Annotated in this window: 78 protein-coding genes and 1 tRNA gene (1 of these 79 running past the window's edge); 34 read left to right on the forward strand and 45 right to left on the reverse strand. The window is 60.0% G+C overall.

Annotated elements, in window-relative coordinates; genetic code table 11:
- The 6 genes from ACYU7Z_RS07550 to ACYU7Z_RS07575 all read left to right on the forward strand — a co-directional run.
- Positions 1 to 261, forward strand: the end of a protein-coding gene (locus ACYU7Z_RS07550; RefSeq protein ID WP_460568981.1) for a DUF1003 domain-containing protein. The gene continues 297 nt to the left of window position 1, outside the view; the window shows 261 of its 558 coding nt (coding positions 298–558); the start codon falls outside the window, past its left edge; it ends in the stop codon at positions 259 to 261.
- Between the two features lie 29 nt (positions 262 to 290).
- Positions 291 to 1,778, forward strand: a complete 1,488-nt coding sequence (locus ACYU7Z_RS07555) for a L,D-transpeptidase scaffold domain-containing protein (RefSeq protein WP_460568983.1) — start codon at positions 291 to 293, stop codon at positions 1,776 to 1,778.
- A 113-nt stretch (positions 1,779 to 1,891) separates the two neighbouring features.
- Positions 1,892 to 2,569, forward strand: coding sequence for a BON domain-containing protein (locus ACYU7Z_RS07560; RefSeq protein ID WP_460568985.1), 678 nt, complete (start codon positions 1,892 to 1,894; stop codon positions 2,567 to 2,569).
- A gap of 19 nt (positions 2,570 to 2,588) precedes the next feature.
- Complete coding sequence (locus ACYU7Z_RS07565) at positions 2,589 to 3,359, forward strand: MlaE family ABC transporter permease (protein ID WP_460568987.1); 771 nt, start codon at positions 2,589 to 2,591, stop codon at positions 3,357 to 3,359.
- Entirely contained in the window at positions 3,360 to 4,136 is a 777-nt protein-coding gene (locus tag ACYU7Z_RS07570) for an ABC transporter ATP-binding protein (RefSeq protein ID WP_460568989.1), read from the forward strand. It begins immediately after the preceding gene.
- Position 4,137: 1 nt separating this feature from the next.
- A complete protein-coding gene (locus ACYU7Z_RS07575; RefSeq protein ID WP_460568991.1) occupies positions 4,138 to 5,163 on the forward strand; it encodes an MlaD family protein in 1,026 nt (341 codons plus the stop codon).
- Between the two features lie 19 nt (positions 5,164 to 5,182).
- Here the strand turns inward: ACYU7Z_RS07575 and ACYU7Z_RS07580 are convergent, their stop codons facing one another.
- Entirely contained in the window at positions 5,183 to 6,118 is a 936-nt protein-coding gene (locus tag ACYU7Z_RS07580; RefSeq protein ID WP_460568993.1) for a 1-phosphofructokinase family hexose kinase, read from the reverse strand.
- Positions 6,119 to 6,291: 173 nt separating this feature from the next.
- On the opposite strand from ACYU7Z_RS07580, the gene ACYU7Z_RS07585 reads away from it, so the two are divergent.
- A tRNA-Met gene (locus ACYU7Z_RS07585) sits at positions 6,292 to 6,365 on the forward strand.
- Between the two features lie 65 nt (positions 6,366 to 6,430).
- Here the strand turns inward: ACYU7Z_RS07585 and ACYU7Z_RS07590 are convergent.
- From ACYU7Z_RS07590 to ACYU7Z_RS07605, 4 genes are all read right to left on the reverse strand, one after another.
- Complete coding sequence (locus tag ACYU7Z_RS07590) at positions 6,431 to 7,048, reverse strand: hypothetical protein (protein WP_460568995.1); 618 nt, start codon at positions 7,046 to 7,048, stop codon at positions 6,431 to 6,433.
- 268 nt (positions 7,049 to 7,316) lie between these two features.
- Positions 7,317 to 7,718 (reverse strand): response regulator, encoded by a 402-nt coding sequence (locus ACYU7Z_RS07595; protein ID WP_460568997.1) that lies wholly within the window; start codon positions 7,716 to 7,718, stop codon positions 7,317 to 7,319.
- A gap of 291 nt (positions 7,719 to 8,009) precedes the next feature.
- Positions 8,010 to 8,207 (reverse strand): hypothetical protein, encoded by a 198-nt coding sequence (locus ACYU7Z_RS07600; RefSeq protein ID WP_460568999.1) that lies wholly within the window; start codon positions 8,205 to 8,207, stop codon positions 8,010 to 8,012.
- Between the two features lie 138 nt (positions 8,208 to 8,345).
- Positions 8,346 to 8,531, reverse strand: a complete 186-nt coding sequence (locus ACYU7Z_RS07605) for a hypothetical protein (protein WP_460569001.1) — start codon at positions 8,529 to 8,531, stop codon at positions 8,346 to 8,348.
- A 208-nt stretch (positions 8,532 to 8,739) separates the two neighbouring features.
- Here ACYU7Z_RS07605 and ACYU7Z_RS07610 point away from each other — a divergent pair, with 208 nt between their 5' ends.
- The gene (locus tag ACYU7Z_RS07610) at positions 8,740 to 9,870 is read left to right on the forward strand and encodes a DUF3078 domain-containing protein (protein WP_460569003.1); all 1,131 of its coding nucleotides are present in this window, start codon (positions 8,740 to 8,742) and stop codon (positions 9,868 to 9,870) included.
- A 119-nt stretch (positions 9,871 to 9,989) separates the two neighbouring features.
- Here ACYU7Z_RS07610 and ACYU7Z_RS07615 read toward each other — a convergent pair whose 3' ends face one another.
- The 4 genes from ACYU7Z_RS07615 to ACYU7Z_RS07630 form a co-directional block, all read right to left on the reverse strand.
- Positions 9,990 to 11,045 carry a response regulator gene (locus ACYU7Z_RS07615; protein ID WP_460569005.1) on the reverse strand — a complete coding sequence of 352 codons (1,056 nt, stop codon included), beginning with the start codon at positions 11,043 to 11,045 and terminating at the stop codon, positions 9,990 to 9,992.
- Between the two features lie 229 nt (positions 11,046 to 11,274).
- The gene (locus tag ACYU7Z_RS07620) at positions 11,275 to 11,646 is read right to left on the reverse strand and encodes a response regulator (RefSeq protein ID WP_460569007.1); all 372 of its coding nucleotides are present in this window, start codon (positions 11,644 to 11,646) and stop codon (positions 11,275 to 11,277) included.
- Positions 11,647 to 11,713: 67 nt separating this feature from the next.
- A complete protein-coding gene (locus ACYU7Z_RS07625; protein WP_460569009.1) occupies positions 11,714 to 13,282 on the reverse strand; it encodes a sensor histidine kinase in 1,569 nt (522 codons plus the stop codon).
- 35 nt (positions 13,283 to 13,317) lie between these two features.
- Positions 13,318 to 14,145, reverse strand: coding sequence for an adenine nucleotide alpha hydrolase family protein (locus ACYU7Z_RS07630; protein WP_460569011.1), 828 nt, complete (start codon positions 14,143 to 14,145; stop codon positions 13,318 to 13,320).
- Positions 14,146 to 14,357: 212 nt separating this feature from the next.
- Between ACYU7Z_RS07630 and ACYU7Z_RS07635 the strand changes: the two genes are divergently transcribed.
- Positions 14,358 to 14,741, forward strand: coding sequence for a hypothetical protein (locus tag ACYU7Z_RS07635; RefSeq protein WP_460569013.1), 384 nt, complete (start codon positions 14,358 to 14,360; stop codon positions 14,739 to 14,741).
- A gap of 15 nt (positions 14,742 to 14,756) precedes the next feature.
- Here the strand turns inward: ACYU7Z_RS07635 and ACYU7Z_RS07640 are convergent, their stop codons facing one another.
- The 10 genes from ACYU7Z_RS07640 to ACYU7Z_RS07685 form a co-directional block, all read right to left on the reverse strand.
- Positions 14,757 to 15,182 (reverse strand): hypothetical protein, encoded by a 426-nt coding sequence (locus tag ACYU7Z_RS07640; RefSeq protein WP_460569015.1) that lies wholly within the window; start codon positions 15,180 to 15,182, stop codon positions 14,757 to 14,759.
- 19 nt (positions 15,183 to 15,201) lie between these two features.
- Positions 15,202 to 15,663 carry a pyridoxamine 5'-phosphate oxidase family protein gene (locus ACYU7Z_RS07645; RefSeq protein ID WP_460569017.1) on the reverse strand — a complete coding sequence of 154 codons (462 nt, stop codon included), beginning with the start codon at positions 15,661 to 15,663 and terminating at the stop codon, positions 15,202 to 15,204.
- Between the two features lie 116 nt (positions 15,664 to 15,779).
- The gene (glgP, locus tag ACYU7Z_RS07650; RefSeq protein WP_460569019.1) at positions 15,780 to 18,260 is read right to left on the reverse strand and encodes a glycosyltransferase family protein; all 2,481 of its coding nucleotides are present in this window, start codon (positions 18,258 to 18,260) and stop codon (positions 15,780 to 15,782) included.
- A 74-nt stretch (positions 18,261 to 18,334) separates the two neighbouring features.
- Positions 18,335 to 20,278 carry an ATP-dependent zinc metalloprotease FtsH gene (gene ftsH / locus ACYU7Z_RS07655; RefSeq protein WP_460569021.1) on the reverse strand — a complete coding sequence of 648 codons (1,944 nt, stop codon included), beginning with the start codon at positions 20,276 to 20,278 and terminating at the stop codon, positions 18,335 to 18,337.
- A gap of 42 nt (positions 20,279 to 20,320) precedes the next feature.
- On the reverse strand, positions 20,321 to 20,950 hold the full coding sequence (locus ACYU7Z_RS07660) for a phosphoribosyltransferase (RefSeq protein WP_460569023.1): 630 nt from the start codon (positions 20,948 to 20,950) through the stop codon (positions 20,321 to 20,323).
- Positions 20,951 to 20,967: 17 nt separating this feature from the next.
- On the reverse strand, positions 20,968 to 21,615 hold the full coding sequence (locus ACYU7Z_RS07665; protein WP_460569025.1) for a dienelactone hydrolase family protein: 648 nt from the start codon (positions 21,613 to 21,615) through the stop codon (positions 20,968 to 20,970).
- Positions 21,616 to 21,676: 61 nt separating this feature from the next.
- Positions 21,677 to 22,492, reverse strand: a complete 816-nt coding sequence (locus ACYU7Z_RS07670) for a universal stress protein (protein ID WP_460569027.1) — start codon at positions 22,490 to 22,492, stop codon at positions 21,677 to 21,679.
- Positions 22,493 to 22,625: 133 nt separating this feature from the next.
- On the reverse strand, positions 22,626 to 23,693 hold the full coding sequence (locus ACYU7Z_RS07675; RefSeq protein ID WP_460569029.1) for a PAS domain-containing sensor histidine kinase: 1,068 nt from the start codon (positions 23,691 to 23,693) through the stop codon (positions 22,626 to 22,628).
- Positions 23,694 to 23,720: 27 nt separating this feature from the next.
- A complete protein-coding gene (locus ACYU7Z_RS07680; RefSeq protein ID WP_460569031.1) occupies positions 23,721 to 23,933 on the reverse strand; it encodes a VF530 family protein in 213 nt (70 codons plus the stop codon).
- A gap of 21 nt (positions 23,934 to 23,954) precedes the next feature.
- On the reverse strand, positions 23,955 to 25,283 hold the full coding sequence (locus tag ACYU7Z_RS07685; protein ID WP_460569033.1) for a DEAD/DEAH box helicase: 1,329 nt from the start codon (positions 25,281 to 25,283) through the stop codon (positions 23,955 to 23,957).
- Positions 25,284 to 25,414: 131 nt separating this feature from the next.
- Here ACYU7Z_RS07685 and ACYU7Z_RS07690 point away from each other — a divergent pair, with 131 nt between their 5' ends.
- Both ACYU7Z_RS07690 and ACYU7Z_RS07695 read left to right on the forward strand, forming a co-directional pair.
- The gene (locus ACYU7Z_RS07690) at positions 25,415 to 26,113 is read left to right on the forward strand and encodes an SDR family oxidoreductase (RefSeq protein ID WP_460569035.1); all 699 of its coding nucleotides are present in this window, start codon (positions 25,415 to 25,417) and stop codon (positions 26,111 to 26,113) included.
- A 13-nt stretch (positions 26,114 to 26,126) separates the two neighbouring features.
- Positions 26,127 to 26,579: a methylglyoxal synthase gene (locus ACYU7Z_RS07695; protein WP_460569037.1), complete on the forward strand. Its 453-nt coding sequence runs from the start codon at positions 26,127 to 26,129 to the stop codon at positions 26,577 to 26,579.
- A 35-nt stretch (positions 26,580 to 26,614) separates the two neighbouring features.
- Here ACYU7Z_RS07695 and ACYU7Z_RS07700 read toward each other — a convergent pair whose 3' ends face one another.
- From ACYU7Z_RS07700 to ACYU7Z_RS07760, 13 genes are all read right to left on the reverse strand, one after another.
- Positions 26,615 to 26,893 (reverse strand): hypothetical protein, encoded by a 279-nt coding sequence (locus ACYU7Z_RS07700; RefSeq protein WP_460569039.1) that lies wholly within the window; start codon positions 26,891 to 26,893, stop codon positions 26,615 to 26,617.
- 5 nt (positions 26,894 to 26,898) lie between these two features.
- A complete protein-coding gene (locus ACYU7Z_RS07705) occupies positions 26,899 to 27,426 on the reverse strand; it encodes a hypothetical protein (RefSeq protein ID WP_460569152.1) in 528 nt (175 codons plus the stop codon).
- Positions 27,312 to 28,082 carry a TIGR03915 family putative DNA repair protein gene (locus ACYU7Z_RS07710; protein WP_460569041.1) on the reverse strand — a complete coding sequence of 257 codons (771 nt, stop codon included), beginning with the start codon at positions 28,080 to 28,082 and terminating at the stop codon, positions 27,312 to 27,314. Before ACYU7Z_RS07710 ends, ACYU7Z_RS07705 begins: the two co-directional genes overlap by 115 nt.
- The gene (locus ACYU7Z_RS07715) at positions 28,082 to 29,338 is read right to left on the reverse strand and encodes a putative DNA modification/repair radical SAM protein (RefSeq protein WP_460569043.1); all 1,257 of its coding nucleotides are present in this window, start codon (positions 29,336 to 29,338) and stop codon (positions 28,082 to 28,084) included. Before ACYU7Z_RS07715 ends, ACYU7Z_RS07710 begins: the two co-directional genes overlap by 1 nt.
- A gap of 123 nt (positions 29,339 to 29,461) precedes the next feature.
- Positions 29,462 to 30,139, reverse strand: a complete 678-nt coding sequence (locus ACYU7Z_RS07720) for a DUF6766 family protein (protein WP_460569045.1) — start codon at positions 30,137 to 30,139, stop codon at positions 29,462 to 29,464.
- A 141-nt stretch (positions 30,140 to 30,280) separates the two neighbouring features.
- Positions 30,281 to 31,081 (reverse strand): SDR family oxidoreductase, encoded by an 801-nt coding sequence (locus tag ACYU7Z_RS07725; RefSeq protein ID WP_460569047.1) that lies wholly within the window; start codon positions 31,079 to 31,081, stop codon positions 30,281 to 30,283.
- 101 nt (positions 31,082 to 31,182) lie between these two features.
- On the reverse strand, positions 31,183 to 32,370 hold the full coding sequence (locus ACYU7Z_RS07730; protein WP_460569049.1) for a family 16 glycosylhydrolase: 1,188 nt from the start codon (positions 32,368 to 32,370) through the stop codon (positions 31,183 to 31,185).
- A 29-nt stretch (positions 32,371 to 32,399) separates the two neighbouring features.
- Positions 32,400 to 33,722: a glycoside hydrolase family 30 protein gene (locus ACYU7Z_RS07735; RefSeq protein ID WP_460569051.1), complete on the reverse strand. Its 1,323-nt coding sequence runs from the start codon at positions 33,720 to 33,722 to the stop codon at positions 32,400 to 32,402.
- A 143-nt stretch (positions 33,723 to 33,865) separates the two neighbouring features.
- Positions 33,866 to 36,064 carry a glycoside hydrolase family 3 C-terminal domain-containing protein gene (locus ACYU7Z_RS07740; protein ID WP_460569053.1) on the reverse strand — a complete coding sequence of 733 codons (2,199 nt, stop codon included), beginning with the start codon at positions 36,062 to 36,064 and terminating at the stop codon, positions 33,866 to 33,868.
- 24 nt (positions 36,065 to 36,088) lie between these two features.
- The gene (locus ACYU7Z_RS07745) at positions 36,089 to 37,852 is read right to left on the reverse strand and encodes a cellulase family glycosylhydrolase (protein WP_460569055.1); all 1,764 of its coding nucleotides are present in this window, start codon (positions 37,850 to 37,852) and stop codon (positions 36,089 to 36,091) included.
- 112 nt (positions 37,853 to 37,964) lie between these two features.
- Positions 37,965 to 38,861 carry a hypothetical protein gene (locus tag ACYU7Z_RS07750; RefSeq protein ID WP_460569057.1) on the reverse strand — a complete coding sequence of 299 codons (897 nt, stop codon included), beginning with the start codon at positions 38,859 to 38,861 and terminating at the stop codon, positions 37,965 to 37,967.
- Positions 38,862 to 38,891: 30 nt separating this feature from the next.
- Positions 38,892 to 40,403: a RagB/SusD family nutrient uptake outer membrane protein gene (locus ACYU7Z_RS07755; protein WP_460569059.1), complete on the reverse strand. Its 1,512-nt coding sequence runs from the start codon at positions 40,401 to 40,403 to the stop codon at positions 38,892 to 38,894.
- 20 nt (positions 40,404 to 40,423) lie between these two features.
- Entirely contained in the window at positions 40,424 to 43,555 is a 3,132-nt protein-coding gene (locus ACYU7Z_RS07760) for a SusC/RagA family TonB-linked outer membrane protein (RefSeq protein WP_460569061.1), read from the reverse strand.
- A gap of 212 nt (positions 43,556 to 43,767) precedes the next feature.
- On the opposite strand from ACYU7Z_RS07760, the gene ACYU7Z_RS07765 reads away from it, so the two are divergent.
- From ACYU7Z_RS07765 to ACYU7Z_RS07820, 12 genes are all read left to right on the forward strand, one after another.
- Positions 43,768 to 46,659, forward strand: a complete 2,892-nt coding sequence (locus ACYU7Z_RS07765) for a ligand-binding sensor domain-containing protein (protein WP_460569063.1) — start codon at positions 43,768 to 43,770, stop codon at positions 46,657 to 46,659.
- Positions 46,660 to 46,949: 290 nt separating this feature from the next.
- Positions 46,950 to 47,645 (forward strand): GNAT family N-acetyltransferase, encoded by a 696-nt coding sequence (locus ACYU7Z_RS07770; RefSeq protein ID WP_460569065.1) that lies wholly within the window; start codon positions 46,950 to 46,952, stop codon positions 47,643 to 47,645.
- A gap of 168 nt (positions 47,646 to 47,813) precedes the next feature.
- The gene (gene argG, locus ACYU7Z_RS07775) at positions 47,814 to 49,013 is read left to right on the forward strand and encodes an argininosuccinate synthase (RefSeq protein ID WP_460569067.1); all 1,200 of its coding nucleotides are present in this window, start codon (positions 47,814 to 47,816) and stop codon (positions 49,011 to 49,013) included.
- Positions 49,003 to 49,977, forward strand: coding sequence for an N-acetyl-gamma-glutamyl-phosphate reductase (argC, locus tag ACYU7Z_RS07780; protein WP_460569069.1), 975 nt, complete (start codon positions 49,003 to 49,005; stop codon positions 49,975 to 49,977). Before argG ends, argC begins: the two co-directional genes overlap by 11 nt.
- Before the next feature lies 1 nt (position 49,978).
- Complete coding sequence (gene proC / locus ACYU7Z_RS07785; protein WP_460569071.1) at positions 49,979 to 50,779, forward strand: pyrroline-5-carboxylate reductase family protein; 801 nt, start codon at positions 49,979 to 49,981, stop codon at positions 50,777 to 50,779.
- The gene (locus tag ACYU7Z_RS07790) at positions 50,776 to 51,936 is read left to right on the forward strand and encodes an aspartate aminotransferase family protein (RefSeq protein ID WP_460569073.1); all 1,161 of its coding nucleotides are present in this window, start codon (positions 50,776 to 50,778) and stop codon (positions 51,934 to 51,936) included. Before proC ends, ACYU7Z_RS07790 begins: the two co-directional genes overlap by 4 nt.
- 22 nt (positions 51,937 to 51,958) lie before the next feature.
- Positions 51,959 to 52,915 carry a Rossmann-fold NAD(P)-binding domain-containing protein gene (locus ACYU7Z_RS07795; protein ID WP_460569075.1) on the forward strand — a complete coding sequence of 319 codons (957 nt, stop codon included), beginning with the start codon at positions 51,959 to 51,961 and terminating at the stop codon, positions 52,913 to 52,915.
- A complete protein-coding gene (argB, locus tag ACYU7Z_RS07800; RefSeq protein ID WP_460569077.1) occupies positions 52,912 to 53,697 on the forward strand; it encodes an acetylglutamate kinase in 786 nt (261 codons plus the stop codon). The genes ACYU7Z_RS07795 and argB overlap by 4 nt, the downstream gene beginning before the upstream one ends.
- Positions 53,690 to 54,763: a zinc-binding metallopeptidase family protein gene (locus ACYU7Z_RS07805; RefSeq protein WP_460569079.1), complete on the forward strand. Its 1,074-nt coding sequence runs from the start codon at positions 53,690 to 53,692 to the stop codon at positions 54,761 to 54,763. Before argB ends, ACYU7Z_RS07805 begins: the two co-directional genes overlap by 8 nt.
- On the forward strand, positions 54,760 to 56,061 hold the full coding sequence (argH, locus tag ACYU7Z_RS07810; RefSeq protein WP_460569081.1) for an argininosuccinate lyase: 1,302 nt from the start codon (positions 54,760 to 54,762) through the stop codon (positions 56,059 to 56,061). The genes ACYU7Z_RS07805 and argH overlap by 4 nt, the downstream gene beginning before the upstream one ends.
- Before the next feature lie 151 nt (positions 56,062 to 56,212).
- Positions 56,213 to 57,496 carry a sensor histidine kinase gene (locus tag ACYU7Z_RS07815; protein WP_460569083.1) on the forward strand — a complete coding sequence of 428 codons (1,284 nt, stop codon included), beginning with the start codon at positions 56,213 to 56,215 and terminating at the stop codon, positions 57,494 to 57,496.
- Positions 57,489 to 58,181, forward strand: a complete 693-nt coding sequence (locus ACYU7Z_RS07820; RefSeq protein ID WP_460569085.1) for a response regulator transcription factor — start codon at positions 57,489 to 57,491, stop codon at positions 58,179 to 58,181. The genes ACYU7Z_RS07815 and ACYU7Z_RS07820 overlap by 8 nt, the downstream gene beginning before the upstream one ends.
- 2 nt (positions 58,182 to 58,183) lie before the next feature.
- On the opposite strand, the gene ACYU7Z_RS07825 is transcribed toward ACYU7Z_RS07820, so the two are convergent.
- Both ACYU7Z_RS07825 and ACYU7Z_RS07830 read right to left on the reverse strand, forming a co-directional pair.
- Positions 58,184 to 62,158 (reverse strand): caspase family protein, encoded by a 3,975-nt coding sequence (locus ACYU7Z_RS07825; protein WP_460569087.1) that lies wholly within the window; start codon positions 62,156 to 62,158, stop codon positions 58,184 to 58,186.
- A 376-nt stretch (positions 62,159 to 62,534) separates the two neighbouring features.
- Positions 62,535 to 62,771 (reverse strand): hypothetical protein, encoded by a 237-nt coding sequence (locus ACYU7Z_RS07830; protein WP_460569089.1) that lies wholly within the window; start codon positions 62,769 to 62,771, stop codon positions 62,535 to 62,537.
- A 219-nt stretch (positions 62,772 to 62,990) separates the two neighbouring features.
- Here ACYU7Z_RS07830 and ACYU7Z_RS07835 point away from each other — a divergent pair, with 219 nt between their 5' ends.
- The 3 genes from ACYU7Z_RS07835 to ACYU7Z_RS07845 are packed head-to-tail and all read left to right on the forward strand — an operon-like array spanning position 62,991 to position 65,937.
- Positions 62,991 to 64,070 (forward strand): sensor histidine kinase, encoded by a 1,080-nt coding sequence (locus ACYU7Z_RS07835; protein WP_460569091.1) that lies wholly within the window; start codon positions 62,991 to 62,993, stop codon positions 64,068 to 64,070.
- 47 nt (positions 64,071 to 64,117) lie between these two features.
- Positions 64,118 to 65,161, forward strand: a complete 1,044-nt coding sequence (locus tag ACYU7Z_RS07840; protein WP_460569093.1) for a sensor histidine kinase — start codon at positions 64,118 to 64,120, stop codon at positions 65,159 to 65,161.
- Positions 65,158 to 65,937 carry a LytR/AlgR family response regulator transcription factor gene (locus ACYU7Z_RS07845; protein ID WP_460569095.1) on the forward strand — a complete coding sequence of 260 codons (780 nt, stop codon included), beginning with the start codon at positions 65,158 to 65,160 and terminating at the stop codon, positions 65,935 to 65,937. Before ACYU7Z_RS07840 ends, ACYU7Z_RS07845 begins: the two co-directional genes overlap by 4 nt.
- Before the next feature lie 136 nt (positions 65,938 to 66,073).
- On the opposite strand, the gene ACYU7Z_RS07850 is transcribed toward ACYU7Z_RS07845, so the two are convergent.
- Positions 66,074 to 69,112 (reverse strand): ligand-binding sensor domain-containing protein, encoded by a 3,039-nt coding sequence (locus ACYU7Z_RS07850; protein WP_460569097.1) that lies wholly within the window; start codon positions 69,110 to 69,112, stop codon positions 66,074 to 66,076.
- A 301-nt stretch (positions 69,113 to 69,413) separates the two neighbouring features.
- Here ACYU7Z_RS07850 and ACYU7Z_RS07855 point away from each other — a divergent pair, with 301 nt between their 5' ends.
- The 3 genes from ACYU7Z_RS07855 to ACYU7Z_RS07865 are packed head-to-tail and all read left to right on the forward strand — an operon-like array spanning position 69,414 to position 72,117.
- The gene (locus tag ACYU7Z_RS07855; RefSeq protein ID WP_460569100.1) at positions 69,414 to 70,091 is read left to right on the forward strand and encodes a hemerythrin domain-containing protein; all 678 of its coding nucleotides are present in this window, start codon (positions 69,414 to 69,416) and stop codon (positions 70,089 to 70,091) included.
- Positions 70,092 to 70,123: 32 nt separating this feature from the next.
- Positions 70,124 to 70,738: a diheme cytochrome c-553 gene (locus tag ACYU7Z_RS07860; RefSeq protein WP_460569102.1), complete on the forward strand. Its 615-nt coding sequence runs from the start codon at positions 70,124 to 70,126 to the stop codon at positions 70,736 to 70,738.
- A gap of 20 nt (positions 70,739 to 70,758) precedes the next feature.
- Positions 70,759 to 72,117, forward strand: a complete 1,359-nt coding sequence (locus ACYU7Z_RS07865) for a glycosyltransferase (protein WP_460569104.1) — start codon at positions 70,759 to 70,761, stop codon at positions 72,115 to 72,117.
- Positions 72,118 to 72,253: 136 nt separating this feature from the next.
- Here ACYU7Z_RS07865 and ACYU7Z_RS07870 read toward each other — a convergent pair whose 3' ends face one another.
- Positions 72,254 to 72,598 (reverse strand): RNA recognition motif domain-containing protein, encoded by a 345-nt coding sequence (locus ACYU7Z_RS07870; protein WP_460569106.1) that lies wholly within the window; start codon positions 72,596 to 72,598, stop codon positions 72,254 to 72,256.
- Between the two features lie 296 nt (positions 72,599 to 72,894).
- Here ACYU7Z_RS07870 and ACYU7Z_RS07875 point away from each other — a divergent pair, with 296 nt between their 5' ends.
- The 3 genes from ACYU7Z_RS07875 to ACYU7Z_RS07885 all read left to right on the forward strand — a co-directional run bounded on the left by ACYU7Z_RS07875 (position 72,895) and on the right by ACYU7Z_RS07885 (position 80,681).
- Positions 72,895 to 78,033, forward strand: a complete 5,139-nt coding sequence (locus tag ACYU7Z_RS07875) for a translocation/assembly module TamB domain-containing protein (RefSeq protein WP_460569108.1) — start codon at positions 72,895 to 72,897, stop codon at positions 78,031 to 78,033.
- On the forward strand, positions 78,030 to 80,312 hold the full coding sequence (gene tamL, locus ACYU7Z_RS07880) for a BamA/TamA family outer membrane protein (RefSeq protein WP_460569110.1): 2,283 nt from the start codon (positions 78,030 to 78,032) through the stop codon (positions 80,310 to 80,312). Before ACYU7Z_RS07875 ends, tamL begins: the two co-directional genes overlap by 4 nt.
- A gap of 117 nt (positions 80,313 to 80,429) precedes the next feature.
- Positions 80,430 to 80,681 (forward strand): hypothetical protein, encoded by a 252-nt coding sequence (locus ACYU7Z_RS07885; protein ID WP_460569112.1) that lies wholly within the window; start codon positions 80,430 to 80,432, stop codon positions 80,679 to 80,681.
- Between the two features lie 2 nt (positions 80,682 to 80,683).
- Here ACYU7Z_RS07885 and ACYU7Z_RS07890 read toward each other — a convergent pair whose 3' ends face one another.
- The 8 genes from ACYU7Z_RS07890 to ACYU7Z_RS07925 form a co-directional block, all read right to left on the reverse strand.
- On the reverse strand, positions 80,684 to 81,340 hold the full coding sequence (locus ACYU7Z_RS07890; protein ID WP_460569114.1) for a sugar phosphate isomerase family: 657 nt from the start codon (positions 81,338 to 81,340) through the stop codon (positions 80,684 to 80,686).
- A 77-nt stretch (positions 81,341 to 81,417) separates the two neighbouring features.
- Positions 81,418 to 82,116 (reverse strand): CoA transferase subunit A, encoded by a 699-nt coding sequence (locus tag ACYU7Z_RS07895; RefSeq protein WP_460569116.1) that lies wholly within the window; start codon positions 82,114 to 82,116, stop codon positions 81,418 to 81,420.
- Positions 82,117 to 82,180: 64 nt separating this feature from the next.
- Positions 82,181 to 82,576 carry a DUF4296 domain-containing protein gene (locus ACYU7Z_RS07900; protein ID WP_460569118.1) on the reverse strand — a complete coding sequence of 132 codons (396 nt, stop codon included), beginning with the start codon at positions 82,574 to 82,576 and terminating at the stop codon, positions 82,181 to 82,183.
- Positions 82,573 to 83,484: a DUF4835 family protein gene (porD, locus tag ACYU7Z_RS07905; protein ID WP_460569120.1), complete on the reverse strand. Its 912-nt coding sequence runs from the start codon at positions 83,482 to 83,484 to the stop codon at positions 82,573 to 82,575. Before porD ends, ACYU7Z_RS07900 begins: the two co-directional genes overlap by 4 nt.
- Positions 83,485 to 84,672, reverse strand: a complete 1,188-nt coding sequence (gene coaBC, locus ACYU7Z_RS07910) for a bifunctional phosphopantothenoylcysteine decarboxylase/phosphopantothenate synthase (protein ID WP_460569122.1) — start codon at positions 84,670 to 84,672, stop codon at positions 83,485 to 83,487.
- Between the two features lie 178 nt (positions 84,673 to 84,850).
- Positions 84,851 to 85,192 (reverse strand): DNA-directed RNA polymerase subunit omega, encoded by a 342-nt coding sequence (locus ACYU7Z_RS07915; protein WP_460569124.1) that lies wholly within the window; start codon positions 85,190 to 85,192, stop codon positions 84,851 to 84,853.
- Complete coding sequence (locus ACYU7Z_RS07920; protein ID WP_460569126.1) at positions 85,167 to 85,979, reverse strand: outer membrane protein assembly factor BamD; 813 nt, start codon at positions 85,977 to 85,979, stop codon at positions 85,167 to 85,169. Before ACYU7Z_RS07920 ends, ACYU7Z_RS07915 begins: the two co-directional genes overlap by 26 nt.
- Before the next feature lie 205 nt (positions 85,980 to 86,184).
- A complete protein-coding gene (locus tag ACYU7Z_RS07925) occupies positions 86,185 to 87,738 on the reverse strand; it encodes an OmpA family protein (protein ID WP_460569128.1) in 1,554 nt (517 codons plus the stop codon).
- Between the two features lie 319 nt (positions 87,739 to 88,057).
- On the opposite strand from ACYU7Z_RS07925, the gene ACYU7Z_RS07930 reads away from it, so the two are divergent.
- Both ACYU7Z_RS07930 and recJ read left to right on the forward strand, forming a co-directional pair.
- On the forward strand, positions 88,058 to 89,002 hold the full coding sequence (locus tag ACYU7Z_RS07930; protein ID WP_460569130.1) for a polyprenyl synthetase family protein: 945 nt from the start codon (positions 88,058 to 88,060) through the stop codon (positions 89,000 to 89,002).
- Between the two features lies 1 nt (position 89,003).
- Positions 89,004 to 90,758: a single-stranded-DNA-specific exonuclease RecJ gene (gene recJ, locus ACYU7Z_RS07935; protein WP_460569132.1), complete on the forward strand. Its 1,755-nt coding sequence runs from the start codon at positions 89,004 to 89,006 to the stop codon at positions 90,756 to 90,758.
- Between the two features lie 181 nt (positions 90,759 to 90,939).
- Here the strand turns inward: recJ and ACYU7Z_RS07940 are convergent.
- Positions 90,940 to 92,387, reverse strand: a 1,448-nt coding sequence (locus ACYU7Z_RS07940) for a T9SS type A sorting domain-containing protein (protein WP_460569134.1), incomplete at its 5' end; no start/stop codon positions are given.

The raw sequence follows: 92,387 nt of genomic DNA on the forward strand, positions 1-92,387 counted from the left end.
TCGACCGTAGCAGCCTTGCAGGCGCCGATCATCATGATGAGCCAGAACCGCAAGGAGGACAGGGACCGGAAGCGCGCCGCCAACGACTACATGGTGAACCTCAAATCGGAAATCGAAGTGCGCAACCTGCACCAGAAGCTCGACCTGCTCATTACGGAGCAGATGAAGAACCTGTTTGCCATCCAGAAGGCGCAGGTGGAGCTGATGGAGGATATCCGCATGTGCCTTCCCAACCAATTCCCGGAGCAACCGAACCTATGAAACGGGGCATCCCTGGATACCTGTTTTGGGTGACGCTCTTGCTCTGCACGTCCGCCGCGCGCGCCCAGCTGCTGCTGCCGGAAGAACTGGCCGCGTACCGGAAAAGCGAGCGCTACGCGGGCATCGGGCAATTCTACCGCGTCAACGGGGGCCAAGCGGTGTGGCTCCAAACCGGACGGCAGGAAGCGCTGCGTCGTATGCTGGCCCGCGCCGCGTACTGGGGTCTCTCGCCTTCGGATTATGAAACCGATGCCCTGCGCAACGCGCCCCTTGCCACGCGTGCCGATTCGGTGCGCCTCGAGCTCGCGCTTACCGATGCGGCCCTGCATTTCTTCGGCGACCTCAAGGCCGGCAACAAGCGTCCGCCGCTCGATTATGCCGGCCTCGATTACAAACCCGACCGCTCGCTGGACACGCAACAGCTGGCGCAGCTGCAGCGTGCTGCTTTCTTGGAGCTGGCGGAGAGCCTCGCACCCCGGCTGCCTGCCTACGACACGCTGCTCGCGGCCCTCCGCCGGTTGCTGCAACTGCGGCAAGACAGCGGCTTTCACGAGGAACGCATAACGAGCCTGGCCGCTTCCGCCGGCAACAAACCCCTGCTGCTCCGCCTGCAGCAACTTGGGCTCCTTGCGAAGGGGGCCACGCCCGATCCGAAAACACTGGAGAAAAAAATTGCCGAGGCACAACGGATGTTCGGTCTCTTCAACAGCGGCAAGCCGTCCACGCTCTTTCTCGAGGTGCTCAACGTGCCGTTGGCGCGCCGCGAAACCGAGCTCTCCGCCTCGCTCAACACACTGCGCTGGCTCGAGGGCCTGAAGCGCCGGGGCCGCGTGCTGGCACTCAATATCGCCGCAGCCAGCTTCGTGCTGTACGAAGGATCCGACAGCCTGCTGTATTCGAAGGTTATCGCCGGCAAGCCCGCCACACCCACGCCGACGCTCTCGGGCACGATCACCGAAGTGATCCTCTTTCCCTACTGGAATGTGCCCAACAAGATCGCCACGCGCGAGCTTCTCCCCGAGATCAAAAAGCAACGCTCCTTCCTCGAAGCCGGCAACTACCAGGTGCTCGACCGGAAGGGAAGTGTGCTCGACCCGCGGTCGATCGACTGGAAGGTGCTCGGGCCCGGCAACTTCCCGTATGTCCTCCGCCAGGTAAGCGGTTGCGATAATGCGCTCGGCGTGATCAAATTCAATTTCTACAACCCCTTCACCGTATACCTCCACGACACGCCGGGCAAAAGCCTCTTCCTGCTGGGGCAGCGCTTCTTCAGCCATGGCTGCATGCGCGTGGAGAAGCCGACCGAGCTCGCCGCGTTTGTGCTGGGCAGCAAGCGACGGGCGGTCGACACGCTCACCGCGATCGGCTGCCTGCGCGCAACGGCGCCGAAGACGATCACCGCGGAAGTGCCCCTGCCGATCGTGGTTTTTTACAACACGGCCTGGCTGCGCCCCGACGGAAGGCTCTGCTTCTACCAGGATGTGTACCACAAAAACAGGTTCCTCCAAAACCGCTAGCCGCTTGCTGACAGCTGTTCCCGGAGAACCCTGACCGTCCTCATTGCGGGAGGGCGCCTTTTCGGGTTGCTTTGTCCGTACAAACCAGATTGTCGAACCAAAAATCAGCAGATATGAAAGCGGATGCGCAAATTCAGAAAGACGTGATGGATCAGCTGAAGGCTGATCCGTTCCTGTCGCGCTTCTCCATTGGGGTAGCGGTGAAGAACGGGATCGTGACCCTTTCAGGCGAGGTGGATTCCTACGCCGGAAAGATCGCCGCCGAGCGGGCTGCGCGGGCGGTGTTTGGTGTGAAGGCCATCGCGGAAGACCTGCAGATCGGTGTGTCGCCGGTCAACAACCGCACTGATGCCGACATCGCCGCAAGCGTGGTACAGGCGCTGCGCTGGGATGTTTCGGTACCCGACGAGAAGATCCGTGTCAAGGTGGAGGAGGGTAATGTATTCCTCGAGGGCGAGGTGGACTGGAACTACCAGCGGGTGGCGGCGCGCAGGGCCATTGAGTCGATTGAGGGCGTGCGCTGGGTATACAACGAGCTTGTGCTGCGGCCCAAGGCCACGCCGCAGGATGTGAAGCAACGGATCGACGCGGCCTTTCACCGCTCGGCCAGCATCGACGCCGACCAGATCAGTATTTCGGTCGACGGCAACGTGGTAACGCTCCGCGGCCGCGTGCGCTCCTTTGCCGAAAAGGAAGACGCTGCCAACGCCGCCTGGAAGGTTCCGGGCGTCACCCGCGTCGACGACCAGCTGGAGATCTCCTTCGAGCGCGAGGGTATACTGGACTTCTAGGTAACGGCAAATTGAAGCCATGAAAAATGAAACGGGAACGGCGGGCCTCCTGGCGACGATGGGCGAGCTATCGGCCTTCACGGGTCGCTTTTTCTCGGAGTCGGTGAAGCGGGGTCACGAGTTCCGCGAGCTGGTAAGGCAATGCTACGTGATCGGTTTCCAGTCGCTGCCGCTCATCGGTCTCACCGGCTTTATCATGGGACTGGTGCTGACGATACAGCTGCGGCCTTCGCTGGTCGAATACGGCGTGGAATCGCAGCTGCCTTCGATGATCTCGGTTGCCGTTATCCGTGAGCTGGGCCCGGTGATCACGGCACTCATCTTCGCCGGAAAGATCGGGAGCCGCATCGGCGCGGAGCTTGGCTCCATGCGGGTTACCGAGCAGGTGGATGCGATGGAAGTATCGGGCACCAACCCGTTCAAATACCTGGTATTTACACGGGTGCTCGCCGCAACGCTCATGCTCCCGGTGCTGGCGCTGCTGGCCGATGTGGTAGCCATGTACGGATCCTATATCGGCGTCAACCTTCGCGGCAACACCAGCTTCGCGCTTTATTACCGGCAGGCGATGAACGTATTGAGTTTTGGCGATGTGATCCCGGCGTTCGTGAAAAGCTTCCTGTTCGGATTTGCCGTGGGCATCATCGGCTGCTACCAGGGTTATTATTCGAAGAAGGGAACGGAGGGCGTCGGCCGGTCGGCCAATACGGCGGTGGTGATGGGATCTGTTGCGGTGTTTGTGATCGACCTTGTCTCCGTGCTCGTGACCGACCTGTTAAACCTCAATTGAATGGAACAACGCGTGGCGATACCTGCAGGCAGCGAAACGGCCAACCGGCCGCCAACCGTTGTGCGCGTGCGTGGTTTGTACAAATCGTTCGGCAGCAACGCGGTGCTCAACGGGTTCGACATCGACCTGCACGCCGGCGAGAACGTGGCGGTGATCGGGCGCTCGGGCTCGGGCAAATCGGTGCTGATCAAATGCATCATCGGCCTTATCGAAACCGACAGCGGCCGCATCGAAGTGCTCGACGAGGATATCGCCGGGCTCAGTGCCGACGACATGAACGATCTCCGCGCGCATATCGGCTTCCTCTTTCAAAGCAACGCGCTGTATGATTCGATGACCGTTCGCGAGAACCTGGAGTTCCCGCTGCGCCGGCACCGCGTGCGGCTGAGCGAGCACGAAACGCGGGAGCGCGTGCTGGAGGCACTAAACAACGTGGGCCTCGCGCACACCATCGACATGATGCCCTCGGAGCTTTCCGGCGGCATGTCGAAGCGGGTCGCCCTCGCAAGAACGCTCATCCTGCGGCCGTCGATCATCCTGTACGATGAGCCGACCACCGGCCTCGACCCCGTAACAGCACGCGAGATCAGCGACCTTATCGTTGCGATCCGCAACAAGTACGGCACCGCCGCCCTCATCATCTCGCACGACCTTCGCTGCATCCGCCTCACCTCCGACCGCACCGCGGTGCTCGCGGACGGGAGGTGCCATGCGCAGGGAAGCTACGCAGAGCTCGAGCGATCTGCCGACAAACTCGTCAAACAATTCTTTGAATAGCATGACAGCCCGCAAATACGATACAGTAAAACTCGGTGCCTTCGTTCTTGCGGGACTCGCCTTCCTCATCCTCATGCTGTATATGATCGGGAAGAAGAAAAATCTCTTTGGCCACACGTTCCTGCTGAAGGCGCATTTCCCGGATGCCAGCGGGCTCACCGCGGGCAACAACGTGCGCTACCTTGGTATCGATGCCGGCACGGTGAAGCAGGTGATCGTGCTTAACGACAGCACGGTGGAAGTAACGATGCTGGTCAAAACGTCGCTGCAACGGTATATCCGCGAAAACTGCGTCGCCTCCATCGGCACCGATGGGTTGATGGGCAACAAGCTGCTGAACCTGCAGCCGGCCCAGCCGGCGGGCGCGCCGGTGCACCCGGGCTACATTCTGCACGGCCGGGGCAGCGCCGACGCCGATGCCATCCTCTCTGTGCTGTCGGCAACCGTTGCCGACGTTTCCGCTTCCGCCAAAGCGATCCGGCTTACCACGGCGCGGATCAATGAAAGCAACGGGCTCTGGAAGCTGCTGGGCGACGAATCGCTGCCGGCGGGCCTGCGGCACTCGGTGGAAAGGGTCGATGCGGCCGCCGGGCACCTGCAAGGCCTCATGGCCGATCTGCACGCCGTGAGTGGCGGCCTCAGAGCCGGCCGCGGCTCGCTGGGGGCGCTGCTTACCGATACGAGCTTTGCCGCCGGTCTCCAGGCCGCCGAGGAAAAGCTGCAGCTGCTGATGATCCGCGCCGATACGCTTCTTGGCGAAACGCAGGCCCTCGCGGCAACGGTACACCAGCAGGTGCGGAGCGGCAAGGGCACGGTGCCGGTGCTCCTCAACGACAAGGCGCTCGCCGACAACCTCGCGAAAACGCTGGTCAACCTCGAGAAAGGAACGTCGGCCTTCGAGCAATCCATGATCGCGCTGCAGCACAATTTCCTGCTGCGCGGATATTTCCGGAAGCAGGAAGCGCGGAGACAGAAAGAAAAAGCAGCCGCCGCGCGCGATTCGTCGACGGCGGCCACAAACTTTTAAGTCCGGGTGACGGCGTCGGCTAGGCGGGCAGGGGCCGGTTGCGGAGCACCCACTGGTAGCAGGATTCCACGTCGGGGCGCGTGAACAGTTGTGTGCCTTCATGCTGCGTGGCGGCCGACCCGCAGGCAACGCCGAACGCAACGGCATCCGAAAGGTTGGCGCTGGTACCGAGCTTCCAGGCGAGGCCTGCAAGCAGGCTGTCGCCCGCGCCGGCGCTGCTTTTTACCTGAAGCGGGGGCGCGGCAAAGTGCTGCGTTTCGTTGCGGCTGACGAGTAATGCGCCCGCCGCGCCCAGCGAAACGACAAAAGCCGAGACGTTGTAGCGGGCGATAAGGTCTTTTGCCACCTGCTCCACATCGGCGGCCGTGAGCGAGGGATTGTCGCTCAGCGCGGCGAGTTCCCGCAGGCTTGGTTTGAGCAGGTAGATGCCGGCCCCGAGCAATTCCTCCAACGCCTCGCCGGAAGAATCGCCCAGCACCCGGATGCCGGCCTTGCGGGCCTTCAGCACCCAGCGCCGCAGGTAGCCTCCGGGCAGCCGGGGCGGCATGCTCCCGCTGATGATCAGGGCCGTCGTCTCGGGCGGAAGGTCGGTAGCCAGCAGCTGTTCCAGCACCTCGGGCTCGAGCGGCTCGCCGGGCAGTACGAAGCGGTACTGCTGGCCGTCGTCCTCCGAAAGCACCGAAACGCTTTCCCTTGTTTCGGCGCTGCTCTCCACGCTGCGGACGGGGATTCCGGCTTTTTGCAGCTCCTCGCGGAGGCGCTGCCCGCTGCAGCCACCGGAGGGAAACAGCGCCAGGGTGCTGCCGCCGAGGATGTGTACGGCGCGGCTCACATTGATCCCGCCGCCACCCGCATCAACGCGGAGGCCGCTGCCGCGCAGCTTTTTTTCCGGCAGCAGCTGCGGCACGCGGAACGAGAGGTCCAGCGCCGGGTTCAGCGTGAGGGTCACGATCATGGCAACGTTTTGTGCAAAACTCGGGAGCCGCCTCCGCCTCCCCGCTGACCACCATCAGTGGCGGCGCCCCGGCCCGTCAGGGAGCGGGCTGAAAAAGAAAGTTCTTGCATTTTTACACGAGGCGCCTTATTTTTGCAACCCTTTCCGCGCCTGCCCTGGCATCGCGCGGGAATGCCGAGGTAGCTCAGCTGGTTAGAGCATCGGATTCATAACCCGAAGGTCGGCAGTTCAAGTCTGCTCCTCGGTACAAAGCCCTGACAAGAATGTCAGGGCTTTTACTTTAAACACAATAACGCCAAAAGAGCCAGCCGCCTATTGGTAATCCTGAAAACGCACCTGGCCGAAATCTCTCACGGTACGTACCTCGGATGTCGACTTCCCGTCTTCCCGGCAATTGTAGTCGTTCCGTCCCACCTTGTGCAGGACCCAGTCCTGCTTGCGTGGGTCATACCGGAAGGTGACGATAACCTGGGTCTTATCGCAGTCGCCGAAGAGCTGTTCGAAGGAGCAAAAATTTCCGTTGATGACGATGCCCCGGTAAGGGTCACCTACACCACCGCCTCCGCAGGTCGTGCAGTCGAGCAGGTTCGTATTGGATGCCGCTACCCGGTAGGCGCCGTTTTTCATACCCGTGAGGATGACCGCCATCCGGCAATGCGTATCATGGAGGCCAGTGATTGAATCGCAACTGAAATTACTTTGCAGCACGGCGAGGGCATCTGCGGTTCCGTCCGCATTCAGGTCGGCGATTGCCGAGTCTTCCAGGGAATAATCCGGGAAAGAACTGCCAAGCACCGTCGCGAGATTCGTTGGCTCAACTTCCGCGCTTTGCCCCGAGGCGGGCGGCGGCGGAAGTGTCGTGTCTGCAACGATGGCTGCACTGCGCGTGGCGGTGTTCTGGCCGTTCTCACACGAAGACAGCAGGAACAAAGAAACCAGCAAGATTACAGCAGTTATTCGCATGAGGTTTGCCGAGGGGCGCAGGTCGGTTAATCCTGCTAAAGGTATCGATACCATTGCAAATACTAAGTTGGCAGTTCAAGTCTGCTCCTCGGTACAAAGCCCTCGAAAGAGGGCTTTTACTTTTGGCATCTGCATCGGATTCCTATCCGCCAGCCGGCGGACGGCAGTTCAAGCGGGCTCCTCGCAAGGTGATCTTCAGCAACCATCAATGCGAACGACGTGCTGGCTCACCGCACTATTTGGGTCCGCATATCCCGAGAAACTTCCCCGCCAATGTGCGTATGTTCTCAACGGAAAGGGGCTTTGTGACCATCTCCACGCCGTACTTGTCGCAGAACGCTTTATCCAGCGGGCTGCTGGATGTGGTGAACACGATCACGGGAATATTTTGGTAGTCGGGTTGCTTCTTCATTTCCACCAGCGTATCGCGCCCGTTCATCTTCGGCATGTTCATGTCGAGCACAACCAGGCAGGGTATTGCCTGCTGCCGCTTCGCAACGTTCAGGTAGTCCAGCGCCTCCTGGCCATTGGATGCGGTGTCGACGTCAGTTTCAGGGGCTATCTCCCGCACAATTCGTACAAACAAATCAAGGTCATCAATATCATCGTCTACCCACAGGATCTTATGTTTTTCCATAACGTATGACCATTAATGCATTACTACCAGCAACCGATCCGACAACGATTCCAACGCAGGCAGGCCTCGAATGTACCGGCAAGGCTGCGCAGCGAAAAAGCCCCTTTGCGGGGCTTCCTTCTCATCAGACGCTCGCCTGATGGCGCAATACCGGCAGATGAGAGTCTGTTGGAATTCGTCTTTTCCCTTTACCCGTTGCAAAGGAACAAAAAAGGTGTTTTTCGATAAGTTAGCAATGCTGAAGAATCGATAAACGTGCCAATTCAAAGTGCTGTTGAAAATTTTGACAGGCTACTCCGGAACGATGAAATCCGGTGCCGCGTCGATTGTCGCCCCATACTGCTCGCGGGCGAAGGAAAGGCAGTCGCCGCTGAAAGTGCCGGTAAGCTTGCAATTCTCCACATCAGTAGTGACATGGACGATTTTGCAGGCAATGATAAATTCAGCCATGTCCGCCCGTGACGGAAAGGCTAGTACAACTTTATGCATGGTCCAGTCTAATGGTAAGGGTTCGTCTACCACACAAAGTAGACCTAAAAAACTGCTTCACTGAATAAACATTGGCGGGTAAGGGATTGTCGCAAGCGCTGGCCCTCTACTCAACAGCTTCAAGAGCAACAAGGCGACCTAGTTGAATTCGGGTTCCGCCGACGCACGGTTCTGATTCCCGGCGGGATGGCTGTCCGGCAACCGTACTTTTTTATACAGGGCAATTTCGAGCTCCGTGACAGCATGCCGGTATTCCTGCACGGATTCCCAGGGAGTGCCGTCGAGCAGGGCGTCTTTCAGCTTTACGGCGGCATTGGCGTACATATCTTTCAATGTATCCAGATCAAGGTTAAGGAGCTTATTGTGGTCCACTTTTGCTGGTGTTATGGGTGATTGGCGGCTAACAGAAAACACTTCAACTAGTGTACCGAAGGGCTAAGGGCGGTTGCAAAATAGAAGGTTTTGTGAATTTGCTAACGGTTGAGTTGAACGGCATACGGGAGTTTAAGAAGAAGTACCTAAATCGCGGTAAATGAAACCGAAGCCCCGGCTCTCCCTGGCTACCAACTTGGGCTTTGAACGCCAGCTCCGCGGCTTAGCAAAGGTCCGGCTTCAAAAAGATACTATTGCCCGGCCGGAAGCCACAGACTGGCACCTGTCTACCTTCACTCCTGACCCTTACCGCGTAACGCTCAAATCAAAACCAATGAAAAAGCTACTCCTGCTTGTGCCCGTATTCATTGCGGCCAGCAGACTCTTCGCACAGGATCAAACCGTACAGGATCTGAAGAACGCAAGTGCAAAGGCCATCGCTAAAGATGCCAATGACACGATCCCGAAAACATGGAAAACGGGCGGCCTGTTCAATTTCAACTTCGGGCAAACGTCGCTTTCGAATTGGGCCGCCAGCGGAGACGACTTTCAATTGAATCTAAACGCATTTTTGAACCTGCATGCCTTTTATGCCAGGGACCGGAAAGCCTGGGACAACAGCCTTGACCTTGCTTTCGGATTGATCAGAACCACGTCGCTGGGAAGCCGGAAAAGCGACGACAAGATCGACCTTACTTCAAAATATGGCTACCAGCTAACGCCAACCAGCAAGTGGTACGCCAGTGCCCTGTTCAATTTCCGGACACAGTTTGCACCGGGCTTTACGTACCCCACTCCTACAACCTCCACGAAAATTTCCGACTTCCTCTCGCCCGGCTACGTGTTGCTGTCGCTCGGACTCGATTACAAGCCCAGTAAGAATTTCTCCCTGTTCCTATCGCCCATCACGAGCCGCTGGGTGATCGTTACAGCTACCGGCTTGAATCCGCTTACGCCAACCCAGCAAGGGAACGTATACGGTGTACCGCTCGGCAAAACCGTCAACAACGAGATCGGTGCTTACCTGAATGCCAACTATATGAAAGATCTGGTCAGGAACCTGACTTACAAGGGAAAGCTTGAATTGTTTTCCAATTACAAGCACAATCCCCAAAACATTGATGTCTATATGACCAACCTGCTCAGCGCAGACGTTTTCAAAGGGCTTTCCTTCAATCTTGGCCTCGACCTGATTTATGATGATGATGTAAGAATATTCGGCGAAAACGCGAACGGGGCAAGGACGCAGCTGAGGGAATATATTGGCATCGGCTACCTGAAAAAATTCTGATCGTTGTCCTGGTACAGAAGCTTTGCTTTTCCTTTTTCCATGTCACAACGGTGCGTCGTAGTGCGCGCCGCTCCCATCGCCATGCGAAGGCACCGGAAACAAATGCGCGCTTCAGTCTCCTAGTTCACCAGCCGTGACAGCCCTTCCGGGTCCAGGATCGTGATGCGGCCCTCGTCGATGTCGATCAGCTTTTCCGCCCGGAAATCGGTGAGGGTGCGGATAAGCGACTCGGTGGCGGTGCCGGCCATGCAGGCGAGGTTTTCGCGCGTGAGGCTGATGGGGCCGGCCTCGTTGCCCAGCCGGAAGCGCTCCTGGGCGGCAAGCAAGGCGTCGGCCACCTTGCGGCGAAGCGAGTTGTACGCGATCCGCAGCAGCTGCTCCTCCTTGTTGTGTACATCACGGGCCAGCAGCCGGATAAAGCGGCGGCTAACCTGCGGGTTGACGTGTATCAGCTCCTCGAACTCGCTGCGCGGGATGGCAGCGACCTCGGCGTCTTCAAGGGCGTCGGCATTTTCGCGGTAGAGCGTGTTTTCCAGCAAGGCGATGTAGCCAAAGAACTCACCCTCGTTGACGATCTTCAGAATGAGCTCCTTTCCCTCCTCGTTGGTCTTGTACACCTTCACCTTTCCTTTCTTTAGGTAATACAGGCGCAACGGGTGATTGCCCTCGGAGAAGATGCGTTGCTTCTTCTTGTAGCGATCGATGTGGCGTCCTGCGACGAAGCTGCGAAGCGCTTCCTCGCCACCCGAGGCGCTGATCAGCTCATTCACGCCATCGATGCCCGTACCGCTGGCCCTGCGCAGCAGGTCGGCCTTCCGGAGCCTGCTTTCAACGGTGCGCAGCAGGTCGCCGGTATCAAAGGGCTTGCTGATGTAATCGTCGGCGCCCAGCGACATGCCCTGGCGCAACTCGCTCAGCTCTGATTTGGCCGTAAGGAAGATGAACGGCGTTTGCTGCAGCTGTGCATCGCGCTGGAGCATATGCAGCACACCGTAGCCATCGAGCTCCGGCATCATGATGTCGCAGATGATCAGGTCGGGCCTGCTGTGGAACGCTTCGATGACACCCTCCTTGCCGTTGCGCGCCGTGGTCACTTTGTAATGCGATAATTCGAGTAGTTCGGCCGTATTCTCGAGGATATCAGGATTGTCTTCGATCACGAGGATCTTTTTCATAGCTGGTTCTTTAGTTGGTTGCCCCCGGGGCGCGACACAATTCTTCCGGCACACGAAATTTCCTCTTGTATCCTGCTGCTGCTAATTCTTCTGTTGATTGTTGCTGTTGGAAAAAGCCCATCGGGAAAAGGCCGCGCGTCCGCCAGGTGGGACAGGTAAACTGGCACAAACGGGGTGCCATGGTTACCGGGAACAGCTTTGAAGAAAGTTGAAGCGCATACAACCGCGCTTAGCTGCGCGAACTCAGCGTACGTCCTACGATGGTCAGCAGCTCGGCCGACGAGAAAGGCTTTTTCAGAAAGCCCTGTGCTTTGCTGCTGAGACTTTGCTGGAGCTCCACTCCGGCCGTGCCGGCGGAGAAGAACACGACGGGGATGAACAGCGTGCGGCTGTCTGCCCGCGACATCTCCAGGAAATGCTGGCCGCCCGTTCCGGGCATCATGATGTCGCAGAGCACCAGGTCGGGTTGTGCCTCGCGGGCCATCCGGTAGCCCTCGTGCCCGTTGGCTGCCATCAGCACATCATACTGGTGCATGCTGAGTAGTTCGGCCGTGTTCTCCCGGATCTCAGGGTTGTCTTCGATGATCAGGATCTTTTTCATTGGTATAAACTTCGTGGATGAATGCGGCCACAACTATGAGTGCGGTCAGTCGCGCCGCTGGTTTTGGTTATGTCTCCTTCGAAAGCGGCAGTCGCACACGAAACTCGGTGCCCTCCCGCTCGCTGCTTACAAAATCGATGTGGCCCCGCAGCAGCCGCACATAGCGGCGCACAATGTTGAGCCCAAGCCCCGTACCCTGTATATGCGCCGCGTTTTCGGCCCGGTAGAACATCCCGAACAGGAGCGGCTTCGCAGCCTCGGGAATCCCGATGCCCTCGTCTTTCACCGACAAGGTCATCGAATCGTTGCGCACGGTGGCACGCAGCCACACGCTCGTCTCGGGCGGCGAATATTTGAGCGCATTCGACAGCAGGTTAAGCAGGATGTTGCGGAGGATCTTGCGGTCCTGCCACACCCACTCGTCGCCCTCGTAAATGAGGTGCATATATTGATTTTTCTTTTGCGCGAGAAAGCTCATTTCCTCGAGAAGGTCACGGAGGAATTCGCTCAGGTCGAACCGCGACGCATGGATCGACACGCGGCTGTTCTCCAAGCGGTCGAGCGAAAGGAAGTCATCGAGGATGCCGGTGAGGTCGAACACCGCCGACTTGATCTTTTCGAGATGCTTGGCGCGCTTCGCCTCCTGGTCGGGCCCCTGGTACAGTTCGAGCAGGCCGATGCTCGACAGGATGGTGCTCAGGGGCGTGCGGAACTCGTGCGAGGCCATCGACACGAACTGCGACTTCATGTTGTTCAGCGCCTTTTCGCGCTCCAGCGAAGCCGTCAGCTCAAGTGTGCGCTCGCGCACCAGCTGCTCCAGCTGCTCATTCACCTCCTGGAATTCCTTCTCGGTGTTCTTGCGCTGCGTGATGTCGTAGCGGATCGAAACGTACTGGTACGGCTTACGCTTTTCATCCAGGAAAGGCACAATGGTCGTATCGACCCAGTAGTAGCTTCCATCCTTCGCTCGGTTCTTCAGCTCACCGCGCCACACCTTTCCCTGTGCGATGCTCCGCCAGAGTCCGCGGATAAAATCGCGTGAATGAAAGCCCGAGTTGATAAGGCGATGATCCTGCCCGATGAGCTCCTCGCGGCTGTAACCGGATATCGCGCAGAAATTTTCATTGACAAACCTGATGATCCCGCGCTGGTCGGTGATCGCAACGATCGACGAAGCGTCGAGGGCCTGCTTGTAGTCCTCGATTTCCGACCGCGAGCGCTGCAGCTGCTGCTCCAGCTCGCGGGAGAGCCGCTCACTCGCGGCACCGGGTTCGTCGCTGTTGTTTTCCTCGCGGATGGAAAGGCTGTAACCGCCGGCGGCGCCGCCCGTTTGCTGCAGCGCAGTGAGGGTAACCCACGCGCGGAAGCTGCTCCCGGCAGGGCGGCGGCAACGGCCGCTGCCGCTGTACTTTCCTGCAGTAGCGGCGGCGTCAAGCCATGCCGACGGACGACCGGCGCGGGTTTCAAAAAGGTCGGTGTATGGGCGCCCGGCCAGTTCCTCCGCGCCGAGCTGCGCGGCGCTTCCGCTCCATGCCGTGATGACACCCTGCGGGTCGAGCAGCAGCAAGGCTTCGTCGCTGCTGCCCGCAGCCGGGTGCCGGCCGGTATTGTGTGTTTGCGCGTTGGATGATTTCATGCGGCCACGTTTGTGAAGGCTGCCCGCGTTCGCGGCTAGCGGTGCGCGATGAATACAGGCAGGCGGTGGCTTTGGATAAGGTCGCCGCAGAAGCTGTTGCGGAAAAGCTCCGACAGCCAGTTGCGCGAAAAGGAGCCCGCAACCAGCAGTGTGTCGTGCCGGTTTTCCATCCAGGTGCGCAGCTCTTCGCGGTTGGTGCCGGCAAGCTGCTGGTAGGTCGCGTTTTTAAAATGCACGCCGGCGAGCTCTTCGATCAGTGCGGCTTCCGGTATTGCTTTGTCCGATCCCTTCGCGGCATGAACGATCGTCGTGGGCATACGCGCCAGCTCCGGGAACAGGTAGGCAAACTGCTTCAGCGCGTACACCGACTCGCGGCTTCCGTCGTAGGCCACGAGCACGCTCGCGGGGAGTTCTGCCTTGTTGGGAAGTACCAGCACCGGGCACTCCGTATCGTGCAGCGCCTGCCGCAGGTAATGCGAGGGCCGTGCGAAGAGGATGCCGTTGTAAAAAGCTTCACCGCTCATAACGAGCAGGTCGGCAAAGCGGCTTTCGTGGCGCAGCGCGGGCAGGGCCAGGTCGTTGACGGCCTCGTGCACGCGGTACGGGATGCGGCTCGCCTGGCAAAGCTCTTCGAAGCGCTTTTTGTGCTGCTGCATCTGCTGCTCCTCTTCTTCCTCGAGCAGTGGCGGGATGGCGGCGCTTGTTTCACCGGCAGCCGCGTAGCTCCATACGTTGGCCAGCGATACCACGGGCGCAAAGAAGCCCGTGGCAAGCACCGGCGAGAGCAGGTGCAGGTGCCGCACAAACGCGATGGTTTCTTCGCTGAAATTGAGCCCGTCGAAAAGCAAGAGAACCTTTTTCATGGGAAAGACTTTTTGTAAAGTGCGATCATTCGGGTCACCCGATTACTGACCGCTTCGGCCATTTTTGCTGATGCTTGTCAGGGCGCGGGCGCCCGCCGGGCCTGTAAAGTATCAGCCCCCGGCACTGACGGGTGTCATGGCTGCCGCTACCTGCCCCGGGTACCTTCGCCACGGATTTTTTGGACCAGCTCACCCTCTTAAACTATTGCTGTATGAAACTCTCCATCGACTCCCGCATGCGGCTCTCCGAGCTGCGGCGCATCTTCCGCAAGTACTATCCCTACCTGCAGCCGCAGGTTTCGCTGCAGGAAGTACCGTCCCCGCCCGGCAAGCCTGCAGCGCCTTCGCCCGACCTGCCGCTGGGGCAACTGGGAGGACGCGAATTTGCCGCCGAGCTCGACATCGACCGTAAAACTACGGTCGCCTCCCTCGAAGACAACCTGCGCCAGCTTTGCGGCGTCAGCATCCGCATCTTCCGCCGCGGCCCCTTTTATTGGGAAGACATCCCGCATAAAGACACGCAGTGCCTCGAACGCCAGAATCAGATTGGACGCGTCGTAACGCGGGGCATGTACGACGCGGAGATCCTGCTGTAAGCAGCAGGCATCGCATCAGGCATCCGGCTTCTTGTTGCCACCGATCCGGTTTTGAATCACAATGGTGTCGGCGAGAAAGTCATCGCACAAATATTTCTTCTCCAGGTATTCGCGCTCACTGCTGAACAGCTCCTTGCGAAGGGCCTTCATCCGGTCGACTAGTGCGGGCTGGAGATGATCGTTGTCGACGGGAATATCCTTTTCATAAAGCGAAGGCTCCAGCTGGTCGATCTGCCGCTTCCGCAGCAGCAGGCTTTCGCGCGCCGCCGTGAGGGTACGCAAATGGATTTCGGTAGTTTCTGCCAGGTTCGGCACAGTATTGAGCTCGAGTACTTCCTCGAGCAGCACCTCCGCCTCTTCGATCTCCTCGAGGTAAAACCCGATGAGGGCGCGCCAGTCGGCGATTTCGTGGATATAATATTCGGAGACGGTGGCAGCCATAAGATGTTGTGTTGAAGGGTCATCCAACCATGCAGGGCGACTGGCTGTCGCTCTCGAAGCAGCCGCTTTTCTCCGTCAGCGAAATGCGGAAGAGGATGCCTTCGATCGCTTCGTCGGATGCCGGCTCGAAGGGCCATAGACGGCCCAGGTGCATCGTTTCGCTCGACACGATGGGAAGGTAGCGGTTCACGAGCGCATGTACTGCGGCGTGCACTTCCGTATCGCTGGTAATCTCCTCGAACACACCCTGCGCGATCACGCTTTTCCAGTTCGCGAGCTCGGTGAACTCATCGGTCTGGAAGCAGATATTCGGGTTCTTCCGCATCATGTCGATCTTTCGCCCGGGCGCGCTGTGGCAGTAAATGTAGGAGCCATCGTAGGTGTAGCTGATCGGCACCACGTAGGTGATCCCATCGGCATGACAGCCGATCCTGCCGACGAGCTGCGTTCGCAGGAAGGATTCGATTTCTTCAGGATTCATTCGGCCTAACAAGGTTGTTGGTTTTAGACTGCTGTAAACCTAACACGACGCCTTTCCAATAATGATGACGGTTCGCGTCGCGGAATACTGACAGGCGTCAGTGTTTGGCGCCAGCGCTACCGCTGCCAGAGGATGAGCGGGCACTCGAGCGGCAGCGACAGTGCGGAATGTACCGGGATGATCCGCGCCGTATAATCCGATGCCGGCCGCGTGGCAGGAACAGTGCCGGCATACAGCGCAGGGCCGGCGCCCGAAGCGGGGCCCCGCAGTTCCATCGCCCGGCGGAAGGGTCCCGATCCTTCCAGGGGCTCCGCATATAATTCCACGCGGATATCGGCTGTAGAAATACTGTTCAGGTACACCTCGATGGAGACGCTGTAATCATCAGCCGTTGCCTCGAATGTCGTTGCACCGAAGCGGAGACCGGGCCAGCGCGCACGCATTGCCGTCAGCCATTCGTTGCAGGCCGTCGCAGCGGCGGCGGTACGCGCCCGGACAGCGCTGTCGGCAGGCAGGTAATAATCCGAAACATATTCCTGCAGCGCACGCACCGATGAGAAGCACGGCGTAAGCCGGGCCATGCTTGCCTTCATCTTCCGCACCCAGCCCTCCGGCACGTTGCTGCCGTTGCGTGTATAAAAAAGCGGAACGACCTCGCGCTCGAGCACCTCGTAAATACGGTTCGCATCGTTCTGGTCGTGCTCGGCATCGCTGCGCCAGGGCAAGCGGTCGCCGAAGGTCCAGCCGCAGTCGTCGCGGTAGGCTTCGTCCCACCAGCCATCGAGCTCCGACAGGTTAAGACCGCCATTAACCAGCACCTTCATCCCGCTCGTGCCACAGGCTTCCCAGGGTCGCCGCGGCGTGTTGATCCAAAGGTCCACACCCTGCACCAGCAGCTCGGTGAGCCGCATATCGTAATCGGCCAGGAACACAACACGCTGCTGCAAACCGTTATCGCGGATAAACGTCACCCAGTCCTGGATCACCGCCAGCGCCTGCAAATCGCTGGGATGCGCCTTCCCTGCGATAACGAGCTGTACCGGGCGCTCCGCGTCCAGCAGCAACCGCTTGAGGCGCTCCGGGTCCGACAACAGCAACCCCGGGCGCTTGTAGGCAACAAAGCGGCGCGCGAAGCCGATGGTCAGGCAGGATGGATCGAACAGGGAGGAGCCCGGCTCAGCGCCGCCCGAGATGGCCAGCTGCCGCGTGAAGCGTTCACGCAGCTCATTGATGAAGCGGCCTGCCTTTTCGGTTCGCAGGGCCCAGATGCGTTCACCGGGCAGGTGCAATATCTCTGCGCCCAGTGCGCCGAGCTTGCCGAGCCAGCGGTCTTTGCCGCAGGCCTCGGTCCAGAGGTCGTCGGCCTCCGGAGAATCCCAGGTGGGCACATGAACACCGTTGGTGACATGACCGAGCGGCACCTCATCGAGCGGCCAGCGCGGAAACAAGGGGGCAAAGAGCGCGCGGCTTACTTCGGCATGAAGACGGCTCACGGCGTTGACGCGCCCGCTGCCGCGAAAGGCCAGCGTGGCCGTGTTGAAGCTGTCAGGGCTGCCTGTGGGATCCTCGCAGCCCAACTCCATCAGTTCATCAAAGGAAATTCCCAGCGCGCCGGCGCAATAGGGCGCCAGGTATTTCCCGAGCAGTGCGCGCGGGTAGCGGTCGAAGCCCGCGCCCACGGCGGTATGCGTGGTAAAGACGGTGCCGCTGCGCGTTGCGAGCAGCGCCGTTGTGAAGGGTACCTGCTGCTCCTTCATGAAATCGGCTGCGCGCTCCAGCACCACAAAAGCCGTATGGCTTTCATTGAGGTGGCATACCTGCGGGCGCCGGCCGAGCGCCTTCAGGAGACGCCAGCCACCGATGCCAAGAATAAGCTGCTGCGCCAGCCGCCGCTCAGGGTCGTCGCCATAAAGATCACTGGTAAGTCCGCGGTGCGCCGGCAGGTTGGCGGCATCGTTGCTGTCGAGCAGCAGCAACTCCGTGCGGCCCACGCGAACGCGCCAGCTCCGCAGCCACAGCGTCGTGCCGGGGAGCGCGAGCTCGATGCGCAGCCAGCGGCCGTCGGCACTGCGCAGGGGCGTTACCGGCAGCTGCCCGGGATCGTTGAAGGGCGCCACGTAGCGCTGCGTGCCATCGGGAGCAATTACCTGGCGCGAATAACCTTGCTGGTACAGGAGCCCCACGGCAACCATCGGCACAGCAAGATCACTGGCGGTCTTCAACAGGTCGCCCGAAACATTGCCGAGTCCACCCGAGTAGATCGGGAGCGCCTCGCTGAGCATGTATTCCATGCTGAAGTAGGCAACCGAAAGATCATGTCCGGGGTGCTGGTGCTGAAACCAGGCGGGCGCGTGTGATCGCTGCCGCTGCTGTTCCGACAGCTCGCGGATCGTTGTGCGCACGATCGGGTCTTTCAGCACAGCGCTGATGTGATCTTCGGCGGCGGTTTGCAGCACCACCAGCGGGTTGTGCGTGAGGTTCCAGAGCACCGGGTCAAGCTCCTGCCAGATCTTGTCGGTGGCATGATTCCAGGACCAGTGAAGATCTGTCGCCAGCTCGTACAGCTGGCGGATGGATTCGAAGTTGTCGCGGGGCATGTGCAAATGAAGCAACGGGAAAGGCCGCCCGCAATGAGCGTCATCAAACAAGCCCGCTAATGCCGGTCAGTCGTTCAGCCAGCCGGGCCACCCGCCGGCAGCGGTCGTTTGCCGAGCACCGCCTCCAGCTCTTCGCGGTAGACGGTTTCCTTCTGCAGCAGGAGCCCGGCAAGCCGGTCGAGTGCTTCCCGGTGCTGCCGCGCGAGCTCGCTTGCGTTGCGGTAGGCTTCGCCCAGCAGGAGCCGCACTTCGTCGTCGATCATCTTCGCGGTGTCTTCACTGTAAGGACGGGTGAAGCTGTTTTCGTGCTGCCCCGTTGAATCGTAAAAGCTGAGGGTGCCAACGCGCTTGCTGAAGCCAAGGAAAGCGATCATCGTGTAGGCTTCGCGGGTTACTTTTTCAAGGTCATCGAGCGCACCGGAGGTTGGCTCACCGAACACCAGTTCTTCGGCGGCGCGTCCGCCAAGGGCGGCACACAGATGCTCGCGAAACTCGGTGGCCGTATGCAGCTGCCGCTCTTCGGGAAGGTAGAAAGCCGCGCCCAGTGAGCGCCCGCGCGGAATGATCGACACCTTGATGAGCGGGTCGATATGCGGGAGGAACCAGCCCACTACGGCGTGGCCCGCTTCGTGGTAGGCGATCACGCGCTTTTCATTTCCCGAGATGACCTTGCTTTTTTTCTCGAGTCCGGCAACGATGCGGTCGATCGCCTCGGCGAACTCGGTTCCCGAAATGATGTCGCGTTTCTTGCGTGCTGCGATGAGTGCGGCTTCGTTACAGACGTTGGCGATATCGGCGCCAGAGAAGCCAGGTGTTTGCGCGGCAAGGGTAGCGACATCGATCGCGCTATCGTACTTCAGCGGACGAAGGTGCACGTGAAAGATCGCTTCGCGCTCGCTGCGGTTGGGCAGCTCCAGGTAGATATGCCGGTCGAAGCGCCCCGGCCGCAGCAGCGCGGGATCGAGCATGTCGGCACGGTTGGTGGCCGCGAGCACGATGACGCCGCTGTTCGACTCAAAGCCATCCATCTCCTTGAGCAGCTGGTTAAGGGTGCTTTCGCGCTCGTCGTTGGAACCCGTGTACAGGGCGCTCTTGCCGCGCGAGCGACCGATGGCATCGATCTCATCGATGAAAACAATGCTCGGGGTGCTTTGCTTGGCGAGGCGGAAAAGGTCGCGCACCCGCGAGGCGCCCACGCCCACGAACATCTCCACGAATTCCGATCCCGACATCGAGAAGAACGGAACCCCGGCCTCACCCGCGACGGCCCGCGCCAGCAGCGTCTTGCCCGTGCCCGGCGGTCCTACGAGGATCACGCCCTTGGGGATCTTAGCGCCGAGCTGCGTAAAGCGCCCGGGACTTTTCAGGAAATCGACGATCTCCCGCACCTCCGTTTCCGCCTCCTCGAGCCCGGCCACATCATCGAAGGTGACCTTGACACCGGTGGTTCCATCCACACGTGCCGCACCCGATTTGTTGAAACCAAACCAGGACTTTTCCTGCCCGGCCGCAGCGCCGCGGATGAGAAAGCGCCATGCCAATAGCATCAGTCCGAGGGGAAGGATCCAGTTGAAGATCGACCAGAAGGTATCATCCCGGTGCAGGTAAATGAGCTCCACGCGCTCGGCGGCCGGGCGGCTTTTCTGGATCTCGTCGATCCGGCGCTCGAGCGATTCCACCGAGCCGATCGTCAGCTCGTACTGTGGTCCCGACGATGCAGCGTTTCGATCGCTCTTCTTTGCGCTGCTTTTCGCGGCAACACTGTCGGCATAGCCGGCGCGCAGGTACACAAGCGCCCGCTCCTTGTTGACTACTTCTATCCTGGCTACGGCCCCGCGCTGGAGCAGGTCCGACAGCTCGTTCAGGCTGCTTTGCTTCGGCGCCTCCGAGCCCGACCCGAATAAATACAATACGAGTAAGGTTGCCGCGATGATGCCGTAGTACAGCAGGAGCCGCCCGCGATGCTTTGGCTTTCGGGTATTGTTCTGGCCGGGTTGCTGGGACGACTCGTTGTTCATGGTCATAGGTTGACGGCGGCCGGGGCGCAAAGCTGCGCACCGCTACGCGAGGGCATGCGCCTTCAGGTCGTCGAGGTAGTGCTGCACGGTTTCATCGGAAACCTGCGTGAACTCCTGGTAGAAAGCACCGACACCCCGGAAATACTCGGGTACATCCAGCACGAAGAGCTCGTCGGCTTCGCGCTGGAGCTTTTCAAAAGCCTCCTGCGAGGCCACGGGCGCGGCGATCAGCAGCTTGGCGGGCTCGGCCTTCCGGAGCGTGCGCAGCAGCGCCAGCAGCGTGTTGCCCGTGGCGACGCCGTCGTCGATCACAAGCACCGTGCGCCCCTTCAGGTCCCGGGGCTCGCGGTCGCCCATGAATTTGCGCTTCATCTCTTGCAGACGGTTACGCACCGCAAGGATCTCGCGGTCGATATACGCGTCGCTGACCGACTCGTGCGGAATGACCATGCTGTCGGTAAGACTTACGGCGCCGATCGCATATTCCTTGTTGTTGGGATGCCCGATCTTCTTCACCAGCATCAGCTCCATCGGCCACTGCAGCGCCGTAGCTACCTCGTAAGCTACGGGCACGCCGCCGCGCGGAACGGCGAGGATCACGCCCTGCTGTTTCCGCAGGAAGCCCAGCTCACGGGCCAGCAGCCGGCCTGCCTCTGTTCGGTTCTCAAACATAGTTTTCGTTTTATTGGTTACAACCGGCGCAGGTGATCCGAGAACCAGCCCGCAGCAAGTGCGGCCACCTGCCCGAGCGTGTCGCCTTCCTCGAAGAGATGGCTGGCTCCCGGCACGATCTCGAGTTTCTTTTCACAAGTGAGTTGCTGCAACGCGGCCTCGTTGAGCGTCAGCACATCCTCGTCGAGGCTACCGACAATCAAAAGCGTAGGTGCCGTTACCCGCGGTAATGACGCGCCCGCCAGGTCGGGTCTTCCGCCGCGCGATACGATGGCGCCAACGCTCGGCCATTCGGCAGCAGCCATGAGCGCCGCGGCAGCCCCCGTACTGGCGCCGAAGAATCCGATCGGGATATTCGCCCAGGCGGCCTGACCGGTCATCCAGTCGCTGGCTTCGCGGAGCCTGCGGGCGAGCATCCCGATGTCGAAACGGTTGCGGTATTGGAGGTCTTCTTCCACTGTCATGAGGTCGAACAGCAGCGTGGCCATGCCCTGCGTATTGAGCTGTGCTGCCACCGCCTGGTTGCGCGCGCTGTGCCGGCTGCTCCCGCTGCCGTGCGCAAAGAGCACGAGGGCAAACGGGTCGGGTGGCGTCCAGAGATCACCGGGAAGCAGCCCGGGACCAGCCTTGAGCTGCAGGCTTTTCTTTTCGATAACCGGAGACATATTGCGCGTTTAAACAATTTCGATTTACGTAGCTGACCGGCACCCGGGCGGGCAATTTTTGTCAGCCACCGCGGAGCACGAGCAGCGGCACTGCGATCTCCTCGCTGATGGTCTTTGTATGCCGCGCGCGAAACATCTCGTGCAACAGGCCGTGCGGGTGATGGATCATTACCAGCAGCTCGCAGGGATGGCTGGCGGCAAAGTCAAGGATCCCGCGCTCGACGTCGTCGCTTTCAATGCGGTCGTAGAAATAATCCAGCGAGGCCAGGGCTTCTCCGAGCTGCAGCTTCGCAGCGGTTTCGCCGCTGTTGAGGTCACCACCCTTCTTGTCTATATGAATGACCTGCAGGGACGCATCGAAGACGCTGACGATGTTGCGCAGCGCCGCGATGGTTTGCGGCGATACCAGCTCCAAAAAATCAACGGCCAGCACGATGTGCTTCGGCGGTTGGTACACTAGTCCTTCGGGCACGAGGAGCACGGGTGTTTCGGTTTTCCGGAGCAGGTGCGTGGCCGTGCTTCCGAAGAGGTTGCTTTTCTCCTTCTTCCGCCCGATGACGATGAGGTCGGCCCCGACTTTCTTTGCTTCATCGATGATGCTGCTTTCGGTACCGCCGCCGGCAATGCGGCCATCCACTTCGATCGCGGCATCGGTCCGCAACCGCTTCAGCTCCTGCCGCATCACTACCTCCTGCTCGCGCTCACGGGTACCCACGAGCACCACCCAGGCGCCCGATTCGGTGCCGGGCGGCAGCGGGTCGTTGTATACATTGACGAGGTGGACCCGGGCGCCGAGTGCTTTCGCGAGCTGGGTGGCATGGTAGGTTGCCGCATGGGAAGCCGGGCTGAGGTCGGTCGCCGCGAGGATCGTTTTCATGGAACTTCTATTGACCATGAATGTCGCCGAAACGCCCGCGGCAAAAGAATGATACGTGTCCGGGCAGCGGCTGACGGTAATCACCCGGGCCATTCACGACGATACCGCTGGAAGACTGGAGCTGCTCGCGCGATCAGCTCAGGCGCGGCCGGCAGCGGCCATCTTTCATCTCGATCGGAAACGTGGCGGTCAGCTGCGTGCCGTGCTCGAAGTCACTGGCCAGCTCGAAGCTGCCGTTTAGCAGGTTCACGCGGCTTTTCATGTTGGTGATGCCGATGCCCGATTTCACGGACGACACATCGAAGCCGATACCGTCGTCACTGAGCTGGAACCGCAGCACGTCAGCATCGATGGATACCAGTATCCGCGCCTCGTGCGCATGCGCGTGCTTGAGAATATTGGTGAGCTGCTCCTGCGCAATCCGGTATAGCGTCAGATGCAGGTCTTCGTCCATGGAATCGCAATCGCCGATCGAAAAATCGACACGCACCTGGAGCCGCTTCGTCTGGTTGAACGACTCGGCGAGCTCCTTGAGTGAATCGGAAAAGCTGATGTCGCCGAGCGAGGGGGCCGCCAGCTGCTTCGACAGTGTGCGGATCTCTGAAATGCTTTCCTGCAGAAGCGCGGAGCATTTCTCGAGCGTATGACGCGCATCGCCGACGCCGGAGGCGCACAACTCAACATAGAGCTTGACGGTGGTGAGTATCTGGTTCACGTTGTCGTGGAGCTCGCGGCCAATGCGGCTCCGCTCGGCTTCCTGGCTCTTGAGAACGGCCCGCGTGATCTGCCGGTTCTTCTGCTCGCGCTCTTCTTCAAGGCGCATCCCGAGGATCGTCTTTTCCGTGATGTCATTGGCCATCCCGATGATCCCCGAGATCTTCCCGCCGCTGTCGCGTACCGGTATCACGCGGATCTCGCCGTACTTGGTACCCGCGGGGTGCCGGGCTTCCTCGACATAATCCACGATCCGGCCACTGCGGATCGCCAGGTTGTATTTCTCCCGCACCAGGTAATGCGATGTTTGCGGGAGTACCTCCTCTATCGTGCGGCCCAGCACCTGCTCGGAGCGAAGACCGGTCACCTGTGTAAACGCTTCATTGATCGAGCGAAACACGTACTGCTCCCCTTCCTCCAGGCTCACGAGCCACATCGGGTCGATGGCGTTGCGGTATACCGAGGATATGTCGAAGGGACTTTCCATCATAGCAGATTTAAAAATACAATACCATCAGGAAGAAAAGGACCGCAGGTAGAGCTCTTCCACTTTCTTGCGGGCCCAGGGCGTTTTACGCAGGAAGGTCAGGCTCGACTTGATGCTCGGGTCGCTGCGGAAGCAGTTGATGGAGATGCGCGCAGCGAGCCCGTCCCAGCCGTAGCGTGCCTGCAGCTCGGTGACGATCGCCTCGAGGGTCTTGCCGTGTAGCGGGTCGTTGGATGACATGCGTGCAAGGTAACGCCGATCTTATTTCTTGCGGCCGCCGCGCTTGATCGGCTTGCCGTACTTGGCCATCATCCGCTCCTTGCGCGGGATGACGGTATTGACCTTGCGGTTCTTGGCCTTTTTCTCGTGGAAGGCCGGGCCCCGCTCCTCTTTCGGCGGAAGCTTCATCGACAGCTCTTTCATGTGCACCTTCGGCTGCTCTTCATCAATTAGGATGTCGGAAAGCGGAACGCCTTCGGGAAGTTCCGTGATGTCGAGCGGGCGGCCCAGGAACTCCTCGAGCTCCTTGCGACGGTCGGCCTGGAAGGGTGTCAGCAGGCTGACAGCGATACCCCGCTCACCGGCGCGGCCCGTGCGCCCGATGCGGTGGATATAGTGCTCCGGAGCCTCGGGCAGGTCGAAGTTGACGACGTGCGACACGCCGCTGATATCGATACCGCGCGCTACGATGTCGGTGGCCACGAGCACCCGCAGCTCGCCGGCCTGGAAGCGGCGCACCGTCAGAAAGCGCGCATTCTGGTCTTTGTTGGAATGGATAACGCCCACCTCGCCCGGCAACCCCGGCTCGAGCAGGGCCGCGAGCTCGTCGGCCTGCTTCTTCGAGGCAGTGAACACTACGATCCGCTGCAGCGAGGGGTCCTCGCGGAGCAGCCACTGCAGGAAGCTCACTTTCGAATGGAAGTTGGGCAGCTCGTAGGCAATCTGGGTCACCTGCTCCACGGGCGTGCCCGCGGGCGCCGCTTCCACGCGCTCGAGGCGGTCGAAGTATTCGGAAAACAGCGACTCCACCTCGGGGATCAGCGTGGCCGAGAACAGCAGGTTCTGGCGCCGCTCGGGCAGGAGGTCGAAGATGTTGCGGAGCTGGGCGCGGAAGCCGAGGTTGAGCATCTCGTCCACCTCGTCGATCACGAGCTTCCGGATCGAACGCACCTTGAAGGCGCCGGTCACCGCGAGGTCGTAAAAGCGCCCGGGCGTGGCCACGAGCACATCGGCACCGTCGGCGAACTGCAGGCGCTGTGTGTTGATGTTGACGCCGCCGTACAAGCCGGCTACGGTGGCACCGAGGTATACGGAGAGGCTTGTCACGACGTCCACCACCTGCTGCACGAGCTCGCGGGTTGGAACAAGCACGAGTATCTGCGGCTCGCGGGCCTTGTTGTATTTCCACTGGTTGAGCAGCGGCAGCAGGTAGGCCAGCGTCTTTCCCGTGCCGGTCTGCGCGATGCCGCATACGTCGGCGCCGCTCATGGCAACGGAGAATACCTTCTCCTGGATGGGGGTCGGCGTGGTATAACCCAGGTCGTCGAGCGCCCGGAGCAGGCGTTTATCAAGGTTGAGATCGCGGAACATCGGAACAGGATTGAGCGGCGAAGGTACCATAGAGGCCCCACTTCTCCTTTTTTCACGCGTATCGTTACGGCATGGTGCTTCCGGCACGTCTGGCCGGCGCTTAGTTTTGAGGTCCTCAAACGAAACAACGCATGAAAGATAAAGTTGCCTATATCACCGGTGGCTCGAAAGGAATCGGCTTCGGTATCGCCAAGGCCCTCCTCGACCAGGGCATGAAGGTCGCGATCAGCAGCCGCAGCCAGGAAGCCGCCGAAGCCGCTGCCCGTGAGCTCGGTGGCGGCGACCGCGTGCTGGGCGTCGCCTCGGATGCCGGCTCGCTCCAATCGGAGAAAAAGGCGGTGCAGGCAGTGCTCGACCGCTTCGGCTCGCTCGACGTAGTGATCGCCAATGCCGGCGTAGGCCACTTTGCGTCGATCGAGGACCTGACGGAAGAACAGTGGCACGAAACGATCAACACCAACCTCACCGGTGTGTTCAATACCGTAAAGGCCGGCATCGAGCCGCTCAAGGCCTCGAAGGGCTACCTCATAACCATCGCCTCGCTGGCCGGCGCCAACTTCTTCGAGAAGGCATCCGCCTACAACGCCAGCAAGTTTGGCCTCGTCGGGTTCACGCAGGCGGTGATGCTCGATCTCCGCAGGCACGGCATCAAGGTGACGACCATTATGCCGGGATCTGTTGCCACGCACTTCAACAACCATACACCCAATGAAGCCGATGCCTGGAAGATCCAGCCCGAAGACATTGGCCAGATCGTGGTCGACCTGTTGAAGATGCACCCGCGCACGCTGCCGAGCAAGATCGAGGTTCGGCCGTCGATGCCGAAGTAAGTAACTTGGCTTCATGGAAACCCGCCCCCTCGCCGCCCGCAAGCGCATCGCCCTCGTCGCGCACGACCATAAAAAAACCGACCTGATCGACTGGGCCTGGTACAACCGCGATGCCCTCGCGGAGCACGAGCTTTTTGCCACCGGCACCACCGGAACGCTGCTCGAGAAAAAGCTGGGCGGCACCGTGCACAAGCTGCTCAGCGGGCCGCTCGGCGGCGACCAGCAGATCGGCGCCCTCATCGCCGAGGGACGCATCGACATGATCATCTTCTTCTGGGATCCCATGGAGACGCAGCCCCACGACTCCGACGTCAAGGCGCTGATCCGCCTCGCGGTGGCCTGGAATATTCTCATCGCCTGCAACCGCAGCACCGCCGACTTTATCCTCACTTCGGCGCTGATGCACCGCCCCTACAACGCGCAGCTTACCGACTACTCGGGTTACCTGAAGCGCGACATACCGTAGATATACGGGCGACATACGGCCCTTGCCGGCCGTGCCTACTTCTTCCGGCGAAACAGGCGGTCGGGTATCTCGACAAACCGGCCAAGCGGCGCCTTGTTGTCCCAGCGCAGCCGGTTGATGTATTTCTTCGGGGTCATCCCGGTTGCCTCGTGGCGCGCGTCGAACGTGCGCTCGCTGCGCGGGTTGTCGCGCCCCACCGGCGTGCCCGGCTGCCCGCCGCGGAGGGTGAGTGAGCGGCCCGTTTCGGGGTTGGTGCCCGTTGCCTTCCACGTATGCTTGCCGCTGTCGTCGCGGCTTAGTTTGAATCGTGCCATGACCATTACTTTTTGTGTCCCCAATTATGCTCCATCGCCTCGTAGCTCTCCTTCGAAACCGTCGACTTTCTCCGGGATTTCGAGGTGCCGCTCTTCTTCTTCGCGTTGATGTTGTTGACGAGTGAATTTTTTACCCCGAGCTTGTTCTTTTTCGTTGCGGCCTTCTTCGGCGCTGCCTTCTTCGCTGCTTTTTTGGGAGCCGCCTTTTTCACGCCACGCTTCGGCGCAGCCTTCTTCGCGCTCTTGCGCGGGGCGGCTTTTTTTGCCGCCTTTTTGGGGGCGGCCTTCTTTGCTGTTGCCATGCTTTTTTTGTCGAACCCCCCAAGCACTGTGCCGGTCCACGCTTGTTGAAGGAAAGAAGGAAGGGCCGCGGTATATCTCCGACAAAGGAAGCCGACCCGGGGGCTTGGCGTCAAGCTCAGCGCGGCCGCTGCTCCGGCAGGTACTTCCAGTAGCGCCGCGGCATATGTTGCAGCTGCAGCTTCGTGTTCTTGCGCGAGGGGATGTTGACGCTCCGGAAATATTGCTGCCATAGCTGCTGGTAAAAAGCTTCCTCCGGATCGTATACGGCGGCCAGGTCCTTGCCAGCGCTCACGCTTTCGGAAAACTGTATTTCTACGGTACGCGTTTCCACCCCGTCGTAATGCAGTCCATAACGGCGGCGGCTGTCGTAGATCACCCAGCGCTGGTCGGCATAGCGTCGCTCAAAATGCGGTGCGATAAGCGGGAGCACGTCGTGGTCGGGGTCGATAACAGCGTAGTACAGTCCGTCTGCGGTCTTCTGGAACCGCACAAAGGCTTCCATCCGGTGCTGCTCGCGCCATACGGTGCGCGCCACCTGCGACACCGCAAGCACGTCGGGATGACTGAAATCCTCCTCCACGGATGCGGCACTGGCAAAAACGTAGCGAATGAACCGGAGGAGCGTCGCCTCGATGCCGTCGATCCCGGAAAGAAAGCAGCGGTAAACCTGCTGCAACCCTTCGGGGCTCAGCTTCTTCTGCAGGCCCTTCCACACGCGGCTGCTGTGCCGCGGGTCCATCCGCGCATCGTGCACGTCCGAAAAAATCGAGCCCTGGAAGCGGCGCTCCGCAACGATCTCCGCATCGGCAAGCTTGTAGTCGAACACATCGAATATAGCGCACAGGAAGCCTTCAAACGTACCATCATATCGTACCGGCCGCAGCATCAGAAGATCGACAGTTGGGGCGAGTGATTGGCCGCGAACTTGCTCTGTGCCGTGCCGAGGATGAAGCCGCGGATCTGCTCGGGGCTCCAGTCTTTGCGGAACTCCCCGTCGACCCGGAGGTTGATGAAATAACGCGCCCGGTTGGCTGCGATGTTGAACTTCTTGAGGTGCTCCCAGTCAAGCCGCCGGAAGCGCCGGGCGGCGACGATCTTCTCGGCCGACTTGATCCCGATCCCCGGGATCCGGCGGATCAGCTCCGGTGCCGCCTCGTTGATGTCGACAGGAAATTGCTGCAGGTTGCGCAGCGCCCAGTGCAGCTTCGGGTCGATCTGCTGGTCGAGGAAGGGCATATCGGTGCTGAGCAGCTCGTCGGCCGTAAACCCGTAAAAGCGCAGCAGCCAGTCGGCCTGGTACAGGCGGTTCTCGCGTAACACCGGCACCGGCGTTCCGATGGCCGGCAGGCGGTTGTCTTCGCTGATCGGCACATAGCCCGAATAATACACCCGCTTCAATCCCATGCCGCGGTAAAGACCTTCCGATAGCTGCAGGATCTGCCGGTCGTTTTCGACCGAGGCCCCGACCACGAGCTGCGTGCTTTGTCCGGCAGGGGCAAAGAGCGGTGCTTTCACGAGCGCCTTGCGCTCGTCGCGGTTAGCCGTGATCGATTCCTTGAGAAAATTCATCGGGCGCAACACATCGGCCTGCGTCTTTTCCGGGGCAAGCAGCTGCAGGCTTTCCTCGGTGGGCAGCTCCATATTCACGCTGAGCCGGTCGGCATAGAGGCCTGCTTCGTGCAACAGCTCGGGACTCGCACCGGGAATGGCTTTCAGGTGAATATAGCCGTGAAAGTGCTCCTCCGTCCGCAGCTTCTTCGCGATGCGTACGAGGCGTTCCATCGTATCGTCGGGCGAGCTGAAAATGCCGGAGCTGAGAAAAAGACCCTCGATGTAATTGCGCCGGTAAAAATTGATCGTCAGATCGACCACTTCCTGCACAGTGAAGGCAGCGCGCTTCACCGGGTTGCTTTTGCGGCTCACGCAATAGGCGCAGTCGAAGAGACAATGATTGGTGAGGAGGATCTTGAGCAGCGACACGCAACGGCCGTCCTCGGTATAGGCATGACAGATACCCATCCCCTCCGCGTTGCCGAGACCTTTGTCGGTATTCTTTCGCTTGCTGCCGCTCGAGCTGCAGGAAACATCGTACTTGGCAGCATCCGCCAGGATGGAAAGCTTTTCTAAAACGCGCTCGTTCATAGGGTAGATTACCCCGGCAATTTACTAAATTATTTAGCGCGTCTGGCCTGTATGGAGCGGCTTTAAGACGATGCTAGGCTTTGTTAGAGGAACTGTTGGAAAAGGGCGCGCAGGCTTCCACAATCAGTCGCCGGTTTCATGGTCGGGGGCGTCGACGGGCTTCGATTGCGCGGAGCCTTTCTGCCGTAGAAAAATAGTCAGTACCACCATAGCGAGCACCGAGAGAAACTCGCTTTGCCAGTTCTGAAACGATTCGAACCACAGCTTGCTGTTGCCCAGGTAGACGAAGAAGGTTTCGCCGGGCTTGTGCTCGAGCCACTGGTTCTTGTTGTAATTCGACCAGCTTCCGAGCCAGTGAAGGACAAAGGAGAAGACGAAGAGCGCGAAGAGCGCGATGCTGAGCGAGTTCTCGTATACGCGCAGTACGAAGCCGCCGCGTTTCACAGGCCAGGGCGTATCGTGTGCCGGCGGCCGGTTCTCTACGTCCACGTCCTCTTCATCCTTATCGGGGTCTTTCGATTCGGAAGATCCTTTCTGGTAAAGGAACGCCGTGAGCGCAACGAACAGACCCATCTGGAGAAACTCGCTTTCCCAGTTCTCAAAGGTGGCCTCCACGAAGTGTCCGGTACCGAAGTAATGAAGCAGCGAAATTTTCGCAGCGCCCTTGTTGGCCAGCTCCTTATTGTATTGGAGAAAACCGGTAAAGGCCTGCCCCGTCATGGTGATAACGAACAGCAGCAGCGCCACGATCGACAAGCCGTTATTCCGCCAAAATTTGCTCCGACCTGTTTTCTGTTTCATGAATACGGCTTAAATCCGCTCGTATTTATACAAACGGGGTGCCACGGCCGGGATGGGGGATAAATAGGTACCGTCGTGAGCTTCAGCAGCAAGAAGCGCTCGCTCTCCTGGCAGCTTCCTATTGCCGATTCCCGATTTCGCCTACAGTCCGTAATGCTTGCGGATCATCTTGTCGAAGCGGCCGGCCGGAAGGAGTCGCTTCAGCAGCACCGACAGTTTTTCGATGGGCTTTCCCAATCGGTAGACACGCTTGAGCCGCGGGCTCCGGATGATTTCTTCCAGCAGCCGCGCGAAGACTTCGGGCGGAAGTCCCTGCTCCACGCTTTCGTCGATAAGGCGGTAGGTATACTCGAACGATGCCTGGTAGGGACTTCCTTCCGGCAGCGCCACGCGGATGCGGTTTTTGTTGATGTCGGTGCGCACGCCACCGGGTTGCAGCACGCAGGCCTGGATCCCGAAGGGCGCGAGCTCGGTGCGCAGCGCTTCGGTGAGGCGGTCCACGGCGGCCTTGCTGGCGCTGTAGAGGCCCCGGTACGGCAGGCCGATCTCCGAGCCGATCGAGGAGATGTTGACGATCTTGCCACTCCCCTGCCGGCGCATCTGCGGGAGTATGGCCTGGCAGGTGCGCAGCACGCCTACCACGTTGGTGTCGAGCACGCGCTGCACGTCGTCGATCGCCAGCTGCTCCACCGGGCCCGCGATCCCGAGCCCCGCGTTGTTGACCAGCACATCGATCCGGCCCTCACGCTCCACGATCCGGGCAACGGCCGTAGAAATACTGTCTGCGTCGGTGACGTCCATATTCACCGTATGAAAGGGCTTTTGCTGGCCTTCAATGCGACGCGCGCTGCCGTATACGGTATGGCCGGCAATTGCGAGGTGACGGGCCATTTCTTCGCCGAGGCCGCTGGAGGCGCCGGTTATCAGGATTACTTGTTTCACGATGGGGCTTTTAGTGCCGGCTGCAAAGCTGTGGCAAAATGCCGAAAGCAAATAAAAAACCCCTTGCCAGCGGCAAGGGGCCTTTAAAACACACACAGTGCTTATTGGTACACGCGGACGTAGTCCACAATAAGCCATTGGGGGAAGCGCGTAGTGGCATCGGGATCGCCGGGCCAGTTGCCGCCCACAGCGAAGTTGAAGATGAAGTAAAACTGCTCGTTGAAGGGCCAGTTGTTCGTCCCGATGTCGCTGCGGTTGACCGTCGAATATACGTTGCCGTCAACGAGCCACTTGATCTGGTCCTGCTTCCATTCGAGCGAGAACACGTGAAACTCGTCGTTGAAGGCGGCCCCGTTGGGAAGCGTATAGCTGCGGCTCGTTTGCGTACTGCCGGGGCCGGGTCCGTAATGGATCGTGCCGTAGGCGGTGCCGGCCTGGTGGCCGATCAGCTCCAGCAGGTCGATCTCCCCGCTGCGGGGCCAGCCGCCGTATACATTGTCCTGCGGCAGCAGCCACAGCGCGGGCCAGATGCCTTTGCCGCGGGGCAGCTTCGCACGGATGTCGATGCGGCCGTACTTGAAGGATTTCTTCCCGGCGGTCAGGATCTTCGACGAGGTATAGTTGAAGCCCGAATACGACTCGGGGCGCGCTTCGATAAGGAGCTTGCCGTCCTGGAAGAACAGGTTCTCCGGCCGGTCGGTATAATACTCACGCTCGTTGTTGCCCCAGCCGCACAGGTTCGGGCAGCCGTTGCCGTTCTGGTTGCTCCAGTCGCTGCTGTTCAGCGTGCCGCTGTTGAACTCGTCGGCCCAAGCCAGCGTGTAGCCGGGATAGGCCGTGGGCGCATCGTACCCGGCATTGCTGAAGGCCACGCGCGTGTCGTCGTTAGCAATCGTGACGGTAGCCGTCGCGCGGAAAAGCGATGCCCCCGTGGCGTTGCTCAGCACAACCTGGAAGGTTTCGTCGCCTTCGCGCACGTCGTCGCCCACAATGGTAAGCGTCAGCTGCTTCTCGGTTTCACCCGCGGCAAACGTGAGGCTGCCGCCGCTCACCGCTACGTAGTCTTCCGAGGCCAGCGCCGACCCGTCCTGCGTGCGGTATTGGAGGGTCACGGGGCCGCTGGCAGCACGATCGAGCGAAACACGCACGTTCAGGCTGCTGTTGGCGGCGCCTTCGGCCCGGCTCACGTCGTCGATCGACACCTGCGGCGTGGGTGTCGTGGCCTGGCCACTGTTGCTGCTTTTCTTACAAGCCAGCGCTGCCAGCACTAAGAGGGGGAACAAATTCATTTTCATATCGTCGTTTCCAGTAAATAAAATTACCAAACATATGTAGCTGCCGCTCCGGCTTCGAGGGCGGTGCTCACCCAGCGGCCGTTGTAGCGGATGTTAAATGCCTGCGCTGTGTTGCTTCCGTCGTTGAGAACGAGCAGCACCTTTTTGCCGTCTGGTCGGCGGAACGCTACCGAATACAGGTTGCCGTTGTTGTTGGAGGCGATGCGTACCGAGCCCGTTGGCACGAAGCGCGAAGCCTGGGCAATGATGTAGTACGACACATTGCGGCTCACGCTTCCGCCGCTGATGGTCAGCGCGCCCCTGCACACATCGCAGCCTCCCGGCGTATGCGGACCGTAGGCCGCGTCGTTGGCCAGGTTCCACTCGAGGGCATTGCGGCTCCAGTTGCGCATCGACCCGATCACTACGTTGCGCAGGTGCCAGCGCAGGTCGCCGCCGAAGGACCCGTTGGAGGCCGTGTATTGCTCCGTAAAATAAACGTTGCGGTCGGGGTGCGCGTTGTGCACCTGCGAGAGGGCGCTGATGTCGCCCGCATATAGATGAAAGGCCGATCCATCAATGAAGGCCTTCGCCGCAGGGTCGTTCAAAACCGCCAGCGGGTACTCTGGGTGATCGCAGTTGTGGTCCCATACCAGGATCCTGGTGCTGAGACCGGCAGCCGCAAATGCAGGCCCCATATGGCTTTTCACGAAGTCGGCTTCCTGCGCCGCCGTGAACAGCATGCTCGGGTTGTTGCCGCCATGCTGCGGCTCATTCTGCACAGTAATGGCCTGCACCGGGAGGCCGTGCTGCTGCATCGCCTGCAGGTATTTTACAAAATACTGCGCGTAGGTTGCGTAATACTGCGGCATCAGGCTTCCGCCGATACTGCTGCCGTTGTCTTTCATCCAGGCCGGCGCCGACCAGGGCGACGCGAGCAGCTGCAGCGACGGGTTGATGCTCCGGATCTGCTGCAGCAGCGGGATGAGGCTCGTCTCCTCGGGCGCAATGCTGAAATTTTGCAGGGAAGGATCGGTTTGTCCGGCAGGGTGGTCATCGTACGAATATACCTGCGCGCTGAGGTCGGAGGCACCGATACTGATGCGGAGGTAGCTGATGTTGAGCGCGCCTGCATCCTGCGAGAAGAGCTCGCGCAGCAGGGTCTGCCGCGTGCCGGCGGGAAGACCCATGATCAGGTCGGCGCTGCCGCCGGTGAGCGTATAGCCGAAGCCGTCGACGGTCTGGAAGCTGCTCGCCGAGTCGACATCGATGACCGGGTAGCTGTTGGCAACGGTTCCGAAATTAAGCGGCGTCGTGAGCGGCTCGAGCAGCTGGCTGCCGCTGCTGCTGGTGACCCAGGCCGACACGTCGGACCCGGTTGGGCCGGGGGGCTGGGATGTGCTCCCGCCCCCGTTAGCCGTCCCAGAGCTTTTCTTGGCGCAACCACCCGCCAGGGCCACTGCGCTGCAAAAAGCTATACCGTAATTATACAATCGATTCATAGGAGTGTTTAAGGGAGTGTGACCTTGCCGTTGAGCGGGAGGCTGCGCGAGGAGCCGCCGACCAGGATGTCGTAGGCGCCGGGCTCGCTGACCCACTTGTTCAGCACGTCGTTGTAATACTGGAAAGCGTCTTCGCCCAGTGTGATGGTCACCTGCTTGCTTTCGCCGGGCTGGAGCCATACCTTCTGGAAACCCTTGAGCTCGCGCTCCGGGCGTGGCAGCGAGGAATGCTGCTGGTGCACGTAGAGCTGGGCGGTTTCTGCGCCGGCGACCTTGCCGGTATTCGTGAGGGTAAAGGTCACGGTGGCGCGCTTGCCCTTCACCTCGGTCCTGAGATTGCTGTAGCGGAATGTCGTATACGACAGGCCATGACCGAAGGCGAACTGCGGCTCCACCTTCCACGTATCAAAGTAGCGGTACCCTACATAGATATCGTCGTTGTAATTAACGATACCGTCGTTGCCGGGATATTCGCCAAGCTTGTGGGCCGGGGCTTCGGCCAGCGTTTTCGGAAACGACATCGGCAGCTTGCCCGAGGGGTTCACTTCGCCGAAGAGGATGCGGGCAAGGGCCGTACCGCCTTCCATACCCGGGTACCAGGCCTGCAGAATGGCGGGCGCGCTGTCGACCCAGCGGGTCATGTCCAGGGCACCGCCGCCCATCAGCACAACTACGGTGCGCGGGTTGGCTTTCAGAACCGCGCTGATCAGCGCATCCTGGTTGAAGGGCAGGTTCATATCCGGTTTGTCCACGTCCTCGGCATCGTAGGCGTTATCAGCCCACACGCTGTAGTCGTAGCCATGAAACGAGCCACCCACATAGACCACCACATCGGCAGCGGCGGCCGCGTCGGTTGCTTCCTTGATGGACGCGGCGTCGGCCTGCGCGCCGTGCGCCACGGTATAGCCGGGCACATAGGTGATCTTCGTGCCGGGGCCCACGAGGTTGCGCAGTCCCTGCAGCGGGGTGATCTCGTAAAAAGCTTTCACCTGCGAGGAGCCGCCACCCATTGTTTGCCGGCGGTCGCCGTTGGCGCCAATGACGACGATAGACCGTACCTGGCCCTTCTGCAGGGGGAGCAGCGCATTGCTGTTCTTCAGCAGCACGATGCCTTCTTCGGCAACGCGGCGCGCGGTTTCCTGGTGCGCTTTTGTATTATACTCGCCTTTCTTGCGCTTGCCGTCGATGACGTTGGTCTTCAGCATCACGTAAAGAATGCGGCGCACCTTGTCGTCGATCAGGTATTCGGGCAGCAAGCCGCGGCGCACGAGGCTTACCACGGTATCGGCCATGAAGAATTTGCCATAGTCGGGATGCGGCAGCATCGACAGGTCGGTGCCCATCTCGAGGTCGGTACCGTTCCAGATCGCCTGCTGCGTATGGTGTACAGCGCCCCAGTCGCTCATGAGCACGCCCCTGAAGCCCCACTCTTTTTTCAGGATATCGTTAACGAGGTAGCGGTTCTCCGTGGCCCACTGTCCGCGCACCTTGTTGTACGAGCCCATGATCGTGTTGGCCTTTCCTTCCACGATGGCGGCGCGGAAGCCGGGGAGGTAGATCTCGCGGAGCGCGCGCTCGCTCAGGTGCACGTCGATGGACGTCCGCTTTACTTCCTGGTTGTTGAGCGCGTAATGCTTTACGCAGGCCGAGATGCCCTGGTCCTGCACACCTTTCACATATCCTACCACCATGCGCGATACAAGGAAGGGATCCTCGCTCTGGTATTCGAAGTTGCGACCGTTGAGGGGAGTACGGATGATGTTGATGCCGGGGCCGAGGATGACGTCCTTGCCACGCGCGGCCGCCTCGGAGCCGAGCACCGAGCCAAAGGCATAACCCAGCTGCGGGTTCCAGGTGGCGGCGAGGCAAACGCCCGTAGGCAGCGCGGTGCCCGAGTCGGCAACATCGCGGTCGGGAGTCCAGTCGCGGCCATGCTCCACGCGTACGCCATGGGGACCGTCCGACATCTTCCACTCGGGGATGTTGAGGCGCGGAACGCCACCGGAGGTGAACGAGGAGGAAGCGTGGATCATATGCACTTTCTCCTCGAGGGTCATCTGGCGCAGCAGCGATTCGGCCCGCGCCTCGAGCGAAGTTTCGGTTGGCGGATTGAACTTCGGCGGCGTCTTTTGCTGCGCCGGCGCGGGTACCGATAAGGCGAGGCTGCCGGCCAGCAGCAGGCTTGTGAAGGAAAGTATTGTTTTCATGTAGGTTCTTTTATTAGTGAGAGATCAATGGCTGCCGTTTTCAGGCAGCGCCACAAAACGCACATAGTTCAGCGCGAGCACGTCGCCGGCCGACCCGATGCGGATCCGGTTGCGCCCCGCGGGCAGTTGCACGGGCTCCGAACGGCTGTCCTGCCAGCCGCTTCCCGATGGCCCGCTGAGGGGCACCGCCTGCCCGTTGACCCAGAGCAGCGGGGCGCCGCCTTCGGGAAGAACCCGGAGCTGCAGGGTATAGGTGCCGGCTGTTTGTACCTCCACCGTGTATTGCAGCCACTCCGACGATCCGAGTCCGGCTACGGCATAGCCCATGCTGTTACTGTCGGTGCAGGGCAATATATCTACGGGATCGTTGCGGAAGGCCCAGCCGCGGTTCCACTCGGTCCGCTTTCCGGTCGACACCCAGTAGTTGCCGGAGTCGCGGGCAAAGTAGGCTTCGCCGTTGCGGCCCATGTCGAAGTGAACGGCCCATACCAGCGGCTCGCTGTCGACCACCTGCGGGCGGAAGGGGCGCGTTTCGCGCGAGTCCACCTGGCGGAAGAGCGCGTCCAGCACGTCGGGATGGAGCTGCACACGGTCGCTGCGGCTGTCGCGCGCAAGCTGCATAAGCCCCCGGAAAGCCGCGTCGGCGCTTGGTTTGGGACCCTGGCCCTTGAGCCAGGACTGCAGGGCGCGGAAGTCGTCGTTGTTGCGGATCTCGAAGGGATTGTTCATGCCCATCTTCTTCAGTGGCCACCAGGCCCAGCCAATGCGGTGGCGCTCGAGCAGGGCAACGGCATCGCGAAACCAGGCGTTCGAATTCTCGCCCGACTCACCCATCCAAAGCGGGATGTTGTAGCGCTTCCGCAGCTCGCTGATACCGGCGAGGGCGCCGTCATTGTTGTCGTTCCAGTATTTGTGAAAGCTGAGGGCCATGTTGGCGTCCCAGGGTGGCAGCACCCCGAGGTAGTTATTGCCCCAGCAATTGCCTTCGATGATGATCAGGTGATTCCTGTCGACGCTGCGTACGGCTTTCGTGAGGCGCATGTAGAAGGGACGCAGCCCCGCGTTGGTCGTGTCGTTGCAGCCATGGCTGTCGGCGGGATTCGTAAAGTTCCAGTTCGGCTCGTTCACGAGATCGTAGGCACCGATCCAGGGCTCACGGGCATAGCGGGCGGCGAGCTTCTTCCAGAGCGCAACGGTCTTGTCCTGCGCCGCGCGGCTTTGCCAGAGCGAAGGCTGGCTGCTGTCGCGGTCGGCGATGGGCAGGTCGGCGCCTTGCCCGCCGGGAGCGGCGTGCAGGTCGAGAATGAGGTACATCTTGTTGGCGCTGCACCAGCGCAGGAGCGAATCGGTGAGGGTGAAGCCCTTCTGGATCCAGGTGTTGCGGCCGCGAACGGGCTCCTGCTCCACCGGGAGCGTAAAGAGGTTGTAGTGCATCGGCAGGCGCACCGAGTTGAAGCCCCAGGCCGCCAGCGAATCGATGTCGGCGCGCGTGATGAACTGCTGCAGCCAGGCTTCGTAAAAAGCGTCGGTACGCTCCTTGCCTACGAGGCCTTCGAGGCGCGCGCGGAATTCCTGCTGGTTTACCGGTCCGCCCGAGATCCCGAGCATATAGGGCTCCTGCAGCATCCAGCCGCCAAGTCCCATCCCCCGTAGAAGTACGGGACGGTTGCTGCCGTCGACGATCGTGTCGCCGGAAGCGTGCAGGTAACCCTGTGCTGTTGCGGGCCCCGCTGCGAGCAGCGACAGGCCGAAAGCCAGGAGGAATGGTATCGTTTTTTTCAGGGGCAAGGGCGTAGGATTGGCGCAGCAGGGAAAGAAAGGGGGCTTGGAGCCTGGAAAAGCCCCAAAGACCCGCCTTTGCTTGTGACTGCTTGCTTATGTCAGAGAAAAACTGCCTTGGTTAGGGTTTCGGCTTGAAGGTGAACTTCCACTGGCCCCAGCTGTACATCTTCCGCACTACGAGGCGCGTCGGAGTCAGCTCGAGGATCTCGTAGGTGTTCGATGTCTCGGGCGCGGCGATGGTACCATTTTGCCCGGCCTTGTACAGGCCAAGGTGCGCGCCGGTGCCGATCACCTTCAGCTGGTTGTTGCCGATGACCTGGTAGGTAAAATTGCCCGTGCCCCAGGCGCGGTATTGCGGCTGGATCTGGGTAGCAGGATAGCAGGCAATGGCCGTTCCCGAGCCGGCCATGTCGGCGGGCCAGGGCTGACCGCCTTCATCGTCAACGCGCAGGTCGCCCTTGTCGTCGAAGTTGAAGGAGCCGTCCATCTTGAAGGTATACTCGTCGTTGAAGAGACAGGTACGGTCGGGCGCGCTGACGTCGGAAGCCGAGTTGGCCCACCACTGCGCACCGCCCGGGTCGCCCACGAACAGGGCGCCGCCGCCCGGCTGGTCGAGGATCCAGGTCTTCGAGCTGAAACCCGAGAGGATCTTCTGCGGTGTAATGGCTGCCGGGTCGTCGGTAGCCACGTTGAGGGTCTGTGTGGCGCTGTCCACACCCGCCTGGCCATACACCAGCAGGCGCAGCCTGTAGTTGCCGTGGTCGGGGAAATAGACCGTGTCGACGGACTTGCCCGTTACATAGGCGCCGGTAGACTTATCCCAGTCGTAGCGGAAGGCATCCGTAGAAGTACTGGTAAGGAGGTATTTGTTTACCGAGCCCGACACGGGGGTGACGGTAAAGGAAGCCTTGGGTTTCGGCGCCAGGTCCTTAACGCTGTACTTGCAGGCCGCAAAGCCGATGCAAAGCGTCAGTACTGCCAGGGCCGGGGCGGTATAGATCGATAATTTTTTCATGTACTTGGTTTTTTGAGCAGGTTGGCCGGATTAATAATTGGGGTTTTGTGCGAGGTGACCCGACAGCACGTCGAACTGCGGGATCGGCAGGACCTCGTGCTTGCCGGACACGAAGCCCAGCGAGCCGAATTCGGCCGTGCCGCGGCCCCAGCGCACTACGTCCTGGAAGCGATGGCCCTCAAAGGCAAGCTCCAGCATTCGCTCGGTCATGATGTCGTTCATCGTTACCGTGCCCAGGGCCGGCAGGTTCGTACCCGGGCGCTGGCGCACCATGTTGATGTAGGTAAGTGCCTTCGGCGTGTTGCCGGCGTTGAAGTTCGCTTCAGCGGCCATCAGCAGCACGTCGGCATAGCGAACGAGGCGCCAGTTGGTACCGTAGTTCAGCTCACCCACGGGCGAGCCGGTCTGCGTCTGGAAGGAGCCATACTTGCGCTGGAAGTAACCCGAGAAATCCCAGGCACCGTCGTTGGTCCAGTTGCCGCCCCCGGCGACGAGCTCGGCCTTCGACATCATCGTTGCACGGCGGCGGTTCACGTCGTTGGCAGCCTGGAAGGCGTCCCACAGCTTCTGGCGCGGCAGGTTGAAGCCCCAGCCGGCGAGCAGCGAATCGCTCGGTGCTTTCGTATAGTAATCGGCACGCGGTCCCATCAGCTGGATGTGGATGTTGCTCTCCGGAGCGCCTCCCCAGGGGAAGTTGCCCCAGTCGTAAGCACGCATGTTGGTATAGGAGATCTCGAACAGCGACTCGGAGCCGAATTCACCCGCCTGCGAGAACACTTTGCCGATGCTGGGCTCGAGGCCGTACTGGCCCGAAGTAATTACGCTCTCGAATGCCGTGGCGGCCTCTGCGTATTTCTTTTGGTACAGGAGCGCCTTGCCAAGGATGGCCTGCGCCGACCCTTTCGACATGCGGAAGCGGTCGCCGCTGCCGTACGTGCTCTTCAGCGGAAGATCAGCGATGGCCTCGTTGAGGTCACGCTCGATCTGCGCATAGATATCGGCTTTCGGCGAGCGCGGCGTGTTGGTGAACTGCGAGGGCAGCAGGTCGCCCAGCACCAGCGGAGCGTCGCCCCACAGCGATACCACCTCGAGATAGTTGTAGGCGCGGAGGGCTTTCGCTTCGGCAACGAGGCGCTTGCGCAGCGGGTTGTTCACCTCGGTGCGGCTGATCAGCTTGTTGGCGCGGTAGATCGTGTAATAAAAGAGGCGCCAGGAGTCGCGCACCTTGTCGTTGCTGGCATCGAAGGTGTAGTCGTCGAGCTGCTGATAGCCCGGCTGGTCACCGGCATCGGAGCCGCCGGCGTTGCTTTCGTCCGACAGCATCGTCTTCACTACGTAGGGGCTTGCCCAGTTGTTGTTGTAGTGCGCCTGCATCATGTCGTAGATGGCAATGGTGCCCTGCTGGATCTCGGCGTCGGTCTTGTAGAAATCCTGCTCGGGAAGCGTGCCCTGAACGGGCTGGTCCAGGAACTTCTTGCAGCCGCTGGTCATGAGCCCCAGCCCGAGGCAAAGAAATCCGGTTTTTATAAAAAGCGTCTTCATTGTGTGCAATCGTTTTAGGATTAGAAGGAAATGTTTACACCTACCGTGGCCTTGCGCGGGATGGGATAACCGCCGCGGTCGATGCCGATGCTGTTACCGCCGTTGTTGCCCACCTCGGGGTCAACACCCGGGTACTTCGTGAAGGTGAAGAAGTCGTCGAGCGACACGTAGATGCGCGCATTGGTCATACCGGCGTGGCGGAGCACCGTGGGTGCGAAGTTGTACCCGAGCTGCAGCTGGCGGATGCGCATGAACGATCCGTCGAACACCATCATATCGCCATTGTAGATATACTGGTTGCTGGTGTTGGCCGCAAACCAGGTGTTGGTGCTTCCTTCGCCCGTCCAGCGGTTGTTGAAGAAGAAGGCCGGCTTGTTGGCGGTCGCCCGGTCGGTGCGGTTGAAGCCCATAAGCACCTTGTTGCCCGTCTGGCCCTGTGCGAGGATGTTGAAGTCGAAGCCTTTGAACTCAAGCTTCAGGTGTGCGCCGTAAATGAAGTCGGGGTGCGGCGAGCCGATATAGGTCTGGTCGCCCGAGTTGATCAGGTGGTCGCCGTTAACGTCCACTACGATCGGCTCACCCGGCTTCGGTGTATAGCCGGTCAGGCCGTTCTTCGTGATGTAGTCGGAGATCTGCGCCTGGTTCTGGAAGATGCCGTTTGTCTGGTAGCCCTGGAAGTACCAGATCGGGTAGCCCACCTGCATGGCGGTCGCCGTCCAGCCGGTGCCGATGCCGGCGCCGTTGATGATGGGCGAGTTGGGATCGAGGTAGGTTACCTTGTTGTTCAGCGTGCTGAAGTTGCCGCCGATCTCCCAGCTGAAGCCGCGGAGGCGCTTCGAAGGCTGGCGGAAGTTGACATCCACATCCCAGCCCTTGTTCACTACGTTGCCGGCGTTTACGGTCGAAATGAAGTTTCCGACGTAGAGCGGTACGGTACCCGCGGTGAGGAGGTCCTTGGTGGTTTTCTTGTAGTAGTCAACGGTCACGGTTAGGCGGTTTTGCAGGAAGGCCAGGTCGGCGCCGATGTCAACCTGCTCGCTGGTTTCCCAGGTCAGCTCGGGGTTCGGGAGCGATCCGGGAGCAGCGCCCTGCAGCGGTGCGCCGGTAGCGTCGTAATAGAAGCCCGAAGGAACGATCTTGTTCATCCACTCACCGACACCGAGGGAGCCGACCGAACCGGCCTGGCCCCAGCTGGCGCGCAGCTTACCGTAGTTGACAGCGCGGCGGATGCGCTCGGGGAAGAAGTTCTCGTTGCTGAATACCCAGCCAGCCGAAACACCGGGGTAGGTCTTCCAGAGATTTCCGGGTGCGGCCTTCGAGGTACCGTCGCGGCGCAGCGAGGCCATGAACAGGTACTTGTTCTCGAAGTCGTAGTTGAGGCGACCGAAGAACGAGGCCTGCGAGTAGTCGGTGCGGCCCACGCCGATCGACGCGTTGTTGTTATTATTATAGGAGCCGTACGAAAAGCGCTCTTCCTCGCGGAACAGGCCGGTAAAGCCGCCACCCATATGGAACTCGTGCCACTTCTGGGCCGAGATGCCACCGAGCAGGGTGAAGTTGTGCGAGCCGAACTTGCGGTTGTAGGTAGCGAAGTTCTCCAGCTGCCAGTAGTTCCAGTTGTCGTAGTACGCGTAGCCACCCGATTGCTCAGCGAGGCTCTCGCTGGAGAACCAGAAGCGCGGGTTCCAACCGTTGCCATTCTGGAAGGCGTTGTCGATACCGAAGCGCGACGTGAACTTAAAGCCTTTGAAAGGCGTCAGGTCGATATAGGCCGAGCCCTGGATCTTGCTTTGGATATTCTCGCCGTGCTGGTTGCGGATTCGGGCTACCGGGTTGCCGTACTCACCTTTCAGGTAGTTCGACAGGCCATAGAGGTTGCCGTTGGGATCGTACAGGAGCAGCGACGACACGGGGGTGTTGTTGGCCGTAACGAGGTTGTTGAGCGCATTCTGTACGTGCGCCGGGTAGTTGTTCGGATCGGTATACACAACCGGGGTAGTGGGATCCATCACGAGGGCGCTCGACAGGATGGAGCCGAACTCGTTGTTCTCGGAGATGGCGGCGCGGTGGTGGTTGATGTAGTTGAAGCGGACACCGATGTTCATCCACTCCTTTACTTTATAGTCGCCGTTGAAGCGGGCGGTATAGCGCTTGAAGAAGGAATTCGAGCCGCCTACGATACCATCGGAGGTAAACACGTTACCACCGATGAAATAGTTGCCGCGGTCGTTGCCACCTGATACGGAAAGGCTGTGGTGCTGCTGCGGGGCGTCGACGAGTACCTCGTTGAGCCAGTTGGTGCCGGCACCGAGGTTGGCCACGGAAGCAAAGGTGGGAGCACCGGCAACACCCGCCTCGTTGAGGTACTGGGCATATTGCTGGGCATCCATCATCTTGATGAAGTCCTTCTTGAGCGACTGGACCGTGTACTGGCCCGAGTAGTTGATCACCGGGCGGGCGACGCCTTTGCCGCTCTTGGTGGTGATGAGGATAACCCCGTTACCGGCATCGGAGCCGTAGATGGCAGCCGAGGCGGCATCTTTGAGGATGTCCATCGACTGGATGTCGTTGGGGTCGATCGACTCGAGGCCGCCCATGCGCACCCCGTCGACGATATACACTGGGTCGGTAGCCCGGTTGGAGGCGGTACCGCGGATGCGGACCGACAGGCCGGCACCCGGCTGGCCCGAGGTGGGCAGGACGGTCACACCCGACACGCGGCCCTGGAGGGTCTGCTCGATCCGGGTGTTGGAGACCGACTGGAGCTGCTCGGCCTTGACCGAGGAGATGGAGCCGGTAACGACCGCCTTACGCTGCTGGCCGTAACCCACCACCACCACTTCATTCATGGTGCCGGCGGCGCCCGTCAGCGACACGTTGACCGGTCCGCTTCCGCTGACCAGCACGTCCTGCGCATCCATACCTACATAAGTAAGGTGTAGCGTACTGCCGGCCTTGGGTACCGTAATGGTATACTGGCCCTGGGCGTTCGTGGTGACCGTGGTATTGGAACCGCGGACCGAGACGGTTACTCCGGCGAGAGGCTCATTGCTCGCGTTGGTCACCCTCCCGGTGACCGTTAGCTCCTGGGCATAGACGCCTGAGCTTGTCGCATAGAGCAGTGTACATAGCAAGGCAATTTTCAATTTCATACACAAGCGTTTTGAAGGGTGTAGTTTGATTTGCGGGGCGGCAGCTGGCTGCCCGACCCGGCCGTAAAAGTAGCCTTCCCGGTAAGCAAAGCCCTCATTTTCCACTACATCACTACTACATCAGCCCTGCTACTTTGCAGGAAATCAGGGCTTTTTCACCCCTTCACCACTACATCAATCAAAATTTAGTTAAATTCACATCCACGATTGCCATGAAACCCGGAGCCTTTCTCTTGACTCTCCTGCTGCTGGCCGCCAACCTCTGGAGCCAGAATACCATCGGCCTTCCCGAGATCCGCAATTTCGGGAAGCAGAGCTATCGTGCCGGCACCCAGAGCTGGCAGATCCGGCAGGACAGCCGGGGCATCCTCTACTTCGCGAACAATGACGGACTGCTGAGCTTCGACGGCACCTATTGGCATACCTACCCCCTTCCCAACAAAACCATTGTCCGGTCGATAGAGATGGGCGCCAATGGCCGGATTTACGTGGGCGGGCAGGATGAGCTGGGCTATTTTGCCCCCGAGGCCAACGGCCAGCTGGCCTTTCACTCCCTGAAAACCCTCATTCCGGCCGCCGACCGCTCCTTCGCCGACGTCTGGAACATTGTTTCCTTTGGCAACAGCCTTTTTTTCCGCACCAGCGACAAGATCTTCCAGCTTACCGGCGAGAAAGTGACCGTTTCCCACAGCACCGACTGGCGCTTTATGGCCGAATGCAACGGGCAGCTCCTTGTCCAGGACAACCCACGCGGCCTGCTCCGCTTCCGCGACGGCCTCTGGGAGCCGCTTCTGCCCGGCGCCGAGTACCCGAAAGACTTTCTCAGCACGGGCCTCCTCCCCTACGGTCGCGACACTATGCTGATGACCACCTTCCGCCACGGGTCCTTCCTGCTGGCCGGCGGTCGCCTTATCCCCTTCCGTACAGCCGACCTCGACAAGATCGCCGGACGTCTTATTTATACAGCCACCGTGGCCGACCCGCAGCACTACCTGCTGGCCACCACCCTCGAGGGCTGCTATATCGTGGACCGCAAGGGCAACATCACCCAAAGCTTTACCCGCCGCGAGGGGCTCCAGAACAATAATATTCTCTCCGTTTACTTCGACCGGGAGCGGAACCTATGGCTGGGTCTCGACAACGGCATCGACTTCGTGACCTACGACAGCCCCGTGCGCCATATTTATCCCTCGCTTCAGAACGAGGGCTCGGGATATACGTCGATGATCTATGGCGGCAAGCTGTACATCGGCACTTCCAACGGCCTCTACGAGGTGCCCCTCGACGGCTCGCGCGACCTCAGCTACGCCCGGAGCTCCTTTGTGCCTGTAGCCGGCGCCCAGGGCCAGGTTTGGAACCTGTCGCAGGTGAATGGCCGGCTGCTCATGGGCCACCACGAGGGCGCCTTCGAGGTCAGTGGCGACAGGGTGCGGCAGCTCGCCGGCGGTAGCGGCTACTGGGCGTTCTTCCCCTATTCCAACGTGCTGCCCTCCGAGCTGGTCGTGGCCGGCACCTACAACGGCATCCGCCTGTTCGGGTCGAACGGGCAGGGCTTCCAGCTGCGCGACCAGGCCGCCCCTTTCGAGTCGGCCCGCTTTATCAGCATCGACAACAACGACCGCACGATCTGGGTGGCACACCCCTACAAGGGCATCTACCGCGTCCGCTTCGACGCAGCGCTGCGGCCCGAGGTGCGGCGCTACGCCAGCGGCGACGGCCTGCTGTCGATCAACAACAACTACATCTTCAAGATCCGCAACCGGATCATCGCCACCACCGAGAACGGCGTATTCGAGTACAACCCCGCCCGCGACCGCTTCGAGCCGTCGACCTATTTCAAGGGATTGTACAACCAGCCCAATATCCGCCTCATGAAGGAAGACAGCGAGGGCAACATCTGGTTCGTACGCGACAAGAAGGTGGGCGTGCTGCTCGGCACCGACAAGCCGCAGCTCGTTTACCTCCCCGAGCTGACCGACAAGCTGGTGAACGGTTTTGAATACATCAACCCCATCGACCCCGAAAACGTGCTGATCGGCGCCGAGCGGGGCTTCGTGCACATCAACTTCCGCAAGTACCTGGAGCGCCGCCATCGCCTCGAGGTGCTGCTCCGGAGCATGCGCAGCAGCGGCCGCGGCGATTCGCTCCTCTATGGTGGCTTCGGCCCGCTACCGGAAGGCCTCCAGGTACCGCATCATTCCAACACGGTGCATTTCGAGTTCGCCTCGACCTCCTACGGCGACCAGGAAAACATCGAGTATTCCTGCCGGCTCCGCGGGCTCGACAAGGAATGGTCGGAGTGGTCGAGGCGCGTGGAGCGCGAGTTCCAGCACCTTTCGCCGGGCACCTATTATTTCGAGGTAAAGGCCCGCAACAGCCTCGGCCAGGAATCAGCGCTGCAGTCGTACAAGTTTACCGTGCTCCCGCCCTGGTACCTCAGCTGGTGGGCCTATGTGCTGTATGCCTTGCTGCTGGGCGCCGGCGCCTTCGGCATCGTGCAATACCAGCGGCGCAAGTTCCGCGGGCAGCAGGAACGCCACGAGGAGGAGCAGCGCCGTCTCCTGTACCTGCACCAGCTCGAGCTGGAAAAGACCGAGAAAGAAATTATCCGCCTGCAGAACGAAAAGCTCGAGGCCGAGATCGCCCACAAGAACTCGCAGCTCGCCTCTACGGCGATGCACCTTGTGCAAAAGGGCGAGATGCTCGGCCGCCTGAAAGACGAGCTCTCGCGCATCCGCAAGAAGATCGAAAGCGAGGCCGCCACCGAGGATTTCAAGAAGGTGATCCGCATCCTCCACGAGGAAGAGAAGATCAACGACGAGTGGGATAACTTCAGCCACCACTTCGACAAGGTGCACGGCAACTTCCTGTCGGCCCTGAAGGCCCGCTACCCGGCGCTGACGCCCAATGAGCTGAAGCTCTCGGCCTACCTCCGCATGAACCTGAGCAGCAAGGAGGTGGCGCAGCTGATGAACATCTCGGTCCGCGGTGTGGAGATTAGCCGGTACCGGCTCCGGAAGAAGCTGCAGCTGTCCACCGAGACCAACCTCTTCGAATTCCTCATCGGCATCCAGCCGCTCGACGGAAATTCTTCGGCCAACTAAGAGAACGCCCTTATCCGACAGCATTTTTTTAACGTTGGAAACCTTCCGGCGGTGCTATATTTGCGCTTTCTAATCGATGAATACGGGCACACATAACAAACACTTCATCTTCTTTACACCGGCGCTGACCCGGATGTACGACGTGTGCTTCGACCTTTTCCGCTACCTGTCACGACGCAGATTCTGATAGGCCGAGCCGCTCACCAGGGCCCCTATCAGTGAATGCGCTCCGGAACAGTTTTTTCCTTGGGATTGGTTATCCTTTCAAACTCTAATTTTTTACGGATATCGTGGAGAATCAGCAGATCATTATCAGGGTCGCGACCCCTGCCGATGCAGTCTATGCCGAAACCATCGTTGATGAGATGGCGGCTTCTGCCAAAGCGCGTGGTACCGGTATTGCCCGGCGCAGCCCCGAGTACGTGGCGCAGAAGATGCAGGAAGGCAAGGCCGTCATTGCCCTGACGGGCGATGGCCGCTGGGTCGGCTTTTGCTATATCGAAACCTGGGAAGGTGAGTACGTGGCCAACTCGGGGCTGATCGTATCGCCGGAGTTCCGCAAGGGCGGCGTGGCCAAGGCCATCAAGCAGCGGATCTTCGAGCTGAGCCGCGAGAAGTACCCCGATGCGAAGATCTTCGGCCTCACCACCGGTCTTGCCGTGATGCGCATCAACAGCGAGCTGGGCTACGAGCCGGTGACCTACTCCGAGCTCACGCAGGATGAGAAGTTTTGGGCAGGCTGCAAAAGCTGCGTCAACTACGACATCCTCATGAGCAAGGAGCGCAAGAACTGCCTCTGCACCGCGATGCTCTTCGATCCGAAGGAGCACGTGGTGGCCGAAGAGCAGAAGAAGGAATTCGAAAAGCGCAAGCCCGTTTTCGAGCGCCTCCTCCGCTTCAAGCAGAACCGCTTCCTGAAGCGCCTCAACATCGACCGCAACAGCGGCCGCAAGCTGAAAATGATTTTGTTTAACCTGTTGTCCTGATAGCGAAGGTGCGGAGAGAAAGAACGCAGATCCACCTTGGGTGGATACGCAGATATTTTAAGATTGGTTATGATTTGCTAGGCACAAAAGCATATCTGCGTCAATCTTAACAATCATAAAAAATCTGCGTTCTTTCTCTACCGCGCCACAGGCGCCAAATAAACGACCATGAAGAAAATTGTCCTGGGATTCAGCGGTGGGCTCGACACCTCCTACTGCGTCAAGTACCTCACCGAAGAAAAAGGCTACGAGGTGCACAGCGTCATCGTCAATACCGGCGGCTTCAGCGCCGAAGAACTCAAAGCCGTGGAGGCACATGCCTACAAGCTGGGAGTGAAGACGCATACCACTGTCGACGCCGTTCGCTCCTACTACGAGCGCATTATCAAATACCTTGTCTTCGGCAACGTGCTGAAGAATAATACCTACCCGCTGAGCGTATCGGCGGAGCGCCTCGTGCAGGCCCTGCACATTGCCGAGCACGCGAAAAAGCTGGGCGCCGATGCGGTGGCCCACGGCTCCACGGGCGCCGGCAACGACCAGGTGCGCTTCGACATGATCTTCCACATCCTCGTCCCGGGTCTCGAGATCCTCACGCCCATCCGCGACCTGCGGCTCAGCCGCGAGGAAGAGATCGCCTACCTCAAAAGCAAGGGCGTGGACATGAACTTCGAGAAGGCCATGTACTCCATCAATAAAGGACTTTGGGGTACCTCCGTCGGCGGCCGCGAAACGCTCCGCTCCAACGGCGCCCTCCCCGAGGAAGCCTGGCCCACACAGGTAACCAAGACCGGCTCCGAGAATATCACGCTTCGCTTCGAAAAAGGCGAGCTTACCGCCGTTAACGATACGGTCTACGAGCACCCGGTCGACGCCATCAACGCGCTGCAGGCGCTCGCAGCGCCCTACGGCATCGGCCGCGACATCCACGTGGGCGACACCATCATCGGCATCAAGGGCCGCGTGGGCTTCGAGGCCGCCGCGCCCCTCATCATCATCAAGGCCCACCACGCGCTCGAAAAGCACGTGCTCACCAAGTGGCAGCTGAACTGGAAAGACCAGCTGGCGCTGTTTTACGGCAACTGGCTCCACGAGGGACAGATCCTCGACCCGGTGATGCGCGATATCGAAGCCTTCTTCACGAACAGCCAGGAAAACGTAAGCGGCACCGTATTTATACAACTCCTTCCCTACCGCTTCCAGGTCAATGGAATCGAAAGCCCCTTCGACCTGATGAGCGACCGCTTCGGCAAGTACGGCGAGATGAACACGGGTTTTACCGGCGAAGACGTACGCGGCTTCAGCAAGATCTTCGGCAACCAGACCGCTATTTACCAACAAGTCAAAAAAGCCGGTCATGAAGGTTAGGGCCGGAATCGTAGGCGGCGCCGGCTATACCGGTGGCGAGCTCCTCCGCCTCCTGTTGAACCATCCGGAGGTGGAAATCGCCTTCGTGCACAGCCGCAGCCAGGCCGGGAGCCCGGTAACCTCCATCCACGGCGACCTGCTCGGCGAAACAGACCTTTCGTTTACCGGCGAGCTCTCCGGCGAGATCGACGTGCTGTTTCTCTGCGTCGGCCATGGTGAAGCCCGCAAATTTTTGTCGGAGAACGAAATCCCTCCGGCTGTCCGCGTGATCGACCTGTCGCAGGATTTCCGGCTTTCGGGCCGCGCCACGATCGATGGCCGCAGCTTTGTATACGGTCTCCCGGAGCTCCGGCGCGACAGCATCCGCGGCGCGCAGAATATCGCCAACCCAGGCTGCTTCGCCACCGCCATCCAGCTGGCCCTGCTGCCGCTGGCTAAGGCGGGCAAGCTCGGAGAAGTGTATGCCACGGGCATCACCGGCTCCACCGGCGCGGGCCAGGGTCTCAGCGCGACCTCGCATTTCAGCTGGCGCGCCAACAACATCCAGGCCTATAAAACGCTCAGCCACCAGCACGGCGGCGAGATCGGCCAGTCGGTAGCATCGCTGCAACCCGAAGGCTTTGCGCTCAACTTCGTGCCCTGGCGCGGCGACTTCGCCCGCGGCATCTTCGTCAGTGCTACCATGGACTTCGGGGGCACCCAGGATGAAGCCTTAGCGCTCTTCGACGATTTTTATAAGGAGCATCCCTTCACGGTGGTCAGCAAGAGCGCGATCCACCTGAAGCAGGTGGTTAATACCAACAAATGCCTGCTGCAACCCGAGGTGGCCGGCGGCAAGCTCGTGGTACACAGTGCCATCGACAACCTGCTCAAAGGAGCGTCGGGGCAGGCGGTACAAAATATGAACCTCCTGTTCGGGCTCGATGAGCAGGCAGGCCTTCACCTCAAACCCCTCGCGTTCTGATATGAAAGCAGCCATCATCGGCGCCGGCAACATCGGCAGGGCACTCGCCCAGGGCCTCGTGGAATCGGGCACGGCCGCGGCTTCCGACATACGACTTACGCGCCGCAACGCTTCGTCACTGGAAGCCCTAGCCGCCGAAGGCTTTGCCACCGGCAGCGATAACCGCGCCGCCGTGCAGGATGCCGAGATCATTTTCCTCTGCATTCTCCCGCAACAGCTCAACGCGGTACTCGATGAGATCGCCCCGGTGCTTCAGCCGCAAAAGCAATTGGTCGTATCGGTCGTCACCGGCGCGCACAGCAGCGACTTGCGCACGCATCTTGGTGCCGAGGCCCGGATCATCCGTGCCATGCCCAACACTGCGCTCCGCGTGAAGGCCAGCATGACCTGCCTGGCCGCCTCGGGCGCTACAGCCGGAGACCTGCAGCTCGTACAAAGCATCTTTGCCACGATGGGCACTTCGATCGTAATCAACGAGGAGCTGATGAGCGCGGCCACGGCACTCTGCGCCTGCGGCATCGCCTTCTTCCTCCGCAGCATCCGCGCCGCGGCGCAGGGTGGCGTGGAGATCGGCTTCCATGCGCAGGATGCGATCCGGATCGCCGCACAAACGGCACTCGGAGCCGCACAACTCCTGCTGCAGAACGGCTCGCACCCCGAAGAGGAGATCGACAAAGTGACCTCGCCCAAAGGCTGCACCATCGCAGGACTCAACGAAATGGAGCACCAGGGACTGAGCTCCGCACTGATCAAAGGCATTAAACTGTCGGCCTCCATCGCCGGCGAACTGTATAAGAAATGAAACTATTCGACGTTTACCCGGTCAACGACATTACTATCGCCCGCGCCGAAGGCAGCTATGTTTGGGACGATGCCGGCACCCGCTACCTCGACCTCTATGGCGGCCATGCCGTGATCTCCATCGGTCACACGCACCCGCACTGGGTGAAGCGTATCGAGGAGCAGCTGCACCGCATCGCCTTTTATTCCAACTCGGTAAAGATCCCGGTACAGCAACAGCTGGCCGAGAAGCTGGGCACCGTCAGCGGCCGCCCCGATTACCAGCTGTTCCTCTGCAACAGCGGCGCCGAGGCGAATGAGAACGCGCTCAAGCTTGCTTCCTTTCATACCGGTCGGAAGAAGGTGGTTGCCTTCCGCAAATCCTTCCACGGACGTACCTCGCTGGCCGTTGCCGCCACCGACAATCCTTCGATCGTGGCGCCGGTAAACGAAACCGACAATATTGTATTTCTACCGTATAACGACGAGGCAGCGCTTCGCGACTGGTTCGCCGCTCATGGCTCCGAAACGGCAGCTGTGATCATCGAGGCCATCCAGGGTGTTGGTGGCATTACCGTAGCCACCGACGCGTTCCTCCAGGCGATCCGCTCCCTGTGCAACGAGCACGGCGCCGTATTCATCGCCGACGAGGTGCAGTGCGGCTATGGGCGCAGCGGTCGCTTCTTTGCCACCGACACTGCCGGCGTCGACGCGGATATCTACAGCATGGCCAAGGGCATGGGCAACGGCTTCCCGATCGGGGGCATCCTCATCGCCCCGCACTTCGGCGCGAAGCATGGCCTGCTGGGCACCACCTTCGGCGGTAACCACCTTGCCTGCGCCGCGGCACTGGCCGTGCTCGAAGTGATCGAGCGCGAAGGCCTGATGGCCAATGCGGCCGAAACCGGCAACTGGCTGATGGGCGAGCTCCGCAACATCCCGCAGCTGGAAAACGTACGCGGCAAAGGACTCATGATCGGATTCGACCTGCCGGCGCATCTCAAAACCCTGCGCAGCCGCCTGCTGCAGGAGTACCGTATTTTTACGGGTGAGGCAAAGCCGTCGGTCGTGCGCCTGCTTCCCGCGCTGAGCCTCGGCCGCGCCGAAGCCAACAGCTTCCTTGAAAGCCTGCGCGGGGCCATTGCAGCGCTCGAAGCAACCCCGGTTGCCACCTCCTAATATTTACCTGTATACGAACTACATGAAGAATTTTCTCTCCGCCGATGATGTATCCGATATAGTCGCCCTCGCCGACAGCGCCGCCGCTTTCAAGGCCGCGCCGCGCTCGGCCGAAACGCTGGGCCGGGGACTGCGTATCGGATGCCTGTTTCTCAACCCGAGCCTCCGCACCCGCCTCAGCACGCAGGTGGCCGCGCAGCAACTCGGCATGGAAGCCATCGTATTCAACGTCGGCGCCGAAGGCTGGGCCCTTGAGTTCGAGGAAGGCGCCGTGATGAACGGCACGACTGTAGAGCACGTCAAGGACGCCGCGCCGATCCTGGGACAATATTTCGATATCCTCGCCATCCGCACCTTTCCCGGGCTGAAGGACCGCGCCGAGGACTACAGCGAGCGCTACATCACCCAGTTTGTAAAGTATGCGGGCATTCCGGTGGTTAGCCTCGAAAGCGCCACGCTGCACCCGCTGCAAAGCCTTGCCGACCTCCTTACGATCCGCGAAAGCTTCGGCACGGAGCGTCGCCCGAAAGTGGTGCTCAGCTGGGCACCGCATGTGAAGGCCCTGCCGCAGTGCGTATCCAACAGCTTCGCGCAGTGGATGACGGCCTGGGGCGGCTGCGACTTCGTGGTCACGCACCCCGAAGGCTATGCGCTCGATCCGAAATATACCCGCGGCGCGCAGATCACGCAGAACCAGGACGAGGCGCTCCAGGGTGCCGACTTCGTGTATGTAAAAAACTGGAGCTCCTACGAACAATACGGGCAGGTGCTGAGCAACGACGAAAGCTGGATGCTCACGCTCGATAAGCTCAAAGCAACCAACGAAGCCCGCGTGATGCATTGCCTCCCGGTGCGGCGCAACGTGGAGCTGAGCGACGAAGTGCTCGACAGCCCGCACAGCATTGTCACCCAACAGGCCGGTAACCGTGTGTGGTCGGCCCAGGCCGTTCTCGCCGAAATCCTCCGCAGCCGCCCATGAAGGAAGTAGCTGTCATCAAGATCGGAGGCAACATCATCGATGATGCCGCCAGCCTGCAACAGTTCCTGGTGCAGTTTGCCGCCGTGCCCGGACCCAAGGTACTGGTGCATGGCGGTGGCAAGCTCGCTACACGCCTCGCCGCCGACCTGCAGATCCCGCAGCAGCTTGTCGACGGGCGCCGCATCACCGACGCCGAGACACTGAAGGTGGTGACGATGGTCTATGCCGGTCTCGTCAACAAAACGATCGTAGCGGGTCTGCAGGCGCTGCATTGCCCGGCCATCGGGCTATCGGGTGCCGACGGTGATGTTGTTCGCGCGCGCAAGCGCAGCGGGGCGGCCCTTGACTATGGCTTTGTGGGCGACGTGGAAGCAGTGAATGCCGACCTGCTGCAAACGCTGCTCGAAGCCGGGCAAAGCGTGGTGCTCGCACCCATCACCCACGATGGAAAGGGACAGCTGCTCAACACCAACGCCGATACCATCGCACAGGAAACCGCTACCGCCCTTGGCAGCCTCTTCCGCGTGCGGCTCGTTTACTCATTTGAAAAAGCCGGTGTGCTCCGCGATGCCGACGACGACAACTCTGTAATTTCATCCATCGATCCCGACAGCTACCGCTCGCTCAAAGCGACGGGCGTGGTGTCGGGCGGCATGCTTCCGAAGCTCGATAACGCCTTCCGCGCGCTCGCCGCCGGGGTTTCGGAGGTCATCATAGGGAAGGCGGAAGAACTGCCCGCGCTCCTGTCGGGAACTAGCGGCACACGGATTCACCATGGCTAACTACACCCTCGAATCATTGCAATCGAAAGCGCTGCAGCTCCTGCAGGCGCTCATCGCGATACCCTCCCTGAGCCGGCAGGAAGCCGATACTGCGGCCTGTATTGCCGGCTTCCTACGGGCAGAAGGCGTTCCCGTAGAAATACAGGGATACAACGTCGTTGCCCGGAGTCGTCACTTGGACGAAGGAAAGCCCACCTGGCTGCTCAACTCCCACCACGATACGGTAAAGCCCGCCATCGGCTACAGCCGCGACCCGTTCGAGCCTTCGATCGAAGGGGGACGCGTGTACGGCCTTGGCTCCAACGATGCCGGCGGGCCGCTCGTGGCGCTGATCGCCGCCTTTCTTTATTATTGGGATGATGCCGGATGCCCCTTCAACCTGGTGCTGGCCGCTACCGCCGAAGAGGAGATCTCGGGACGAGGCGGCGTGGAATCCATCCTGCCGCTGCTGGGCGGCATCGACGGCGCGCTGGTGGGTGAGCCGACGCAGATGCAACTGGCCGTAGCCGAGCGAGGACTCCTCGTGATCGACGCGCTGGCCGAGGGACGCGCGGGACATGCTGCGCGCAACGAAGGCGAAAGCGCCCTGCTGAAAGCCGTAGCCGACATCAGCAAGCTGCAGAACCTTCGCTTCGAAAAAGTATCGCCCTTCCTGGGCCCTGTCAGCTGCAACGTTACCGTCATCGAAACGGAGAACAAGGCCCACAACGTGGTGCCGGCACAGTGCCGCTTCGTGATCGACGTGCGCGTGAACGAATGCTATACACTGGAAGAAGTGCTGGAGCGCCTGCAAGGTGAACTGACCAGCACGCTGATGCCCCGCAGCCTCCGGCTCCGGTCGTCGGTCATCGGCGACGAGCACCCGCTGCTCCGCGCCGGTAAAGCGCTGGGACGTGTGCCCTACGGCTCGCCGACAACATCCGACAAGGCGCTGATGCCTTTCCCGGCGCTCAAGATCGGGCCCGGCGACTCGGCACGCAGCCATACTGCCGATGAATGGATCGGCATCGACGAACTCAACGAGGGCATCGCCCTGTACATCGAACTCTTAAAGAAATCGGTATGAAACTCTGGCAGAAAGACAGTACGGCCGTATCGGCACAGATCGAAACTTTTACCGTAGGCCGCGACCGCGAGTTCGACCTTCTCCTGGCGCCCTACGACGTGCAGGGCTCGATCGCACACGTGACGATGCTGGGCGAGGTAGGCCTGATGACAGCGGAAGAATCGGCCACCGCGGTTGCTGCGTTGCAGGAGATCGCCCGTGAGATCGAAGAAGGAAGCTTTGTGCTGGAAGAAGGTGTCGAAGACATTCACTCGCAGGTGGAGCTGCTGCTCACCCGCCGCATCGGCGACATTGGCAAGAAGATCCACAGCGGCCGCAGCCGCAACGACCAGGTCGCTGTTGACAGCAAGCTGTTTCTCCGGGCGCAGCTCCTGCTGGTAAAGGACGATGTGCAGGCGCTTTTCGCACTGCTGCAGCAGCAAAGTGAGCGGTTTAAGCAGGTACTCCTGCCCGGCTACACGCACCTTCAACTCGCTATGCCTTCTTCTGTGGGTCTCTGGCTGGGCGCTTATGCCGAAAGCCTTGTTGACGACCTGCTCTTGCTGGCGGCTGCCTACGAGATGGCCAACAAGAACCCGCTGGGCAGCGGTGCCGGCTATGGCTCCTCGCTCCCGCTGAACCGCAGGCGCACCACTGAGCTGCTTGACTTCGGGGACCTGCATTATAACTCGGTGTACGCGCAAATGAGCCGCGGCAAAACAGAGCGCTTCACGGCCACCGCGCTTGCGGCCGTTGCGGCGACCGCGGGCAGGCTTGCCATGGATTGCTGCCTCTACCTCAACCAGAATTTCGATTTTATCTCCTTCCCTTCCGAGCTCACAACGGGCAGCAGCATCATGCCGCACAAGAAGAACCCGGATGTATTCGAGCTCGTACGCGGCAAATGCAACCGTCTTCAATCAGTACCGAACGAGCTGGCGCTGCTGCTCGGCAACCTGCCGTCGGGCTACCACCGCGAGCTGCAGCTGACCAAGGAAATTCTTTTCCCCGCCATCACCGAGCTGCGCTCCTGCCTGCAAATGATGGTGCTGATGCTCGAAAAGCTCCAGGTCCGCGAAGGCATCCTCCAGGAAGAAAAGTACCGCTACGTATTCAGCGTGGAGGCGGTCAACGAGCTCGTTAATCAGGGCGTTCCCTTCCGCGAGGCCTACCGAAGCGTGGGCAACGACATCGAGGCCGGCAACTTCCAGTACGATGCCGGCAAGGAGCTGAAGCATACGCACGAAGGCAGCATCGGCAACCTCTGTACCGCAGAAATACGGGCCGCTTTCGAGCGCGTGCTGGCACGCTTCGCGTAGCCGATGCAAACAGGAGATGAAAGTACCGGCCCTGCTCCGGGCGACCGGGTACTTTATTTCTTATCCCGACTGCTGCGTTGCCGATTAAAAAATACGTTAATCGCCCCGTAAAATCGTTCAGTTCGGCGTCGTGCTGCGATCTTTACCGCTCATGACCTTGCGCGCCCATACGCTCCGAATCGGCATCGTCGTTGCCACCCTGGTGGTCGCCACCATTATTTGTTTCCAGCTGGTCTGGCTCAGCAAGGTTTACCGCCTCGAGCAGAAGCAGTTTGATCATGCCATCGCGCGCACCGTCCGCTCCCTGTACGACGATATGGGCTTCCAGCTCAATCCCGCCTACAACCTCAACCAGCTGATCGAAACGCCCGACAGCCGCACCTACTTCATACGTCTCGACAAGCTGCCGCGGACCGACAGCCTCGCCGCGCTCGTCAACGACGAACTCGAAAGCGAGGACATCTTTACCAATACCTACATCGGCCTGTACGACGGTAAGACACGGCGCTATACCGATACATTCTACCTTCCTTCGCCCACGGCCCCGCGCAACGAGCGCCTGCACCTGCCCGAGCCGAAGGGAACGCATTCCTACCTCACGCTGTTCTTCCCGTACCGCGACCAGTATATCCTGTCGCTGATGAACATCTGGATCATCGCCTCGGTGATCCTGCTGCTGGTGCTGCTCGCGCTCGGCGGAAGCATCTACTACTTTTACCGGCAGAAGTTCCTGAACGAAACGCAGCGCGACTTCGTCAACAACTTCACCCATGAATTCAAAACGCCTGTCGCGGTAATTACGCTGGCCGCCGAAGTGCTCGAGTCGCCCACGATCATCCAGAAACCGGAAAAGCTCGAGCGATACGCAGCGATCATTAAAGACCAGGCGGCCTACCTGCAGCAACAGATCGAGCGCCTGTTGCAACACGCGCACGCCGAGTCGCACCAGCTTCACCTCGACCGGCAACTGCTCGACCTGCATGCGGTGGTGGAGCAGGCCATCGACAACGTGGAGCCGCTGGCTTCGGCCAAGGGCGCCGAGGTGCAGTGCACGCTGAAGGCCACGCGCACGACGCTGCTGGCCGACCCCGGCTACCTGCTCATCGTGATCACCAACCTGCTGGAGAACGGTCTCAAATACGCCGACCATCCGCGGCTGCAGGTGAGCACCCGCAACGAGAACGGGTCGGTATTGCTTTCGGTAAAAGACAATGGCCGCGGCATCGAGCAGCGGCACCTGCAGCGGATCTTCCAGAAGTTCTACCGCGTGCCTACCGGCGATGAAACGCCCGCGCGCGGATTCGGTCTTGGACTCGCATTCGTTCGCCGCATCATACAGGCCCACCACGGTAAGATCTCGGTACAAAGTATCCCCGGCGTCGGGTCGGAATTCGTGGTTAAATTGCACACAGCCAATCCCCCAGCGCATGGATAAACCTAAACGCGTGCTTCTTGCCGAAGACGATGAGCAGCTCGGCCTTCTGATCCGCGAAGGCCTCGAAGATGAAGGCTACGAGGTCGTGCATTGCCCCGATGGAAATACGGCCTGGAACCAGTTCCAGAAAGAGCTCCCCGACATCTGCCTCCTCGACGTCAACCTCCCGGGCCGCGACGGCTTCACGCTTGCCAAAAAGATCCGCCAGCGCAACGACGTGGTGCCGATCCTTTTTCTTACGGCAAAGTCGATGGAGGAAGACAAGCTCCAGGGCTTCTCGGCCGGCGGCGACGATTACATCACGAAGCCGTTCAGCATGAAAGAGCTGCTGAGCCGTATGCAGGTGTTCCTGCGCCGCACGGGGATGTTGCTGCCGCAAAAGCAGGACGAGCTCCGGCTGGGCAAGCTGCGCTTCCTTCCCGGCGAAAACCGCATCCTGAACGGGCCCGATGAAATACTGCTCACGCAGAAAGAAACGCAGCTCCTTGAATTCTTCTGCAGCAACCCCGGGAAGATCCTCCGCCGCGAAGACATCCTGCTGCACGTATGGGGCAAGAACGATTACTTCCTCGGGCGGAGCATGGATGTATTCATCACCAAGATCCGCAAGCACCTCAAGCTGGATCCGTCGGTACAGCTCGAAACGATCCCGCAGTCGGGGTACCGCCTGCACCTTCCTTCCTGACCTTATTGCTCTTCGGGCACGGGCACGAGGTTCCAGTCATAGCCGGCATTCTCGAAGCGCGCAAGCGGCTGCTGACGGCCACCGGTAAGCTGTTGCACCAGGGGATAGACGAACTGCTTCAGTTCGCGGACCGACAATCCTTCGTCGAAATTCCTGTCGAGGCTTCCAGCCTGGCGCAATGCCTGGAGAATGGAATAGGTAAACACACCGTTCTGCCATTGCTCCGATTCGTACGCGTAGGCATTGCCGGCAGTAGCCGCGATGATCTCGGCGCCGCTCTGCCCGCTGCTCATCGAAAAAAGACGGCTGAAGACCTGCGCGTTGCTCATTCCCTGCGGCCGTGGCAGCAGTACACCGCGGCTCCCGGGCGCGAGGCTGTGCTGCTCCTGCACCCCTGGCGCTGCCGCGGTAGCCGGTGCTGCTTCCCGGTCCACGTTGCCGCTGTTGCAGGCATCGATCAGGAGAAGCCTCCTGCGCGCCGGGATCCCAGTAAGGAGTCCTTCCATCTCGGCAAACGAAAACCCGTATTTCTTCGGATCGCCGAAGTCCATCGGCGCGGTGGCGTAGTAGAAGTTGTAGCTCGTATCAAGCATGCCGTGCCCGGAGAAGCTCAGTACCACGCGGTCTTCCACGCCCGTCTGCAGCAGCCTGCTGCGAAGCGCGCGAAGATTGGCGGGGGTAACCGCTTCGTCGAAGAGGGAGTCGGTGAGCGTATGCGCGGGATCCACGGCCCGGAACGCGGCCAGGAGGTCGCTGCCGTCTTTCACGGCAAAGCGCAGGCTTCGCGCCGTATCGGCATAGCGGTTCACGGCAACGGTTATGAGGATAGTGTGGGCAGGAACCGGCTTTTCCGGAGCATACACGATGCGGCGGAAAGCGGGCAGGCTGCTGTTGCCCCCTTCGTCGGTGGCCACTACCACTAATTGATTGTCGCCCGTTACGAGCTCCACCGGGAACTTCGCGGAGAAGGCGCGCTGTGGCGTAGCGAAGCTTGTATCCCAGACCGGCACCTGGTTGTCGTATACCCGCAGCCGCTGCAGCGGCGTGCTGCCGGCCGCGGCCTGTACATCAAGCTGGATGCGGCCCGCGGTGCTCCGGCTGTCGGCATCCGTCGCGAGCGAAAGCGTGGGGCTGCCCGGCGCGCCGCTGCGTAGTGAGAGGCCTGCTTTCTTTTGCGTAGCTGCCCGGAAGATTTTTAGAAGTGCCGCCACATCGCGCGTTGTCGTATCAGCCAGCTCCGCCAGCACCCGGTCGGGACGATTGAGCTCTGCATCCACCCACTGCGCGGGAATGCCGCGGCCGCCGCGCTCGAAGCCGACCGCAGGCACCGACGCCGGCGTGGCATAGTAGTAGCCGGAAGGCGCCTGCAGCACAAAGTTTTCGGCATCCTGTAGAAATACCTGGAAGTTGCGCCGTTCGCTCCGCAGGCTCCAATGCTCATAAAGCCCTTCGGAGATCGAGCCGATGACAACGTCGTCGTTGCCGGGGAGCAACTGTACAAAATCGATGCGCCCGTTGAGATCGGAGCGGAACAGGCGGGCCACCGTGTTGTTGTAAATACGCCGGCCCGTATCGAGGCTGATGCCATCGTGGCCGATATGCACCCAATAGCCGATGGCGGGATGGAAAAACGTCGCGGTGCTGTCGTGCCGCAATGCGCCCTGAAGCGGCAGCGGCGCCTGCGCGGTTGTCGTCAGCTGGAGCCGGTCGAACCGTAGTTCTACGTATCCCCGCTCGCCGCCCGTGCGGTGCAGCAGGAAGCGCCTTGCGACCGGGTCGTAGCCCGCCGAATCGGCAGCAAGGCCACGTCCCGCCCTGCGCACGGGCTGAAGCGTGAAGCGGTCCACCCAATCGTCGTTCGAAAGCAGCAGGCCGGTCGATTCGAGCAGGTAATGATTGCCGGTGCTGAGGTTCGGGTATTTGCCGGGGGCTTTGCGCACTGTGGCCTTGCGGCCGGGCGCATCGTACTCAACGACCCCGTTGAAAGAAGCCAGCGTTGCGATGTTTCCTTTGTCGGAAAGATCAAAGCCGTTTATCATCCAATCCTTGGGAAGGGGGACGAAGGTGAACTTCGAAAAAGCCGCGGGGGCCGGGGCTTCGGCGAAATACACGGAGCGCGCCGGTTGCTTCAGGTCGGCGAGGAAATAGCCGCTGCTCCCCTTGTAGGAATACGGGCAAAGGATCCGCCCCTGCGCATACCCGCCCTTCTGCCCCATCGACGAAAAGCTCTTTTCCTTTTCCACCCCGGCCGGAAGCGACCATTGCGCCGCGTAGGCCGTCACCCGGCGCGTAAGGGCGGCCGGCGCAAGCTGCCAGTCGTCTTCGCTGAGGCTGTAGGCCACGGCGCCGACGCATTCGCCATCCGAAAGCGGTCGCGCCTTGATCCCGCCCCAATCCTGGTAGCCCGCCGGGAGTTCCCTGCCCAGGCGAACGGCATTCAGGAAGCGCCAGTCCGGGCGCTGTACCCAGGCAGCCATGTAATAGCTGGAGTCCGATTGGAAGACTCCGCTGAGGATCTTAGTTTGCGGGTTGTACGCGAGGCTTTTGAGATCGATGAGGCTTTGGTAAATATTGCTCCCCGACCCGATGGCCGCATGTCGCAGCGGAAGGTTGCCCACAGGCCGGTCCCACTCGCCGATGCGGATGAATTCGGCCTGCTGGCCGCTGTAGCGAACTACGAAGGGCAGTCCCTCCAGGGCCACGAAGCGCTGCCCGTAGTCTTCGGCCAGCTGTCGGTATACCACGAGCTGCGCTTCCACGTCGATCACCTGCCACTCCGAGCTGTTGTACTCGAGCAGGTAGGGCGTACCCGGGATGCGGAGACGCTCGTCTGCGGCGAAGGGCAGCTGCACCCGCATCTTACGGTTGTCGGCGGTGGCCTCGGCCGGGTGTGCGCGCACCGTAATACCACGGTCGTCGATCAGGAGGCTGCGAACCGTATCGCGCAGCCGGAAGGCCATCGTGGGCACAGCATCGCGCAGGTCGTTGTGTTGCTGCACGGCACCATCCGCATTGAGAACCCAAAGCTCGTTTTCGGCGGTACGCTGCGCCTCGCCCAGCAGGAGCAGGCGATCACCCTGCACCGACACCCGTAGCACCTTGCTGTGTACAAGAGCCTGGTAAAAGATCTGGCGGAAGCCTGCGCCCTCATCGTAGCGATAAAGACCCCGCTCCACTTCGAGGTAAAGATGCGCGGCCGAAAACACCGACACGCGCTCGAGCGTCTGGTTGCGCAGCAATGTTTCGGCGCCCAGCGAATGGAGCTTCCCTGATGCAAAATCGACGGTGAACAGGTCTAGGGTGGACTGGTATTTTTCCGGCATGCTGCCCTTCAGGAGCAGCGGCTTTCCCTGGCGGTAGCCGGCACAACTGAGGTAGGTTGCCGCCACCGGGATCCGCGCCAGGACGCGCCCGCTCTCGAGGTCGATGCGGGCTACCTGGAAGTGATAGGCCTTCGGCTCCGCCACGACCGAGTTGAGCTCAAACTCGTACTGGGCGCCCGTTTCGGGAAGGCAATACAGGACCGCGCTGGCTTCGTGGCCGGCGCTGTCGACCGTGTAATTGAGCAGCTTGTAGCGAAGATCGGGAAACGAATCGCTGAGGGGCAGGTCGATGCGCTTCAGTTCCTGTCCCCGATCACTAAGGAGCAGCAACTGCTCGCGGGAATCCGGCTCATAATCACGCCCATAGAGCAGGAGGCGCGTGCCGGCTCCGTTCCATGCCGGCTGTCCCCAGGTGCCGCTGACAACTGCACTGTCGGCTACGACGAGCGGCGCGATATTGTAGAAATACAGGCGCGTGCTGCGGTCGCTTTGCGCCAGCAGCAGCTTGCGTCCATCGGGCGAAAGCCGGGTGGAAAGGTTGTGATCGTCCGCCTTGATGCCGGCAGGAAGCGCAACGGTTTGCTGGGCAGTGGCTGTCGTGCGGGCCAGCAGCAGCACGCCGAGGAGGGCAATGGAAAAAGCTTTGGCTTGCATCTTCCAAAATAAGCTTCTTCCGGCCACAGCCGCAATACCCTGTTCCGGGTACAAAAAATTGCGGCCCCCTTGTGGGAGCCGCGATGTTTAAGGTAGGTTAGCAACGATCCCGAAAGGCGGGATAAAAAATAAGGTTGAAGAAAGCGGCCGGCTCAAACACACTATCCGCTAAAACCCTCACTGCGGCGCGCTTGCTTCGTACCAGATATTCGAAGGATTGTGCCAGTTTTGCTGAACAAAATGCGGTGGACAGAGTGTTTCCGACTTTTCCCGAAATGCCCGCCGATCACCTCAAACCCGCTGCCCTGTGGCTACGGCCGGGCATAAGAATGGCGCCCGTATATGGGGCGCCCAGTAGAATTACAACCACAATTCGCTATGCGAAAAGCGCGGAGATGTCGATGTCGGCGAGATAGGGGTCGAGGTGGGTGGTGTCGCGGAAGGTGGCAACGCGGAGCACCACGTTGAAATGGCTGTGGTGCGTGACTTCCACGTAGTGATCTTCCATCTGGAACAAGCGCAGTGTGTGAAACCCCTCGGTGCGCTGCGCCAGCAACACGCCTTGCTCCCATATGGGGAGGATCGGGCTGCAGGAAGAATGGGGGCCTTTCATATCGGATTTGTTTCTATAAAGTTCCCACTCCTACTGCTTCCAAAAAAATTAAATAGGCCGTTCTTGGCTTTTTCACGGCAAACGGCCCCGGGCAGTCGCCAGGTATCGCCCCGGCCCCGCTCCGATCTGTGCCCCAAAAGCCGCAGTTCATCCCGGCTATGCGCTGTCCAGCCCGCCTCCACGCCCCTATTCGCCGGAAAGACAATAACTTGTAGCCTGATGAGCTGGCGCCTGCTGCATATCCCCCGGTACACGGGAAAGGACGGAACGGTACTGCTGAGCAGTATGCTGCCCCTGACCGTTTTCCTCAACCTCTTCCTCTACGGGAAGCGGTACTGGACGGAGGCCGACCTCGGAATCGGCAGCAGCGCATGTACGTTCGCGGTACTCGCCGGCACCTACCTGCTTTTCACCCGCATCGGCGTGCTGCTGGCCGACCGCTTTCCCGGGAGCCAGCATATGTACCGCCGCATGACGCTGGCGCTTTCCCTCTTCCTCCTCTCCGATTTCGTGATCCTGTCGCTGCTGCTCCGGGGCTACGACTACTATGGCTTTTTCGGTTACCACTACCAGGAAGGCGACTTCGTGCTGGTGTATTGCTTCTCGGCCATCCTGACCGTATTCCTTACGTTCCTCAATGAAGGCATCGCGCGCTTCGAGCGCTATAAGAATACGCTCGTCGAAACGGAGCAGCTCCGGCATACCTACCTCCAAAGCCAGCTCCTTGGCCTCAAGAGCCAGGTGAACCCGCACTTCCTTTTTAATTCCCTCAACACGCTCTCCTCGCTCATCCCCGAAGACGCGGCCGCTGCGGAAGCCTTCCTCGACGAGCTCTGTAAAGTATACCGGTACCTGCTGCGCAACAACGACGACTACCTCGTGCCCCTGGACCAGGAGCTGTCCTTTCTCCGCTCCTACGCCTACCTGCTGCAGGAGCGCTACGGGCCCGCCTTTCAGCTCGAGACCGACGCCGACGAGGCAGCCCGGGAGCTGCTGCTTCCTCCGCTGACACTGCAGTTCCTCTTCGAAGACATCCTGGAGCAAAACAGCTTCTCGCGCGACGAGCCACTGCGGATCCACGTCCGGGCGCAGGGCAACCGGCTCGTGGTGGAGCACAACCAGCGCGACCGCATCGGCAGCGAGCGCGTCCTCAGCGGCGAAGCCGTACTCGACAACCTCCGTGAAAAATTCCAGCTGCTCGTGGGCCGCGAGCTGCGCATCGAAGGCAGCGCCGGCGCCCGAAGCATCACCGTACCCTTAATCAACGAACACGAACACGCATGGACAACCAACGTGTAAACTGGACGAGGCCGACACGATCGGAGTGGCTGTCATTTCTGATAGCCATGCCCTTCCTGTCGATCCTGCTCTGCAACCTCCTTTTCAACATCCGCCTCTTCACCGACCGCGACGTACTGCTGTTTGCAGGACCTGCCGTGTTTGCCATCGGCATGGTCACCTGGTACGTACAAATACTGCTGATGCACTGGCTCCGCATCCGCCTGCCGCAGGTAAGCCAGACGACGAAGCGGCTTATCCTCCTTGCCATCGCGCACCTGTCGCTTAGCCTCGCCTGCTATACGGTCATCTTCTACGGGTTCGACGCGCTGCACTTTCTCGGGTACCGCTTCGACGCGCGCTACTACCGCTTTGCGCTGCTCACCGGATTGCTCGTAACGATGCTGGGTGCCGCGCTCTGGGAGGCCGACTATTTCTTCATCAAGCTCAAATACAGCCTCGACGAGAAAAAGCGCCTGCAGCAGCTCACCGTGCAACAGGAGTTCAATACGCTCAAGAGCCAGGTGAACCCGCACTTCCTGTTCAACTGCTTCAATACGCTCTCCTCGCTCATCTCCGAAGACAGCCGGCAGGCCGAAGCCTTTCTCAACGAGCTGAGCCAGGTATACCGCTACCTGCTCCGCAACAACCAGGACGGGCTGAGCACGGTGAAGACCGAGATGCGTTTTATCGAGTCGTACTTCCGGCTGCTGCAAACACGGCATGGCGATTCGGTGCAGCTGCGTGTGGAAGTGGACCGCAAATACGAGCCCTACCTCCTGCCCTCACTGAGCCTGCAGCTGCTGGTGGAAAACGCCGTGAAGCACAACATCCTGTGCCGCGAGCAGCCGCTGGTGATCGACATTTTCAGCACCGCCGGCAATAAGCTGGTCGTGAGCAATAACCTGCAGCGCCGCAACGCGCAATCGCATTCCAACAAGATCGGTCTCAAAAACATCGAGCACAAATACTCGCTCCTCGATCAGCCCGGTTTCCATATCCTGCAGGATGACAAAAATTTCTGCGTCGTGCTGCCGCTGATCTGGAGCAAGAATGTAAAACCTACCTTTATTACGCCAACTATCGCCAGCAAACAAAACGAAAGCTTATGAACATCCTCATCGTTGAAGACGAAGAACTCGCGATCAAGAAGCTGAAAAAAACCCTCTCCTCTGTCGACGACAGCGCCGTGGTGGTGGGTGAAAGCGACAGCATCAAGGGCACCGTGTCGTGGCTGGAGAAAAACCCGGCACCCGACCTGATCCTGATGGACATCGAGCTCGCCGACGGGCAAAGCTTCGAGATCTTCAACCACACCAAGGTCAAGAGCCCGGTCATCTTTATTACGTCGTACGACGAGTACGCCCTGAAAGCTTTCAAGGTGAACAGCATCGACTACCTGCTGAAGCCCGTACAGAAAGAAGACCTCGAGCAGGCGCTTGAAAAGTTCCGCCAGGTAAAGAACCTGTACCAGTCCGACAGCGTGGGGCAAAAGGTGAGCGTGGAAGATATCGTAAAGGAGCTGCAGCAAAAGCTCCAGACCAAGGACTACCGCAAGCGCTTCCTCGTAAAGCTTGGCCAAAAGCTCGTTTCCATCGAGGTCGACGAGATCGCCTTCTTCTTCAGCGATGGCCGTCTCAACTTTTTCAAAACCTTCGACAACCGCAAGTTCGTCGTGGATTATACGATGGATGAGCTCAGCGACATGCTGCGCCCAGACTCCTTCTTCCGCATCAGCCGCTCCTTCCTGGTGTCGGTCAACAGCGTCAACCAGATCCACGATTACTTCGGCAACCGCCTCCTCCTCGAACTGAAACCCGAGATCGACAAGGAAGCCGTGGTTAGCCGGGAGAAAGTGTCGGAGTTCAAAACCTGGCTGGGGAAGTAAGTTGGAAAGCCGGAAGTGCGAAGTCGGAAGTATAGCCGGCCGTTTACTAAGCCAACACTGTAATCTCGCTGCATAACATGCAAGGCCTTCGGGCCTTTTTTATTTTGCCCGCTTCCTACTTCCGACCTATTGACTTTTAGAGCACTACTCGCAACACAACCGACAAATTCGTATGGTCCTGCGTGATCTCGAGCAGCCCGTTCATCGCCTGTACGCGCGGGCCGACGGCCTGGCGGTAGCGGCTGCGAAACTCGGGTGCATCTTCCTCGCAGGCCGTGATGATCTCGAGGAGCAGCATCGGACCTTTCAACTTCAGGTTAACGAATACCTGGTCGCAGATAACATGCTGGAGGAGGAACTGCATTGACTCCTTGTAGAAAAAGAACAGCTCGTGGCGCAGCGCCATACTGAGCTCCAGTTGCTCCACTTTACGGTCGACGATAAAGTCGATATCCATCGTGTGGTTGCGCTTGATGCCGTCGGTAAACTCGCGGATCCGCATCAGCATTTTCTGCATCCCGTCATTGGCCGGGTCGATGCTCCAGAGCACGTCGTCCATCGCTTCCATCATGTGCCGGCTCTTGTTGCTGATCTGGTCGATGAAGGCCTTGGATTGCTCGAGGTCGGTGCCGGCGCGGATCTTGGCGATCTCGCTCAGCACGTGGATATCACCCAGTGTCGTTTCCACTTCCTGGTGCAGGTTGCCGGCGATCTGCGTGCGCACCTGCTGCAGCGCGCGCAGGCGGCGGATCCGCTCACGGTCCATCAGGTAGAGCGCGAAGGCGGCCAGGAGGATCATCAGCGCATAGAACCACCAGGTTTGCCACACCGGCGGACGCACACGCACCGGCACGGCGAGCGACACCTCGCTGGTAAGCCCATCGGCGTCTTCGCTCATTACCTTGAACCGGTAGTGGCCCGGGGGTATATAGTTATAGATCGCGCGGTTGTCGTTCTCGATATGCACCCAGTCCTTATCGAGCCCCTCGAGCATATAGTAGTAATGAAACTTCTTCTGCGGCGTGAACGAGAGCCCGCTGAACTCGAAGCTGAGCGCGTTGCGGTCGTAGCGCAGGTTGAGCGTGCCGGCGCTTTGCAGCGAATCGATTGGAAGGTTTTCTCCCTGCAGCGTTATCCCCGTGATCGCGGGACGCGGCGGCGCCACGCTCTGTGTAAAGCGGCGCGGATCGAAGGTGAGGATGTTGTGATCGGTGAAGAAGAGCAGTTTGCCGTTGGAAAGCAGCTCCACGCCCGAGCGGCTGAAATTATCGTACAGCATGCCGTCGCGGCGGTCGTAAAAAACAACGGTGCCTTTTGTGAGGTTGAGCCGGCAGAGGCCGTTGCTAAGGCCGATCCAGAAGATGCCGCGGTAGTCTTTCTGGATCGACATGGCGTTGTCGGAGGGAAGACCATCGGCCGTGCTGAAGTAGCGGATGCGACCCGTGCGGGTATCGAGGATGTTGATGCAACCAGCCGTTACGAGCAACGTGCTGTCGCTGAGTTGCGACATATCGGTGACCTGGTTGTTGAACAGGCGGTAACCTTCCGGTCCGCTTGCCGTCCAGGCCCGCTTCAATTTGCCTGTGGCCGCATTTACACAATACAGGCCGTCGAGAAAGCAGCCGATCCATACATTGCCAAGCCGGTCGCGGTGGATCTTCGATACCTGCCCGCCTTTCATGACTTCCTGGTATCCTTTCATCGGGTCGCCGCCGGCGCTTTCGAAATCCCATTTCAGCACGCGGCCATCGTTGAGACCGATCCACATGTTGCCGGCAAGGTCGGAGATGATCTGCCGCACGGTTTGCTCGCGGAGCGCGGGCGGGTTGAAGAGGCGTGCGGCCCTGGTTGCGGGCTCATACAGGATAATGCGCCCGGGCTGCAGCCCCATCCACACGGCGCCGCTGCGCCGGTTCACAGCCATATCCCAGAAGGAAAAATGATTCAGCGCCGCAAGGCTCGACGGCAGTGCAAGCGGGTTGAAATCTTTGTCGTAATAAAACAATCCCTGCGACCAGGTGCCGATGAAAAAGGAGCTGTCGGGAAGCTGGCAAACGGAGAGCACCGGTGCTTCCTTCGGCTCGCCGCCGGGGCGGAATAGTCCGTAGGAGGTGAACAGTTGCGCGTCGGGGTTGAACAGGAAAAGTCCGTTGTCGGTGCTGAGCCATACGTTCCGCTCGCTGTCTTCAAAAGACGCATACAGCTGGTCGTAGCGTATACTCTGCTCGAAACGCCCCTCGTTGGGCACATTGAGAAAGGGATGAGCCCGGTCCGTCCACTCGGCGAGAAAAGCATTGCCGTGCACCCAGGTGCGTCCCGAGCGCTGCTCAAGCATTCCCGTTACTTCGTGGTAGCCGATCGGCAGCTCGTTGGTCAGCGTATACGCAACACGGGTATGCAGCTTCTTGTCCACGCGCTGCACCATCGGGCTCGTCATTACCGGGAGCCAGGACCAGTAGTAGATATACCGGCTCGTTGCATATACATGGTAGCAGCGCGTGTCGCCGGCAAAGGCGGCAGCATCGGCATCGACCGCATGGCCGCGGCCGAAAAGCCGCTTCTGCTGCGGGTCCCAGGAGAAGAGACCTTCATCGCCGCAGATCCAGAACCGACCCGCCGCCGTGTCCCAGGTGATGCGTGCGCAGCCGCGCTTGCCCGCTGCCGCCAAGGGCAGCTCGCTTGTTTTGCGAAAAGAGAACGTGGCCGTATCGAGCCGGTAGAGCGGTCCGAAATGCTCGTGCAGGTAAATGGCGCCATGCGGACCGTTGAAGAGATTCTTGGAGAGGTAAATGGGCACGGTGTCTTTGCCCGGTTCTGTGCGGGCCTCCCGGTAACGGAAGCGGCGTGTATCCAGCAGGGCCACACGGTTGTTGGCGGAGAGGATCCAGATGCGCCCCTGCTGGTCGCCCCAAAGCGACTGCACTTTTCCCAACGGTCCGTCGGCCCTGCTTTGCGGCTGTGGCTGCACGGTCAGAAATCGGTTGCCATCGTAGCGCTGGATGCCGTTCTGCGTGGCCAGCCAGATAAACCCGTCCTTATCCTGGACCGTAGCATACACGAAATTGGACGCCAGGCCCTGGGCTGTCGTGAAATGCTGAAAAGTATATTGACGGGTTTGCTGGGCGCCGCAAAACAACGGTGCCAGGAAGAGCAGCACAAAAAGAACGGGACGCACGCAGGGTTTGTTTTGGTTTCCTAAAGGTACAGAGGCCGGCGGAGAAAACGAACGCAAATCATCGGCGGCAAAAGCAGTTCATCACAGGCCTGTTGCAGTTCGCCCGGAGCACGGGGTAGAAATACGGCAAACCCGCTCCGGAAGAGGCCTACAGCCCATACGACGATCGAAGCAATTCATGCGGGCGACCCTTGACCGCGCGCTTCGCCGCGACCATTTTTGCAGCACGAAACCAAGCCAATATCCTGTGAGATGCCGCCCGGATCCAATATCCTGATCAACCAGTAAACCACGAAACCAAATGAAACGCACCAATTTTTTCCAGCTCATTCACCAGGCGCTTCGCCGCCTGCTCTTTGATACGGCCACGCTGCTGCAGCACTGCGATTTTACCGATGAGGAAGCCGCGGGCCGCGCGCTCGATGCCATCCGCGAAACGATCCTGCTTTTCGAAACGCACGCCGCCCACGAAGACGCGCACTTCCTTCCCGCCGTTGCCACCTATGAACCTTCGGTTGCCGACTGCTTTGCCAAGGAGCATGTCGAAGACCTCCGCATCGGGCAGGAGCTTGTTGCCGCGGCAGAAACATTTTTCCTGGCAGCAGATGCCGAAAGCCGCCAGCAGAAGGGCTGTGAGCTACAGGTGGCCTACAACGCGTTCATTGCCTTCAACCTCCAGCACATGGCAAAGGAAGAGCGGCTGCTCAATGAATTGCTGCTCCGCTACTACACGGTGGCCGAGGTGCAGGCTCTCCAGCAGCGTGTCGTGCAGAGCACGCCCCCGTGGATCTACGACCGCGTGGCGCATTGGATGCTGCTCGGCAACAACGAAACCGACACGGCTCAGTGGCTTCGCGCTATGGCCTCTACGGCACCGGAGATCGTGTACGCCACGCTCCTGCAAAAAGCGGCGACGATTCTTCCAAACAGCCGCTGGGCTTCGCTCAGAGAGAAGCTCGACGTTCCTATGCTGGCCTGATATTTTTCGATTTCTAACAAACTTTAATACGTATGAAACAGACTGCTTTCGTGATCGGCACGTTCGTGCTCATCACCGCCTCAGCGCTACTCGCCTGCAACAACTCCAGCGAACCCTCCGCCAGCAAAGAAGGGATGACCAACAGCTCATCGACCACGACGACGGAGCAGCCTTCCGACGCGGAGCTCGTGGCCCGCGGACACTACCTCGTTTCGATCATGGGCTGCAACGACTGCCACTCGCCCAAGACGATGACGCCGCAGGGCCCGGTACCCGACACGGCCACCCTCCTCTCCGGCCATCCGTCGAAGCTCCCGCTGCCGGCCATTGATCCGAAGGTGACCAAAGACTGGATGCTGTTCCATCCCAACCTCACTGCATTCGTAGGTCCCTGGGGCGTTTCCTTCGCCGCCAACCTTACGTCCGACGAAAGCGGCATCGGCAACTGGACCGAGGAGCAATTCTTCCGCGCAATCCGTGAAGGCAAATCGAAAGGACTTGAAGGGGGACGCACCCTGCTCCCGCCGATGCCCTGGCAGGAGATCCGCAACGCGAAAGATGAAGACCTGCATGCCATCTTCCGCTACCTCAAATCGACGAAGCCGGTATACAACGTGGTGCCCGCGCCGATACCGCCAAAATCATAAACACCTGTAAGCAGTTAACCATGACAGCAAATGCATTGCTTTCCCTGAAACCAGGGACGAGGATCCTTTTTGCCTCCGTGCCCGCCGATGGCCACTTCAACCCGCTCACCGGCCTTGCCCGCTACCTGGCCGATGCCGGCTGCGATGTGCGCTGGTATACGTCGCCTGTATACGCCCGCAAGCTGCAGGCACTCGATATTCCCTTCTACCCTTTTCAGAAGGCGCGCGACATCAACATGCTCAACCTCGACGAGCAGCTCCCGGAGCGTGCGCAGATCGGGTCGCAGGTGAAGAAGCTCGTATTCGACATGATCCACGTATTCATCGAGCGCGCTCCCGAATACTACGAAGACATCCGTGCGATTCACACCGATTTTCCCTTTGAGGCAATGGTCTGCGACGTGGCCTTCGGCGGCATCTCCTTCGTGGCAGACCTGATGAGGATTCCCGTGTTTGCCATGGGTGTGTTTCCGCTCACCGAAACCTCCCGCGACCTGCCGCCCGCTGGTCTTGGCATGACGCCTTCCGCGAGCTTCCTGGGCCGGCGCCGGCAGGACCTGCTCCGCTTCGTGGCCGACCGATTGCTGTTTGCAAAACCCGATAAGGTGATGCGCGCCCTGCTGAAGAAATACGGGATACGCCCCGCAGGAAGCAATGTATTCGACCTCAACACACGGAAAGCTACACGCCTGTTCCAGAGCGGCACGCCGGGCTTCGAGTATTACCGCAGCGACCTCGGGCGCAATGTCCGCTTCGTGGGCGCCCTGCTGCCCTGGCGCAAGCCCGCGCTCAATCACAGCTGGTTCGATGAGCGTCTCAACCAGTACAACAAGGTGCTGCTGGTAACACAGGGCACCGTGGAGAAAGACTGCGCGAAGCTTCTTGTACCGGTGCTCGAAGCCTTCCAGGACAGCGACGCACTCGTGGTCTGCACAACCGGCGGCAGCGGAACCCGGGAGCTGCGTGAGCGCTTTCCCGCGAAGAACCTGATCATCGAGGACTTTATTCCTTTTGGCGATGTATTGCCGTACGCCGACGTCTATATCACCAACGGCGGTTATGGCGGCGTGCTGCTGGCCCTGGAGCACGGGGTGCCGCTGGTAGCAGCAGGTGTGCACGAAGGCAAGAACGAGATCTGTGCCCGCATCGGCTACTTCGGGCTCGGCGTGAACCTGCGCACGGAGACACCCGGTCCCGTACAAATACGGGAGGCTGCCAACCGCGTGCTCAACAGCCCGCTCTTCGCAGGCAATGCGCGGAAGATGGCGGACGAGATCGCGCAATTCCCGACCAACGAATTATGCGCCCACTATATGGCCGAATTACTCGGCGCAGCGCCACACGTGCAGGCGGCGGCGCTGGCGGAAGAATCTTTCTAGCAGTTTTTTGTTCGTAAACAAGCAAGGCGACAAGGCTACCTTTCCAGGTGGCCTTTCTCTTTTGCCGGGCAGTTGGCCCAATAAAAATGCCCTCCACGAGGGAGGGCACTTTTCAAGAGGCTATCTATCGATTCGATTAATAACGGTTCTTGTTGTAGCCGCCGGAGTTGCCGCCGCCGAAGCCACCGCCACCGCGGTTGCCGCCACCGAAACCACCACCGGGACGCTCGGGACGAGCTTCTTTCGGGCGGGCTTCCATTACGCGGATCGTGCGACCTTCAACGATACCGTTGTCCAGTTCGGCGATCGCCTTCTGGGCAGCCTCGTTGTCGGGCATTTCTACGAAACCGAAACCACGGCTCTTACCGGTGAATTTGTCGGTGATAACTTTGGCAGACGATACGTCGCCGTACTCGGTGAAGAAGGCGCGGAGGTCTTCGTCCTGAACGTTGAAGCTCAGGTTAGAAACATAAATGTTCATGCTTTACTTTTTAAAAAAAAGAACGATTAAAAATTTTGAGTAGTCGAGGCAAAAAAGTAAAGGACCGAATAACTGAGCAGCAGATGGAAAAACTGACTTAGATGAAATCACTGTACTTAACGCGAGGCACTCAAATAACGCTGCAAAGATAGGAGATTCCGCCGGCCGGTTTCCACTTTTCCATTAATCTTTCGTTAAGCAGCGGGCCCATTTCCTTGTAGAAAAGCCTCCCCAGCAGCCCGTCCATAGGCAGGGTCTGCTATTTGCCTTTCTGTAGTGGCCAACAGCCCGTTCCGATGTCTACAGAAAAAAATACTCCGCCCCCCATTCACCGCACTCCCCTGCAGCGCATCGCCCGCATTCTCCTCAAAACTGTGCTGGGACTGCTCCTGCTGGTGGTCGTGCTGGCGCTGCTTCTCCTGACGCCTCCCGTGCAGCGCTGGGCCAGCCATAAAACGGCCAGCTACCTGTCCAACAAGCTGCACACCCGGGTTGAGATCGGCTCCATCCGTATCGGGCTTCCGCGCCTCGTTACGATCGAGAACCTGTACATGGAAGACCGCACCCACGATACCCTCATCGCCGGGGGCCGCGTGCATGCCAACATCGACCTCTTCCGCATCTTCTCCAACGAGATCGCCATCAAGGACCTGCAGTTCGAGAACATCACCGCCAAGATCAAACGGGTGCTCCCCGACACCGTCTATAACTTCCAGTTCGTGGTGGATGCCTTTATGGGTGAGCAAAGCAAGAACCCCGATACCGCCGCTGCACCGGTGATGAAGTTCGAGGTGCGCAACCTGTCGCTGAAGAATTCGCATATCGTGTATAAGGACGTCCTTACCGGCAACGATATGGACGCCAGCATCGCCTCCATGTCGGCGAAGATCGATACCCTCGATCCTTACGGCTACCACTTCGCGATACCGCAGGTAGAAGCAAGCGGGGTGCGGGTGCGCTATTACCAGACGCGGCCCCTGACGGCGCCGCCCATCAACGCCGATGGCAAAGTGGCCAAAGTCCTGGTGCCCAGGATCAGGCTCGGGCAGGTGCGGCTCCGCGATTCGTGGATCGACTACGGCAACGAAACCTCGGCCTTTTATACCCAGCTGAAGATCGGCGACATCCTGCTGCAGGGCAAGGACATCGACCTCGAAAAACAGGTGCTCCACCTGGCTTCCCTCCGCCTCGACCGCAACGATTTCGTGATGCGGCTGGGCCGCAAGCCCGAGGCCCGCGAACTGGCAAAGGCCGTGGCGCACAAGGCCGACTCGGTGACCTCGGAGCCCTGGTCAGTCCGCATCGACGCCCTCGAGGTCAACGGCAACCATATCCGGTTCGACAACGACAATTCGCCGCGGCAGCTTCACGGCATCGACTATGCCCACTTCGACGGCAGCGACCTCACCCTGGGCATCCGCAATTTCGTGCTGACAAAAGACTCCATCGCCGCGGCCGTTACAAAAGGATCCTTCCGCGAGAAGAGCGGCTTCCAGCTCGACGAGCTCAGCGGCGACCTCCTGTATGCCAACCAGGTGGCCTATCTCCGCAAACTGTCGCTCCGCACCCCGGGAACGCGCCTGCAACGCTCCGCCGAACTGCGCTACGCCTCGCAGGACGCCCTCGTCAAAGACTTTGCCCATACGGTATTCGACATCGACATCCGCGACAGCCGCATCCAGGTGAAAGATATACTCGCCTTTGCCCCACAGCTGCGCAGCAATCCCGCTTTTCGAAACCCCGCCGCCGTGTGGTCGCTCAACTTCCAGGGCTCCGGCACCATGGACCGCCTCCAGATCGGGTCGCTGCAATTCAGCGGGCTCGGCAGCACGCGCATCGATGCATCGGGAACCCTTGCCGGGCTCAACAACCCGAAAGCGGCCGGCGGCACCTTTACCATTCGGCGCTTCCATACTACGCAAAACGACCTCGCCGTGTTTATGGGCAAGCGGCTCGACAACGCACAGATGGACCTCCCGGAGAACTACGACATGAGCGGCACGCTCTCGGGCAATATGCAGAACATGAGTGCGCATCTTGCGATGGCAACTGAATATGGCAACGCAGCCGTCAACGGAACCTTCAGCAACCTGACAGTCCCCGAAAAAGCGCGCTACAACACAACCGTCAGCACCCGCAGCCTCCGGCTCGACAAGATCATGCGCGGGAAGGCGCCCATCGGCTCGCTCACGGCGAACTTCCGCCTCAACGGCAGCGGCCTTACACCGGCTACGATCAACAGCAGCTTCAACGGCACGATACCCGCCGTTACCTACAATAAGTATAACTACAAGAACCTCCGCCTCGACGGACGACTGACGCCATCGACCTTCACGGCGAAAGTCGACGTGCACGATCCCAATATCGACCTCACGCTCAACACCTCCGGCACCTACGGCAAGGCCCTTCGCTTCAAGGTCAACGGGTTTATCGACAGCATCAAGACGAAGCCGCTCGGCTTTACTACGACGCCGCTCAGCTTCCGCGGCCGCATCAACGGAGAAGTGACCGAGCTGAGCACCGACCACCTCGACGGACGCCTCCTGATCACCGACGCGCTCTTTGTTTCCGGAAAGGAACGCGCGCCGGTTGACAGCATGAGCCTTGTGTCGTTTCACAACGGCGCCAACAACATAATGGAAGTACGCAGTCCGTTCCTCAATGCCGACCTCAATGGGCGCTACCGCTTTGCCGACCTGGGCTATATCATTCAGAACAACATCCAGCCCTACTTCGGTGTGGGCAGCAGCTACAAGGCCCAGGCGGTGCAACCTTACGATATCAACTTCCGCCTCGACGCAACGAACTCGCCGGTATTCAAGGCGCTGGTGCCGGGACTGACCTTCAACCAGTCGCTCCATGCCGAGGGCAGCCTCGCCAGCGGCCGTGGCATCAATGCAAAAGTCAATGCGCCTGACCTGGCCTTCAGCGGCAATACGCTCAGCGGCCTCAACCTCACGGTTACGAGCACGCCCAACGGCCTGCAACTGACAGGGGATCTCTCGCACTTTGTGAGTGGCAACACCTTCAACATCTACAACACGCGCCTTACTGCCACGGTGCAGAACAACGTGATCGATTTCAACCTCGGGGTGAACGATAAGGCCGACAATCCGAAATACCATCTCAGCGGGATCCTGCGCCAGCCTTCCAGCGGCACCTATGTATTGTCGCTGCGCCCCGACAGCCTGCTGCTGAACTACCAGGCCTGGAGCATCGGCGCCGGCAATACGCTCACGATAACACCCACATCGATCGGCGCGAATAACTTCGTGTTGAGCCGCGAAGGACAGTCGCTCGCCCTCAACAGCATCGGCGGCACCGGTGGCCCGCTCGACGTGCGCTTCAGCAACTTCCGTCTTGGCACCATCACCGGATTCCTGCGCGCCGACACGCTGCTGGCCGATGGCACGCTCAACGGGGGCGCTACGTTCCGCAACCTGCCGAAGAACCCGCTCTTCAGCAGCGACCTTACCATCTCGAACCTGAGCTTCCGCAAAGACACCATCGGCGATGTGGCGCTCAAGGTCAACAACGCATCCGGCGATCGCTATGTGGCCGACATTACCGTAACGGGGCATGGCAACGACCTGGGCATCACCGGTACGCTGACGCCGCAGGGCAGCGACATCGGTCTCAACCTCGATCTCGCCATCCGTGCGCTGCAACTGCAATCGCTGCGCGGCGCGCTCGCCTCGTTCATTACCGATGCATCGGGCACCATCACCGGCGGCGCCACGATCCGCGGCAGCACCGCCGCCCCGAAGGTCGATGGCAGTCTGCGCTTCAACAAAGCGTCGCTTACAACGGTGGCCCTCGGCGGTCCGCTCACGATCGACAACGAGGAGCTGAAGGTGAGCGAGCAGGGCTTCCGCTTCGACAACTTCTCGATCCTCGACTCCGCGCGCAACGCCCTTACGCTCGACGGCAACGTGCGTACGACCAATTTTATCAACTACAACTTCGACCTCAACGTCAAGGCCAACAACTTCCGCGCGCTGAATACGACGAAGCGCCAGAACAGCCTTTATTATGGCAAGCTGTATATGGACAGCCGTCTCCACATCGGCGGCACCGAGGCGGCACCCGTAGTCGATGGAAGCATCGGCGTGAAGGACGGGACAGCTCTCTCCATCGTCATCCCGCAGCGTGAGCCGGGTATCGTGGACCGCGACGGCGTGGTGGAGTTTGTCGACTTCAGCAACCCGGCCTCGGATACGCTTTTCAAAAATTACGATTCACTCAACCACACCCAGGTGCTCGGTTTCGATGTGTCGGTCAATATCGACATCGCGAAGGAGGCTGCCTTCAACGTGATCGTCGACGTGGCGCAGGGCGACTTCCTCAACCTGAAAGGCACGGGCAACCTCAACGCGGGTGTGGACCCAAGCGGCAAGATCACGCTTACCGGCACCTACGTCATCAACGAGGGCGCGTACCAGTTTGCGATGAACTTCCTTCGCCGCCGCTTCACCGTCGACCCCGGCAGCCGCATTACCTGGCTTGGCGAGCCGACGGCCGCGCAGCTCGATGTAACGGGCCGATACGAAGCCAACACGGCTCCGCTCGATCTCGTGGACCAGCAGATCGCTGAAACATCGCAACGCAACTATTACCTGCAGAAGCTGCCCTTCCAGATACTGCTTTACCTGAAGGGCGACCTGATGAAGCCCGATCTGTCGTTCGACATTCAGCTTCCTGCCGGCCGCAGCTTCAATGTGGCGGGCGACGTCGTGAGCACGGTCAACGTGCGCCTCGCGCAGCTGCGGCAGGAGCCCTCGGAACTGAATAAGCAGGTGTTTGCCGTACTGCTGCTCAACCGCTTCGTGGGTGAAAACCCGTTCTCGTCGAGTGCCGGCGGCTTCAACGCGGGCACCTTTGCACGAACGAGCGTTAGCAAGCTGCTTACCGAGCAGCTCAACAGCCTTGCTTCAGGGCTGATCAGCGGTGTGGACCTGAACTTCGACGTGGCCTCGAGCGACGACTATACCACCGGTGAGCGCCGCAGCCGCACCGACCTCAACGTGGGTCTCAGCAAGCGCCTTCTCAACGATCGCCTGCAGGTGACGGTGGGCAGCAACTTCCAGCTCGAAGGCCCGCAGCAAAGCAACCAGGCTTCGAACAACGTTGCCGGCAATATCCAGGTCAATTACCAGTTGAGCCGCGATGGCCGCTATATGCTGCGCTTTTACCGGCGCAACGACTACGAAGGCACTGTGGACGGATACGTGATCGAAACCGGCCTCGCCTTCCAGATATCGGTCGACTACAACCGCTTCCGCGAAGTGCTGCAGGGACGCCGCGTTCGTCGCGAAGTCAAAAAACTGGAAAAGGAAAAAGGGGAGCAACAGCCCCCGCAGAAGCAGGAAGGAACACCGGCAACGGCACCCGCCGCCACCACCGAACAAGGATCTAAAGAAACGGAACAAGAATGAGCAAGGCATTACTCGTATCGGCCCTCACGGGCTGCCTGTTGCTGGCTGCCTGCAGCGGCACCAGGCACCTGCCTCCCGGTGAGCACCTTTATACCGGGGCGCGGATTACCATCGTCAATACCTCCGACCTGACGGCACGCCAGAAGAAGGTGCTCGACGAAGACCTCGAGAACCTCGTACGCCCGCGCCCCAACTCGCGGTTCCTCGGCATTCCCTTCAAGCTCGGGATCTACAACCTGCTGCGCAACAAAAAGCCGAACTCATTTCTCGGGCGCCTTCGCAACCAGCTGGGCGAGCCGCCCGTGCTGCTGAGCAGCGTTGATCTCAACAACAATGTAAAGCTGCTCGACAACCACGCGCAGAACAAGGGATTTTTCCAAGTGCACAGCAGCGGCGATACCGTCGTTCATGGACGCAAGGGACATGCAAACTTCCGTGTCGAGGCCAACGCGCAATACACGATCAACTCGGTGCGCTTCCCGACAGACAGCATCGAGCTCACGCGCGACATCCTCGTGGACGCCGACAAAAGCCTCCTGAAGCCAAAGGAACCCTACGACCTTGACCTGGTGAAGGGCGAGCGCACCCGCATCGATGCGCGGCTCAAGGAGAAAGGCTACTTCTACTTCAGCCCCGATTACCTGCTGCTGCAGGTCGACAGCACGATCGGCAATCACAAAGTGGACCTGGTAATGGTGGTGAAAAACGACGCGCCGCAGGATGCGCTTGTGCCCTACCGCATCAACAACACCTACATCTACGCCAATTACCGCATCAACGGCAACAAGCCGGATACCATCGCATCCACAGCTGTATCGTATGAAGGCTTCCAGATCATCGACCGCCAGAAGCGCTTCAAGAACTGGTTCTGGCCGCGGATCATGGTGTTCCGCACGGGCGATCTCTACAACCGCGCGGATCACAACACGACGCTGGCGCGCCTCATCAACCTCAACGAATTCCGGTATGTGAAAAACCGCTTCGAGCCGGTGGGCGACAGTGCCAAGCTGGATGCATACTACTACCTCACGCCGCAGCAGAAGAAAAACCTGCGCGCGGAGGTCGGCGTTACTACGAAGTCGAACAACCTGAACGGGTCGCAGATCAACTTTACCTGGCGCAACCGCAATACGTTCCGGCAGGCCGAGCAACTCGTTATCTCCGGCTATATCGGCACCGAAACGCAGTTCGGCGGCACCTTCCAGGGCTACAACACCTACCGCGCCGGCGCCGAGGCAACCTTCTCCATCCCGCGCTTCGTAGTACCCTTCTTCAAGGTAAATACGACCAGCGCCTTTGTGCCGCGCAGCAACATCCAGATCGGCTACGACCTGCTGCAACGCAACAAGCTCTATACGGTCAACTCCTTCCGTGGCCAGCTCGGATACTCCTGGAAGCCCGATGCGCAGCACACGTTCGAGGTCAACCCCGTCGCCATCAACTACGTGCAGCCGATCAACGTAACGGCCGAATACCGCGACAGCCTGCTGCACCACCCCTATCTCCGCCACGTTGTCGACTCGCAGTTCGTGATTGGCTCCAACTTCCAGTTCAATTACAACGAAGTGGCCAACGGGCTGCTCAAGCTGAACTCGTTTTACTTCAACGGGCTGTTCGACATGTCGGGCAACATCGCCGGCCTCGTCACCGGCGCGACCAAAAAAACGCGCCCGCAGCGAATTGCCGGCGCCATCTTCGATCAGTACCTCAAGTTCGAAGTGGACGGCCGCTGGTACCGCCGTCTCTCCACCAAATCGGCCTGGGTCAACCGCCTCAACCTGGGCTACGGAATTCCCTACGGCAACTCCAACCAGATGCCCTACATCAAGCAATTTTTCGTCGGTGGCAACAACAGCCTTCGTGGTTTCCGCAGCCGCTCGGTGGGCCCCGGCACCTTCCGCGACACATCCGCCACCACGTTCCTTGGCGACCAGACGGGTGATATCAAATTTGAATTCAACAGCGAATACCGGCCCCATATCTCGGGACCACTGTACGGCGCCGTGTTTGTCGACGCCGGCAATATCTGGCTGGCGCACGAAGACCCGGAGCGTCCCGGCTCGGGCTTCAACGGCAACTTCTTCAGCCAGCTTGCCGTCGACGTCGGTATCGGTGCGCGCCTCGACCTGTACCTGTTCGTGATCCGTCTTGACGCGGGCTTCCCGATACGCAAACCCTGGGAACAGAACCCCTGGGTGATCAACGCGATCAAGTTTCAGGAAAGGGATTGGCGCAGGTCGAATATCGTCTACAACCTTGCCATCGGATATCCGTTCTGATAAGACTAATTCTGTAGAGAGGTTAGAGCGAAACTGATAGCGTTCAGAAATAGCTGAAACAAGATTGGGATTGCTGCGCGGCGTATTGTAGATTTACGGTTCGTCATCGTATTCAACATGATCGCCCAAACCAATACTACCACCCTGCTCAGCACCGTACTTTTCGTTGACGGCAACCCTGTCCGTTACCAGATTTCCCGCAACGGCGATACAGTACACCTGCGGCCCGATGCCCTGATGAACCTGCAAGCCGATCTGCCCGATATCGTGGCGCGGCGCAGCGGCTCCACATGGAAGCTGCAGCCGGCGATCGACCGCGACCTCGCCGCGCAGGTGCTCGAAGACCTCGGGCGTCTTTTTGAAGAGTAAGCTCAGAGTTTCATTTCGGGAATGTCGCCTTCGATAAGCAGCTTCCCGGCCGTCTTCGAACGGATCTCCTCGACAGAGACGCCGGGTGCGCGCTCCAGCAGGCGGAAACCGTCGGGCGTCACATCAAGCACCGCCAGCTCCGTCACCACTTTCTTTACACAGCCAACACCGGTGAGCGGCAGGCTGCACTGCGGCAGCAGCTTCGACTCCCCTTTCGGGTTAGTATGCATCATTGCTACGATGATGTTGCGGGCGGAAGCCACGAGGTCCATCGCGCCGCCCATACCCTTTACCATCTTGCCAGGTATCTTCCAGTTGGCGATGTCGCCCCGCTCGCTGACCTCCATGGCGCCGAGCACCGTGAGGTCGACCTTGCCGGCACGGATCATCCCGAAGCTCTCGGCGCTGTCGAAGAAAACGCCACCGGGCACTACCGTTACCGTTTCCTTGCCCGCGTTGATCAGGTCAGCGTCGATGGCTTCATCGGTAGGGTAAGGGCCCATACCAAGCATGCCGTTTTCGCTTTGGAGCATGATGAACATTCCCTGCGGCACGTAGTTGGCCACCAGTGTTGGAATGCCGATACCGAGGTTTACATACATGCCGTCGCGCAGTTCCTGGGCGATGCGCCGGGCGATACCATATTTGTCTAGAGCCATAGGGAAGTTATCTGGTTATCTCGGATCTCATTATCCCGGATCTGATTTGAGAATGATCCGGGATCACGGAGTTGAGATTAATGACTTAATTGAACAGTGCGTCGCTCGATGCGCTTTTCGTAATTGGTTCCTTCGAAGATGCGGTGCACGTAGATGCCCGCCACATGGATATCGTCGGGATCGAGGTCACCGGGCTCCACGAGCTGCTCCACTTCGGCAATGGTCACGCGCCCGGCCTTGGCCATCGACGTCGAAAAGTTGCGGGTGGTTTTGCGGAATACGAGGTTGCCGTAGCGGTCTCCCTTCCAGGCCTTGACGATGGCAAAATCCGCGTGCAGGGCCTTTTCCATGAGGTACATCTTGCCGTCGAACTCGCGCACTTCTTTGCCTTCGGCGATCTCGGTGCCATAGCCGGCCGGCGTGAAGAAGGCGGGAATCCCCATGGCCGCCATCTGGATGCGGGTAGCAAGCGTTCCCTGCGGGATAAGATCCACTTCGAGCTCGCCGCTGAGCAGCTGCCGCTCGAACTCGCCGTTCTCACCCACGTACGAGGCCATCATCTTGCGGATCTGGCGGCTTTGCAGCAGCAGCCCGAGACCGAAGTCGTCGACACCCGCATTGTTGGAAATGCAGGTCAGGTCTTTCACGCCGCGCTCCTGCAGGGCGTTGATGCTGTTCTCGGGAATGCCGCACAGGCCAAAGCCTCCCAGCATGATGCTGGCGCCATCGGCAATGTCGAAGAGGGCGGCTGCCGCATGATCGTAAACCTTATTCATATAGCACGTATAGGCGTCAAAAATAAGGAAGGGCGGCCGTTGCGGGCAGATAGTTATACACCGCTTAGTTCACAGGGCCACTCGGTGCGGTCTTGCGGCGCGGCGCCTTCGCCGGCGCGGCTGCGGGAGCGGCTACTGTATCGATATTGGGTTGCCGCTGCAACGTGTCGAACACATTGCGGAGCAGCTCCGGGTGCGCCTCGTAGTAGGCAAAGGAGCTGCGGAACTGCGCCTCGCTGATGCCCGCTTCCCGGAAGGCGGCGCGGTAGCGGTGGATGCGCTCGGCATTGGCATCGAACAGGGTATCGCGCTCGCGGCGGTAGCCCACCCACTCGTCGGCGATGAGCAGCTGCTTGAGCACGAGCGCCATCCGCGCCGGCGGCAGCACGTCCTTCGGCAGGCGATCACCGCCGCAGGAGAACAGCAGCACCAGGACGGCTACACAGAGGAAGCGCATCATTTGAGGTCTTTATACAATTGAATGTTGGTGATGTCGAGGCGCGTGAGGAGCTCACGGGCCCGCTGCTTCTGCTCCGGCTTTGCCTTGCTGAATACCTTGAACAGCTCGTTGCTCTTTCCCTGGAAGAAGACGGCCATGAACATCGAGTTCGGGTTGTCGCGGTTGAGGCTTTCGAGGTTGTTGAGTGCCGAAATCAGCGCTCCGCGGGCGGCATCCTCGTTCTCGACAAGCTGGTCGAAGCCGCCCCGGTAGTACGCGTAAATGGCGTCGTGGAAAAGCGTGAAGCGGTTGTCGGTGAGATTCTCCACGAGGCGGAAGCGGTTGCGCACGCCATCAAAGGCTTTCCAGCCCGAGATGTCGCGGCCCTCGGGCGCCTGGTTGACGATGTTGAGGGCCTTCATGAAATACGGATCGCCGCCGCGGGGGCTGAACGAGTCGTAGTCGAGGCCAATGATGATGTTGGCGTAATAGGCCAGCATCGCCGTGATATTCGAGGCGAGCGGGTCGTTGCCCTGCACGCGGTTCTCGTTGAACTCGATGGCCTGGAACTCAATATACTTGAAGACAAAGTCGTTGTCCTGGAAGTTGATCAGCGCCGACTCATAGGCCGTGCCCCATACCGGGCGTGCGGCCTGCACGGTCAGCGTGGCGCGGAAGACGTTGTTGCCCAGGTCTTCGTTGATCGTGACCAGGAAGTTGCACTTGATGCGCTCCTGCGGCTGCCAGGTATCGGTGGTCCATTTGCGCGCATTGACGAAGTTGGTGAGCGCCGTCTGCAGGGTGTTGAAGATCTTCTTGTCTACCTGCGACGACACGCGCTGGGCCACCACCGACACGCGTGCCTGCAGCTCCTGCGCCCGGGTGGCGCTGCCCCACAGCAGCAGGGCGATAACGAGTAATTTTTTCATTCAGATGAGTTCAGTTATTGCATCCACGATCGACCGGGCCACGTCTTTTTTTCCCTGCAGCGGCAGCGGCTGCTCGCGCCCGTCTTTATAGAACAGAGTCACTTTATTCGTATCGGTGCCGAAGCCGGCGCCTGCGTCGTTGAGCGAGTTGAGCACCAGTAGGTCGGCGCCCTTGCGTTGCAGCTTCTGCCGCGCATTCTCGGCCTCGTTTTCCGTTTCCAGCGCAAAGCCAACGAGCAGCTGCCGGTCCGTTTTCCGGGCGCCCAGGGTGCCCAGGATGTCGGCGGTCTTTTTCAACGACAAGGTCAACGCGCCTTCAGTCTTTTTGATCTTCTGCTCGCTTACCGTTACCGGGGTATAGTCCGCTACGGCGGCAGCCATCACGGCGATATCGTAGCCATGTGCTTCAAGGCAGGCATCGTACATGGCCTGCGCCGATTCCGTCCGTACGAGCTCCACGCCCTGCGGCGCTGGCAGCGAAACAGGTCCGGACACGAGGCGTACCTCGGCGCCGCGGAATGCGAGCTCCTCTGCGAGGGCATAGCCCATCTTACCGGAGGAATGGTTGCCGATAAAACGCACGGGATCGATCGCTTCGTATGTGGGGCCGGCCGTTACCAGCACTTTCTTTCCCGCCAGCTGGCCCCGAACGGCGAAGAAGCGCGCCAGCCGGTCACGGATCGTTTCGGGCTCCGCCATCCGGCCTTCGCCGATAAGTCCCGAGGCCAGCTCGCCATGCTCGGCGGGGAGCACCTGGACGCCCCAGGAGCGGAGCTTTTCGAGGTTGGCGCGCGTGGATCCGTGCTGCCACATGTCTTCATCCATCGCCGGCGCCACCAGCACCGGGCAGGTGGCCGAGAGCCAGGTCGCCAGCAGCAGGTTGTCGCACTGGCCGGTAGCCATCTTGCCAAGCGTATTGCAGCTGAGGGGCGCGAGCACGAACACATCGGCCCAGCGCCCAAGCGCCACGTGGTTGGCCCAGGCGCCTTCGTCGAACAGCTTGCTCAGCACCGCGCTTTTCGAAAGCGTGGAGAGGGTCAGCTCCGACACAAAGTCTTTGGCCGCGTCCGTCATCAGCACGCGTACTTCGGCGCCTTCCTTTACGAGGAGACGTACCAGCATGGGTATCTTGTAAGCGGCGATGGAGCCGGTGATGCCAATGAGGATCTTTTTTCCGGTTAATGACATGCGGGTTGATGATAGTGCAGCCAGAAAAATATTCAATTTTCAACGATCAATGCTCAATATTCAAGTGGAGTTCTCCTTTGACCTTGAAAATTGAGCATTGAAAAATCGAGCGTTCGGAAAGGAAAAGCCATATCGGCACGATATGGCTTTGTATACGATCGGTGGAAGGCGCCGCTCCTTAACGGAACAGGTCGTCCTCGTTCTTGCGGTGGTATACCTTGTCTTCCAGGAATTCCTGGGTAGCAAGGAGGGCCGGGTTCGGCATCTTCTCGTAAGCGCGCGAGATCTCGATCTGCTCTTTGTTCTCGTGTACTTCCTCGAGGCTGTCGGTGTGGCTGGCAAACTCCTCGAGCTTGCTGTGCAGCTCCTCTTTCAGGGAGATGTTGATCTGGTTGGCGCGCTTGGCGATGATCGAGATGGACTCGTACACGTTGCCGGTACGCGACTTCAGATCGTTCAGGTCCTTGGCCTCTACGTTGTTGGAGAGGTTGGCGCTATGCTGGCGTCTTAGACGGCTCATGGGTTATTGCTTTAATCTGGGTTTGTGACAAAGATAAGTATTGTTGCACCTCCTTGGCGTAAGTGCTTTGGGGGAAACGGTCCATGAAATCGGTGCAGGCATCCACCACACGGCCATAGCGCTCCTCGCGCTTTTCCTCCACGCTCATCTGTGCGAACAGGTAGTGCGATTTGATGGCCATGAACAGGTACATATCGGATTCCTGCGAGTCGGGGTAGTTGTTCATCACGGCCTCGAAGGCGGTGGCCGCGGCGCGGTACTGCCCGAGGTCGAAATAAAGCTGGGCGGCCTTGCGGTCCTTCACCTCGAGCTTCGTGCGGCAGGCATCCACGATGGCGCCAGCTTCCTTGTTGCGGGCCGAGCCGGGGTGCGTGTTGATGAAGGTCTGCATCATCCCCATCGCCTTGATGGTATTGGTCTGGTCAAGCTCGGGCTTCGGCGACTGGCGGTAGAAGGTATAGGCCCGCATGTATTCCATTTCCTCGGCGCGGGCGCTGTGGGGGAATACCTCGGTGTAGGTCTTGAACAGGTTCTCCGCGTTCAGCCAGTCACGCTGGTAGTAGGCGGTGTAGGCGTACTTGTAGTAGATATCCTCGAACTTCTGGGTGCCTTTGAAATAAGGCATGATGTCTTCGTAGATCTCCTGGGCGAAATTGTACTTCTTGCGGGCGAAGTAATTTTCGGCCTTTCGCAGCTTGTATTCCGGGTCCTTGCTTTTCAGAACCTTGGAAACGCTGTCGCAGCTGGTAAGCAGGAGGCCAAGGAATAAAACGACTAGTAAACGCATAAGGAGGGGCAAAGGTAATTAGTTCCGGCAATATTACCGTTTAAAGCAGGGGCAAGCCCGGCTCAGCCGTTAAGATTTCACTAAAAGGAAAGAGTACCGGCCTTTCCAGGCGCTCCCTGCTCCCGGCCTGGCGGTGGGCAGCAGCAGGCAAAAAAAAGCCCCTCTTGCGAGGGGCTTGGAGTATCACGGACTTAAAAGACAAGCCTTATTTGTTGGAACGCAGGTTCGGGTGGGGAGCCGGTACGTTAGCCGGGCCTTCCTCGCCTTCAGTGGCTGCGCGGAGGTCAACAGTGTTGCAATCGGTTCCTTCCTGACCATACTGGAAGATAAAGCGGTCGGCGCTGAGGCCTTCTTTCTCTACCATGTAGTTGATCACGGCGTTCACACGCTCCCAGCTGCGCTGCTGCTCGGCTTTCGTGCTCTGGCAGTAGCCAATCACTACGATCTTGCAACCAGGGCTGTTGCGCAGGCGGCCGGCAACCGAAGCAAGCATGCTCTGGGCATCGCTGCTGAGGGTAGCGCTGTTACCTGTGAACTTGATGGGAGGCAGCGAACCGAGAGCAGTTGCGCAGGCACCGGGCTTGGGACCACCACCACCGCAGCTGTCGTTCGGGCAGGGGCACTTACCAACACCTTCCGCATCTACAGGCTGGCAGTACGTCGGGGTGATCAGCTCCTTATCGCGGCAATCAGGTACACCGTCACCGTCGGTATCGCGGCTTACGCCATGGGCGTCAACCGGGCAACCGGCAGGCGTCTGCTCGAGGTCGAACTGGTCGGTAACGCCGTCGCCGTCGGTATCAGGCAGTACGGGCTTCGGCAGCTTCATGAGGCGGGGGTTGCGGATCTCGCTGTAAGCGTAGTCCAGCGGGTTGAGCCACCACAGGGGTTCTGTCGACTTCGAGCCCAGGTTCATGTTGAGACCGAGGGACGCGAAGTTGTAGGTATCGAAGTTCTGCGTGAGCACGGGCGAACCGGGGGTTTGCTCGGCCCAGCGCTGACCGTCGTACAGGTCGTCGTTGGTGAAGGTAAAGCGGTCTTCCAGGGCAACGTTGAAGCGGTTGCTCAGTTTGAACGCGATACCGAGACCTACCGTACCAACGGTCTTGTAGCTCATACCGAAAAGTTTCGGACGGAGCTCACCGTGGTTCTCGGCAGCGGTTTCGTAGGTGTTGTCCATCAGGCTCTTCAGGGCCTTACGGGTGTCCTTGCGGGTCTTCCAGGTACCGGAAGCCACCGTGTTGAAATTGTAAGCGGCGCCGTTGGCGTCCAGGGCGTTCACCTTGGCGTCGTAGAGCGATCCGCCCACACCGGCGATGGCGTAGAGGGCGTAGCCCGTCTTGGCGCGGTGGAAGCGTACGTTGTTCAGGGTGATGATGCCTTCCAGCATCAGGTCCTGGATGTTTGTCTTGTAGTTGTAGTAAACGGGAATGTCGCCGCCCGGGTTAGCGGGAACTGCAGCGGCACGGTAGCCGGGAACGTTATTCCAGGCGGTATTGTAGCGGTAGTTCGTCGAGGATTTCCAGTTGAGACCCTTCGCGATACCGTACATGTATTCGAGACGGGCGGAGAACAGGTAACCGAAAGCCTTGCGGATGTGGATACCGGCACCCCAGCTGGGCAGGGAAGCCACGTCGCCGGAGATGCTGAGAAGACCTCCCTTGATACCTACTTCCCACTGGTTGCGGGGTTTCGCGGGGAAGTTGTAAGAGCCGTTCATGAATTCCGTATGCTGCGGCATCCGGCGGGAGGGGATCACGGAAGAGTCGCTTACCGAGCTACGCCCCACCGAGGTGGAGGTACCGGTCTGGGCGAACCCGGCCGATGCCAACAGACACAATGCGCCTGTCAATAGAGTAATTTTTTTGCTTGCCATACACTGGGTGTTAAGATTTGAAAAACTAAGTCCTTGGCGGCAAAAATAAAACTTGACGTACAAAAACCAAACTTTTGTATTTAATTCAGTTAATTTCTACCGCTTTTGGAAACCGGGAAACAGCAATTCTTGTACCATAGTGAATTATTAATCAAGCCCTTTGTACCTTGCCAGCAATTTACGAATGCGGCTACCTGTTAATTTGATCGAGGAGGAACTTCGGATCTTTGAGCACAAGTTCAAGGAGGCCGCGAGCAGCCAGGTATCGATGCTGGACCGCATCATGCGCTATATCGTGAAGCGCAAGGGGAAGCAGCTCCGTCCCATGTTCGTCTTTCTCTCGGCAAAACTCTGCGGTACTGTAAATGAGTCTACCTACCGAGCCGCCTCTCTTGTAGAATTACTCCACACCGCCACTCTTGTACACGACGATGTTGTCGACGATGCACCGGAACGTAGAGGTTTTTTCTCGGTTTATGCCCTCTGGAAAAATAAGATATCGGTACTCGTGGGCGACTACCTGCTTGCCAAGGGATTGCTGCTCTCGCTCGACAACAACGATTTCCGCATCCTCCAGCTGCTTTCGGAAGCCGTGCGCCGCATGAGCGAGGGTGAGCTCCTGCAGCTGGAGAAATCCCGCACGCTCAACCTCGACGAGTCGGTGTATTTCGAGATCATCACCGGCAAGACCGCCTCCCTCCTTTCCGCCGCCTGCGCCGCGGGTGCCTTCGCCGCTTCGGGCGACGAGGCGCTGACCGCCACCATGGGCCGCTTCGGGGAAAAAGTGGGCATCGCCTTTCAAATAAAAGACGACCTTTTTGACTATGCGTCGGAAGACGTTGGCAAGCCCACGGGCAATGATATCCAGGAAAAAACGCTTACCTTACCTCTGATCTATACGCTGAACAACGCCGACCGCGCCACGCGGCGGAAGCTGATCTACATCATCAAGAACGAAAACAGGGACAAACGAAAGGTGCAGTATGTGCTCGACGCCGTGCAACAGCATAACGGCATTACCTACGCACAGGGGGTGATGCAAGGCTACAAGCAAGAAGCGCTCGACCTGCTCGCTACTTTCCCCGAGTCGCCCATCCGGGCCGGCTTTGCCGATCTCGTGAACTATGTAACCGACAGGAGGTATTGAAATGGATGCAAAAACGACGATCCCTGTAACCGCCAAGCGCTGGCGGATGGCCTATGCCGAACGCGACAAGGCCAGCGAGCTCTTCCGCTCGCTTCGTATTCACCCGGCTCTTTGCCAGGTGCTCGTGCAACGCGGCATCGAAACCTACGAAGCCGCCAAATCCTTCTTCCGGCCCAGCCTGGAGCAGCTGCACAGTCCCTGGCTGCTGAAAGACATGGACAAAGCCACCGACCGCGTGCTTCATGCCTTCAACGAGGGCGAGAAGATCCTCGTGTTCGGCGACTACGACGTGGACGGCACCACCTCGGTGGCCTGCATGTACCACTTTCTCTCGCGGCACTACGACCGCCTCGACTTTTACATCCCGCACCGCTACCGCGAAGGCTATGGCGTGAGCAAGGCCGGCATCGAACATGCGCATGCCAACGGATTTACGCTCATCATTGCGCTCGACTGCGGCATCAAATCGGTGGAGCTTATTGCCTATGCGAAAACGCTGGGCATTGACTTCATCGTGTGCGATCACCACCTCCCCGACGAACAGCTTCCGGAGGCCGTGGCCATCCTCAACCCCAAGCAACCCGGCTGCTCCTACCCGTTCAAGGAGCTGTGCGGTTGTGGCGTCGGCTTCAAGCTTATCTGCGCGCTCTGCGAGCGGATGCAGCTGCCCCTCGAGGAAGCCTACTGGTACCTCGACCTCGTTGCTACGGCCATCGCGGCCGACATCGTCTCGATGAGCGGAGAGAACCGTGTGCTGGCCTACTGCGGCCTCGAGAAAGCCAACCGCGACGCCAACTTCGGCATACGCGCGCTCAGCGTGCTCAGCGCCCACCAGGGACCGCTGCAGATCAACAACCTTGTGTTCATGATTGCACCGCGGGTCAATGCCGCTGGTCGTATGGACGATGCCCGAAAGGCCGTTCAACTATTCCTTTCGACGACGCTTGAAGAAGCGATGCGCTGGGCCGAGCAGCTGCATACCGACAACAGCCAGCGTAAGGAAGCCGATACCAGCATCACCGAGGAGGCGCTTGCGCTTATCGGTGGCGACGAAACATTACTCAACCGGCTCAGCACCGTGCTCTACCAGCCGCACTGGCACAAGGGCGTCGTGGGTATCGTGGCCTCGCGGCTCATTGAGCATTACTACCGGCCGACCATCGTGCTCACGCAAAGCGGCGACGTCGTGGCAGGGTCTGCGCGCAGCGTTACGGGCTTCAACGTATACGAGGCGATCCACCAGTGCCGCGACCTCCTGCTCGGCTACGGCGGGCACTTCTACGCCGCCGGCATGACGCTCCACCCCGACAATGTCGAGGCCTTTATCGAGCGCTTCGAGGAAGTGGTGACTGAAACCATTCACCCCGACCTGCTCGTGCCCGAGATCCTCATCGACATCGAGCTGTCGTTCCGCGACATCACACAGTCCTTCTTCAATATACTGGCACAGATGGAGCCCTTCGGGCCCGACAACCTCCGGCCCACGTTCATCAGCCGCCGCGTTCAGAACACGGGCTACAGCCGCGTGGTGAAGGAAAAGCACCTGCGTTTCTCCCTGCGCCAGGATGGTGTCACGTTCACCGGTATCGGTTTCGGCATGGCCGATAAGATGCCGCTGCTCGAGCAGAACCAGCCCGTGGATGTTGTTTACAAGATTGACGTCAATGAATGGAACGGTGAAAAAAGCCTGCAGCTGCGCGTCGTCGACGTGAAGCTTAGCCCCCTGTCGCCCGAAGGGGCCACTTTGGGCGAGTAATCCTTGTCTTTTCAACCGTCCGCTGAAGTTGTTTCATACGAAAGCCCCGCCGATGGCGGGGCTTTCCATTTGCAGTTGTGCTGTAGAAATACGGGAATAAAAAAGCCCTGCTCTTTCGGGCAGGGCTTTTTTTGTTGTAACGAACATTCGGCCTGGTTCCGCCAGCTGGCGGAGACAAGGCTTAGTGATTGATCACGATCGTCTGGCTGGCAACCGTTCCATCATTGTTCACCACGCGGAGCAGGTAGGTTCCGGCGGCCAGGCTGGCCGGGAACGAGATGCGCTCGTTGATGTACGTAGCCTGGATGTACAGGTTGCGGCGGTAGACCTGGGCGCCGTTGCTGCTGTAGAGCACGATGCCATGGTAACCCGGGGTAAGGCCGCTCAGCGTGAGCTGGAACGACTGTCCTGCCATTACCGGCATCGGCCAAATGCGGAGGCCGGCGAGGAGACCCGGGAGGGTCACGCTCTTAACGGCACCGTAGCCGGTGGCGCCGGCGTTGCGGGCATAAGCGCGGTAGTAGTAGGTCATTCCCGGAACCAGGTTCGACACGTTGACGAGGTAGCTGGCGCCTGTCGGGATTCCCGTGGCGGCCACCTGCGTGCCGGTGCCGGCTGCGAAGTTGGGGATCACGCTCCACTCAACACCGGTCTCGGTAAGGGCCGAGCAACCGTTGGCGAGGACGGCACCGCGGAGCGATACCGAGCCGTAGCTGATGTTGGTCGAATCCAGGGTGACCACTGTGGGCCCCTGTACTTTGCCAACGCCGGTCGCGAGCACGTTGAGGATGGTCGACGCACCGCCGCCGCTGACGGCGATCGATCCGTTATAGGCCTGCACGGCCGTGGGCGCGAACTGTACAAATACGGTCTGGCTGTACGAGCCGCCGGTTTGTGCCAGCGCAAGGGCCGGGCTGTAGGGGCCAGCTGCAGTTGTGGCAAACTGGTACCCGTTGGCCGCTGCCACCGTGATATTGCCGGCCGTGAGGTTAGTGCCGGTAATGACGAAGGTATGCGGAGCCGACACCGTGCCCACACACACCGAATCAAACGTAGCCAGTGTGGAGGCCGTAAGGCTGATCACCGGGCCGGCGGCCGTGGTGAAGGTGCCCTGCGTGCTGTAAGCCGTGCCACCTGCATTGGTAGCGAAAGCATGGTAGTAGTAGGTCGTGCTGGCTGTCAGGCCGCTCAGTGCCGAGCTGAAGGAGCCGGCGGCGAGGTTGCTGGCAGGTGCCTGTGTGCCCGAGCCGTTGGCAAAGCCGCTGGTCGTGCTGTACTCGATGCCATAAGCCGTAACCGCGGTGCAACCGTTGTTGCCGATGGTGCCCGGAACCGTAGCCGTGGTGTTGGTCACAGACGTTGCCGCGCCGGCAGTAACAGTCGGTGCGTTGTTGGCGCCCGCACCCGAGGCAGCTACGTTGATGGCCGATGCACCGGCACCCGAAACAGGGATGTTGCCGTTGTACGACTGGACCGCCGTCGGGGTGAACTGTACAAATACGGCCTGGCTCAGTGCACCACCCGTTGTGGGAATCGTCAGCGTGGAGCTGTAGGTACCACCCGAGGTCGTGCTGAAGGAGTAGCCGGCCAGCGGGCCTACCGTTACGTTGCCGGCCTGGAGGGCCGAGC

The organism is Flaviaestuariibacter terrae, from assembly GCF_054777635.1.

What these genes read in the sequence shown, in the direction of transcription:
- ACYU7Z_RS07560 (WP_460568985.1), top strand. Translation starts at nt 1,892, where the DNA reads ATGAAAGCGGATGCGCAAATTCAGAAAGACGTGATGGATCAGCTGAAG.
- ACYU7Z_RS07565 (WP_460568987.1), top strand. Translation starts at nt 2,589, where the DNA reads ATGAAAAATGAAACGGGAACGGCGGGCCTCCTGGCGACGATGGGCGAG.
- ACYU7Z_RS07570 (WP_460568989.1), top strand. Translation starts at nt 3,360, where the DNA reads ATGGAACAACGCGTGGCGATACCTGCAGGCAGCGAAACGGCCAACCGG.
- ACYU7Z_RS07575 (WP_460568991.1), top strand. Translation starts at nt 4,138, where the DNA reads ATGACAGCCCGCAAATACGATACAGTAAAACTCGGTGCCTTCGTTCTT.
- ACYU7Z_RS07580 (WP_460568993.1), bottom strand. Translation starts at nt 6,118, where the DNA reads ATGATCGTGACCCTCACGCTGAACCCGGCGCTGGACCTCTCGTTCCGC.
- ACYU7Z_RS07595 (WP_460568997.1), bottom strand. Translation starts at nt 7,718, where the DNA reads ATGGAAAAACATAAGATCCTGTGGGTAGACGATGATATTGATGACCTT.
- ACYU7Z_RS07600 (WP_460568999.1), bottom strand. Translation starts at nt 8,207, where the DNA reads ATGCATAAAGTTGTACTAGCCTTTCCGTCACGGGCGGACATGGCTGAA.
- ACYU7Z_RS07605 (WP_460569001.1), bottom strand. Translation starts at nt 8,531, where the DNA reads ATGTACGCCAATGCCGCCGTAAAGCTGAAAGACGCCCTGCTCGACGGC.
- ACYU7Z_RS07610 (WP_460569003.1), top strand. Translation starts at nt 8,740, where the DNA reads ATGAAACCGAAGCCCCGGCTCTCCCTGGCTACCAACTTGGGCTTTGAA.
- ACYU7Z_RS07615 (WP_460569005.1), bottom strand. Translation starts at nt 11,045, where the DNA reads ATGAAAAAGATCCTCGTGATCGAAGACAATCCTGATATCCTCGAGAAT.
- ACYU7Z_RS07620 (WP_460569007.1), bottom strand. Translation starts at nt 11,646, where the DNA reads ATGAAAAAGATCCTGATCATCGAAGACAACCCTGAGATCCGGGAGAAC.
- ACYU7Z_RS07625 (WP_460569009.1), bottom strand. Translation starts at nt 13,282, where the DNA reads ATGAAATCATCCAACGCGCAAACACACAATACCGGCCGGCACCCGGCT.
- ACYU7Z_RS07630 (WP_460569011.1), bottom strand. Translation starts at nt 14,145, where the DNA reads ATGAAAAAGGTTCTCTTGCTTTTCGACGGGCTCAATTTCAGCGAAGAA.
- ACYU7Z_RS07635 (WP_460569013.1), top strand. Translation starts at nt 14,358, where the DNA reads ATGAAACTCTCCATCGACTCCCGCATGCGGCTCTCCGAGCTGCGGCGC.
- ACYU7Z_RS07640 (WP_460569015.1), bottom strand. Translation starts at nt 15,182, where the DNA reads ATGGCTGCCACCGTCTCCGAATATTATATCCACGAAATCGCCGACTGG.
- ACYU7Z_RS07645 (WP_460569017.1), bottom strand. Translation starts at nt 15,663, where the DNA reads ATGAATCCTGAAGAAATCGAATCCTTCCTGCGAACGCAGCTCGTCGGC.
- glgP (WP_460569019.1), bottom strand. Translation starts at nt 18,260, where the DNA reads ATGCCCCGCGACAACTTCGAATCCATCCGCCAGCTGTACGAGCTGGCG.
- ftsH (WP_460569021.1), bottom strand. Translation starts at nt 20,278, where the DNA reads ATGAACAACGAGTCGTCCCAGCAACCCGGCCAGAACAATACCCGAAAG.
- ACYU7Z_RS07660 (WP_460569023.1), bottom strand. Translation starts at nt 20,950, where the DNA reads ATGTTTGAGAACCGAACAGAGGCAGGCCGGCTGCTGGCCCGTGAGCTG.
- ACYU7Z_RS07665 (WP_460569025.1), bottom strand. Translation starts at nt 21,615, where the DNA reads ATGTCTCCGGTTATCGAAAAGAAAAGCCTGCAGCTCAAGGCTGGTCCC.
- ACYU7Z_RS07670 (WP_460569027.1), bottom strand. Translation starts at nt 22,492, where the DNA reads ATGAAAACGATCCTCGCGGCGACCGACCTCAGCCCGGCTTCCCATGCG.
- ACYU7Z_RS07675 (WP_460569029.1), bottom strand. Translation starts at nt 23,693, where the DNA reads ATGGAAAGTCCCTTCGACATATCCTCGGTATACCGCAACGCCATCGAC.
- ACYU7Z_RS07680 (WP_460569031.1), bottom strand. Translation starts at nt 23,933, where the DNA reads ATGTCATCCAACGACCCGCTACACGGCAAGACCCTCGAGGCGATCGTC.
- ACYU7Z_RS07685 (WP_460569033.1), bottom strand. Translation starts at nt 25,283, where the DNA reads ATGTTCCGCGATCTCAACCTTGATAAACGCCTGCTCCGGGCGCTCGAC.
- ACYU7Z_RS07690 (WP_460569035.1), top strand. Translation starts at nt 25,415, where the DNA reads ATGAAAGATAAAGTTGCCTATATCACCGGTGGCTCGAAAGGAATCGGC.
- ACYU7Z_RS07695 (WP_460569037.1), top strand. Translation starts at nt 26,127, where the DNA reads ATGGAAACCCGCCCCCTCGCCGCCCGCAAGCGCATCGCCCTCGTCGCG.
- ACYU7Z_RS07700 (WP_460569039.1), bottom strand. Translation starts at nt 26,893, where the DNA reads ATGGCACGATTCAAACTAAGCCGCGACGACAGCGGCAAGCATACGTGG.
- ACYU7Z_RS07705 (WP_460569152.1), bottom strand. Translation starts at nt 27,426, where the DNA reads ATGGCAGCAATATTTCCGGAGCGTCAACATCCCCTCGCGCAAGAACAC.
- ACYU7Z_RS07710 (WP_460569041.1), bottom strand. Translation starts at nt 28,082, where the DNA reads ATGCTGCGGCCGGTACGATATGATGGTACGTTTGAAGGCTTCCTGTGC.
- ACYU7Z_RS07715 (WP_460569043.1), bottom strand. Translation starts at nt 29,338, where the DNA reads ATGAACGAGCGCGTTTTAGAAAAGCTTTCCATCCTGGCGGATGCTGCC.
- ACYU7Z_RS07720 (WP_460569045.1), bottom strand. Translation starts at nt 30,139, where the DNA reads ATGAAACAGAAAACAGGTCGGAGCAAATTTTGGCGGAATAACGGCTTG.
- ACYU7Z_RS07730 (WP_460569049.1), bottom strand. Translation starts at nt 32,370, where the DNA reads ATGAATTTGTTCCCCCTCTTAGTGCTGGCAGCGCTGGCTTGTAAGAAA.
- ACYU7Z_RS07740 (WP_460569053.1), bottom strand. Translation starts at nt 36,064, where the DNA reads ATGAAAACAATACTTTCCTTCACAAGCCTGCTGCTGGCCGGCAGCCTC.
- ACYU7Z_RS07750 (WP_460569057.1), bottom strand. Translation starts at nt 38,861, where the DNA reads ATGAAAAAATTATCGATCTATACCGCCCCGGCCCTGGCAGTACTGACG.
- ACYU7Z_RS07755 (WP_460569059.1), bottom strand. Translation starts at nt 40,403, where the DNA reads ATGAAGACGCTTTTTATAAAAACCGGATTTCTTTGCCTCGGGCTGGGG.
- ACYU7Z_RS07760 (WP_460569061.1), bottom strand. Translation starts at nt 43,555, where the DNA reads ATGAAATTGAAAATTGCCTTGCTATGTACACTGCTCTATGCGACAAGC.
- ACYU7Z_RS07765 (WP_460569063.1), top strand. Translation starts at nt 43,768, where the DNA reads ATGAAACCCGGAGCCTTTCTCTTGACTCTCCTGCTGCTGGCCGCCAAC.
- argG (WP_460569067.1), top strand. Translation starts at nt 47,814, where the DNA reads ATGAAGAAAATTGTCCTGGGATTCAGCGGTGGGCTCGACACCTCCTAC.
- argC (WP_460569069.1), top strand. Translation starts at nt 49,003, where the DNA reads ATGAAGGTTAGGGCCGGAATCGTAGGCGGCGCCGGCTATACCGGTGGC.
- proC (WP_460569071.1), top strand. Translation starts at nt 49,979, where the DNA reads ATGAAAGCAGCCATCATCGGCGCCGGCAACATCGGCAGGGCACTCGCC.
- ACYU7Z_RS07790 (WP_460569073.1), top strand. Translation starts at nt 50,776, where the DNA reads ATGAAACTATTCGACGTTTACCCGGTCAACGACATTACTATCGCCCGC.
- ACYU7Z_RS07795 (WP_460569075.1), top strand. Translation starts at nt 51,959, where the DNA reads ATGAAGAATTTTCTCTCCGCCGATGATGTATCCGATATAGTCGCCCTC.
- argB (WP_460569077.1), top strand. Translation starts at nt 52,912, where the DNA reads ATGAAGGAAGTAGCTGTCATCAAGATCGGAGGCAACATCATCGATGAT.
- ACYU7Z_RS07805 (WP_460569079.1), top strand. Translation starts at nt 53,690, where the DNA reads ATGGCTAACTACACCCTCGAATCATTGCAATCGAAAGCGCTGCAGCTC.
- argH (WP_460569081.1), top strand. Translation starts at nt 54,760, where the DNA reads ATGAAACTCTGGCAGAAAGACAGTACGGCCGTATCGGCACAGATCGAA.
- ACYU7Z_RS07815 (WP_460569083.1), top strand. Translation starts at nt 56,213, where the DNA reads ATGACCTTGCGCGCCCATACGCTCCGAATCGGCATCGTCGTTGCCACC.
- ACYU7Z_RS07820 (WP_460569085.1), top strand. Translation starts at nt 57,489, where the DNA reads ATGGATAAACCTAAACGCGTGCTTCTTGCCGAAGACGATGAGCAGCTC.
- ACYU7Z_RS07825 (WP_460569087.1), bottom strand. Translation starts at nt 62,158, where the DNA reads ATGCAAGCCAAAGCTTTTTCCATTGCCCTCCTCGGCGTGCTGCTGCTG.
- ACYU7Z_RS07830 (WP_460569089.1), bottom strand. Translation starts at nt 62,771, where the DNA reads ATGAAAGGCCCCCATTCTTCCTGCAGCCCGATCCTCCCCATATGGGAG.
- ACYU7Z_RS07835 (WP_460569091.1), top strand. Translation starts at nt 62,991, where the DNA reads ATGAGCTGGCGCCTGCTGCATATCCCCCGGTACACGGGAAAGGACGGA.
- ACYU7Z_RS07840 (WP_460569093.1), top strand. Translation starts at nt 64,118, where the DNA reads ATGCCCTTCCTGTCGATCCTGCTCTGCAACCTCCTTTTCAACATCCGC.
- ACYU7Z_RS07845 (WP_460569095.1), top strand. Translation starts at nt 65,158, where the DNA reads ATGAACATCCTCATCGTTGAAGACGAAGAACTCGCGATCAAGAAGCTG.
- ACYU7Z_RS07855 (WP_460569100.1), top strand. Translation starts at nt 69,414, where the DNA reads ATGAAACGCACCAATTTTTTCCAGCTCATTCACCAGGCGCTTCGCCGC.
- ACYU7Z_RS07860 (WP_460569102.1), top strand. Translation starts at nt 70,124, where the DNA reads ATGAAACAGACTGCTTTCGTGATCGGCACGTTCGTGCTCATCACCGCC.
- ACYU7Z_RS07865 (WP_460569104.1), top strand. Translation starts at nt 70,759, where the DNA reads ATGACAGCAAATGCATTGCTTTCCCTGAAACCAGGGACGAGGATCCTT.
- ACYU7Z_RS07870 (WP_460569106.1), bottom strand. Translation starts at nt 72,598, where the DNA reads ATGAACATTTATGTTTCTAACCTGAGCTTCAACGTTCAGGACGAAGAC.
- ACYU7Z_RS07875 (WP_460569108.1), top strand. Translation starts at nt 72,895, where the DNA reads ATGTCTACAGAAAAAAATACTCCGCCCCCCATTCACCGCACTCCCCTG.
- tamL (WP_460569110.1), top strand. Translation starts at nt 78,030, where the DNA reads ATGAGCAAGGCATTACTCGTATCGGCCCTCACGGGCTGCCTGTTGCTG.
- ACYU7Z_RS07885 (WP_460569112.1), top strand. Translation starts at nt 80,430, where the DNA reads ATGATCGCCCAAACCAATACTACCACCCTGCTCAGCACCGTACTTTTC.
- ACYU7Z_RS07890 (WP_460569114.1), bottom strand. Translation starts at nt 81,340, where the DNA reads ATGGCTCTAGACAAATATGGTATCGCCCGGCGCATCGCCCAGGAACTG.
- ACYU7Z_RS07895 (WP_460569116.1), bottom strand. Translation starts at nt 82,116, where the DNA reads ATGAATAAGGTTTACGATCATGCGGCAGCCGCCCTCTTCGACATTGCC.
- ACYU7Z_RS07900 (WP_460569118.1), bottom strand. Translation starts at nt 82,576, where the DNA reads ATGATGCGCTTCCTCTGTGTAGCCGTCCTGGTGCTGCTGTTCTCCTGC.
- porD (WP_460569120.1), bottom strand. Translation starts at nt 83,484, where the DNA reads ATGAAAAAATTACTCGTTATCGCCCTGCTGCTGTGGGGCAGCGCCACC.
- coaBC (WP_460569122.1), bottom strand. Translation starts at nt 84,672, where the DNA reads ATGTCATTAACCGGAAAAAAGATCCTCATTGGCATCACCGGCTCCATC.
- ACYU7Z_RS07915 (WP_460569124.1), bottom strand. Translation starts at nt 85,192, where the DNA reads ATGAGCCGTCTAAGACGCCAGCATAGCGCCAACCTCTCCAACAACGTA.
- ACYU7Z_RS07920 (WP_460569126.1), bottom strand. Translation starts at nt 85,979, where the DNA reads ATGCGTTTACTAGTCGTTTTATTCCTTGGCCTCCTGCTTACCAGCTGC.
- recJ (WP_460569132.1), top strand. Translation starts at nt 89,004, where the DNA reads ATGGATGCAAAAACGACGATCCCTGTAACCGCCAAGCGCTGGCGGATG.